The organism is Nocardioides koreensis (assembly GCF_039531775.1).
Taxonomy (GTDB): Bacteria; Actinomycetota; Actinomycetes; order Propionibacteriales; family Nocardioidaceae; genus Nocardioides; species Nocardioides koreensis.
In genome coordinates, this window is the sequence record NZ_BAAAQR010000001.1 from 671,962 (window position 1) to 785,546 (window position 113,585).

Sequence of the window (113,585 nt, forward strand, 5' to 3'; positions counted from 1 at the left end):
CTCATCTTCGAGCCTCTCTCCCGTGTCCACAGAGACGAGGGCGGCACAGGTGCCCTCGCGTCGGCCCATGGTGGGACCGGCCGCTGGGGCCGGGCTGGGGTCCGACTGGAGTCCCGCTGGGGTGGTCGGGCGCGGAGGCTCGCTCAGCGAGCGCCGGCAGCGGTCTCGGCGGCGCGGGCCCGGGACCGGTAGGCACGCGCCTTCATCACGTCACCGCACGGGTCGGAGGAGCACCACCGGGCCGAGCGGTTCTTCGACCCGTCGTAGTAGACCCATCCACAGTCCGGTCGCTGGCAGACGCGGAGCCGGGACAACCGACCGTCCTGCACGGCCGCCTGGAGCGCGGTGAGGGCGGCGGCGGCGATCGGCAGCTCGGGCCTCGTCCCCGCGGGCACCAGCCTGGCCCGGAGCGCGCCCCCCAGCTCCTGGACGGCCACCCGCACCGCGTGCGCGGCGGCCACGTCCGTCAGGCGGTCGGCGGCGCCGGGCTCGCCGGCGACCAGGGCACGGATGGCGTCGCGGAGCTCGATGAGCCGCACCCAGCCCCGCTCGTCGATGTCACCGATGTCGAAGTCGGGCAGCGCCCGGGCGAAGAAGAGAAGCCGGTGCTCGTGGAGGCGCAGCATGTCGACGCCGTAGAAGCGGTTGTCGGAGTTGAGGAAGGCGCGCAGGTCCTCGAGGTCGTCCGGCGCGACCCGCGGGTCCTTGTTCGCCGCCGACTTCGTGTCTGAATCGTGACCCGAGGACATGGGCTGATCGTAGTACGTTACGAGCAAAACTTGTTAGATGGTGACGCAGAACAGGATGATCGGGGGCGGTCATGGGTGGTGTGGAGGTCGGGGTGCTGGGCACGGCGGTCGTGACGACCGACGCGACCCGGCGCGAGCTCGGTGCCGCGAAGCACCGCGCCCTGCTCAGCGTCCTCGCGCTGCGCCGGGGGGCTCGCGTGCCCGCCGAGGCGATCGTGGCGGCGCTGTGGGGCGACGACCCGCCTGCGGGCGCGGCCGGCACGCTCCAGGGGTACGTCGCCGACCTGCGGCGGGTCCTCGAGCCGCGCCGGGCTCCGCGGGAAGCCCCGACCGTGCTGGTCACCGTCCCCGGCGGCTACTCACTGCGCCTCGACGCCGACGCGGTGGACGCGGCCCGCTTCGAGACCGTCGTACGACGGGCCGCGACGGAGCTGCAGGCCATCGCACACCCCCTGCGGCCCGTGGTGCCGCCGGACCAGCGGCCCGCGGTCGCGGCGGCGGCCGAGCTCCTCGACGAGGCGCTCGCGCTCTGGCGGGGCGAGCCGCTGTCCGACCTCGGGGCCGACGTCGAGGTCCAGGTCGAGCGGGACCGGCTGCACGCCCTGCGCCTGGACGCCGAGGTGCTGCGGCTCACGGCGCTGCTGGCCCTCGGCCGCCACGCGCAGGCGGTCACGGACCTGGAGCGGCTGGCCCGCGCGAACCCCTGGAACGAGCGGCTGTGGGGGCTTCGGGCGCTCGCGCTCGCCGGGTCGGGCCGCCAGGCGGAGGCGCTGGCCTGCCTGCGGGAGCTGCGGGCCGCCCTCTCCGGCGAGCTCGGGATCGACCCCGGCATCGAGCTGCGGGAGCTCGAGACGGCCCTGATCCGGCAGGAGCTGCCCACCCCACCGGAGCCGGCGGCCCCACCCCGGCTCGTGCTCACCGGCGCGCCGCGTCCCGGCGATCGTCCGGCCGCACCGACCGAGGACTGGCCGATGGTCGGTCGCCGCGACGAGCTGCGCACGCTGACCGACGTCCTCGACCTGGCGTCGCGGCACGCGGCGCAGCTGGTGCACCTGACGGGCGAGCACGGACTCGGCAAGACGCGGCTCACCCGCCGGGTCGAGGAGCTCGCGGCCGACCGGGGCTTCGCGGTCGCCCACGCCGGCTGCGCCCGCGACGCGCGCCGGACCGAGGGTTGGGCCTGGCACCGGCTCGAGCGCGCCCTCGAGGGCGCGGCGGACGCGACCGACGCAGTGCCCCCACCTGAGGACACCACGCACCGGCGGGTCGAGGGCGGGCTCGGCTGCGCGGTGCGCGCCGCCGAGGAGGCGCTGTGCCTGATGCAGGTGGTCGGCGAGCGGGCACCCCTGCTCGTCGTGCTCGAGGACCTGCAGTGGGCGGACGAATCGACCCTGCGCGCCCTGAGCCACCTGGTGGCGAACCGGCCGCCGGGCCCGTTCGTCCTGCTGCTGACCCAGCGGCTGGCCCCGGTCGCCTCGTCCGCCGCGATGAGCGCGCTGCTCAGCGCGCTCGGCCGCGCGCACGGCGTACACCTGCCGCTAGCGGGCCTGGAGGACGACGAGGTGGGCGGCCTGCTGGAGGCTGTGACCGGCACCCGGGCGCACCTCCGCGTGGCCGGGGAGGTCGCGCGGCGTACGGACGGCAACCCGTTCGTGGTGGTGGAGCTCGCCCGCCACGGCAGGCCGACCGGCGAGCTGCCGTCGTCCGTGCGGGACGTCGTCGCCCACTGCCTGCGCGGCCTGCCACCCGGCACGCTGGCCCTGCTCGGGGGCGCCGCCCTGCTCGGCCGCACCTTCGACGCGACCCTGCTCGCCCACGCCGCTGATCTCCGGGTCGCGCCGGCCTTCGCGCTGCTGGCCCCGGCCACGGCGGCCGGGATCCTGCGCGAGGACGGCGACGACCGGTACACCTTCTGCCACGGGGTGGTCCGGGAAGCGCTCGCCGGCTCCCTCACCTCGCTCCCCCGGGCCCGGTGGCACGCCAGCTTCGCCCGGGTCCTCGAGGAGAAGCGCGGCGGTCTCGAACGGCCGGACCGACGGGCCGCGATGGCCGGCCACTGGCGGGCCGCGGGCTACGCGTTCACCGCCCAGGCGTGGCGGGCGACGGCCGAGGCCGCCCGGCGGGCCCTGGCCGACGGGCTCCCGGACGAGGCGGCCCGGCTGCTCGACCAGGCGGCTCGGGCGCAGCACTGGGACCGCACCGCCACCGCGGCCGACGTACGACGGCTCGGCGACATCGAGGCGCTCGTCTCCGCGACCACCGTCGCGGGGACCCGCGCCGCGGGCGACGGGCCGCTCCGGACCGCTTGACCGGCCGGATATGACCCCCCGTCCGGCGGCATGTATCCTCATCGTCGTCCGAAACCCGGTGCGCATGCCGTCCGGGGACTCGGAGTGGGGCAGGTAGCTCAGTTGGTACGAGCGTCCGCCTGAAAAGTGGAAGGTCGGCGGTTCGACCCCGCCCCTGCCCACCAACGAGAGCCGCAGGTCGGAGTTCGTCTCCGACCTGCGGCTCTCGTCATGCCTGGGATCGACCGACGCGCATCGACCGGGCCGGGCCGGCCCCTCAGCCCAGGACCGCTTCCAGATGCTGCTCGAGCCGGGTGCGGGCCGTCACGTCGGTGATCTCGATCCCGTGATCGCGCCACGGCTGAGCGACCTTCACCGGGTCGGGCAGGTGGCCGACGATGTCCAGCAGGTCCCAGTGGCGCTGGTTCCCCGGGTCGTGATCCGCTGCCCTCGCCGCGTACGCCTCCTCGAAGCCGGAGGCCGTCTCCGGGCCGTGCAGCATGGCCAAGTAGGTCCGACAGTGAGCGACGTCGAGCTCAGCGGGTCCCCACGAAGTCTCGACCCAGTCGACGACACCGGTGACCTCACCCTCGGACCACAGCACGTTGCCCAGGTGGAAGTCCCGGTGGATGAAGGTGCCGGCGAAGGCCGGCGACTCGGCCTCGAGAGCACCGAAGGCGGCCGTCCACGCCGTGCCCCGGGTCGCCCAGGCGGGCACCACCCGCTTGGCGGGGATCGCCCACGACTGGAAGTCGCGGGGACGCACCGGTGGCTCGAAGGCGTGGATCCGCGCCAGCGCACCAGCGAGCTGCTCCAGCAGGTCGCGATCGTTGCGTCGGAGGTCCAGGCCGCCCGGCAGCCTCGACATCAGGTGGGCCGGGTGACCGGCGTCCTCGCCCGTGAGGTCCGAGCCCCGGCTCCGGGGCGCGGGAATGCCGGTGCCGCGCAGCATCGTCTGGACGTCCCGCTCACGGCCGACGAGCGCTGCGCCGTGCGTGCGCCACGGTTCCTTGTCCATCAACCGGAGGACGTGCTCCTCGCCGCGCGCAGAGCGGACCAGGTACATCGCCGACGTCCACCCGCCGGTGAGGCGCTGCGCGTGCACGACGTCGCTGTGGAGGACCGATTCGACCCACTGCGTGGAGCGGGCTCCGAGACGCTCGTTCACGGGCGGACTGTATCGACCGGGTGCGACGTCGTGGCCGCTCAGGCGGTGCGTTCCCGCGGTACGTCGAGCCGCGGGACCCCGCCGAGCCCGAGCCGGTAGCGGACGTGGTCGGCGTACCGCTCCAGGGTCTGCCAGAGGACCCGGTGCGCCGACCACGGCAGCGGCTCGGCCCCGTCGTACCAGCTCTCGCCGAAGCTGATCCACACCGGCGTCCAGTCCGCGGCGTCGTCCCACGAGCCCCGCCGGGACTCGACCATCCGGCGGCGGATCTGGAAGGCACGCCGCGGGCCGTCCGCACAGATCGGCGCCGTCGCGACCGGCCACAGCCTGAGGTCGAGCGACATCAGGTGCATCTCCAGGTCGCGCAGCACCGCCGGGTCGACCAGGACGGTCGCCACGTTCTCGTGCGGTCGGCGCTCCACGCCGGAAACCGTCACCGGTCGACCGCGTCCGCGTCAAGGGCCGGGTCCGCGGCGACGTCGGCCAGCGGTCCGACGGCCCCTGAGCGAGAGGGCCATCGTCACTGGCCCCCGACCCGGGCGCGCGGCACGCTCACAGCATGAGCACGGGAGCAGCCGCCGGTGGTCCCCCGGCCGTGACCGGCGCCGAGCGGTGGCTGGCCCGGCTCTCGTTCGTCGCCGCCGCCGGTGCGATCGTCGCCCTGCTGGCCGGGGGCCGCGACAGCCTCGCCGGGCTCGCCGTCACCGTCTTCGGCCTGTCCCTGTCCCTGGCCGGGATGTGGTGGTTCCTCAGCAACCGGGGCCTGCTGCGCTGGCTCGGAGCCGCGGTCGCCGTCACCGCACTGGTGGCCGTCGTGACCTTCCCGATCTCCCAGGGGCGGGTGCTCGAGATCGTCATCGCCGCGTTGCTCGCGGTCGTCGCGGGCACGGCTGCCCGGGCCGCCACAGATCGCGCCAGGCCGGCCGACACCATGCCCGAGACGTCGACGCCGCCCCCGTCCCGCCCACACCTGATCATGAACCCGCGCTCGGGGGGCGGGAAGGTGGAGCGGTTCGAGCTGGACACCAGGGCGCGGGCCCTGGGCGCCGAGGTGGCGCTGCTCGCCGGCCCCGAGCACGTGGACGTCGCGGAGCTGGCCCGGGCCGCGGCCCGGAACGGTGCCGACCTGCTGGGGGTGGCCGGCGGCGACGGGACCCAGGCCCTGGTCGCCGGCATCGCGGCCGCGCGCGGCCTCCCGTTCCTCGTCATCAGTGCCGGCACGCGCAACCACTTCGCGATGGACCTCGGCCTGGACCGCGAGCACCCCGAGACCGGCCTCGACGCCCTCAACGACGGCGTGGAGCTGCGCATCGACCTGGGGAACATCGGTGGCCGGACCTTCGTCAACAACGTGTCGTTCGGCGCCTACGCCGACATCGTGCAGAGCCCGGCGTACCGCGACGACAAGCGCGGCACGACCTTGGAGATGCTGCCGGACATCCTGGCCGGGCACCGCGGTCCCCGGCTCGTCGTGCGCGTGGACGACGAGGTGACGATCGAGGCACCCCAGGCGCTGCTGGTCAGCAACAACCCCTACGGGACCGGCGACCCGGCAGGCCTGGGTCGTCGCACCCGCCTCGACACCGGACTGCTCGGCGTCGTGGCGGTCACGGTCGACTCGGCCACCCGCGCGGCAGGGCTGCTCAGCGGCCGGCACTCCCGTGGGATGTCCTCGATGGTCGCCCGCGAGGTGGTCGTCGACTCGGATGCGGCGGAGGTCCCCGTCGGCATCGACGGCGAGGCCGTGATGCTGCCGACGCCGGTGCGGTGCACCATCGAGCCGCAGGCGCTGCGGGTGCGGGTGCCGCGCAACCGCCCGGGCGTTCCCCGCCGGCGACCGCCGGTCGACCTGGCGCTGCTACGACGCCAGGCGCTGACGCTGGGACACCCGGCCACGCCGCGCGGTCAGGGCGTGCGCCCCCGGGAGCCGAGGTAGCGGTCCGTCGCCCGCGTGGTCAGCTGGGCGACGACCGTGCCGATCATCGAGCCGACCACGACGTCCCCGGGGAAGTGCACGCCGGTGTGCACGCGCGAGTAGGCAACGGCGCCGGCGAGGCCGTGGAGGGGTACGCCGACGGCCGGGAGCCGGTACCCGACCCCCGTGGCGAACGCGAACGCCGAGGCCGAGTGCCCCGAGGGGAACGACAGCGAGGTCGGCATCACCACGTGGCGCCCCACCGGGACGCTGGCACCCTCGCGGTCCGGGCGCTGGCGACGGCCGACCCGCTTGACCGCGAGGTTCACCACCGCGCTGCTCACCGCCACGCAGGCCAGGCCCTGGGCCGCGGCACGCGTCCCGGGCCGGCCACCCACCGCCGCCAGCAGCCCCGCCGTACCGACCCAGAGCACCGACTTGTCGGCGACCCGCGACAACCGGCTCATCCCCCGGTCGAGGCCGGGTGTCGGCGTCCGCGCGACCGCCTCGTAGACGGCCTGGTCGATGCGGCCGGCGTCGGCCAGCCAGCTGCGTGCCGGCCGGCTCCGCGCCGACCACCACGCCCGGGCAGAGGCCCTTCCGTCGGTCGTGCTCACTTCTGCGCTCCTTCGTCCGGGTCGGGGTCCGTGATCCGATCAGTGTGCCGCGCGTCCTCGGCGGCGATCGCTGCGAGGGCGGCGTCCACCGACGGGTAGAAGTGGTCCCGGTCCAGTGTCTCGAAGAGCCCGTAGCGCAGCAGCAGCGCCGCCAGCCGGTCGCGCAGCTCCACGAACGCGAGGTGCACGCCCTGCGCGTTGAGCTGCTTGTCGAGCTGCTCGAGCATCTCGGCGGCCGTGACGTCGACGTCGGTCACCGCCTCGCACTGCAGCACGACCCAGCGGACCTGCCGCTCGTGCACCAGGGAGCGCAGGTTCTGCCGGAGCATGCCGGCGTTGGCGAAGAACAACGGCGCCTCCCAGCGGTAGACCACGACGCCGGCCACCTCCTCGACGTCGTCGCGCCCGTCGGCCTTGTGCCAGTCCCCCCGGGCGTCGCGGCCGAGCACGACCCCGTGCGGCCACCAGCTGCGCCGGAAGAAGAGCAGGATCGCCAGCGCGACCGCGACCAGGATGCCCTCCAGCACCCCGAGCAGGACGACGCCGGCGGTCGCCACCAGCGAGAGCGAGAACGCGGTACGACGGACCTGCCACAGGCGCCGCAGCTCGGGCAGGTTCATCAGCGACAGCGCGGCGGCGATGACGACCGCGGCCAGGGCCGTCTGCGGCAGGTCGGCCAGCAGCGAGTTGAGGAACAGCAGCATGAGCGCCACCGCCCCGGCACCCACCAGACCGGCGACCTGGCTCTTGGCGCCCGACTGCTCGGCGACCGCGGTCCGGGAGCCGCTGGTCGACACGGCGAAGCCCTGGAACAGCCCCGCGGCGACGTTGGCGCTGCCCAGGCCGATCATCTCCTGGTTCGGGTTGACCTCGTCCCCGCGCCGGGCCGCGAAGCTGGTCGAGGTCGCGATCGTGTCGGTCAGCGAGACGAGCGTGATGCCGAGCGCGGCGACCAGCAGCGGCACCACGTCGCTGAGCTGGGTCCAGGGCACCCCGGGCGTCGGCAGCCCCTGCGGCAGCGCACCCACGGTCGCCACGCCCTCGGCCGAGAGGTCCAGCACGGCCGAGGCGACGGTGGCGGCCACGATGGCCACCAGGATCGCCGGGACCTTCCGGCTGACCCGGGGCAGCACCAGCAGCAGGGCCAGCACGCACAGCCCGACCACCAGCGTGGTCCCCTGCGTCTGGTCGAGGCTCGAGGCGAAGGCGCGCAGCTCCTCGATGAAGCTGTCGGCGTCGGTGGAGAACCCGAAGAGCTTGGGCAGCTGCCCCACGATGATCGTCAGCCCGAGACCGTTCATGTAGCCGATCTGGACCTCCACCGAGAGCAGGTCGGCGACGAACCCGAGCCTGGCCACGCCGAGGCCGATCTCGACCGCACCCACCAGCAGCGCGAGCATCCCGCCGAGGACGATCGCGGACCCCGGGTCGCCCGACACGGCGACGAGGGGCATCACCGCGGCGAAGATGAGCGGGGAGACCGAGGAGTCCGGGCCGAGCACCAGGACGCGCGACGGCCCCATCACGGCGTACCCCACCAGGCAGGCGACGGTGGTGTAGAGCCCGGTGACCGCCGGCAGGCCGGCCAGCTCGGCGTACGCCATGCCCTGCGGCACCAGGATCGCGGCGAGCACCAGCCCCGCCACGAGGTCCGCCCGGGCCCAGCCGCGTCGGTAGCCGTGCAGCAGCCCGAGGCCGGGGACGTGTTGCCGCAGGCCGGAGGGCCGGCCGGCGAGCTCGTCTGTGGTCATCCGGGCGGCACCTCCTTGCCAGATGATGCGCGCGGCCGGCGGCCGCGGGCATCACCCGTTGCGCATGAGGCCCGGCGTCAGCTGGTCGGGTCAGGCTCCGCGCGGGGGCAGGCGCAGCACGAGGTGGGTCACGAGCACGACGGCGAGGGCCCCGAGCAGAGCGGTCGCCACCCCGACCGAGAGTCGGGTCCAGCTGAGGGCGAGGACGACAGGTGTCACGGGCACCGGTCTCCGGACCTGCCCGGGGCCTGGTGCTGCCGGTCGCGACGGGGTGCGAACCGTGACCTGGTCATGACGCTCCTCCTCTCTGTCTCGCGCGACGAGGATGCCCGTGGACCCGGCTGCGCACACAACTGGCGCCCTTCCGGCCGGGCCTGACCGGGCCCGAAGCCACGACGCCTCCCGTGGTCGACGTGCTGGCTCCTGGCTGGGAATCCTCAGCCGGCCGTCGGAGTGGTCGAGGCGGGCGCCGCCGAGGGACTCGTCGACGGGGAGGGGGACGCCGCCGGGCTCGCCGAGCCGGTGGGCGACGAGCTCGGCGAGGCGGTCTCGGTCGAGCTCGAGGAGGTGCTGGGCGAGCCGCTCGGGGCGACGCTGGGCGAGCTGCTCGGCGGGATGCTGGTGGAGCTGCTCGGCGACTCGACCAGCGGGCTCGTCGACGAGGCGGGGTCCGTGGGCGCGGTGGTGGAGGCGGGGTCCGACGGGCTCGGTGACCCGCTGGGGACTCCCAGGCTGCCCTGGTCGGCCTGGATGATCGCAAGGATCTGGTGCTCGAAGTCGGTCAGCTGCCCCTGGATCTCGTCGAGGGGGACCTGCCCGATGTTGTCGCCGTACGCGGCGATCTCCTGCCACAGCTTGTCGAGCGCGGCCATGGCGTCGTCGCCGAGCGGCCCGTCCAGGGTGACGAACAGCTGGACGGCCAGGGAGTAGGTCAGGCAGCTCGTGCAGTCGTAGTTGAGGGCGACCGAGACGTTCTGGGGCACCGCCACGTCGGCCTGGCCGGTGACCAGCACGACCTGGAACGCGACCGCGACTGCGGCACAGTTGTCGCAGCTGGCCAGCGCGTAGGCCTCGTTCGTGCTGTCGACCGGGGTGTCCCCGTCTGCCCAGATCAGGGCGAACGCCGTGTCGTAGGTGACCGAATCGTCGGTCGTGTTGACCGAGAGGGCCTGGTTGTCCCCGTCCTCGGGAGCCAGCGGCTGGTCGATGGGGAAGATCCAGGTCCCGGCCCCGGCATGGCTGACCGTCCCGTCGGCGACCGGCCCGGACCCGGTGGCGGGCGCACCGTCCGGCTGTGCGGTGCCTCCCGGGTCGTGGGGGACCAGGACGACGGCCAGCATCGGGTGCTCGCGGGTGGGCGCGGCCTGGCCCGGCGGCAGGTACACCGCGCCGCGGCCCTCGGTGCCGGTGGCGAAGCCGGGCGCGGGACGGGCCAGCGGCATGCCGAGGTTCGTGAGCGTTCCGCGTTCGTAGGCCTGCACGGGCCGGTAGCGACCTGGCGAGGGCCACCAGACCCACACCAGGGCGGCCCCGAGCGCCGCCGCGAGGACGAGGGCGAGGCCGCGACGTACGGGGCGTCCCCGGGTGCTGGTCCAGGTCGAGACCGCGACCCGTCGGACGACCCGGCTCAGGGCGATCGCCATCGCCAGGGGCGGGAGCAGGACCACGAGGGCCGCCACGCCGCGGGCGGCCACGGACAGCACGTCACCGTCCTGGAGCGCCTCGCCAAGGCCGGCCCACTGCAGCCGGCTGCTGGTGAGCGCGCTCCCCACGATGCGGGGGAAGGTGGTCACCAGGACCACCAGCGTGAAGGCCAGCAGCGGCACCACGGTGAGGACCCAGACGGAGACGACGGCCCGGGCCCACGGCTTGAGCAGCCGGGCATCGGCGTCGCGCCAGTGCCACGGCAGCAGCCCCCGCAGGGTGGGCCTGATGCGCTGGAAGAGGTCGGGAACACCGGTCAGGTCGGCCAGCACGTGGTAGCCGTCGAACCGCACGAGCGGGAGGAGCTGGTGAAGCATCTGCAGGATCTGGGTGGCGACCAGCAGCAGGATCGCGTCGTCCCGGGTCAGCCACCACACGGCCGCGGTCCCGACGGCGACCAAGGCGTTGAAGTAGAGCCCTCCGAGGTCGGTGCGCAGCCGCCCGCCGCGGCCGAGGCGGTAGGAGTCGGTGACGTCGGTGTAGAACGCCGGCCAGATCAGGTAGAGGCCGACGCCCATGGCACCGGGCGTGGCTCCACCCCGGCGAGCGGCAGCGGCGTGCCCGAACTCGTGGAACCCGGCGCTGAGGACGGTGACCGTCAGCACCACGAGCAGCAGGCCGGGCCGGGCGAAGGCGTCATGGGTGGCGCTGGCCAGGCCACGCTCGAACAGCACCCACCAGCTGATCCACACGAACACGGCGAGCACCGCGGCCACGAGGATCGGGTTGAAGAGGGCAGCGAACGGCGCGGTGAGCCGTCGGGTGCGCTCGGGGTCGGTGACGACTGCCTTGAACCGGAGCGCCAGCAGGGGGTTGCTGCGCTTCAGCGAGGGCTGGCTCCCGTCCTCGGAAGCGGCCAGGCCCAGGGAGCGCAGCTTGTCGGAGAGCTGGCGGACGTTGTCCGGGGACACCGTTCGGCCGCTCGCCCGGCTGACCTCGTCGGCCAGCTCGTCGTAGCCGCGTTCGCCGTCCAGGCCCGCGAGGACGAGGTAGAGCAGCGGCGTGAGCTGGACGACCTGACCGTCGCCGCGCCGGGCCAGGGACGGCGGCCGGCGATAGCCCGAGCCGGACATCTCCCCCATGAGCCGGACGCCCTCGGCACGGGCCGGGGGGCGACCCGCGGCCCGGTCTGCGAACCCGGCAGGACCGACCAGCTCGCCACGCCCCCCGGTCGTGGTCACGGCTGCGAGATGTCCGAGACCTGGTCGGAGCTGGCCGTCGCCGAGCCGTCGATGTTCTGGTTGATGATCGCGGTCTGCTGGGCCACCGAGACCGCGTCGCTGTCGACCGAGCCGACGTTCGCGGCAACCGAGGCGTCGATCGGGGCCGCCACGTTGGCGTTGGCCGCGACCGCGCCGTTGATCGGCGCCGCGATGTTGGCGTCGCCGTCGAGGTTGACGTCCACGTTCAGCAGGTCGCCGTCGGCGGCGTCGCCCACTGTCGTGCCCAGGTCGCCGGTGCTCCCGTCGGCCGGGAGCGAGGTGCCGTCCGTGGGCACCGAGCCGGTGTCCCCGGCCAGGCTGGGGTCGGCGGTCTCGTCCGGGGAGGCGCCCTGCTCCAGCGCGCTGTCCTGGACCGCGTTGGCGGTGGCGTCGGCGGAGACGTCCTGGTTGACCAGGACTCCCTGGTCCGAGAGCGCTTGGGCGGTCGAGCCCTCCGAGAGCACGTTGGCACCGACCGAGGCGTCGATCGGCGCGGCCACGTTGGCGTTCGCGGCGACGCCGAGGTCGATGGGGGCGGCCGCGTCGATGGCGAGGTCGAGGTCGGCGTTCAGGTCGAGGATCGACACGACCTCCTTGTCCGGCAGCGCCAGGCCGTCCTCAGCCGCCAGCTCGGCCTCCGAGAGCCCGGCGCGTTCGTTGCTGTTGTCCATGTCGATCCCCCGATGTCGGTGAGGTGTGTGGTGCAGGTGCGGCTCTTGTACCCAGCCTCGGCGGCCACAAACGACGGAGCCGGGACCTTGTCCCTGCTTGACGGACCTCCGGCGCGGCTGGGTGCCTAGACTCGCGAGGGACAGGGGCCGGGTACCAGAGGGCAGCACGAGCGCGAGAGGGAACTTCGTGCACGACACCTTCCGCCGCAGCGGCGACGTCGGGCAGGACATGCTCGCCGTCGACTGGGCAGCGACACCGCTCGGGTCGCCGGAAGGCTGGTCGAACAGCCTGCAGACCGCCGTGCGGATCGTGCTGTCCTCCCGCTTCTCGATGTGGATGGCCTGGGGCCCGCAGCTGACGTTCTTCTGCAACGACGCCTACCGACGCGACACCCTGGGCGCGAAGTACCCGTGGGCCCTCGGCAAGCCGGCCTCGACGGTCTGGTCGGAGGTCTGGCACGACGTCGAGGGCCGCATCCACTCGGTCATCAGCACCGGCGAGGCGACCTGGGACCAGGGGCTGCTGCTCTTCCTCGAGCGCCACGGCTACGCCGAGGAGACCTACCACACGTTCTCCTACAGCCCCCTGACCGACGACGACGGCACGGTCGCCGGGATGCTGTGCGTCGTCAGCGAGGTCACCGAGGAGGTGCTCGCGCACCGCCGGATGCAGACGCTGCGCGACCTCGGCCAGCGCTCGGCCGGCCACGACACCGTGGCCGGGGCCGTCACCGCCGCGTGCGCCGAGCTCGCGCGCAGCTCGCTGGACCTGCCCTTCACGCTGGTCTACCTGTACGACGAGGACGGGGTGACCGCCCGACTGTCCGGCTCCACGGGCTTCTCCGGGGACCACCCGGCCGCGCCGCCGGTCCTCGAGCCCACCGACGCGGTGTGGCCGACGTCCCGCCTGAGCGGGGTCACCCCGGTCGAGCTCGACGGCCGGTTCCCGGGGCTGCCGACCGGCGGGTGGGACGACCCGCCCTCGCGAGCGGTCGTCGTCCCGATCGTCCAGGGCGCCCAGCCGGCGTACGGCTTCCTGGTCACGGGGCTCAACCCGTTCCGGCCCCTCGACGACGGCTACACCGACTTCCTGGGGCTCGTCGCGGGACAGCTCGCGTCCAGCCTCACCAGCGCGCAGGCCTACGAGTTCGAGAAGCGCCGGGCAGAGACCCTGGCCGAGCTGGACCAGGCCAAGACCGACTTCTTCACCAACGTCAGCCACGAGTTCCGCACCCCGCTCACGCTGCTGCTCGGCCCGGCCGAGGACGCGCTTACCGACTCCCGGCACCCGCTCGTCGACGAGCAGCGGCACCGGGTCGAGGTGATCCACCGCAACGGCCAGCGGCTGCTGAAGATGGTCAACACCCTGCTGGACTTCTCCCGGCTCGACTCCGGCCGGGTCGAGGCGTCGTTCGAGCCGGTGCCGCTCGCCCGCTACACCCGCGAGCTGGCCAGCATGTTCGAGACCGCCGCGAAGCGCCTCGGCCTGAAGCTGACCGTCGACTGCCCGGACCTGCCGGAGCCCGTGTACGTGGACCGGGACCTGTGGGGCAAGGCGGTGCTGAACCTGCTCTCGAACGCGCTGAAGTTCACCTTCGCCGGCGACGTCACGGTCGCGCTGCGCGGCGAGGACGGCGAGGTGTCGCTCTCGGTTGGCGACACCGGTATCGGGATCCCCGAGGACGACCAGGCACACCTGTTCGAGCGCTTCCGCCGGGTGCGCCACGCCCGGTCCCGCACCCATGAGGGCTCCGGCATCGGGCTCGCCCTGGTGGCGGAGATCGCGCACCTGCACGGCGGGGACATCGACGTCGACAGCCGCCTCGGCGAGGGCAGCACGTTCCGGGTGCGGGTCCCCCTCGGCAGCGCGCACCTCGACCCGGAGCGGATCGTGGCGCCCTCGTCGAGCGAGGTCGCCCAGCAGGTCGTCGAGGGCTTCCTCGTCGAGGCGTCGCAGCTGCTCGGGTCGCCCGCCGACGCCGTCACCCCGGGGGCGGCGTCCACCGGGCCCCGCCCGCGGGTGCTGGTCGTCGACGACAACGCCGACATCCGCACCTACGTGTCGAGCCTGCTCGCCTCCCAGTACGACGTCAGCACGGCCGTCGACGGGCGCGACGGGCTGGAGCAGGCACTCGCGGACCCGCCCGACCTGGTGCTCACCGACGTGATGATGCCCCGGCTCGGCGGCTTCGAGCTGCTCACGGCGCTGCGCGGCGACCCGGCGACGGTCGGGGTGCCGGTGGTCATGCTCTCGGCCCGTGCCGGCGAGGAGGGCACGCTCGAGGGGCTCGAGGCGGGCGCCGACGACTACCTGGTCAAGCCGTTCGCCGCGCGGGAGCTGATGGCCCGCGTCCACGCCAACCTGGAGCTCGACCGCGTCCGCAGGAGCCGGGAGCAGCTGGAGCGCAGCCAGGTCCTGCTCGACAAGACTCAGCGCCTCGCGCGGGTCGGCAGCTGGGAGCTCGACCTGGCGAAGGGCACCATCCGCAGCTCGGAGGAGTTCCGCCGGCTGGTCGGGCTCAGCGCCGGCGAGATCGCCGAGCTGGGCTTCCCCGGTGCCGTCGAGGCCGTGGTGCACCCGGACGACCTCGAACGGGTGGTCGACGCCCTGGTCCGCGCCACGCCCGACGAGAGCATCCAGTACGAGGCCCGGATCCTGCGCCCCGGCGGCGAGGAGTCGATCGTCTCCGTCCACGCCGAGGTGGTCGAGACCGGCGAGGACGGGCGGCCCACGCTCCTGCGCGGCTCGCTGCAGGACATCACGGAGCGGCGCGCCGCCGAGGCCGCGCTGGCCCGCGCGGCCGCCGACGCCGAGGCCGCGAGTCGCGAGCACGCCATCGCCGACGCGCTCCAGCGCAGCCTGCTCCCCCAGCAGTCCTTCGACCTCGAGCACCTCGAGGTGGCGACGTACTACCGCGCCGGCGTGGAGGGCACCCAGGTCGGCGGTGACTGGTACGACGTGATCGAGCTCGGCGGCGGGCGCACCGCGCTGGTGGTCGGCGACGTCATGGGCCGCGGCGTCAAGGCGGCCGCGGTCATGGGCCAGCTGCGGGCCGCCGTCCGCGCCTACGCGCGCCTCGACCTGCCCCCGGCCGACCTGCTGGAGTTCCTCGACGGCCTCGTGCGGGACCTCGGCCCCGACCAGATCGTCACCTGCCTGTACGCCGTCTTCGACCCCGCCGACCGCACCCTGCGGTTCGCCAACGCCGGGCACCTGCCGCCCATCGTGGTCGGGGGCGGCGGCGGGGCGACCGTGCTCGCGGCCGCGGAGGACCCGCCGCTGGGCGTGGGCCTCTACAACCTGCGGCAGGACGAGGTCACGCTGGGTCCCGGCACCACCGTCGTGCTCTACACCGACGGCCTGGTGGAGCGACGTGGCGAGGACCTCGAGTGGGGCATCGAGTCACTGCGCGGCCTGTCCGAACGGCTGGAGGGCGAGCTGGCGCACGCACCCGAGACGCTGGTCGCCGGCCGGCTGCCCGAGGGCCCCGACGACGACGTGGCCATCCTGGTGGCCCGGGTCGACCTGGCGGGGACCCCGTCGGGCACCACCACCGGGCTCAGGCTGGGCTTCGAGTCCCGGCAGATCGACATCTCCCAGGCGCGGCACGCGGTGGCCGAGCACCTGCGCGGCATCGGGGCCGCCGAGGGCGTCATCGAGGACGCGATCCTCGTGACCAGCGAGCTGCTCACCAACGCCACCCTGCACGCCGTACCCCCGATCGAGCTGCGGGTGATCGGCGACGAGACCGAGATCCGGATCGAGGTCCACGACCACGCCAGCTACGAGCCGCGCAAGCAACGGCCCGACGCCGAGGACGAGCACGGTCGCGGGCTCCAGATCGTGGCGGCCCTGGCCGACCGCTGGGGCACCCGGCCCACCAACGCGGGCAAGACGGTGTGGTGCGTGCTGTCGCCTGTCTGACCGGCCGGGGCCTCAGCCGGCGGAGCGGACCTTCCGGGCGGCGAGCCAGGTCTCGAACCTGCCCAGGGTGGTGCCGAGGTAGTGCTGGACGCCCGCCTCGAGCTGGGCGATCTCGTCGCGCAGCGCAAACATCTGGTACTCGGCCCGACGCTCGGTCGAGCACTCGTGGTTCGGCTCGATCTGCCGGTCGAGGGATGCCCCGCACTCCGGGCAGGGCATGAACCGCGATTCGAACATGTCGCTCCCATCTCACTCCCCGCAACGGGAGGGTTCCCCAGAAGTGGAGGGTCCAAACGGCCCATTGCTACGGGTCGGCGCCGGGTCTAGCGTCGAGAGCGGGCGGGCAGGTGTCAGAGCGGAGGCTCAGATGACAGACAACGAAACCCTCGCACGCAGTCTCTACGAGGCATGGAACGAGCGGAACTTCGACGAGATGGCCGAAGCCACCGCACCCGACGGAAGCATCACCATCGTCGGCTCGGGCGACACCTTCGAAGGCCCCGAGGGAGCACGCAGGTTCGGCACGATGTGGGCCGACGGCTTCCCCGACGGCATGGTGACCGTGGACCGGCTGATCGCCTCGGGCGACCAGGTGGTCGTCGAGTACACGGGTCGCGGCACGCACACCGGGACGCTCGTCACGGGCATGGGGGACATCCCCGCCACCGGACGCAGCATGACCCTTCAGCTCTGTGACGTGATGGAGTTCCAGAACGGCAAGGTCCGGAGCCAGAGAACCTATTTCGACACCGGATCCATGATGGCCCAGCTCGGTCTCACCGCCGGGCAGGCGGCATCGGCGCAGCAGTAGGTCGAGACAACCCAACCGACACTTGTCCCCGCCCGACTCCGCGCCCGGGTGTCCCACGCCGGGGCACGCGCGGCCGGCTCCGGGACGCACCCGCACACCAGAACCCGGCGGCGGGGTAGGGACCAACGGCCCTACGCGGGAACGCCTCCGACGGCCTAGTCTCCGCGGGCGGCCTCTCGAGGCCGCTCGGAGCCAGCCGAGTCCCACGGATGTCGGGGCAACCACCCCCGAGGGCCCGGCACTGGCTGACCGCACAGGTGACGTCCGCGACGGGGAGGATCTGCACCTCTCCGGTCGCGGGCGCCACCGTGGGAACCGGCCGCCCCGACCGACGGGAAGGCCGGTGCCCTTCGGCCCTCAACCACGGGCCTGCCGCGGACCACGATGGAGCCGTGAGCAACGCGATCATCCCCGCCGCCGAGCAGCTCGCCGCTCTGGGCCAGGCCGTCGTCACCACCGACACCGAGGGCCTCGTCATCGGGTGGAACCCCGCCGCCGAGGAGCTGTTCGGCTGGACCGCCGAGGAGGCCCTCGGCCGCGACATCCAGACCCTCTGCGTGCCCGAGATCGCGCAGGACGTGTCGGTCGAGATCATGGAGGCGTTGCGCGCCGGCGTGCCGTGGTCGGGCGAGTTCCCGGTCCGGCGCAAGGACGGGACCCTCGTCCCGGCACTGGTGACCGACGCGGGGATCTACCACGACGGCGAGCTGATCGGCATCGTCGGCGTCACGACCGACCTCGGCGCGGCGCTCCGGCCGCTGCTCGAGCGTTCGGCCGACGCCACGCTGGTGCTCCGGTCCGACGGCCTGGTCACGTACGCCAGCCCCGCGGTGGAGCTGCTGTTCGGGTGGCGCGAGACGGACGTCGTCGGCAGCTCGCTCGTCTCGCTGCTGCACCCCGACGACCGCTCCCTGGTCGCCGGCTTCTTCGAGGACGCCACCCGGCAGCCGGGCGCCCGGCCGGCCCACGAGCTGCGGGTCCGGCGCGGCGAGGGCTGGGCATGGGCGGAGGTGGCCCTCACGAACTTCCTCGACGACCCGCTCGTCCGGGGCGTCGTCTGCAACCTGCGACGCAGCCTGGCGCACTCCACCGACGAGTCCGCGGAGGAGCGGGTCGCCGCCCTGGAGACCGCGCTGCGGTCCCGGCTGGTGGTCGAGCAGGCCAAGGGCTACCTCGCCGGACGGGACGGCATCAGTCTCGAGGCCGCCTTCGAGCGGCTGCGCGACCACGCCCGCGCCCAGCACCTGTCCCTGCACGCCGTGGCCGGCCGGGTCGTCGCCGGCGACCTGGCCCTGGCCGGCGCCGGCGCCGAGTGAGGCACCCCGCTCACGCGTCCGGGGACGTCCGTCCGTCCAGGCGCGCGAACATCCGTCGCTGCGCGCGGTAGAGCCCGGTGAACTCGGTGAACAGGCGGTCGTAGGTCTCCCGCCGCTCCGGCACCGGCTCGAGCCCGGCGTCCACCGGCACCAGGGCGCGGACCTCCTCCCACCCGACCGCACCCAGCGCGAGGCCGCTGAGCAGGGCCACGCCGCGCAGGCCGGTCAGCAGCGGGTCGGCCACCCGCTCGACCGGACGTCCGGTGACGTCGGCGAGGATCTGGCACCACAGCAGCGACTGGGTGCCGCCGCCGACGAGCCGCAGCGGGGCCAGCCGCTGCCCGGCGACATGGTCAGCCGCCTCCAGCAGCCAGCGGGCGTTGAGGGCCACCCCCTCGAGGACCGACCGGACCAGGTCGGCCCGGGTCGTGGCGAGCGACACGTGGTGGAACCCGCCGCGCGCGGCCCGGTCGTCGACCGGGGACCGCTCCCCCGCCAGCCAGGGCGTGAAGATGACGTCTCCCGCGCCCGGCGGCGAGGTCGCCGCCAGCGCGGTCAGCTCGTCGTACGCCGGGGGGCGGTCGCCGTCGAGGACGCGGCCGAACCACTCCAGGCAGCGCCCGGCGGTCTCCTGGTTGTTGCCCAGCAGGTAGGACTCCGCGGTCAGCCCCGGCACGGTGGCCATCTGGCGGAACAGGTCGGTCCGCTTGGCCGGCAGCGGACAGCTCACCCACGCGGTGGTGCCGATCGACAGGTGCGCCTCGTGGTCCCGGACACAGCCCGACCCGAGCGCCGCCGCGTGCAGGTCCGGCACGCCGGTCACGACCACGGCGTCGGGCGAGATGCCGAGGGTGGCGGCCACCTCGGGCAGCACCGGCCCGATGACGCTCCCGGTCGCGACCAGCGGGGGCAGCCGGCCGGGGTCGATGCCGGCGCGGCGCACCAGCGTGGCGTCGTAGGCCAGCCGCGCGGGGTGCCGGTTGTCGGTGAGCCAGGCGGCGGTCATCGAGGCCGGGGTGGCCGCGGCCACCCCGGAGAACCTCATCGCGAGGGCGTCGACCGGCTCGAGGTACCAGCGCGCCGCCTGCGCGACGGCGGGCTCGTCGAGCTGCAGGTGGAGCATGTGCCCGACCGGGTCGGCGCCGGAGGTCGAGGGGACGCCCGCGGAACGGCGTACCCAGGTGGTGAGGGCCCGGGCGCGGTAGCCCTGCACGTGACCGCCGACCAGCGCCCGGGAGCGGCCCTCGCCCTCGGTGTCGCTCCACATCAGGCAGGGACCGACCGGCTTGCCGGCCACGTCGACCGGCACCGTGCTGGCCCACTGCCCGGTCACGCACACCGCCGCCACCCGGCCGCCGTCCACGCCGCCGGTGGCCAGGGCCCGGCGCGCCGACCCCGTGACCAGCTTCCACCAGACCTCCGCGTCCTGGGTGACCCGGCCGCCGGGGCCGTAGTCGGTGTGCAGCGGCGCGGAGTTCCAGGCGACGACCGCGCCCTCGGGCGTGGCCAGGCCGACCTTGACGGCACTGGAGCCGAGGTCGACCGCGAGCACCAGGGCGTCGCCGGCGGGCGGCATCAGGGCCCCGGCGGCACCGACAGCTCGACGTCGAGCATGTCGTCCATGACCGAGACGATGAACTCCTCGGCCTCCAGGCTCATGCCGCCCGGCACGCCGCCGTAGATCGCGCCGGAGAAGGCCTGCTTCCCGGCCGCCTCCATCGTCCGGGCGTACGCCACGCCCTCGGCGAGGTCGGCCGCGAACGCGTCCACCACCCCCGGTTGCGTCTGCGGGCGGGTGACCGCCATGTGGATCGCGTTGGGGTACTGCTGGCCGTTGAAGCGCCAGCCCCGGCCGCGCATGAGGTCGGCCACGTGGTAGATGTCGAAGGCGTCCGAGGTGAAGCTGAAGCAGAACGTCGGGCTCCCCATCACCCGCAGCTCGGGGTGCGCGCCCACCACGGCCTTCATCGCGTCCGCCGTGCTGAAGATGTCGCGGGCGTAGGCCTGGTAGCCCTCCCGGCCGAGCTGGACCATCGCCGCCCAGGTCTCGGCGAGCAGCCCGCCGGACCGCGACCCCTCGATGCCCGGCGACATGTACTTGCCCCCGCTCCAGCCGGGCAGGTGGAAGTACTGCGCGTCCCGCAGCGCCCGGTCCCGGAACAGCACCGTCGAGGTGCCCTTGAAGGCGTAGCCGTACTTGTGGGTGTCGGCCGAGATGCTGGTGACGCCGGGAAGCCGGAAGTCGAACACCGGGATGTCGTAGCCCAGCTCCTGGCCGAAGGGCAGGATGAAGCCGCCGAGGCAGCCGTCGACGTGCAGGCCGACGCCGCGGTCGAGAGCGAGCCCGGCCAGGTCCCCGATCGGGTCGATGGTGCCGTAGCCGTAGTTGCAGGCGGACCCCACGAGGGCGACCGTCCGGTCGTCGATCCCGGCGGCCATCCGGTCGGGGTCGACGACCGTCGTGACCGGGTCCACCGGCACGCTGCGCAGCTCCATCCCGAGCAGGCGGCAGGCCTTGTCGAAGGCCGGGTGGCCGGTCTCCGGCTTGACGACGTTGACGCCGGTCAGCCCCCGGGCCGCCGCGTGCTCGCGGTAGGCCAGCATCGCGTGCAGGATGCTGCCGCTGCCCCCCGTGGTGACCAGGCCGCCCGGCGTGGTGTCGGTGACCGCCTCGGCGTGCAGCAGGTCGAGCGCCATCGCGAGGATCTCGCCCTCGAGCTTCGTGGCGCTCGGACACATGTCGCGCTGGAGGACGTTCACGTGGGCGAACAGGCCGAACGCCTCGGTGAGGAATCGGTAGTGCTCGTGGTCGCCGGAGTACATCGTCCCGGAGCACTTGCCGGTCTCCCAGAAGGCATCCTCCTCGGCGGCCATCGCCCGCAGCTCGGCGAGCACGTCCTCCCGGGGCGTGCCCCGCTCGGGCAGGGTGCGGTGCACCGGGAACCGGCCCGCGTAGGGGTAGTCGGCGTTCGTCATCTGCCACCTCCACCACCACGGTGGACAGGGGTGGCGGGGCCGGACAGGGCCGCAGGTCCCGCGGCCCCGGACACCCGGACCCCGGTCCGACCGGCGGGCCCCCGGGTCCGGCGCGGCATTTTCGGCGGTTGCGACGAACTGAGGCCGGTCCGATGGCCGACACGCTCGTCCGAAGCCGCCGGGTCCGTGGATGATGGGCCCACGGGCAGCTCGGGGAGGAGGTCGCAGCCGTGGACGACGGGGACGCGTGGTACCGGGCCGTGGTCGGGGGCAGCACCGACGGCCTGTGGGTCTTCGACGAGACCGGCACGACCACCTGGGCCAACGACCGGATGGCCGAGCTGCTCGGGGTCGACCCCGGCCGGATGGCCGGCTTCCGGGTCGAGGACGCCCTGGACCCCGCGGGGCGCGAGCAGTTCCGGGACCACCTCGCCGCGATGGCGACCGCCGAGGTGGGGCAGGACAACGTCGAGTCGATGTTCGTCCGACCCGACGGCAGCGAGATCTGGACGCTGGTCAGCTGGAGCCCGCTGCGCGACGGCGACGGGCGGCGTACCGGCTGGCTGCACCGGGTCACCGAGTACACCGACCGCAAGGCCCTCGTGGAGACCCTGCGCGACCGCGAGCAGCAGCTCGCCACCGCGCAGAGCATCGCCCACATCGGCAGCTGGTCGTGGGACGTGCGGACCAACACCGTCACCTGGTCCGACCAGCTCTACCGCATCTACAACCTCGACCCCGCCGAGCACGACGCGACGTACGAGGGCTTCCTCAGCCGGATCCACCCCGACGACCGCGAGCGGGTGCGCGCGACCGTGGAGTCGACGTTCGCCGGCGCCGACGAGTTCGCCTTCGACAGCCGGATCATCCGGCGCGGCGGCGAGGTGCGCTGGATCCGTGGCCTCGGCCGCGTCGAGCGCGCCGAGGACGGCACCCCGCTGGTGATGGGCGGCACCAGCCAGGACATCACCGACCTGAAGCGGGCCGACCGGCTGGCCGCCGAGGCGACCCGGCGCCTCGAGCTGCTCCAGGACATGGCGATGGCGGCGAACCAGGCCCGCAGCCTGACCGAGGCGATCGCGACGATGGCGCTGGCCCTCCCCCACTACACGACGTGGACCGCGGTGGGCGTCTACACGGTCGCGGACGACGGCACCCTGACCCGCGAGCCGTTGCAGCCCTCGGGGACGGACTGGCACCCGGAGCCCGACCCGTCGCTGGCCGAGCGGGCCCGGCTGTCCCGCCGGGTGGAGACCGGGCCGCCGGACTCCCACCCGGACACGCACAGCCTGGTCGCCGTCCCGGTGCTGCTGGCCGGCCGCGCGGTCGCGGTGATCGAGGTGCTCGCCGACGAGGTGCCGCCCGACGAGAACTCCATGTTCCTGATCGGCCAGATCTCGGGCCAGCTGAGCCTGGTCGCCGAGCGCGAGCGCAGCGCCCACGAGCTCGCCGAGGCCCGCGACGAGGCGATGGAGGCCTCGCGGCTGAAGTCGGAGTTCCTCGCCACCATGAGCCACGAGATCCGCACCCCCATGAACGGCGTGATCGGCCTCAACGAGCTGCTGCTGCGCACCGAGCTCGACGACCACCAGCGCCGGCTGGCCGAGGGGCTGCAGCGGGCCGGGCTCACCCTCCTCGGGATCATCAACGACATCCTCGACCTGTCCAAGATCGAGTCCGGCAAGCTCGAGCTCGAGGCGGTCGACTTCGACGTGCGCAGCGTGTTCGAGCAGAGCGCGGCGGTGCTCAGCGGGCCGGCCCACGCCAAGGGGCTGGAGCTGATCATGGCCTGCCACCCCGACGTGCCCGCGTTCCTGCGCGGCGACTCGGTCCGGTTCGGCCAGGTGCTCACCAACCTCGGCTCCAACGCGGTGAAGTTCACCGACACCGGCGAGGTCGTCCTCTCGGCCCGGGTGGAGCGGGAGACCCCGGAGGGCGTGGTGCTGCGCGTCGACGTCGTGGACACCGGCGTCGGCATCTCCCCGGCGGCCCGCGCCACCCTGTTCGACGCGTTCACCCAGGCCGACCCGTCGACCACCCGGCGGCACGGCGGCACCGGCCTCGGCCTGGCGATCTCGCGACAGCTGGTGGAGGCCCTCGGCGGCGAGATCGAGGTCAGCAGCGAGGTCGGCCGGGGCAGCACCTTCTCGTTCACCGCCGCGTTCGCGCGGGCCGACGGCACTGCCACCCGCAAGCCGGCCCTGCCCCGCGGGCTGCCCGGCCGCCGGGTGCTGGTCGTCGACGACAACGAGACCAACCGCTTCATCCTCACCGAGCAGCTCACCTCCTGGCAGATGCAGGTGGCGGCGGCCCCCTCGGCGGAGCAGGCGCTGGCCGCCCTCCGCGACGCCGCCGGCGAGGGCCGGCCCTTCGAGGTCGTGCTGCTCGACCTGGTCATGCCGGACACCGACGGGCTCACGCTAGCCCGGCAGATCGGCGCCGACCCGGACCTGGGCAGCCCGACGATGCTGCTGCTCTCCTCCGACCAGGGCGTGCGTCCGCAGGCGGCCCGGGAGGCCGGGGTCCACGCCTCGCTCGACAAGCCGGTGCGCCACTCCGAGCTCTACGACGCGCTCGTGGGCGTCGCCGCGTCCGGCCCGGCGGGCGAGCCGTCGCCCGCCCGGCGCCCCGACGGACCGGCGCTGGGGGTGCGGGTGCTGGTCGTGGAGGACAACCAGGTCAACCAGCTGGTGGCGACCGGCCTGCTGGAGGACCTCGGCTGCGAGGTGGAGGTCGCCTCCGACGGCGCCGAGGCGGTCGACCGGCTCGCGGGCGAACACGACTTCGCCGCGGTGCTCATGGACTGCCGGATGCCCCGGCTCGACGGCTTCGACGCCACCCGCGCGGTGCGCGCCTGCGAGGACGGCGGCCACCGCGTGCCGATCGTCGCGATGACCGCCTCCGCGCTCGAGGGCGAGCGCGAGCGCTGCCTGGCCGCCGGGATGGACGACTTCCTGACCAAGCCCGTGAACGCGTCCGACCTCGAGCGGGTGATCCGGCGGTGGAGCGACCACCGGGCCACCGGGCGGGCCGCCGCCTCGTCCCCCGACGCGTCCGCCGACGGGTCCTCGGCGGTGCCGTCCGGGGGAACGGTCCTCGACGCGGCCCGGATGCGGATGCTGCACGAGCTGAAGAAGGACGGCGTCAGCTTCTTCGAGCGGACGGCCGCGTCGTTCATGGCGCGGTCCGGCGACCAGGTGGTCGCGATCCGCGAGGCGATCGACGCCGGCGACGCCGCCCGCCTGCAGGGCGCGGCGCACCAGCTGAAGGGCAGCGCCCTCAACCTCGGGCTGCCCCTGGTCGGCGCCACGGCGGCCCGGCTCGAGGCGTGCGGCGACGCCGGCAGCACCACCGGGGCCGACGCCCTGCTGGACGAGCTGGTGCACGAGGTCGGGCGCGCGGTCGCGGTCCTGCAGGAGGCCACCACCGGGTCCCGCTGAGGGGACCCGGCACCGGTCGCTGCGAGACTGACCGGGTGCTGCCCCGCTTCGAGGTCGTCGCCCGACGACGGCCCGTGGACCTGGTCGCGCCGGGCTCCGTCCTCCTCGACCGACCCCTGGGCAGCGGCTGGTCCGAGCCGACGCCGCACCCCGCGCCGTACGCCGCGGTGACCGCGTCGCTGGCCGAGCCGCGGCCGGGCCGGCTGGTGCTGGAGCTCGCGGGCGGGCCGGTCCGGCTCACCGGCTGGGCCGACGTCGCGGACGGCACCGTCGGCCTCGAGGTGCACACCCCGGAGCGCAGCACCACGCACCGGAGCCGGCGGCACGGGCGCGCGGTCGAGCCCCTGACAGAGCTGGCACTCACGCTGACCGGGACCCACCTCACCGTCCTGACCCGGCACGTGTCCGGCTGGGTCGCGCGGGTCCGGGTCAACCTGCGGGACCGGCTCGACGTCCGCGACGAGGGGTGGCTGGCCTCGCTGCGCACCGGGCAGCGCTGGGAGGGTACGACGGCCCCGCCGGCCGGTCGTGTCGTCGGCGGCGGCTTCGGGCAGCTCGGCCTGCGCGACCTGCGCCTGGTCAGCGAGCGCGACGGCACGCCGTACCGTCTCGACGGGCGGCTGGTGCTGACCGCGACCAGCGCCGGAGCGGGCTTCTTCGACACCGCGCACACGTCGGTGTGGACCCTGGACCCGGCGAGCTACGAGCTGGCCCATCGCGCCGACCTGTTCTTCCGCCGGCCCGACCGACCCGGGGTCTTCGGCGATCACGCGACCCACCTGGTCCACGACAACGGGCGCTGGCTGGTGGCGACCAGCACCTGGGGTGACTTCGACCGCACCCTGCCCGGGGCGACCGTCGCGGTCACGCTCGCCCGCACCGACGCGGACCTGCTCGCCGGCCGGCACGTCCTCGACACCCGCCGGCTCGCGCTCCCCACCGAGGGGCTCCGCTCGGTGGGCGTCTGGGACCCGCACCTCGTGCACGGCGAGGGAGGCTGGCTGGTCGGGTACGTGAGCGCGCGGAAGTTCTTCCGGTTCCACCCCGTGCTCGCCGAGGGTCCCGACCTCGACACGCTGTCGCTGCGGGGCGCGGCGATCGACCGCACCGCCACCGAGGGCACCACGCTGGTCCGCGTCGACGGGTCCTGGCGGGTGCTCGCCAGCGACGGGCGCGACGGCCGGCGCGGGCAGCGGCGGCGGTTCCCCGTCCTCGACCTCGACCTGGCCGAGGTCGGCGCCCTCGACGCGCCGTACCCCACCAACATCCCGTGGCCGACGCTGGTGGAGCTCGGCGACGACGACTGGCTGATGGTGGCGTTCAACGGGGCGTCGTACGCCGGCCCGCTGCCCGGCTACGGCACCCACGGCGACGTGGTGCTGCTCCGCAGCGTGCCCTCCACGCGGTGACCCCGCGGGGTCCGCGGCCCTGGCTTCGACGGGCGGCCCGCCCGGCCTACGATGTGATCACGGACACGCGCCACCCCCTGCGTTCCGCGACAACAGCGCCACCACACCCCGTGGCCGACACACACAGAAAGTGGGCACCACCCATGTCTGCACCCCTCGATGCCGACGTCTTCGAGCTCGGCTCCGAGCACGAGCAGGTCGTCTTCGCCAACGACCCCGCCACCGGCCTGAAGGCGATCGTCGCCATCCACTCCACGGCGCTCGGCCCCGCCCTCGGCGGCACCCGCTTCTACCCCTACGCCTCGACCGCGGACGCGGTCCGGGACGTCCTGAACCTCTCGCGCGGCATGTCCTACAAGGCCGCGCTCGCCGGGCTCGACCTCGGCGGCGGCAAGGCGGTCATCATCGGCGACCCGGCCACGCTGAAGTCCGAGCCGCTGCTGCGCGCCTACGGCCGCTTCGTGCAGTCCCTGAACGGTCGCTACTACACGGCCTGCGACGTCGGCACGAACTCGTTGGACATGGACCACATCGCCCGCGAGTGCTCCTACGTCACCGGCCGGACCGTCGCGCACGGCGGCGCGGGCGACAGCTCGGTGCTCACGGCGTACGGCGTGTTCCAGGGCATGCGCGCGGCGGCGGAGGTCGCCTGGGGCACCGACTCGCTCGCCGGGCGGACCGTCGGCGTCGCCGGCGTCGGCAAGGTCGGTCGGCACCTGGTGCGGCACCTGATCGAGGACGGCGCGACCGTGATCGTGACCGACGTGCACCAGCCGTCGGTGGACCGGGTGCGCGAGGAGTTCCCGCAGGTCAGCGCCGTGGAGTCCACCGAGGCGCTGGTCGCCTCGCAGCTCGACGTCTACGCCCCGTGCGCCCTCGGCGGCGCGCTCACCGACGAGGTCGTCGACGTGCTGTCGGCGCGGGTCGTCTGCGGCGCGGCCAACAACCAGCTCGCGCACCCGGGCATCGAGAAGGCGCTCGAGGACCGCGGGATCCTCTACGCCCCCGACTACTGCGTGAACTCCGGCGGCCTGATCCAGGTCGCCGACGAGCTCGAGGGCTTCTCCTTCGAGCGCGCCCAGCAGCGCGCCACCGGGATCTTCGACACCACGCGTCGGGTGTTCGAGCTCGCCGCCTCCGACGGGGTCGCCCCCGCCATCGCCGCCGACCGGCTCGCCGAGCGCCGGATGCGCGACGTGGGTCGCCTGCGCGGTATCTGGCTGGGCTGACGCCCGGCCCGCTTCCCCGGCACTTTCCCCGGCTGACCGGGGGAACTGGCACTTGTCAGGGGGTGGACCACCTGACAAGTGCTGGTTTCCCCGGCTGCCCGGTGAAAGTGCCCACGCACTAAACCCCCTCCACCGGCTCAGCCGGTGGCGGAGGTCAGGTGTCCAACCCGGTCAGTCGCGCCGAGGTTCGGCGTAGTCCGACCAGTCGTCGTACTCGTCGTTGGACGAGTCCGGCTGGTCGTTGTTGCTGCTCTCGCCGCCATGCAGCTCCTGCGCCAGCTTCCCGAAGTCCGTCTCGTGAGTGCGGTACTTCAGGTCGCGGGCGACCTTCGTCTGCTTGGCTTTCGCTCGGCCGCGCCCCATAGGGTCAGCCCCCTCGCACGCTCGGCCGGGGCACTGTGGCTCCCGGACTGTTCTCAGAGTTCTCTCGTGGCCCCAACGCTACCGGTTGCCCGGCTGTTCCCGCACACCCAGGGCGGCATTTCGGAACGCGCCCCCGTGAAAACGCAGGTCACCACCCAGGATGCTGCCCGGTCAGCAGCACCTTCCCACCGTGAGCGTCGTCACGGCGGACCTCGCCGGCCACCCAGGCCCGGACCCCGTGCCCGGCCAGGACCTCGAGCGCGGTGTCGATGTCCTCGGGCGCCGTGAGCGCGACCATCCCGACCCCGCAGTTCAGGGTGGCCTCGAGGTCGGCCTGCGGGACGTCACCCACCCGGCGCACGACGTCGAACACCGGCTGCGGCGTCCAGGTCCCGCGCTCGATGGTGGCGCTCAGCTCGGCCGGCATCACGCGCTCCAGGTTGGCCGCGAGCCCCCCGCCGGTGACGTGCGACATCGCGTGGGTCGCGGTACGACGGGCCAGGTCGAGGCAGGCCTTGGCGTAGATGCGGGTGGGCTCGAGCAGCTCCTCGCCCAGGGTGCGGCCGAGCTCGGGGAGCTCGCGGTCCAGCTCCCAGCCGGCACCGCCCTTGTCGGACGGCGCGAGCAGCACGTGGCGGACCAGGGAGTACCCGTTGGAGTGCAGCCCGCTGGCCTCCATCGCGATCACCGCGTCGCCCGGACGGACCCGGGCCGGCCCCAACAGGTCGTCGGCCTCGACCACGCCGGTCGTCGCGCCGGCGACGTCGTACTCGTCCGGGGCGAGCAGCCCCGGGTGCTCGGCGGTCTCGCCGCCGATCAGGGCGCAGCCGGCCAGCACGCACGCCTCGGCGATGCCCTTGACGATCGCGGCGATCCGCTCGGGCACGACGCGGCCGGTGGCGATGTAGTCGGTCATGAACAACGGCTCGGCGCCGCAGACCACGAGGTCGTCGACGACCATGCCGACCAGGTCGAAGCCGATCGTGTCGTGCACGTCCATCGCCTGGGCGATCGCGACCTTGGTGCCGACGCCGTCCGTGGAGGTGGCCAGCAGCGGCCGCCGGTAACGGGTCAGCGCGGAGGCGTCGAAGAGCCCGGCGAAGCCGCCCAGGCCGCCGATCATCTCGGGGCGGCGGGCCTTGTCGACCCACCCCTTCATCAGCTCGATGGCCTTGTCGGCGGCCTCGATCGAGACCCCGGCCTCGGCGTAGGCCCCCTCGCGGCGGGCGGGTCCGGCGGTCGGATCGGGCTGCGTCACAGGGTCTCCTGGGCTGTGGTCGTGTCTCAGGGGTTGTTGAGGACGGGCAGCGCCTTGCCCGCGGTCGGCGAGGTCAGCGACGACTCGAGCAGGTGCTTGCCGAGCAGGCTCTCGTCGGGCAGCGCGATGGGGTACTCCCCGGTGAAGCAGGCCTGGCAGAGCCGCTCGGAGGGCACCTTGGTGGACTCGATCATCCCCTCCAGGGAGATGTAGCCGAGGCTGTCGGCACCCACGCTGGCGGCGATCTCGTCGACGTCGAGGCCGTTGGCGATCAGCTCGGCCCGGGTGGCGAAGTCGATGCCGTAGAAGCACGGCCACTTCACCGGCGGGCTGGAGATCCGCACGTGCACCTCGAGGGCGCCCGCCTCGCGCAGCATCCGGACCTGGGCCCGCTGGGTGTTGCCGCGCACGATCGAGTCGTCGACGACCACGATCCGCTTGCCGCGGATCATGTGCTCCAGCGCGTTGAGCTTCAGCCGGATGCCGAGCTGGCGCAGGGTCTGGCTGGGCTGGATGAAGGTGCGGCCGACGTACGCGTTCTTGACGAAGCCCTGGCCGAACGGGATGCCGCTCTCCTCGGCGTACCCGGCGGCGGCCGGGGTGCCGGACTCGGGCACGGGCATCACCAGGTCGGCCTCGACCGGGAACTCGCGCGCCAGGCGACGGCCCATCTCGACCCGGGCCTCGTGGACGCTGCGGCCGTTGATGGTCGCGTCCGGTCGGGCGAGGTAGACGTACTCGAAGACGCAGCCCTTCGGGGCGGGCTCGGCGAACCGGTGCGAGCGCAGGCCGTTCTCGTCGATCACCAGCATCTCGCCGGGCTCCACCTCGCGGACCACGCTGGCGCCGATCGTGGCGAGCGCGGCGTCCTCGCTGGCCACGACCCAGCCGCGGTCGAGGCGACCCAGCACCAGGGGGCGGATGCCCTGCGGGTCGCGGGCGGCGTACAGCGTGTCCTCGTTCATCCAGACGAAGCAGAACGCTCCGTTGAGCTGCGGCAGCACCTCCAGCGCCCGCTGCTCCAGCGTGGTGTCGGGGTGGTGCGCGAGCAGCGCGGTGACCAGGCCGGTGTCGTTGGTCGACGACTCCACGCCCCGCCCCTGGAGCTCGAGCTCGTCGCTGGGGCCGGGCAGGTCACTGACCATCTGCGCCAGCTCGTGGGTGTTGATCAGGTTGCCGTTGTGGCCGAGCGCGATCGAGCCGTCGGCGGTGGGCCGGAATGTCGGTTGCGCGTTCTGCCAGGTGCTCGCCCCGGTCGTCGAGTAGCGGGAGTGGCCGATCGCGAGGTGGCCCTTGAGGGACTCCAGCGTGGACTCGTCGAAGACCTGGCTGACCAGGCCCATGTCCTTGTAGACCAGGATCTGGCGACCGTTGCTGACCGCGATGCCCGCCGACTCCTGGCCCCGGTGCTGGAGCGCGTAGAGGCCGAAGTACGTCAGCTTGGCGACGTCCTCACCCGGGGCCCAGACACCGAAGACCCCACAGGCGTCCTGGGGTCCCTGCTCGTTCGGGTCGAGGGCCGCCGTCAGCCGGCCGTCGCCTCCCTTGCGCGTGCTGCTGAGGTAAGGCACGTCCCCGAGTCTAGGGCCGCGGTCGGCCCCGTCCCATTTGCCGGGTTGCCCGGAAGGCGATTTGGGCACCCGAACGGGTGAAGGACCGTAAGGTGGGTCACACCTACGGACAGCGAGAGTAGATGACCGGGCATCCCATCGAAGTGCAGCAGCGCCCCGCGCAGAGCGAGTGGTACGACACCTCGCGCGAGGCCCTCCAGACGATCGCCGAGGGCGTGACGCAGCTGGCGGGTTTCGGCGTTGCCGCGATCAGCGTGGTCCGCGACGACGGCAAGCTCGAGGTGATGGCCGTCGCGGGCAGCGACGAGGCCCGCGAGCAGCTCGAGGGCACCCGCACCCCGGTCGACCGCCTCGAGCAGGAGATCGAGAAGGCCGACGAGTGGGGCCTGCTCCGCTTCGTCCCGCACGAGCGGCTCGACCCGAGCATCGGGGACACCTGGGGCTGGGTCCCCGACATCACCCCGCTCGCGGAGCCCGACGCCTGGCACCCGCTGGACCTGCTGATCGCCCCGCTGTACGACGAGAAGGGCGAGCTGCGCGGCACACTGGCCATCGATCTGCCCGTGGACGGCAAGCGCCCGGGCACGGCGCGACGCCAGCTGCTGCAGCGGTACGCCGAGCAGGCCGGCCGGGCGGTCATCACCGCGCTGGAGCGCGAGGCCCTCTCCCACCAGGTCCGACTGGCCGAGGCGGCCCGCCAGGTGGTGCGCCGGGCCAGCGCCCAGCTGCGCATCGACCGCATCCTCAGCGACATCCGTGACGCACTGATGCGGGGCTTCCAGGCCCGGGGCCTGTGGATCCAGACGATCGACGAGGACGGCCACGGCACCGGCGCGGTCTACTCGGCCGACGGCGTGCAGGTGGTGCTCACCGGCGAGCTGATGCGGATCGCGGAGACGGCCGCGCGACGCGCCTGGGAGGGCCAGCGGGTCGAGATCGTCCAGCGAGGCCGGCCGTTCGGCCCCTCGATCTCCGGGGAGGACGGGGAGCGGATCCTGGGCTTCCTCGACACCATCGGCATCGGCTCGCTGCTGTTCACCCCGCTGGGGGCCGGTCCCGAGTGCCTGGGCAACCTGGTGCTGACCCGCACCGAGGAGGACGCCGACTGGAGCAGCGTCGAGATGGCCGCGGCGCTCGACATCGGCCACGACCTCGGCCGGGCGATCCTCAACGCGCGCACCTTCGAGCGCGAGCACCAGCTGGTCGAGGAGCTGCAGGCGCTCGACACCTACAAGAGCCAGCTGATCGCCACGGTCTCCCACGAGCTGAAGAACCCGCTCACCGCGATCATGGGACACCTCGAGATGCTGGAGGCGTCCCCGGACCTCACCGGCACGACGCGCACCTCGCTCGCGGCCATGGAGCGCGGCACGAACCGGATGGTGCGGGTCGTCGAGGACCTGCTGCTGCTGTCGAAGGTCGGCGACCCGGACAACCCGGTGATCCCCGCCCCGGTCGACCTGCGCCGGATCGTCGACGACGTGGTGGACCTGACCTCGGTCGCGGCGGAGCGCAAGGCCATCGAGCTCGCGGTCGACGCCCCGCGGGAGCCGGTGCTCGCGATCGGCGACCACGACGAGCTGGACCGGGTGTGCGCCAACCTGGTGAGCAACGCGGTCAAGTACACCCCCGACGGCGGCCAGGTCACCGTGGCGCTGGCCGCCTGCGGCGACGAGATCATGCTCTCCTGCAGCGACACCGGCCTCGGCATCTCCGCCGAGGACCAGGGCCACCTGTTCCGGGAGTTCTTCCGCAGCACCAACCCCGACGCCCGCTCCCAGCCCGGCACCGGGCTCGGGCTGGCGATCGTGAGCCGGATCGTGCAGCGGCACCGGGGCCGGATCGAGGTGGAGTCCGAGCTCGGCAAGGGCAGCACCTTCCGGGTCCTGCTCCCCGCCGCGCCGGGCTGACGCCCACCGCTGGGCCTCACATCTGGCGCTCCCCCTGCCGGATCGCCTCGCGGATCCGCGTGTAGGTCCCGCAGCGGCAGATGTTGCGGATGCCGTCGAGGTCGCTCTCGGTGATCGCGCGGCCCTCGCGGCGCACCTTCCGCACCAGCGCCACCGCGGCCATGATCTGACCGGGCTGGCAGTAGCCGCACTGCGCGACGTCGCGGTCCACCCAGGCCCGCTGCATCGGGTGCAGGTCCTCGCCGACGGTGTCGGGCAGCCCCTCGATGGTGGTCACCTCGTCGTCCGGGCGCAGGTCGCCCACCCGCACCGAGCACGGGCTGAACGCGCGGCCGTTGATGTGCGACGTGCACGCCTTGCAGACGTTGATGCCGCAGCCGTACTTCGGGCCGGTGACCCCGAGCAGGTCGCGCAGGACCCACAGCACCCGTACGTCGTCGTGGACGTCCACCGTGATGCTCTTGCCGTTGAGGACGAAGGTCTGCTTGGGCATGATCTGCTCCTCAGTAGGTGTGGTCGAGCCCGTTGACGGGCGACTGCGGGACGGACGGGACGAACGACTTGGGCTTGAACGAGAGCGTCCCGTGGTTGATCGGGAAGCGGGTCGGCATCGTCCCGGTCGCCCGCGCGTAGGCGCACGCCACGGCGGCCGCCGAGGCCGCGACGCCGGCCTCACCGGCACCGCCCGGCTGCTCGGAGTCCGAGGGCATCACGTGGACCTCGAACTCCGGCGGCACGTTCCACTGGCGCGTGTAGAAGTAGTTGTCCCAGCTGGCCTCGAGGAAGTGGCCGTCACGCAGGTGGCAGCTGCTGGTGAGGGTCAGCGCCATCCCGTCGGAGAATCCACCGATCATCTGCGCCTCGAGCCCGCGGGGGTTGATGACCAGGCCGGCGTCCACGGCGAGCACGGCCTTGGTGACCCGCGGGCCGGTGACCGCGTGGTAGATGTCGCGACCGACCGTCGCAGGTCGGCAGTCGATCTCGACCAGGACGGCGGTCGCACCCTTGTACTCCTTGTGGATGGCGATGCCCTGGGCCACGCCGTCGGGCAGCTTCCGACCCCAGCCGCCCGCGTCGGCGGCCTTCTGCAGCGCCGCCCTGGTCCGGTCGTCCTTGAGGAACTCGAGGCGGAACGCGAGCGGGTCCTTGCCCATCTGCTTGGCGATCCTGTCGATGACCAGCTCGTTCGCGACCGCGGTGTCGGGCGAGTAGATGTTGCGCATGCTGCCGGTGTTGAAGCGGTCGTCGGTCTCGTCGAGCAGCTGGGTGACCAGGCCGAAGTCGTAGGGCAGCTCCTGGGTGAGCGTGAAGATCGTCTCGGAGAAGCCCAGGCCGCCGAGCGTCCGGCCCACCTCGGTGGGAGCCTCGTCGATGGTCGAGGTGATGATCTCGCCCAGCCCGTGGCTGAAGTCGGTGACCACGCTGGTGTTGCGCTGCTCGAAGCTCAGCACCTGGCCGGCGAGGTGGGTGGCACGGATCCGCGAGGTGACCATGGGGTGCAGCCGGCCCTGGCGCGGCTCGTCGGCGCGGTGCCACATCAGGCGCACGGGCTCGCCCATCGCCTGGGAGATCTTGGCCGCCTCGATGGCGGCGTCGCTGAAGAGCTTGTGCCCGAAGGACCCGCCCCCGGTGATCACGTTGACCCGCACCTGGTCCTGCGTCATGCCGAGCGCCCTGGCGATGTTCTGCTGGGCCAGGATCGGGACCTTGAGACCGGCCCAGATCGTGGCCCCGTCCTCGCGGACGTCGGCGACGGCGCAGTTCGGCTCGAGGGCGGCGCTGCTGCGGAACATGAACGTGAAGCTCTCCTCGACGGTCTTCGCCAGGGGGTTCACGTCGGGGACCGCGAGCGGGACCTCGGCCTTGCGCAGCCGCGCCAGGATCGTCTGGTCCGACTCGCCCTCGACCGGCCCGGGGTTCCAGACGACGTCCATCTTGCGGATCGCGTCGATGCACTGCCCGAAGGTCTTGGCGCGCACGGCGATGCCGGTGTCGACCTTGGCGACGTTCTTGACGCCGGGCATCGCGAGGATCTCGCGCTTGTTGAGCAGCCGCTTGGGCGTGCCGTTGAGCGTCGGTGGCCGGCAGACCATCGTCGGCAGCGCTCCGGGCACGTGGAGGTCCATCGCGAACTTCTTCTGCCCGGTGACGGCCGCGAGGGCGTCGTCGCGGTTGCGCGGGGTCCCGATGACCGAGAAGTCCGAGGCGTCCTTGAGCTCGACCTGGACCGTGCGGTCGGTCGTGCTGGCCGCCCTGGTGGCCAGCTCGCCGTAGGTCACCGAGCTGCCGTCAGGGGCGGTGATGATGCCCTCGTGGCTCTGCAGCCGGGCCACCTCGGCGCCGAGCTGGATCGCGGCGGCGTCCAGCAGCGCCCCCTTGGCGATCGCGGCGGCGACCCGGACGGGGGTGTACGTCGAGACCGTGGTGTTCGAGCCACCGGTGAGCTGGTTCCAGACGAGCTCGGGGCGCGCGGGGGCGAGCGTGACGATGACCTTGTCGAGCGGCAGGTCGAGCTCCTCGGCGATGAGCATCGCCGTGGAGGTGGTGATCCCCTGGCCGACCTCCATCCGCGGGATCGCGAAGGAGGCGGTGCCGTCCTCGTTGATCGTGACCGTGATGAGGTTCGCGGTGGGCTGGGCGGCGTCGGTCTGCAGGTCCTCGAGGTCGTAGAGCTCGGGGACCTGGACGCCCGAGGGCACCGCACCGCGCGCGGCCTGGGCCAGACCGAGGTCGGCGGCGGCCACGAGGGTCGCCCCCGCCATCACGTAGCCGAGGAAGCTGCGGCGCCGGACCGACAGGGCCCGGCCCGACAGGGAAAGGGGGTCGTGGGCGTGCGCGGTCATGCGTCCTACCTCCAGAAGCATCGGCCCGGCATGCCGGGCATCGTGCTCCCTCCCCGACCCAAGAGTGACAGCCGTCACGCGCCGGCACCATGCCCGGGGTGCCCACGATTCGGGGCTGCCGGTTGTGCAGAGTGCACACCGGGGTCAGCGGTGCGCGCCCGCGCCGAGGGCCCGGAGCGCGAGGCCGAGCTCGAGCGGGGGCACGCCGTCGAACCGGTCCTGGCCGGTGAGCGTGGCGACCCGCCGCAGCCGGTTGATCACCGTGTTGCGGTGGCAGTGCACCCGGGCGGCGGTGTGGGCCGTCGAGCCGCCGGTCGCGACCCACGCCTCGAGCGTGTCGAGCAACGGGTGCTGCTCGGCGGCCGGCAGCGCCAGCAGCGGACCCAGCCAGACCGCGACCAGGCGGCCGGCCACCTCCGGCGCCGTCAGCAGCAGGGCGTCGGGCAGGCAGTCGTCGAACGCGGCGACCCGCTCGACCCCCGGCGTGCGCAGCGCCAGCGAGGCCTGGCGCATCCCGGTGTCCACGCCCGCAAGGCCCGAGACGACCGCCGAGACCCCGGCCGGCCCGTCCGCCCGGTCACGGAGCACCGCGAGCACCCGCTCGGGCGATGTGCCGCCGAGCGGGACCAGCCCGACCACGCCGCCCGTACGGCGTACCCACACCGAGGGCCGGGGTGCGAGGGCCTCCTCGAGGCGGTAGCTGTCGAGGCGCTCGCCGACCACCACGAGGTAGTCGCCGGAGACCGGGACATCGAGGATCCGGGCGGCCTCGTGGGCGAAACCGGGCTCCTTGGCCCGGCCGCCGAGGAGGCCCTCCCACAGCTCGGCGCGCAGCTGCTCGTCGGCGCGCACGGCGGCGCGCTCGGCGACGTGGTAGGCCGCGGCCACCTGGGCCGAGGTCTCGTCGACGACCTCCCACAGCCGGGTGCCGACCTCGCGCAGCTCCTCCGCGTCGAGCGCGGACCGGGCCTGCTCGACCAGGTCGTCCCAGATCAGCCGGCCGCCCATCCGGAAGGAGCGCAGCACGTCGTCCAGCGGCAGCCCCTGCTCGGCGCGGCGCCGGCCGGTCGCGCGGGCCGCGTCGTACGCCGCCTCGTGCGCTGCGTCCGGCGGCTCGCCGTCCTCACCGGGCCTGCGGGCCCCGTCGACGGCGGCCGCCAGCAGCTCCAGGACCCGGCGGATGTTGTCGTGGCAGGAGTCCCACAGGTCCGCGCGCGGCACCAGCCGGGTGGCCCGGTAGCCGGGGTTGCTCGCCTCGATGGTGGCGACCAGCCGGTCGGTGAGCGGTTCGAGCCGGGCGCGCCGGTGCCCGGCGAGGAAGGCCAGGGTCGCGGCGCGCACGGCCGGGGTTCGGAGCCGGGTCGATCAGAGATTGCCGAGGTTGTGCAGCAGCAACGCCTCGGCGAGCACGACCCGCTCGAACTCCGCGAGGTGCAGGCCCTCGTTGGCGCCGTGGGCCCGCGTGTCGGGGTCCTCGACGCCGGTCACCAGCACGCTGGCCCGCGGGAACGCGTCGAGGAACTCGGCGATGAACGGGATCGACCCGCCGACGCCCATGTCGACCGGCTCGGTGCCGTCCCAGGCCTCGGCGAAGGCGCCGCGCGCCGCGTCGTACGCCGGACCGGTCGCGTCGATCTGGGTGGCCTCGCCGGTGTCGACGACGGTGACCTTGAGCTCCGCGCCCCACGGCACGTGGGACTCGAGGTGGGCCTTGAGGCAGGCCAGGGCGTTCTCGGTGGTGTCACCGGGCGCGATGCGCATCGAGATCTTGGCGCGGGCGGCCGCCACCAGGGTGTTGCTGGCGCCGTCGACCTTGGGGGCGTCGAGGCCGGTGATGCTCAGCGACGGCTTGGTCCACAGCCGCTCGACGGTCGAGCCCTCACCGATCCACTCGATGCCGGCGACCGCGCCGGACTCGGCGCGCAGCCGCTCCTCGGGGTACTCGACGTCGGCGGCCGGGCCGCTGTGCAGGCCCTTGACCGCGACGTTGCCGGCGTCGTCGTGCAGGCTGGCGATGACCCGGCTCAGCGTGATGAGGGAGTCGGGCACCAGGCCACCCCACATGCCGGAGTGGACGGCGTGGGTGAGCGTGCGGACCTCGACGTCGACGCGGACCAGGCCGCGCAGGCTGGTGGTGAGCGCCGGCACGCCGATGTCCCAGTTGCCGGAGTCGGCGATGACGATGACGTCGGCGCTGAGCTTGTCCTGGTGCTCCTTCAGCAGCGCGGGCAGGGTGTCGGAGCCGACCTCCTCCTCGCCCTCGATGAACATCGTGACGCTGACCGGCAGGTCGTCGCCGTACACGCGCAGCGCGCCGAGGTGGGCCGCGATGCCGGCCTTGTCGTCCGCGGCGCCGCGGGCGTACAGGCGTCCGTCGCGCTCGGTCGGCTCGAACGGCGGGGAGTCCCACTCTGCGTGGTCGTTCTCGGGCTGGACGTCGTGGTGGGCGTAGAGCAGCACCGTGGGCGCCCCCGCGGGCCCGCGCTTGTGCGCGATCACCGCGGGTGCGCCGTCGTCGGCGCTGACGATCTCGACGCTGTCGAAGCTCTCGGCCCGGAACAGCTCGGCCACCGCCTCGGCGCTGCGCTGCACCTCGCTCGCCCGTGCCGGGTCGGCGCTCACCGACTCGATCCGGACCAGGTCCTCGAGGTCCTTGCGGATGCCCGGAAGCACCTCGGCCACCTTGTTCCTGATGTCGTCCACGCTCGTCATGGCGGCCAACCTATCCGGAGGCGGGTGGCTTCGACTCCGGCGGGATAGTCCGGCACGTTCTGGTTGTTCCATGGCCACGATCGGCAACCAGAGCGTGCCGGACTATCTCAATCCAGGGGCAGGTACGGCGTCAGGTCGGCGCGCTCGCCGGAGGCGCGGACCCGGGCGGAGTCGGCGGCGGAGGGCCAGTCGAGGGCGCCGGTGGCCAGGGCGATCCAGGTCTCCGCGTCCATCTCGACCACGGCCGGTGGGGTGCCGCGGGTGTGGCGGACGCCCTCGACGACCTGGACCGCGGCGTACGGCGGGACCCGGACCTCGACCGACCTCCCGGGCGCGCGGGTCTCCAGCAGCGCGAGGTAGTGCTTGGTCAGCAGCCGCAGGTCGGCCTTCTCGGCGTGCCCGGCCTCGAGCCGGGCGCGCGCGTCGGCCACGGCGGCGGGGTCGGCGGGGCGGAGGCGTGCGGGCACGGGCGAATCCTAGGAAACCGGGCCCTCGTCCGCGTCGTCGCGGTGCGTGTCGGCGAGCTCCGGGTAGGGCTGCAGCATCGAGAAGAGCAGATAGGTACGACGCTGCTCGTCGCTGCCGCGGGTCCGGCCGGCCCAGCGCACCAGCACCTCGTCCAGCTCGAGGGCCAGCTCCCTGGCCTCGTCCTTGGTCAGCCGGATCGGCTGGTCGGTGATCGAGCGGAACGTGTCGTCCTCGCGGTGGGTGGCGTACGCCGCCTCGACGACGCCGTGCGCCCAAGCGGTCGAGCTGCGCCTCCAGACGGAGACCGCCGACTTGCCGCCGGGCGCCTCCTCCATCTCCTTCAGGTCCAGGCGGATGCCACGCTCCGAGGTCGGCCGCCACACCCGGTCGCGCTGGTCGCGGCCCTCGCCGGGGGCCTCCTCGATCAGGCCGTACTTCGCGAGCTGGCGCAGGTGGAAGCTGGCCTGGTTGGCCGGGATGTCCAGCACGCGCGCCACGTCGGCGGCGCGCATCGACCCCGCGGCGTACATCTCGTCGAGGATCCGGCCGCGGGTCGGGTGGGCGATCGCCCGCAGCACCCGCGGGTCGTGGATCGGCTGACCGAGAGGGAACTGCTCGCTGGTCATGGCCCGACCCTAGCAAATTCCGCAAATACAGTTGCGCAACATTCATTGCGCAATCTATGGTGCACGTCATGACAGGTTTCCGACAGCTGGCCCGCAACCACGACTTCACGGTCCTCTGGGTCGGCCAGACCATCTCCGAGCTCGGCAGCCGGGTGAGCATGTTCGTCTTCCCGCTGCTGGCGTACCACCTGACGCACTCGGCGATGGTCGCTGCTGCCGCCGAGGCCTGCTTCCTCTTCGGCATGGCCGCCGCCCTGCTCCCCGCCGGCGTCCTGGCCGACCGGCTGGACCGGCGCCGGATCATGCGCGTCACCAGCGGGGTGGGCGCGCTGCTGTACGCGAGCCTCGTGGTGGCCGGCATCGAGAACCAGCTGACGATCCCGCACCTGCTCGTGGTCGCCACGCTCACCGGCATCGGCTCGGGCGCGTTCTCGCCGGCCGAGGCGTCCGCGGTGCGGGCCGTCGTACCCACCGAGGACCTGCCCACCGCGCTCAGCCAGAACCAGGCCCGCCAGCACGTCGCGTCCCTGGTCGGCGGGCCGCTCGGAGGTCTCCTGTACGGCGTGACCCGGTGGCTGCCGTTCCTGGCCGACGCGGTGACGTTCGCGATCTCGTTCGTGCTGATCGGGCGGATCCGCACCGACCTCTCCGCGCCGCGGCGCGAGGGACCGCGGCCCAGCCCGATGACGGACATCCGCGAGGGCTTCCAGTTCCTGGCGAGCCGCCCGTTCTTCCGCGCGCTGATGACCTGGGCCGCCCTGGTCAACCTGACCGTGAACGCGCTTTTCTTCGTGGCCATCCTGCGGCTGATCCAGGCCCGCTTCCACCCCGCCGAGATCGGCCTGGTCGAGACCGCGGCCGGGGTCTGCGGGATCCTCGGCGCGCTGGCGGCGCCGACGCTGATCGAGCGGTTCGCCACCGGGCGGCTGACGGTCGTGATCGCCTGGAGCTTCGTGCCGCTGGTGGTGCCGATGATCTTCTGGAACAACCCCCTGGTCGTCGCGCTCAGCCTGGGCCTGGGGCTGCTGCTCAACCCGGCCGGCAACGCGGGCATCAGCGCCTACAGCATCGCGCTGACCCCCGACCACTTGCAGGGACGGGTGTCGTCCTCGATGCGGTTCCTGTCGATGGCGGTGATGCCGCTGGCCCCGGTTATCGGTGGTGCGCTGCTCACGGGGCTCGGTGGGCCGACGGCGATCGCGATCCTGGGTGTCCTGACCGCCGTCGTCGCGCTCGTCCCGACGCTGAGCCGCAGCGTGCGCGGCGTACCCCACCCGCACGTCTGGAAGGCCGAGATCGCGCCGGCTCCCGTCGCCGGCTGACCCGTCGGCCTACGGTGGGGTCGGCGAGCGGCGACTACTGCGGCGAGGAGAGGGTCCGGATGGGGCGGCACGTGCTGGTGCTCAACGCGGGGTCCTCGTCGCTGAAGTACCAGGTGGTCGACCCGTCCTCGGGCGAGGCGCCGGTGCGCGGCATCGTCGAGCGGATCGGCAGCGGCTCGGCCCGGCTGACCCACACCGACGACACCGGGGAGTCCGAGCTCGACCTGGACGCCGACGACCACCGGGCCGCGCTGGCCGCGGTGCACGACGCCCTGGAGAAGTCCGGGGTCGGCGCGTCCGAGCTCCTGGCCGTCGGGCACCGGGTCGTCCACGGCGGGCCCCGCCTCACCCGGGCGGTGCTCGTGGACGACGCGGTGCTCGCCGAGATCGAGCACGTCGCCCGGCTGGCCCCGCTGCACAACCCGCCCGCGGTCGACGGCATCCGCAGCGCCCGCGCGGCGTACCCCGACCTGCCGCAGGTCGCCGCCTTCGACACCGCGTTCTTCGCCGACCTGCCGGCGGCCGCGGCGACCTACGCACTCGACCGGTCGCTGGCCGAGCACGAGCAGGTCCGCAGGTACGGCGCGCACGGGATCAGCCACGAGTACGTCGCCGCCGAGGCCGCGCGGCTCCTCGACCGTCCCGGGGCGCGGGTGATCGTGCTGCACCTCGGCAACGGCGCCTCCGCGGCGGCGGTCCGGGCCGGTCGCCCGGTCGACACGTCGATGGGGCTGACCCCGCTCGAGGGCCTGGTGATGGGCACCCGCGCCGGCGACCTCGACCCGGGCATCCTGCTGCACCTGATGCGGCACGCCGACCTCGATCTCGACGACCTCGAGGACCTGCTGCACCACCGGTCGGGGCTGGAGGGGATGGCTGGTCGGCACGACTTCCGCGACCTGCTGGCCGCGGTGGACGCCGGCGACGACGCCGCGCGGACGGCGTACGACGTCTACTGCCACCGGCTGCGCAAGTACGTCGGGGCCTACCTCGCCGTGCTCGGCGGCGCCGACGCCGTGGTGTTCACCGCCGGGATCGGGGAGCACGTCGCCCGCCTGCGCGCCGACGCCCTCGCGGGACTCTCGGCGCTGGGCCTCGAAGTGGACCCGGCCCGCAACGAGGCGGACTCGACCGTGCCGCGCCTCATCTCCCCCGACGACTCCCCCGTGGCCGTGCTGGTGGTCCCCACCAACGAGGAGCTGGCCATCGCCCGGCAGGCGGTCGCGCTGCTGGGGTGAGGCCGCCCCGCCGCATGGGACGGGCGCGGCGCGGCCCCTCAGACGAAGTCCGCGCTGGTCGCCGGCGCGGCGGTCGTCGACGGGGACCGGCCGTGCCGCGGGGCAGACAGCTCGCTCCAGCTCCACTCGCGCACCTCGGGGAGGTCGTCGCCGTGCTCCCGGGTCCACTGGCGGGCCCGGCGGCGGGTGTCGCCCATCTGCTGGCGCAGCAGCGCGGCCCGGGAGCCCAGCCCGGGCACGCGGTCGATCACGTCCATCACGAGGTGGTAGCGGTCGATCTCGTTCATCATCACCATGTCGAAGGGCGTGGTGGTCGTGCCCTCCTCCTTGTAGCCGCGCACGTGCAGGTTGTGGTGGTTGGTACGGCGGTAGGTCAGCCGGTGGATCAGCCACGGGTAGCCGTGGTAGGCGAAGATCACCGGCTTGTCGATCGTGAAGAGCGTGTCGAAGTCACGGTCGGACAGCCCGTGCGGGTGCTCCTTCTCGTCCTGCAGCCGCATCAGGTCCACCACGTTGACGAACCGGATCCGCAGGTCGGGCAGGTGCTCGCGCAGGATCGAGACGGCCGCCAGCGCCTCCAGGGTCGGGACGTCGCCCGCGCAGCCGATCACCACGTCCGGGTCGCCGTCGTCGTTGGAGGCCCAGTCCCAGATGCCCACGCCGCGGGCGCAGTGCAGGTCCGCGGACTCGGCGTCCAGCCAGTCGAACGACGGCTGCTTGCCGGCCACCACGACGTTGACGTACTGCTGGCTGCTCAGGCAGTGCTGCATCGTCGAGAGCAGCGTGTTGGTGTCCGGCGGCAGGTAGACACGCACCACCTCGGCCTTCTTGTTCACCACGTGGTCGATGAAGCCGGGGTCCTGGTGGGAGAAGCCGTTGTGGTCCTGACGCCACACGTGCGAGCTGAGCAGGTAGTTCAGGCTCGAGATCCGCGGCCGCCAGGCCAGGTCGCGCGTGGTCTTGAGCCACTTGGCGTGCTGGTTGAACATCGAGTCGACGAGGTGGATGAACGCCTCGTAGCAGCTGAACAGCCCGTGCCGCCCGGTGAGCAGGTAGCCCTCCAGCCAGCCCTGGCAGGTGTGCTCGGAGAGGATCTCCATCACGCGCCCCGAGTGCGCGAGGTGCTCGTCGGTCGGGCGGATCTCGCCGGCGAACACCTTGTCGGTCACCTCGTAGACCGCGTCCAGCCGGTTGGAGGCGGTCTCGTCCGGCCCGAAGATCCGGAACGTCGAGTCGTTGTCGCGCACCACGTCGACCAGGTAGCGCCCGAGCACGCGGGTGGGCTCGTGGATCGAGCCGCCGGGCTCGGTGACCTCGACGGCGTGGGTGCGGAAGTCCGGCAGCCGCAGCGGCGTACGCAGCAGCCCGCCGTTGGCGTGCGGGTTCGCGCTCATCCGGCGTACGCCGTGCGGCGCGAGGTCGCGCAAGCCGGCCGCCGGCACCCCGGTCGGCTCGAAGAGCTCCTCGGGCCGGTAGGAGCGCAGCCACTGCTCGAGGATCGCCCGGTGCTCGTCGTTCTCGCGGGTCTCGGCAAGCGGTACCTGGTGCGCCCGCCAGGTGCCCTCGACCTGGACGCCGTCGACGGTCGCGGGGCCGGTCCAGCCCTTGGGCGTGACCAGCAGGACCATCGGCCAGGGCCGCCGCTCGGTCTGCCCGTCCTCGCGGGCGCCCCGCTGGATCTCCCGGATCCGGTCGTGGGCGCGGTCCAGGGCGGTCGCGAGCTGCCGGTGCACGTCGTACGGGTCGTCGCCCTCGACGGTGATCACCTCGTGGCCGTAGCCGCGCAGCAGGCTCTCGAGCTCCTCGCGCGGGATCCGGGCCGGCACCGTCGGGTTCGCGATCTTGTAGCCGTTGAGGTGCAGGATCGGCAGCACCGCGCCGTCGCGCACTGGGTCGACGAACTTGTTCGCGTGCCAGGAGGCCGCGAGCGGCCCGGTCTCGAACTCCCCGTCGCCGACCACGGCCGCCACGACCAGGTCGGGGTTGTCCATCGCCGCGCCGTACGCGTGCGAGAGCACGTAGCCGAGCTCGCCGCCCTCGTGGATCGAGCCGGGTGTCTCGGGGGCGACGTGGCTGGGGATGCCGCCCGGGAAGGAGAACTGCCGGAACAGCGCGCGCATCCCGTCGCGGTCGGAGCCGACGTGCGGGTAGACCTCGCTGTAGGTGCCCTCGAGCCAGGCGTTCGCGACCGCGGCCGGGCCGCCGTGCCCGGGACCGGCGAGGAAGATCGCGTTGACGTCGCGCTGCCGGATCAGCCGGTTCAGGTGGGTCCAGAGCAGGTTCAGGCCGGGCGTGGTCCCCCAGTGCCCGAGCAGCCGGGGCTTGATGTCCGCGGCGACCAGCGGCCGCTCGAGGAGCGGGTTGTCCAGCAGGTAGATCTGGCCCACCGCCAGGTAGTTCGCGGCCCGGAACCAGCGGTCGAGGGCCTCGACCTCCCGGTCGTCGATGGTGGCGGTCTCGGCGGGCTTCCGGCTGAAGACGGGCATGCGGGCTCTCCTCCGGTGGGACGGCGGGCCCGGCCACCCTCGCACGGCCGGGCGGGCGGCGTCACGGGAACAAGGACCGTCCCCACCACCCCGGGGCCGCCCGCGGCAGTCCCGACCGACGGAGCCGCCGATCCCCCACATTGGGGGTGCCTCACCAGCCCGTCGAGGCCCGCACCCGGCCCGTCGTACCCTCGACCGCGTGAGTGCGGGAGAGGTGCGTGTGGGGGTCGTGGGGGCCGGCATCATCGGCCTCGCCGTGGCCCGGCGGCTGCTGGAGACCCGGCCCGACGTCGCGGTGACGATCTTCGACAAGGAGCAGTCGGTCGGCGCCCACCAGACCGGCCACAACAGCGGCGTGGTGCACGCCGGCCTCTACTACCCGCGCGACTCGCTGAAGGCACGGCTGTGCCGCCGGGGCGTCGGCCTGCTCAAGGACTACTGCCAGGACCGGGGCATCGCCTACGACGAGTGCGGCAAGACCGTGGTCGCCGTGACCGCCGACGAGGTGCCACGGCTGCGCGACATCGAGGAGCGCGCGACCCACAACGGCGTCCCCGGGCTGCGCCGGCTGGGCGCCGAGGAGATCCGGGAGCACGAGCCGCACATCACCGGGGTGGCGGGGCTGCACTCCCCCTCGACCGCGATCGTGGACTTCGTCGCCGTCGCCCGGTCGTACGCCGACGACGTGCGGGCCGGCGGGGGCACCCTCCTGCTCGGCACCCGGGTGGAGGGCATCGAGCGCGTCGGCGACACCGTCCGGGTCGACGCCGCCGGCGAGCGCCACGAGTTCGACCACGTGGTGCTGTGCGCCGGCCTGCAGTCGGACCGGGTGGCCCAGCTGGCCGGCGACGACCAGGGGCCGGCGATCGTGCCGTTCCGCGGCGAGTACCTCACCATGCGCCCCCGGGCCGCGCACCTGGTGCGCGGCCTGGTCTACCCGGTCCCGGACCCGCGCTACCCGTTCCTCGGGGTCCACTTCACCCGCCGCATCGACGGCACCGTCGACATCGGGCCGAACGCCGTGCTGTCGACGGCCCGCGAGGGCTACCGCCGCTCCGACCTGGTGCTGCGCGACCTCGCCGAGACCCTGGCCTGGCCGGGCTTCCGCCGGATGGCCCGCCAGCACTGGCGGATGGGCCTGACCGAGATGCGCGGCTCCCTGTCCCGGCGCACGTTCATCGCCGGCGCCCGGCGCTACCTTCCGGAGCTGACCGTCGCCGACGTCGACGGCCGGCACGCGGGGGTGCGGGCCCAGGCGCTGGACCGCGACGGCAGCCTCGTCGACGACTTCCGGATCAGCCGGCTGGGGCGCATCACCGCGGTGCGGAACGCGCCCTCGCCGGCCGCCACCTCGTCGCTCGCCATCGCCGAGCACCTCTGCGACGGGCTGCTGACCTGAGGCCGAGTCGGCGCAGCTTCACCCCCGGAGCGGGCCGAGTCGGCGCAGTTTGACGTCAAACTGCGCCGACTCGGCGGGCCAGCGCCGTCAAACTGCGCCGACTCGGCTTCAGGCGAGGGTGTCGAGGATCGCCAGGGTCTGCTTCCACGCGTCCGAGCCGGTGTCGATCACCGCGAAGTGGTCGCCGTCGACCGCGACCAGCTCGGCCCGGGCCCCGGCATCCGTCGCGGCGGCGACGTAGCCCTCGGACTGGCTGATCGGCACGATGTCGTCGGCGCGGCCGTGCACGCACCACAGGGGTACGTCGAGGGGCAGCTGCTGCTGCGGGTCGACCGGCACGTCGCCCGGCCCGGGCGCGTGGCCGAGGAACCGCTCGACGGCGCCGCCGCCCAGCCCCTCGTCGTACGCCGTCCGCAGGTCGAGCACGCCGGCCTGCGAGATCACGTGGGTGACCGGCACGCCCGACGCCCAGCGCTCGAAGCGGCCGCGCGAGGCCGCCCACGCCGCGAGGTGGCCGCCGGCCGAGTGCCCGAGCGTGACCAGGGTCGAGGTGTCGAGGTCCAGGTGCGCGAGCCGGTCGATGCCGCCGGCCACGTCGTCGAGGGTGGCGGGGGTCCCGCCGCCACCGCCGACGCGGCGGTACTCCAGGTTCCAGGCGGCCCAGCCCTGCTCGACCAGGCTCGCGGCCAGCGGGCGGCCCAGGGAGAGGTCGTACTCCGCCTTCCAGAAGCCGCCGTGAATGACCACGACCACGCCACGGGGCGTGCCGTCCGGGAGCGACAGCTCGCCGTACTGGCTGGGGTCGTCGCCGTAGCTGATCGTGCGCGCGTCGGTCACGGCGTCATCCTCGCAACCGGACAACGCTCCCACCGCCCCCAACGCGCCGAGCGCCAGCAACGTGCGCCGATCGAGACCGACTCGTGAGACCGAGGGTGCGCCCGGGCGCACCCTGGACCGCACGACCCGGTCAGGCCAGCGCGGCGGGCAGGGTGGCGGTCCAGGCGGCGCGGAGCTCGGCCAGCGGGACCTGGAACTGCCCCTGGACGACCACCGCGTCCCCGCCGGTCTCACCCAGCGCGGAGAGGGGTACGCCGTGGCGCGCGGCCAGGTCGGCCAGCGCACCCTCGTCACCGGGCGCGACCGTGACCAGGACCCGGCCGGCGGACTCGGCGAACAGGTCCACGAAGGCGTCGCCGGGCAGGGTGACGGAGGCGCCGACGTCGTGGCGCAGCGACGCCTCGACCAGCGCCTGGCCGAGACCGCCGTCGGAGAGGTCGTGGGCACTGGTGAGCAGCCCGACCCCCGCGCGGAGCAGCTCGGCCAGCGCCTTCTCGGCGGCCAGGTCGACCCGCGGCGGCTGCCCGCCGAGGTGGCGGTGCACGACGTGCGCCCACTCGGAGCCGGAGAGCTCCTCGCGGCTCTCGCCCAGCAGGAACACCCGCTGGCCCGCGGCGCTCCACGCCGACGGCGTGCGCCTCGTGACGTCCTCGATCACGCCGAGCACGGCGACGACGGGGGTGGGCAGGATCGCGGTCTCGCCGGTCTGGTTGTAGAGGCTGACGTTGCCGCCGGTGACCGGGATGCCGAGCTCGAGGCAGGCGTCCTTGAGGCCGCGGCAGGCCTCGGCGAACTGCCACATCACCGCCGGGTCCTCGGGCGAGCCGAAGTTCAGGCAGTCGGAGATCGCCAGCGGGGTGGCGCCGCCGGTCGCGACGTTGCGGTAGGACTCGGCCAGCGCGAGCTGCGCCCCGGCGTACGGGTCGAGCTTGGCGAACCGGCCGTTGCAGTCGGTCGACACCGCGACGCCGAGGTTGGTCTCCTCGTCGACGCGGACCATGCCGCTGTCGGACGGCTGGGCGAGCACCGTGTTGCCGCGCACGTAGCGGTCGTACTGGTCGGTGATCCAGGACTTGTCGCACAGGTTCGGGGAGGCGACCAGGCGCAGCAGCGTGTCGCGCAGCTCCTCGCCGATGGTCGGCCGGGCCAGCGCCTCGGCGCCGTCGGCCTGCAGGGCGTCCTGCCAGTCCGGGCGGGCGAAGGGACGCTGGTACGTCGGGCCCTCGTGCGCGACGGTGCGCGGCGGCACGTCGACGACCCGCTCGCCGTGCCAGTCGATGTGCAGCCGGCCGGTGTCGGTCACCTCGCCGACGACGACCGCCTCGACCTCCCACTTCGCGCAGATCGCGAGGAACGCCTCGACGTCGCCGGGCTCGACGACGGCCATCATCCGCTCCTGCGACTCGCTCATCAGGATCTCCTCCGGGGCGAGCGTGGAGTCGCGCAGCGGGACCCGGTCGAGCTCGACGTGCATGCCGCCGTCACCGGCGCTGGCCAGCTCGGAGGTGGCGCAGGACAGCCCGGCGCCGCCGAGGTCCTGGATGCCGGCGACCAGCCCGGCCGCGAAGATCTCGAGCGTGCACTCGATGAGCAGCTTCTCCATGAACGGGTCGCCGACCTGGACGCTCGGCCGCTTCGCCGGGCCGCTCTGCCCACCAGAAGCGGCCTCGAAGGTCTCGCTGGCGAGGATGGAGACGCCGCCGATGCCGTCGCCGCCGGTGCGGGCGCCGTACAGGATCACCTGGTTGCCGACGCCGGACGCCTTGGCGAGGTGCAGGTCCTCGTGCTTGAGGACCCCGACGCAGAGCGCGTTGACCAGCGGGTTGCCGAGGTAGGTCTCGTCGAAGACGGCCTCGCCGCCGATGTTGGGCAGCCCCAGGCAGTTGCCGTAGTGGCCCACGCCCTCCACGATGCCGGGCAGCACCCGGTGCGTGTCGGGGGCGTCGAGCGGGCCGAAGCGGAGCGGGTCCATGACCGCGACCGGGCGGGCGCCCATCGCGAGGATGTCGCGGACGATGCCGCCGATGCCGGTCGCGGCGCCCTGGTGCGGCTCGACGTACGACGGGTGGTTGTGGCTCTCGACCTTGAACGTGACGGCGTAGCCCTGGCCGATGTCGATGACGCCGGCGTTCTCGCCGATGCCGGCCAGCATCTTGCCCGCCGGCGTCTCCTGGGGGATCTCGGAGAACTGCTTGAGGTGCACCTTGGAGCTCTTGTAGGAGCAGTGCTCGCTCCACATCACCGAGTACATCGCGAGCTCGGAGCTGGTGGGGCGGCGACCGAGGATCTCGCGGATCCGCTGGTACTCGTCGGCCTTCAGGCCGAGGTCGGCCCACGGCTGCTCGTGGTGGGGGTCGTCCTTGGCGACGGCGACGGTGTCGAGATGGACCTGGGGGGCGGTGCTGACGGTCTCGGGCACGGCCCTCAATCTACCGGCGTACGCCGCGCCGCCCCGACCCGGCGTACGCCGCTGGACGACGCTCGAGCCCGCCCGGACGTCATCCGTGCTGGCTGCTCCCACGACGCGACCGCATGACGTCCCGTCCGCTGCGGACCATGGTCTCTGCCGGGCGGCACCCGGTCGACGGATGCTGGAGCTCCCGACAACCCCACCAGCCAGGGAGCGGACATGGCTTTCCCGGGACCTCCTCGCCACCTCCTGCGCATCGTGCTCGCCGCGGCGTGCGCGGCCTCGGGCGCCCTGCTGACCTGGCTGCCGGCCGAGGCCGCACCGGCCGGCATCGATCCCGCCGCTCTCCCGCGCGGCGACGACCCGGCGGTGGCCCACCTGGTGCGCGACACCATCCGCGACGGCGACGCGCGGATCCCGGCGACGACGCGGGGCCGGCACGAGGCGCTCTGGGTCGTCGACGGCGGGTACGTCGTCCGCGACTACAACGTCGGGCCGAAGCGGCTGATCCGCATCACCTTCATAAACTCGACGGGTGAGCGGCGAGAGGTCGCCCGGTCCCACGACTGGATCGAGGTGGCGGTCTCGGAGGACGGCGCCCGGCTGGCCTTCCGCCGGTCCCTGGGCCCGACGGGCCAGCGCTCCGTCATCACGGTGGAGGACGCCGCGGACGGCACGGTGGTCGCGACGCGCGAGCTGCGGCTGGCCAACTTGGTCGCCGTCACCGGGACGCGGGTCCTCGTCGGCAGGCGATTCCACTGGCACCACCCCGCGACCCAGTGGTGGAGCTACGGACGCGACCGGCTGCGCAAGATCGCCGACCAGGCGGCGGTCGGGGCCGACATCAGGCACGACAAGGTGGTGCTGGGCACGCCGTCGGCCGGAGAGTTCTGCAACCGCGTCGCCGTCCTGTCCCACCCGCGGCGCACGCTCTGGCGGAGCTGCCGGATCTACCCGCACCAGTGGTCGCCGGACGGCACGCGGGCGCTCGCCACGCACACCTACTTCGACGCCGCCGGGACCGATCGGTGGTGGGTGGTCGACGGTCGAACGGCGGCGCGGCAGGCCCGGATCACCGGCCGGCTCGACTGGAACGCCGTCTGGGAGGACGACGGGCACTTCCTGACCCTGGCGCAGAGCGACGCCGGCCGGGCCGCGGTCATCCGCTGCGACGTCACCGGCGAGTGCGAGCGCGCCAGCAGGCTCTGGCGCGTGCCGCTGCCCTCGGAACCGTCCCTCTACTACGCAGCGCCCCCCGTGGTCCTGGCCGACCGGTGACGCAGCCGGGCCAGCAGCTCAGCGCAGCATGCCGTCGGCGACGACCTCGAGCAGCGGACGCACGGCGCTGACCGGCTGGTCGGCGTTGTCGGCGACGGTCGCGACCCCGCCCACGAGCTGGCACACCTGGACGGCGTCCACGTCGGCGCGCAGGGCGCCGTCGGCCTCGAGCCGGTCGATCACCCGCTGGCTGGCGGCGGTGAGCACCTGGCACTTGCTCACGATCGGGGAGTCGGGGTTGCCCATCGCCGAGGTGATCTTGGCGGGACCACCCTTGTGCAGGGAGATCAGCGAGGCGTAGGTCTCGAACCAGCCGATCAGCAGCTCGCGGTCCTCGCCCTCGAAGGCCAGCGCCTTCTCGGTCGCCTCGTTCACCCGGTCCACCCAGCTCTGCATGATCGCGTCGAGGAGCGCGTCCCGGGTAGGGAAGTGCCGGTAGAGCGTGCCCGCGCCGACGCCCGCGCGCTTGGCGATCTCGTCGAGGGACGCGTCGTACCCGTGCTCGCGGAAGACCTCGCGCGCGACCTCCACGATCCGGTCGCGGTTGCGCTTGGCGTCGGCTCGCACGGAAATCTCACCTCGAAGGGTTGCTAAACGGAGACACTCTCCGTATTGTTCTTCAGGAAGCGGAGTCATCCTCCGGATCCACTGTACCTCGGCCCGTCGGGCCAGAACAGGACCTCACCCCATGTCCATGAACGCAACCTCCCCGGCCCGGGAGCTGCCCGCCGAGCTGCCGCCGAACGCCGGCCGCGCAGCCGCCGGCATCGCGATCGTCCTGGTCGCCCAGCTCATGCTCGTCCTCGACGCGACCGTCGTGAACGTCGCCCTTCCCCGCATCGACGCCGACCTGTCCTTCGGCCCGGCCTCGCTCTCGTGGGTCCTCAACGCCTACACGCTCGCCTTCGGCGGCCTGCTGCTGCTCGGCGGCCGGCTCGGCGACGTCCTCGGCCGGCTCCGGACCTTCGAGGCCGGCCTCGCGGTCTTCACGCTCGCCTCCGCCCTCGGCGGCCTGGCCCAGACCCCGGGCCAGCTCGTCGCCGCGCGCACGCTCCAGGGCGTCGGCGCGGCGCTGGCCGCGCCGAGCGTGCTGGCCCTGCTGACCACCAGCGCTCCCGACGAGTCGGCGCGCAACCGGGCGTTCGCGCTCTTCGGGGCGGTGTCCTCCGGCGGCGCCTCGATCGGGCTGCTGCTCGGCGGCCTGCTCACCGACGTCGGCTCGTGGCGCTGGACGCTGTTCATCAACGTCCCTCTCGGCGTCGCGGTGCTGTTGCTCGCCCGCCGCTTCGTCGACGAGACCCCGCGGCGCCCCGGCCGGTTCGACGTGGTCGGCGCGTTCACCGCGACCTTCGGCGCCGTGTCCCTGGTCTGGGCCCTGATCGGCACCCCCGAGCACGGCTGGCTCTCAGCGCGCACCCTCGGCGGGTTCGTCGTCGGCCTGGCCCTGCTCGCCGTCCTGGCCCGCACCGAGGCCCGGCACCCGCACCCGCTGGTCCGGCCGGCCCTGGTGCGCGACCGCAACCGGGTGGCCGCCCTCGCCGTGATGGCCCTGGTGATCGGCGCCAACCTGTCGATGTTCTTCCTCGTCGTGCAGTACGTGCAGGGGGTGCTCGGCTTCGGGCCGCTGGCGTCCGGCGTCGCGTTCCTGCCGTTCAGCCTGGGCATCTTCGCGATGTCGCGGGTGACGCCCCGGCTGATGGCGCTGGCCGGCCCGCGCACGATGATCATGGTCGGCACGGCCGCCATGGCCGCCGGCTACGCCTGGCTGAGCAGCATCGGCACCACCGACACCTACCTCGGCGCGGTCTTCGGGCCGATGACGATCGCGGGGCTCGCGACCGGGCTGGTCTTCATGCCGGTCACCGCGAGCGTCCTCGGCGGCGTCGAGCCCGAGCACGCCGGCTCGGCGTCGGGGCTCCTCCAGACCACCCAGCAGCTCGGCAGCGCGGTCGGGGTAGCGGTCATCGTCTCGGTGTACGCCGCGGGCGCGGTGCCCGGCGAGCTGGTGCCCGGCCTGCGGGCGGCGTTCCTCACCTCGGCCTCGTTCGCGGCGCTCGCCCTCGTGGTGGCCACCGTGGCGCTCCGCCCCCGGCGCAGCACGGTCACCGAGGCCGTCCCCGAGGAGGAGGTCGCGCTGGCCGACGCGGCCTGACCGACATGCCGAGTCGGCGCAGTTTGACCCCCCCAGCCGGGCAAACTGCGCCGACTCGGCCGTCCCGGAGCGTCAAACTGCGCCGACTCGGCTACTCGTAGCGGACCAGCTCGGCCACCTCGGCGGTGGCGGCGCGGCGGGCGGCGAGCACGGCCAGGCCCGCGGTGACCAGCACGGCGAGCGGTACGACGAGCAGGACGACCGCCCACGAGGGCGACCGGGCGATGCCGGGACCCATCCCGATCTCCGCGCCGACGGCGTCGTTGGCGGCTCCGCTGAGCCACCAGCCGAGCGGCAGCCCGACCGCGACCGCGAGCAGGGCGAGCACGACGCCGCCGGTGGCGACCACGCCCACCGCCTGCCGCGGCGTGAACCCCACGGCGCGCAGGACCGCGAGGTCCCGGGCCCGCTGCCGGACGACGAGGGCCAGGGTGGAGGCGAGGTTGGCCAGCGCGACCACGATCACCAGCCCGCTGATCAGGTCCACGGCCAGCAGGAACGGGTCCACCACGTCGGCGCTGTCGCGGGGCACGGCCTCGACCCGCGCCCGCGGGCCCAGCGTCTCGGCGAGGGAGGCGGCCACCGCGACGCGGTCGGCCCCGGGTGCCAGCGCGACCCGGTAGGAGTCCGGCCGGGCCCGCGGGTCGACCGCCGCGACGTCGGCGAACGGGTACATCAGCATCTCGCCCGCCTCCTCGGCCTCGGAGTACCAGCCCACGATCGTGAGCGTCAGCGGCTGCTCCTCGATGCGCACCGTGATCCGGTCGCCGACGTCGACGCCGAAGCGCTGGAGGAAGCCGTAGCCGGTGACCGTCTCGCCCCGGTGCTCGATCATCCGGCCCTCGCGGACCACGAACCCGGCGTCCGCGACGTCGCCGCCGACCGCGTTGGCGAGGAACTGCTCCTTGCCCAGCGTCGCCTCGCTCCCGGTCTCGGTGAACCACGACGCGACCCCGGGCTCGGCGTCGAGCGCCCGCGGCACCGCCGAGCGGGACGCCGACTCGTCGGGGAAGACCCGCACCTCCTCGGGCTCCCCGGTGACGGCAGGGTCGCCGATCACGCCGTCGATGGTCCGGCTGAAGCCCGCGGTCACCACGACGCCCACCACCGCGACCCCCAGCGCGAGCGCGGTCATCGTGGCCCGTGCCGGCTGGGCGAAGGCGTCGCGCAGGCCGGCCACCGGGACCGGGCCCAGGCCGAGCCGCTCGCCCGCGGCCGCCAGCCGCGACCGGTGCCCCCGGGTCGGCGGCACGGGCGCCAGCGCGACCGTCGTCGGGGTGTGCCCGGCCCGGCGGGCGGGGATCACCGTCGCCGCCACGACGAGCACCTCCACCACCAGCAGGGTGGTCAGCAGCGCCCCGGGGTCGAAGACCGGTCCGGCGCTGCCGAGCACCTCGGCCACCTGCAGCTGCAGCTCGCCCGCGAGCAGCCCGCCCAGCAACCACCCGACGAGTACGCCGGCCGCCGCGACGACCGCGTGCGCGAGGACCACGGCGCCGGTGACCTGGGCCGGGGTGACGCCGACCGCCTTGAGCAGGCCGATGTCGCGCCGGCGGGCGAGCACCCGCGTGGCCACCGACCCGGCCACGACGACGGCGGCCGCGACCATCACGAAGACGCCGAGGACCCGCAGGAACGTCCCGAAGATGCTGCCGGCGCGCAGCACGTCGGTCCGGGTGTCGAGCCAGTCGCTGGTGCCCACCACCCCGGAGACGTCGGCGACGAACGCCTCCGCCGCGTCCGGGTCGTGCAGTCGCAGGAAGACCGTCCGGGCCGCCCCGCGCGGGGCCAGCGCGGCGTACCCGGCCGGGTCCAGCCACACCGTCGCGTCGCCGTCGGGGTAGAAGGTGTCGCGCAGGTTCACCGCCTGCCCGACCACGGTGACCGTCAGCGTCCGGCCGGCCTGCCGCAGGGTGAGCCGGTCGCCGAGGCCGATCCCCTCGTCGAGCGCGAAGGCCCGGTCCACGACCGCCTCGTCCGCCGCCCCCGGCCGCACCCAGCGGCCCTCGCGGAGCAGCGGGCGGGCGATGTCCGGCCGGGCCCGGTCCGCCATCGCCAGGACGCCGGTCTCCCCGACCAGCCGCGTGCCCCGGGTGACCTCGACCCCGAAGCTGACGTCGTACGCCGCGCTCCGGGCCGCCACCCGCGGGTCGGCCGCGACCGCTCGCAGCGCCGCGGGGTCGTCGGAGGTGATCGTGACGTGCGCGCCGTTCGACTCCGCGAAGGCGGCGTCCCAGCGGCTGCCGGCCTGCTGCTGCGTCGACAGCCCGGCCACGATGGCCACCGAGGCGAGCGCGACCACCACCAGCAGCACCAGCATCGCCCGCAGGCGGCGGCCCCGGACCTCGGGCCGGACCAGCGCGGCCAGGGCGGTCGGCCGCATCAGGGCGTGTCTCCTAATTCTGGGCCGTCGCGAGCGTCGTCCCACGGAGTGCCTGGCAAGGCGGAGGAGGGAGACGTGGCGGAGCCACGGCGACCGACGACGACGCAGTCCAGGCGCCCGTGGGGCGGCGCGCAGCAGGCCATGGAATTGGGAGACACGGCCTAGGCCTCCCGGGCCGCGGGCCCGGCCAGCAGCGACTCCGCGGAGAGCACCTCGCCCTCGGCGAAGCGTCCGTCCTGCATCACCAGCAGCCGGTCCGCGGCCGCCGCCACCCGGGGGTCGTGGGTGACCATGATGATCGTCTGCCCCGCTGCGTGCTGCGCGGCCAGCAGCCCCAGCACCTGACGGGCCGCCTCGGTGTCGAGGTTGCCCGTCGGCTCGTCCGCGAGCAGCACGCCCGGCCGGTTGGCCAGGGCGCGGGCCAGCGCCACCCGCTGCTGCTCGCCGCCCGAGAGCTGGGACGGCAACGCCCGCTCGAGCTCGCCGAGCCCGACGTCGGCGAGCAGCTCCCGGCACCGTCGACGGGCGGCCGGGCGCCCGCTCCCGACCAGCAGCATCGGCAGCTCGACGTTCTCGGCGACGGTCATGTCCTGGACCAGGTTGAAGAACTGGAACACGTAGCCGACCCGGGCGCGGCGCAGCACCGCCCGCCGCGCCTCGGAGAGCCGGGCGAGGTCGTCGCCGTCGATCTCCACGCTCCCGCCGTCGGCGGTGTCGAGGCCACCCAGCAGGTGCAGCAGCGTGGACTTGCCGCAGCCGCTCGGTCCCATCACGGCGAGCCACTCGCCGGGCGCGACGTCCAGGTCGAGGCCGCGCAGCGCGCGGGTCTCCCGGGCGCCGCTGCGGAAGGTCTTGGTCAGGCCGCGGCACCGGACGACGTGCTGGCCTGCACTTGCTGTCGGGTCCGTCGCCATGCCCATGTCGCCCCCGTGCCTCGCTCGTGCGGGAGTCCTGCGCCCACTGTCGGCGGCATCTCCGGGCCCGGACAGAGCCGAACGGCCCGACCGGGAATTACAGATCTGTAGTTACCGCGTTCTGCTGTTACTGCTGTGATTCGTGAGGTTAGGGTGAACCGCCGTTCTCACCCGTCACCTGGAGTCACCATGTCCCGTTGGGCAGCCTCGACCGTGCGCGCCGCGGTCCTCAGTCTCGTGGTCGGGGTGCTGGCCACCTTCTCGCTGGGCGCCCCGGCGCGCGCCGACAACCCGGTCACCCCCGGCGACTTCACGGGCTACGGCTTCGACCAGTGCCTGGCCCCGACGGGCAAGGTCATGAACCAGTGGCTCAAGCACTCGCCGTTCTTCGCGGTCGGGATCTACATCTCGGGCGACTCGCGCGCCTGCCGCAACCAGCCGAACCTGACCCCGCGGTGGATCACCAGCCAGCTCGAGCGCGGCTGGCGGCTGCTGCCGATCACGCTCGGCCCGCAGGCCTCGTGCCAGCCCCGCTTCCCGCGGTACGGCGACGACGAGACGATCCGGCCCAAGCGCGGCAAGTACGGGCGGTACGGCGCGGCCCGCAGGCAGGGCACCGCGGAGGCCACCAAGAGCGTCGGGGCGGCCACGGACCTGGGCATCGTCCCGGGCAGCACGCTCTGGTACGACCTCGAGGGCTTCGACAGCTCCAACACCGACTGCCGCGAGTCCGCGCTGGCGTTCCTCAGCGCCTGGACCACCCAGATCCACGCCCTCGGCTACGTCTCCGGCGTCTACTCCAGCGCCGGGTCCGGCCTCGCGGCGCTCGACAACGCCCGGGTCAACCGTCCCGACGCGTTCGACCAGCCCGACCAGATCTGGATCGCCCGCTGGGACGGCGTCGCGAACACGTCCACGTCGTACCTCCGCGAGGACGGCTGGCGGCCGCACGCCCGGATCAAGCAGTACCAGGGCGGCCACGACGAGACCTGGGGCAACGCCAAGATCAACATCGACCGCAACTACCTCGACGTCGGCAAGGGGTCCTGGGCCGCGCGGGAGGTGCACTGCAAGGGCGTCATCATCAGCCACCCGAACTACCTCCCGCTCAAGCCGGCCACCGCGGACCGCACCCCCGACCCGGGGCTGGTCCAGTCGCTGCAGTGCCTGCTCAAGGAGCACGGCATGTACGCCGGGAAGGTCAACGGCGTCTACAACAAGGCCACCGTCGCCGCCGCCAACAGCTGGCAGACCGCCCACGACATGAAGGCCAGCACCACCTGGGGGCGGCGCAACTGGATGACGCTGCTCATCGACGGCCGGCACCCGGTGCTGAAGCTCGGCTCGGCCGGGCCGGAGGTCCGCCGGGTGCAGCGCACCCTCAACGCCGCCAGCGGCAAGGCCGGGCTCGCCGTCAGCGGCGTCTTCAACTCCGCGACCCAGTCGGCGCTCCGGTCCTGGCAGGACCGGGTCGGCGACGACGTGGACGGCATCGTCGGCCCGGAGACCTGGCAGGCGCTCAGCGCCGCCCGGCGCTGGGGCTGACCCGTCAGCCGACGGGTGGACCGGCGAGCAGCGCGACCCCGGTGAGCGCGGCAACGGCGACGACGCCGGCCAGCGCCCCCTGGAGCGGGTTGCGCAGCAGCCAGGCGACGGGACGCTCGACCAGCCGCTGCGGGGCCTCGGCCACGAGCCGCCAGGAGGTGCCCAGGGCACCCCGCTTCTCGGCGTACCGGTCGAACCAGACGGTCATGAACGGCGGCACCGCGCAGACCAGGCCGAGCAGCACCCGGCCGCGCGACCAGCGCTGGTCCACGCCCACGAGCAGCGTGACCAGGCAGTAGGCGATGAAGACGACCCCGTGCACCATGCCGAAGACGCGCACGCCCAGCTCGGTGGTCTCGGTGACGTACTTGAGGAACATGCCGGTGAGCAGCAGCGCCCAGGTGATCGCCTCGGCGACCGCCAGCCGGCGGAACAGGCGCAGGGGGCTCACGACAGCACCGTCGCGGCCAGCGAGGTGAAGAAGCCGAGCCCGTCGGCCCCGGACCCGGTCAGCTCCTCGACGGAGTGCTCGGGGTGCGGCATCAGGCCGACCACGTTGCCGCGCTCGTTGGTGATCCCGGCGATGTCGCGCATCGAGCCGTTGGGGTTCACCTCGAGGTAGCGCGCGACCACGCGGCCCTCACCCTCGAGCCGGTCGAGGGTGTCGGCCTCGGCGACGAACCCGCCCTCGCCGTTCTTGAGCACGATGGTGATCTCGTCGCCCTGCTCGTACGCCGAGGTCCACGGCGTCGCGGTGTTCTCGATCCGCAGGCGCTGGTCGCGGCACACGAACTTGCGGTGGTCGTTGCGGATCAGCGCGCCGGGCAGCAGGTGGGACTCGCAGAGGATCTGGAAGCCGTTGCAGATGCCGAGCACGGGCATCCCGCGGTGCGCGGCCTCGATGACCTCGCTCATCACCGGCGAGAACCGGGAGATCGCCCCGCAGCGCAGGTAGTCGCCGTACGAGAAGCCGCCCGGCAGCACCACCGCGTCGACGCCCCGCAGGTCGTGGTCGCCGTGCCAGAGGGCGACCGCCTCGTGGCCGCCGAGCCGGACCGCGCGCTGGGCGTCGACGTCGTCGAGCGACCCGGGGAAGGTGACGACGCCGATCTTCACTCGACGGCCTCGACGGCCGCGACCGGCGTCTCGACCGAGACGGTGAAGTCCTCGATCACCGGGTTGGACAGCAGCGTCTCGGCCATCTTGCGGACCTCGGCGAGGGTCTCCTCGGTGAGCTCGCCCTCGAACTCGAGCTCGAACCGCTTTCCCTGGCGGACATCGGTGATGCCGGAGAACCCCAGCCGCGGCAGGGCGCCGAGGACGGCCTTCCCCTGCGGGTCGAGGATCTCGGGCTTGGGCATGACGTCGACGACGACTCGGGGCACGGACTGCTCCTACTGCACCTGTGGCGGGAGGGGGGCGGCTGCGCGGCGATTCTACGGGACCTTCGACCCGCCGCCCCCGTTGGGCGGCTCCGGCAGACTGGGGCCATGAGCATGCCCACCGGCTTCCCGCGCCAGTCGCCGCTGAAGCTGGCGTTCCCGCAGTCGCTGGCGGTGTACGACGACTACGAGGCCGCCCAGCGCGCGGTCGACTACCTCTCCGACAACAAGTTCCCCGTCGAGCAGTGCATGATCGTCGGCACCGACCTCAAGCGGATCGAGCGGATCACCGGTCGGCTGACCACCGGACGGGTGGCGGCGGGCGGGCTGCTCTCCGGTCTGTGGCTGGGCCTGTTCGTGGGCCTGATCTTCGCGCTCTTCGACAGCGGCAGCACGGCGGCGATGGTGGTCTCGACGATGGCCTTCGGCGCGCTGTTCGGCGTGATCTGGGCGCTGGCGGGGTACGCCGCCACCCGCGGCCACCGCGACTTCTCCTCGGTCACCTCGGTGGTGGCGACCAAGTACGAGGTGCTCGTCGAGCACAAGGTGGCCCAGCAGGCGCGGGACCTGCTCGCCCACCTCCCGGGCGCGATGCCCGACCCGTTCGCCTGAGGCCCCTCACTCGTTGGTCGAGACCGCTCCCGCCGATGGGTCTCGACACGCTCGCTGGCGCTCGCTACTCGACCAACGAGCCGCGTCCGATCAGCTCAGCTCCCGCTTCAGGATCTTCCCGGTGGCGGTCATCGGCAGCGAGTCGACGACCTCGACGAGGCGCGGGTACTTGTAGCTCGCCATCTGCTCCTTGCCCCAGGCGACCAGCTCGTCGGGGGTGACGGTGGCGCCGTCGTTGAGGATGACGACCGCCTTGATCTCCTCGCCGTGGCTCTCGTGGGGTACGCCGATGACCGCGGCCAGCGAGACGTCAGGGTGGGTGAGGAGGACCTCCTCGATCTCGCGCGGGTACACGTTGAAGCCGCCGCGGATGATCATGTCCTTGGACCGGTCCACGATGTAGTACCAGCCGTCCTCGTCGCGGCGGCCCAGGTCGCCGGAGCGGAACCAGCCGTCGTGGATGACCTCGGCGGTGGCCTCGGGCCGGTCGTAGTAGCCCTTCATGATGTTGTGGCCCCTGATGGCGATCTCGCCGACCGCGTCCGGGTCGCTGCCGTCGGCGTTGACCTCGGTCCAGTCGGGCTCGATCAGCTTCATCTCGACGCCGGGGATCGGCTTGCCGATGGACCCGACCCGGACCTCCTCGCCGCGTGGGGAGAAGCTCGCGACCGGAGAGGTCTCCGAGAGGCCGTAGCCCTCGAGGATGGTGACCCCGAACCGCTTCTGGAACTCCTTGTGCACCTCCACCGGCAGCGCCGCGCCACCGGCGGCGGCGACGCGGAGGTTGCGGGCCAGCTCCTCGACGTCGACACCGCCCGCGGCCCGGACGTCCTCGAGCGCGCCGAGCAGGCCCCAGTACATCGTCGGGACGCCGGCGAAGAAGGTCACCTTCTCCTTGCCCATCAGCTGCAGCGCCGCGTGCGCCTCGAAACGGGGCAGCATCACGACCGTGCCGCCGTAGGCGAAGGCGCCGTTCTGGATCACGGTCTGGCCGAAGGAGTGGAACAGCGGCAGCACGCACAGGTAGGTGTCGGGGTGGTCGGCGTCGGCCCCGAAGAGCACCTCGCCGGTCAGCGCGTTGTCGCGCATGTTGCGGTGCCGCAGCTCCGCGCCCTTGGGCTGGCCGGTGGTGCCGGAGGTGTAGAGGATGACCGCGGTGTCGTCCTCGTCGGTCGCCACGGTGTCGAACGTCGGCGCCTGGCCGGACATGGCCGCGCCGAGCGTGTCCGTGCCGTCGATCGGCGAGGGCGCGGCCGGGTCGGCTGTGATCACGACGAAGTGCTCGCACCCGGACGCCTCGCCGAACCCGGCGTACCCCTCCTTGGCCATCGGCAGGTCCGCGGTGCCCTCGAAGCAGAAGTAGGCCTTCGCGTCGGAGTCGCCGAGGTGGTAGGCCACCTCGCGGCCCTTGAGCAGCACGTTGAGCGGTACGACGGTCGCACCGGCCTTGAGGATCCCGTAGTAGACGATCGTGAAGTACGGCAGGTTCGGGCAGCTCAGGGCGACCTTGTCGCCGTGCTGGATGCCGCGGGACACCAGCAGGTTCGCCACCTGGTTGGCCGCGCCGTTGACCTGTGCGTAGGTCAGCCGGGTGTCCCCCAGGACCACCGCCTCACGGTCGGGGAATCGCCGGGCACTGTCCTCGAGCAGGGTCGACAGGTTGTACACGTGGCCTCCATCACGAAAACGCTGTGGTGGGGCCAACCTACTCACGGGTCGGTCGTCGTGTCGCCGGGCCCGCCCCTGCGGGCTGGGCCTCGCCGACCTCGACCGCGCGCGGTGCCGGTCGACGGTCGGTGCGGGAGAGCTCGCCGGGCCACCAGAACCGGCGCCCGAGCAGCGCGACCAGCGCCGGCACCAGCACGCTGCGCACCAGCAGGGTGTCGAGGAGCACGCCGAAGCCGACGATGAGGCCGATCTGGGTCAGGGTGATGAGCGGGAGCACCCCGAGGACCGTGAACACGGCCGCCAGCAGGATCCCCGCACTGGTGATGACCCCACCGGTGACGGCCAGGGCCCTGCTGATCGCCGGGACCGTGTCGCGCTGGAAGGCCTCCTCCCGGGCCCGGGTGGTCAGGAAGATGTTGTAGTCGACGCCCAGCGCGACGAGGAACAGGAAGCTCAGCAACGGGACCCCGAGGTCGAGCGCCGGGAAGTCCCACCAGTGGCGGAAGGCCCACCAGCTCGCCCCCAGGCTGGCCGCGAACGTGGCGACCACGGTCAGCACCAGCACCACGGCGGCCACCACGGACCGGAGCAGGAGCAGGAGCACCACCAGGACGACCCCCAGGATCAGCGGGATCACCAGGCGCTGGTCGTGCTGGGCGGCGGCCTCGGCGTCGAGCGCCTCCGCGTCCGAGCCGCCCACCAGGGTCCCGGCGGCCGCGCCCTGCGCGGCGGCACGCACCGACTCCACGGTGTCGAAGGCGGCCCGGGATCCCGGCTCGGTGTCCAGCACCGCGGTCAGCTCCACCGTCTCGTCGTCGCCGCCGGCCCGGTCGACCCGCTGCACGCCGTCCACGGCGGCGACCGCCCGACGCACCGACGCGGCCGACTCGGCCGGGGTGAGGACGGAGGTCGGCTGGGACGCCCCGGCCGGGAAGTGCTCGGCGAGCACCTGCTGACCGGTCACCGACTCGGGCTTCGCCCGGAACTGCTCGGTGTCGGAGAGCCCGGTGCGCACCCCGGCCAGGGGCAGCGCCAGCACGGCCAGCACCAGCACCCCGGCCGCGCTGACCAGCCAGGGCCGGCCCGTGGCCACCCGGGCGACGCGCGACCAGACACCCGTCTCGGTGGGCTCGGCCTGCCCCAGCCGCGGCACGAAGGGCCAGAAGAGCCGGCGCCCGAAGACGGTGAGGGCGGCCGGCAGCACCAGCAGCGCGTAGACGACCGCGGTGACGATGCCGATGGCCCCCGCGAGGCCGATGCTGCGGCTGGACGGGTTGTCGGCGAGACCGAGGCAGAGCAGGGCCAGCACGACGGTGCCGGAGCTCGCGAGGATGGCCGGGGCGGCCCGACCCATGGCGATCCGCATGGCGGCGTACCGGCTCTCCTCGCGGCGCAGCTCCTCGCGGTAGCGGGCGATCAGCAGCAGCGCGTAGTTGGTGCCGGCGCCGAAGACCAGGACCGACGTGATCCCGGTGGTGGCGCCGTCGGTGGCGAAGCCGAGCACGTGGGTGCCGGCCGCGAGGAGCCTGGCGGCCACCTGGTCGGCGACGCCGACCACCGTCAGCGGCACGAGCCACAGCCACGGGCTGCGATAGGTGATCAGCAGCAGGAGCGCGACCACGCTCGCCGTGGTGATCAGCAGGGTGACGTCGGCGCCGTCGAACACCTGCGACAGGTCCACCACGAACGCGGGGCCGCCGGTGACCTGGGCCTGCAGCCCGTCGGGCAGCCCGTCGGCCGCCTCGGCGCGGATCTTCCCGATCGGGCCGGCGAGGTCCTCCTCCGGGGTGTCGGCGTCGAGAGGTACGGCGACGAAGGCGGCGGCGCCGTCGTCGGCGAAGACCGGGAAAGCTCGCTGGCCGTCGGCGGCGAGCCCGGTCAGCTCGCGCGCCTTCGCCGTCACGGCCGCCCGGTCCCCACCGGTCAGCGGGTCGCCACCGCGGTCGAACACCACGATCGCCGGGGTGAAGCGCGAGGTCCCCAGCTGGTCCTGGAGCCGCGCCGCCTGGGCCGACTCGGCGTCGTCGGGCAGGTTGGAGGTCGCGTTCGCGGCGGTCCGGGCCGAGATGTCGGCGGCCAGCAGCGCACCGGAGAACAGCACCGCGACCAGCACGACGACCCAGCTGAGGCGGCGACCCACCACGGCTTTGTTTCGGCCCTGGAATATTTCCATGCTTGAAAGAGTAGGGTGGCCTCATGACCGGGACAAGGCGCGAGGCTCCCTCGGCGGAGGCGATGCGCGTCGTCCGCGCGCTGCGCTCCTTCACCAACGAGACCGAGCTCTACCTCGGCGCGGCGGGACGCGAGGCGGAGATGCACCGCACCGACCTGACGGGGCTGGCGATGGTCATGGACCGCGGCGACACGGGCCGCCCGATGACGCCCGGACAGCTCAGCGCGGCCATGCACCTCAGCGCGCCCGCCACCTCGGCCATGCTCGACCGCCTCGAGCGGCTCGGCCACGTGCACCGTTCGCAGCACCCGACCGACCGCCGCTCGGTCGTGGTGGAGATGACCGACCACGCCCGGGCCGTCGGGGAGCAGATGTTCGGGCGGCTGGCCGCCCACATGGCCCCCGTGCTCGCCGCCCGGAGCGAGGAGGAGCTGGCCCACGTCGCCGAGTTCCTCGAGGCGGTCGGCGAGGCCACCCGGGCGGCCCGCGCCGACATCGAGCAGTCGTAGGGCCCGCGCTCAGGACGCGAGGATGCCCGCGGCCCGGCGGAGGTCGGCACGCACCGCGGGTACGGCGACCCGGGTCAGCACGGCCCCCAGCGGACGGAACGTGCCGTCGCCCTCGACGGTGAACTCGAACACCACCTCGCAGCCGGGCTCGGCCGCCACGAACGTGAGCGCCAGGGCGGCCCGGACGCCGCGCCAGCGACCGATCTCCGCCCACCGGTGCGGCCGGTCGAGCTCGGTGGTCTCCATGGACGGGCGCAGCCCGGGCCGGGTCACGTCGACCCAGCGCTGCCCGATGCGCGGCTCCCCGGTGACCGCCTCGACGCGGGACAGGCTGGACTGCCAGGCCGGCCGGTTCCGCGGGTCGGCGAGGTAGTCGAAGGCCACCTCCGGCGGGACGCCGAAGGCCACCACGCCGGAGCCGGTGGTCACCAGGCCTGCCCCGTGAGCAGCTCGTACGCCTCGACGTACCGGGCGCGGGTGCGCTCGACGACCTCGGGAGGCAGCGCGGGCGGCGGGCCACCTGCAGTGCGGTCCCAGCCGGACTCCGGGGAGGTCAGCCAGCCCCGCACGATGTCCTTGTCGAACGACGGCTGGGCGCGGCCCGGCTGCCACCGGTCCGCGGGCCAGAAGCGCGAGGAGTCGGGCGTCAGCACCTCGTCGCCGAGCACGGTCGTGCCGTCTGGCCGGGAGCCGAACTCCAGCTTGGTGTCGGCCAGGATGATCCCCCGCTCCCGGGCGATCCCCTCCGCGCGCCGGTAGACCGCGAGGGTCAGCTCCCGCAGCCGGGCCGCGGCCTGCGCACCGACCTCGGTGACGACCGCGTCGAAGGAGACGTTCTCGTCGTGGTCGCCGAGCGCGGCCTTGGTGGCGGGGGTGAAGATCGGCTCGGCGAGCCGGCTGCCGTCCTCGAGCCCCGCCGGCAGCGCGATGCCGCAGACCTCGCCGGTCGCGGCGTACTCGCGCAGGCCGGACCCGGTCAGGTAGCCGCGGGCGACGCACTCGACGGGGAACATCTCGAGCCGCTCGCAGACCACGGCCCGACCGCGCACGGCGTCCGGCACGTCGGTGGAGAGCACGTGGTTGGGCACCAGGTCGGCCAGCTGGTCGAACCACCACAGCGACATCCGGGTCAGGATCTCGCCCTTGTCGGGGATGGCGGTGTCGAGCACGAAGTCGTACGCCGAGATCCGGTCGCTGGCGACCATCAGCAGGGTGCCGTCGGGCAGCTCGTAGAGGTCGCGCACCTTGCCGGAGTGCAGGTGCCGCGCCCCCGCGATGGTCGGGGCGTCGGGGATGTTCAGGTCGGCCACGGGCCCCAGCCTAGGACCGCGCCGGCCCGGCGATCCTCAGCGGACCATGCTCACCAGGTCGTGGGCACCGTCGGGGCGCGCCGCCTCGACGTAGTAGCGGGTGCCTCCGTCGGGCAGCGGGACGGCGGCGGCGTACCGCAGCGCCCCGTCGGAGCACGGCGAGCGCAGCGGCCCGACGTCCCCGACCGGCACCAGCCGGTCGCCGCGCCAGCGGGCCAGCCCGGTGGTCTCGTGCCAGTTCGAGGCGGCGTCGGGACGGCCGTCGTACAGCACGGTGAGCGGGTCGGTCGCCAGCACCGTGGTGGCGCGGGCACCCCGGGCGTCCCACTCGCCCGGCCGGCCCGCGAGCACCTCGCCGCGGTCGACCCAGGCCAGCCCGTCGTCGCTGGTCAGCCGGCGGGTGGTCATCCGGTCCTCGGCGTCCGGCTCGTCGAGGGGGTGGCAGCACAGCAACATCTCCCAGCGGCCGTCGCGCCGCTGGACCACCGGGTCCTTGACTCCGGTGTGCGCGTCCCCGGCGTGCACGGTCGCGCGTTCCCCGGCGGGCAGTCCCGCCGGGGTGGCGGCGGTCAGGCTGTCGACCCACCAGTGCTTGGAGCCCGGCGTCGCGCAGGACAGGTAGAGCCGCCACGCCCCGTCCGGCAACGGCACCAGCGCCGGGCGTTCGAACGACTCGGCGCCGAACGCGTCGCGAGGCACCTCGCACACGGTGTCGAAGCCGACTCCGTCGGCGGACCTCGCCACGACCACCGTGACGCCGCGGCCGGCGGCGAGCGGCCGGCGTACGCGGTAGGTGAGCCAGAACGTCCCGTCGACCAGGACCGCGCTGGCGGCGCCGGACCAGTGGCCGGGACCGGGGCCGGGAGCGGCCACGACGACCGCGACGTCGTCGGCCCACGTGGGCAGCGGCAGCCCGGTCACCCCGCCCACGGTAGTCAGGCGGTCACGGCCCGGCGCCACGGCGGCGGCTCGCCGTGGAGCCACCAGCTGAGCCTGCGGGTCATCCAGGGCAGCACGGCGTAGGTCATCACCGGGGTCATCAGCAGGGTCGAGCTCAGCCCCCGGGCCAGCAGCGAGAGGTCCGGCGCCACCTGCGCGTAGATCCACGAGACCAGCAGGTTCAGCGGGAAGAAGGCCAGCCAGATCACGGTGGCCTGCTTGTAGCGGGGCGGGGCCGCCGGCGGCAGCCGCAGGTCCCGCACGTCCCGGGTGGCGGGGTCGCCGAACCAGCCCTCGATGCCGGTGCGCCGCTCGACCCGGGACTCCACGATGCCCAGCCCGGTGGAGGCGTCGCGCCACCACTGCCGCTCGTGGGAGGACTCCCAGCCGGCCAGCGACCCGGGGTCGGCGAACCGGTAGAGCACGTGCCACGTCTCCGAGTCAGTCTCGGGCCGCACCCAACCGGCGCCGAGGAAGCCGGGGAACCGCTCGGCCAGGCCGATCCCGGCGTTCATCCAGCTCATCATCTCGGCCTCCCGGCCGGGGTCGAGATGACGGGTGATGGAGACGGTGACGGGCGCGTTCATCGGAAAATCGTCGGCCCGGGGGTGGTGGCCCGGCAAATTCGCCAAGGCTGGCACAGTGTGCCCATGCCGGAGTCCGCAGAAGAGGTCCACGCCCGCGTCGCCGCCGCCGTCGGCGAAAACGGCCGTCTCCCGGCCCCGCCACTGGCGGAGTGGGACATCTTCCCGTGGGAGGCGGTCGACGGCGCCATCGTGCCCAAGGTGCTGCCGGTCCCCGCCGACGAGGCGCCCCGCAACGGCGAGCCCGACGAGGCCACGTGCGGCGCCTGCCGCGCCGGCGACGACCTGGTCATCTGGGAGAGCGAGCGCTGGGTGGTCACGCGGACGACCGGGCCGGGCGGCCTGCCGCTGACGGTGTTCCTCCAGACCAAGGAGCACCTCGACTTCACCGACCTCGACGACGAGCTCGCCGCGGAGTACGGCCGGATCACGGTCTGGCTGACCCGGATCATGTCGCACCTGCCGAACATCGGCCGCGTGCACGTCAACAAGTGGGGCGACGGCGGCGCGCACCTGCACGTCTGGTTCGTGGCCCGGACCGCGCGCCAGGCCGGCGTGCTCGGCTCGTACGCCGTGGAGTGGGACGCGATCCTGCCCCCGGTCCCCGAGGACGTGTGGCGCGCGGACCTCGCCACCGTGGCGCACAAGCTCGCGAACCACGACGGGCACGCGCGGGTCTGACCCCGCTCAGAAGCGGACGTCGAAGGAGCGGGCCCCGCTCACGGACGCCGCCTGCACCCGGACGTGCTCGACCCGGGCCAGCCGCGGGCCGCTGCGGCACCACTCGACCAGCGCGTCCACGGCGGCGGGCTCCCCCTCGAAGTGCCCGCCGACCGAGCCGTCGGGCTCGTTGCGGACCCAGCCGGCCACGCCCAGCCGGCGGGCCTGGTCCTCGGCGTACATCCGGAACGACACGCCCTGCACCCGTCCGGTCACGGTGACGTCCACTGCCTTGGTGTCCGCTGCCCTGCGCATCCCCCCATTCTGCGTCGTACGCCGTGCCGGCGCGCGGGCCGCCGCTTGACCGGCCGCGACAGAGTGAGGGGGTGAGCGAGGAGACCACGACCGCTGGGACGGGCGAGCAGGAGGCCTACGAGCCCGACCCCCGACGGTGGCGCATCCTCGGGGTCACCCTGGTCATCGGCTTCATGGCGCTGCTCGACGTGACCATCGTCAACGTCGCCATCCCCTCGATGCGCGCCGGGCTGGGAACCTCCGCCTCGACGATCCAGTGGGTGGTGTCCGGCTACTCCCTGGCCTTCGGCCTGGTGCTGGTGACCGGCGGCCGGCTGGGTGACGCCTACGGTCGACGCCGGATGATGCTGCTCGGCCTGACCGGCTTCGTGGCCGCGAGCGCCGCGGTCGGCCTGGCCCCGACCGCGGGGTGGGTGATCGTCGCCCGGTTGGCGCAGGGGGCCGCCGCCGGCTTCCTGACGCCCCAGGGCTCCGGGCTGATCCAGCAGCTCTTCCGGGGCGCGGAGCGGGGCCGGGCGTTCGGCTTCTTCGGACTGACCGTGTCCGTGTCCTCGGGGCTGGGGCCGGTGCTCGGCGGCCTGATCATCAGCCTGCTCGGCGAGCAGGACGGCTGGCGCTACCTGTTCCTGGTCAACGTGCCGATCGGCCTGGTGGCCCTGTACTTCGTGGCCCGGATGGTGCCGCAGCGACCGCGCGAGGACGCCGACCGCACCCGGCTCGACCACCTCGGTGCGGCGCTGCTCGGCGGGGCGGTGCTCTGCCTGCTCTTCCCGCTCGTCAGCGTGGAGAGCGGGGCCCGGCTGCCGCTCCTGCTGCTCGCCGGCGCCCCGGTGTTCCTGTGGGGCTTCGTGCGCTGGGAGCGGCGGGTCGCCCGCCGGGGCGGTGCGCCGCTGCTGGACGTGGCACTGCTGCGTCGTACCCCGGGCTACGCCAACGGGCTCGCGGTCGGGGCGCTCTACTTCACCGGGTTCACCGGCATCTTCCTGGTGCTCTCGGTCTACCTCCAGGAGGGCAGGTCGTTCACCCCGCTCGCCGCCGGCCTGCTGCTGACGCCGTTCGCGGTCGGGTCGGCCCTCACCGCCCCACTGGCGGGGCGGCTGGTGTCGAGGATCCACCGCCTGATCACGATCATCGCGCTCAGCGTGATGATGACCGGGGTGCTGGCGGTGGCGCTGCTGGTGCCCGACCGCGGCGCCTCCGGGCTGTGGCTGGTGCTGGCGCCGCCGCTGCTCCTCGCCGGGCTGGGTGGCGGCGGCGTGGTGTCGCCGAACTTCACCCTCAGCCTCGCGGAGGTGCCACCCCGGATGGGCGGGGCCGCGGGCGGCGCGCTGCAGACCGGCCAGCGGATCGGTTCCTCGATCGGGGCGGCGCTGCTGATGACCGTCTACGGCCTCACGTCGGGCTCCCCCGGCCGGGCGCTGCAGGCCGCGCTGCTCACGTCGCTGGCCGTGCTCGCGGTCGCGATGGCGATGGCGGTGCGGTCGCTGCGCCAGGAGCGGTAGGGCGCGCGGCCGGACGTCATGCGATCCGGTTGCCCCGGCGACCACCTCGTACGACGTCGCGCACGACGTCATCCGGCCCGGTCGCCCGGGCGACCAGCTCGTACGACGTCGCGCGGGGTGAGGGCTAGAGGATCGCGCCGGGTGCGTACGACGCGGCCTCGGGGTGCTGCCCGGTCACCTCGGCCACCCGGCGTACGACGGCCTGGACCTGGTCCACCGCGGCGCCGGTGAAGGTGATCGGCTCGGCCACCAGCGAGGCCAGCTGCTCGGCGCTGAGCCCGAGCCGCGGGTCGGCGGCGAGCCGGTCGAAGACGTCGTTCTCGGCCTGGCCGCGGCGCATGTCGAGGGCGACGCCGACGGCGGCCTCCTTGATCGCCTCGTGGGCGGCCTCGCGCCCGACGCCGTTGCGCACCGCGGCCATCAGCACCTTGGTGGTGGCGAGGAACGGCAGGTAGCGGTCGAGCTCGCGCTGCACGACGGCCGGGAACGCGCCGAACTCGTCGAGCACCGTCAGGAAGGTCTGGAACAGCCCGTCAGCGGCGAAGAACGCGTCCGGCAGCGCGACCCGGCGCACCACCGAGTCGGAGACGTCACCCTCGTTCCACTGGTCGCCGGCAAGCTCGCCGATCATCGACAGGTGGCCGCGGAGCACGACCGCGAGGCCGTTGACCCGCTCGCAGGAGCGGCTGTTCATCTTGTGCGGCATCGCCGAGGAGCCGACCTGGCCCTCCTTGAACCCCTCGGTGACCAGCTCGTTGCCGGCCATCAGCCGGATCGTGGTCGCGAGGTTGGACGGGCCGGCGACCAGCTGCACCAGCGAGGAGACGACGTCGAAGTCGAGGGAGCGCGGGTAGACCTGGCCGACGCTGGTCAGCACCCGCACGAAGCCGAGGTGCGCCGCCACCCGCTGCTCGAGGTCGGCGAGCCTGGTGGCGTCGCCGTCGAGCAGGTCCAGCATGTCCTGGGCGGTGCCCATCGGGCCCTTGATGCCGCGCAGCGGGTAGCGGGCGAGCAGGTCCTCGACCCGTTCCAGCGCGATCAGCATCTCGTCGGCGACGGTGGCGAACCGCTTGCCGAGGGTGGTCGCCTGGGCCGCCACGTTGTGCGAGCGGCCGGCCATCACCGTGGTCTCGTGCTCGGCGGCCAGCCGCCCGAGCCGGGCCAGGGCGGCCACGGCCCGGTCGCGCAGCAGCGCCAGCGACTGGCGGACCTGGAGCTGCTCGACGTTCTCGGTGAGGTCCCGCGAGGTCATGCCCTTGTGGATGTGCTCGTGCCCGGCGAGCGCGCAGAACTCCTCGATCCGCGCCTTCACGTCGTGGCGCGTGACCCGCTCCCGGGCCGCGATCGACTCGAGGTCGACCTTGTCGACGACGTCGCGGTAGGCCTCGACGACCCCGTCGGGCACCTCGATCCCGAGCTCGCGCTGCGCCTCGAGGACCGCGATCCACAGCTGCCGCTCCAGCACGATCTTGTGCTCGGGCGACCAGATGTGGGCGAGGTCCGCGCCGGCGTAGCGGGTGGCCAGGACGTTGGGGACGGCCATCAGATGCCCTTCGCGATGTCGGTGCGGTGCTGGACGCCCTCGAATTCTACGGCGGCCACTCCTTCGTACGCCGCGGCGCGGGCGGCCGCGACGTCGGCCCCGGTCCCGACCACGGCGAGCACCCGGCCGCCGGCGGTGACCAGGTCCCCGCCGGACAGGGCGGTGCCGGCCTGGATCACGTGGACCCCGTCGACCTCCTCGGCGCGGTCGATCCCGGTGATGACCTCACCCCCGGAGGAGGTGCTCTCGGGGTAGCCGCGGCTGGCCAGCACGACCGCCACCGCCGCCCCGGGCTTCCACGCGGGCGGCGGCACCTCGGCCAGCGTGCCGGTCGCCGCGGCGAGCAGCAGCGTCGCGAGCGACGAGTCGAGCAGCGCGAGCAGCGGCTGGGTCTCGGGGTCGCCGAAGCGGGCGTTGAACTCCACGACCCGCACGCCCTGCGACGTCAGCGCCAACCCGGCGTACAGCAGCCCGGCGAACGGCGTGCCGCGCCGGGCCATCTCCTCGACGGTCGGCCGGAGCACGGTGCGCTCCACCTCGTCGACCAGGCCCGCAGGCGCCCACGGCAGCGGCGTGTAGGCACCCATGCCGCCGGTGTTGGGGCCCTGGTCGTCGTCCCGGATCCGCTTGAAGTCCTGGGCCGGCTGCAGCGGGTGGACCGTCCGCCCGTCCGTGATCGCGAAGAGCGAGACCTCGGGCCCCTCGAGGTACTCCTCGACGACGACCTGCTCGCAGCCGGCGGCGTGGTCCACGGCCGCCCGCCGGTCCTCGGTGACCACGACGCCCTTGCCGGCGGCGAGGCCGTCGTCCTTCACGACGTACGGCGGTCCGAGCTCGTCGAGCGCGGCGGCGACCTGCTCGACGGTCGTGCAGACGAACGCCCGCGCGGTCGGCACCCCGGCGGCCTCCATGACCTCCTTGGCGAACGCCTTGGACCCCTCCAGCCGGGCGGCCGCGCCGGTCGGGCCGAAGCACGCGATGCCGCAGGCGCGCACGGCGTCGGCGACACCGGCGACCAGCGGCGCCTCGGGACCGACCACGACCAGGTCGGCACCCAGCTCCTCGGCCAGCGACGCCACGGCGTCACCGGACATCGGGTCCACGGCGTGCAGGGTCGCCTCGGCGGCCATGCCCGGGTTGCCCGGCGCCGCGTGCACCGCGGCCACGGCCGGGTCCTGGGCCAGCGCGTGGACGAGGGCGTGCTCGCGGCCGCCGGTGCCGATCACCAGCACGGTGAGGGAGGACGGGGAGGGGGAGGTCACGGGCGTCAAGGGTAGTGCCGCCGCGGGGTCACCCCTCCCGGGACCGCGTACGGCGGGACACCGACTCGGCGTACGCCGCCGGCCGGTACCGCAGGATCGGGTCGTCGGAGAGCTCGATCCCGTCGACGACCCGGGTCGGGTCGAAGACCACCGCACACCCGCGGGTCTCCGGGTCGGGCGCCGGACCGGTGACCTCGACGCGCCCGGCCACGACCTCGCGGGCGTTCCTCCAGACCGACATCACGTCGTGCGGGTCGTCGCCGGGGCCGGCCACGTGCACCCGCAGCTCGTGGCGCACCGGCCCCACGGCCAGCCGGGCCGCGATCTCGGCCTGCAGCCGGTCCGGCCCGCTGAAGGTGTCGGTCGGCCGCTCGCCCGCCCCGGCCAGCGGCACGAGGGCGTAGCGCACCCACACCCCCTCGCCCGCGGCATCGAGCCAGCGGTAGGCGTGCAGCGGGTAGTAGCGCACCTCGGCGTAGCTGGACGGCCGGCCGACCGCCCTGGCCCGCAGCCCGGCCACCACCGCCGGCACCGCCGAGGGGTGCCGGGCCAGCCAGAGCAGCATCGTGTGCGGGCGCCGCGAGGCCTCGGTCATCGCCACGAAGTCCTCGGGGGTGCGCACCGGGAACCGCGGCGAGGTCTGCGCGAGCAGGTCGGTGACGGTGCCGTCGGGGAGGTGGAAGGAGACCGCCATCCCCCGGATGTCCGGCTCCTGGTCGCCCACCCGGGGGTTGCCACCGGCGTTGGACCAGCGGACCGTCACCGGCACCGGCGCGCCGGAGAGGTGCGCCGCGCGGCACAGGCCACTCGCCTCCGGGGACGCGGTGAAGGTGCCGGTGAAGAAGCCGCCCTTGGCGTGCAGGGTGCGGAAGCCCTCCGGGGGCGAGAACGCCTCCTGGAGGCGGTCGACGGCCCGCTCGGGTTCCAGCACGTGGGCACGCTAGCCCGTCTTGTGACCGGCGTCACCCGAACGAGCCGACTGCTCACGATGGGGTGGGGTGGCGCGCGGGCAGCGGGGCATCAGCCACCGTTCCCCCAGGAACGGTGGCCCGCTCACCGCCGGGGTCAGGCCGGGTGCACCTCGATGGTCTGTTCGCGACCCGGCCCGACGCCGACGCCCCAGATCCGGGTGCCGGACATCTCCTCGAGCGCCTGGACGTAGGCCTGCGCGTTCTTGGGCAGGTCGTCGAAGGTCCGGCAGCCGGAGATGTCGGTCTTCCAGCCGTCGAAGAACTCATAGACCGGCTTCGCGTGGTGGAACTCGGTCTGGGTCATCGGCATCTCGTCGTGGCGGACGCCGTCGATCTCGTAGGCCACGCAGACCGGGATCCGCTCCCAGGAGTCGAGCACGTCGAGCTTGGTGAGGAAGTAGTCGGTCAGCCCGTTGACCCGGCTGGAGTAGCGGGCGACCACGGCGTCGTACCAGCCGCAGCGGCGGGTGCGGCCGGTGGAGACGCCGATCTCGCCGCCGATCTTCTGCAGGTTGATCCCGTCCTCGTCGAAGAGCTCGGTCGGGAACGGGCCCGAGCCGACGCGGGTCGTGTAGGCCTTGATCACGCCGATGACCCGGTCGATGCGGGTCGGGCCGACCCCGGCGCCGGTGCACACGCCGCCCGCGACCGGGCTGCTGCTGGTGACGAACGGGTAGGTGCCGTGGTCGACGTCGAGCATCGTGGCCTGGGCCCCCTCGAACAGCACCGTCTTGCCCTCGTCGAGGGCGGTGTTGAGCAGCAGCGAGGTGTCCCGGACCATCGGCCGCAACCGGTCGACGTACGACAGCAGCTCCTCGACGATCGCGTCGACCTCGATGGCGCGGCGGTTGTAGACCTTCGCGAGCACGTGGTTCTTGAGGTCGAGGGACGCCTCGACCTTCTGCCGCAGGATCCCCTCGTCGAACAGGTCGGCGACCCGGATCCCGATCCGGTTGACCTTGTCGGAGTACGCCGGCCCGATGCCGCGGCCGGTGGTGCCGAGCTGGTTCTTGCCGAGGAACCGCTCGGTGACCTTGTCGATCGTCGAGTGGTACGACGCGATCACGTGCGCGTTGGCGCTCACGACCAGGTCGGCCACCTCGACCCCGCGCGCCAGCAGCTCGTCGAGCTCCCGGAACAGCGCCTCGGGCGAGACCACGACGCCGTTCGCGATCACCGACGTGGCCCCGGGCGTGAGGATGCCGCTGGGGAGCAGGTGGGTGGCGAACTTCTCGCCGTTGACCACGATGGTGTGGCCGGCGTTGTGCCCGCCACTGGTGCGGACGACGTAGTCGATGGTCTCGGTCGTGGCGAGCTGGTCGGTCGCCTTGCCCTTGCCCTCGTCGCCCCACTGGGCGCCGAGGATCACGATCGCGGGCATTGCTGCCTCCTTCGGTGGTCCTGCATCAGCCTCCGGTGCACGACGCCCGGACGGAAATGCAAAAGGCCCCGGCAACAGCGCACCGGGGCTCTTGCGACCTCACGATACCGCAGCCCGGTCCGCCGGTGGTGATGACCACAAGGCCCTGCTGCGCGACCGTCACCTCGGCTAGTGTCCGGCCAATGGACCCGCTACTCGTCATCACCAACAGCGACGCCGGCACCGCCGACGAGGAGTCGCTGGACCTGGCCCTCGCGGTGCTGCGCGAGCACGTCTCGGTCGAGGTGCAGGCGACCGGCGACCCCGGCGAGCTCGACGGGGTGCTGCACCGTGCGGGGTCCCGGCGGATCGTGGTGGCCGGCGGCGACGGCAGCCTGCACGCGGTCATCTCCGCGCTGCACCGCCGCAACGACCTGAAGAACTCGGTGCTCGGCCTGCTGCCGCTCGGCACCGGCAACGACTTCGCCCGCGGCACCGACATCCCCCTCGACATCGAGGAGGCGGCGCGGGTGATCCTGCACGGCGAGGTCCGCCCGATGGACGTCGTGGTGGACGAGGTCGGCGAGGTCGTCGTCAACAGCGTGCACGTCGGCGCCGGGGCCAACGCGAGCCGCCGCGGGGCCCGCTGGAAGGAGCGGCTCGGCTCGATCGGGGTCGGCAAGGTCAACCTCGGCAAGCTGGGCTACCCGATCGGCGCGGCCCTGACCGCCTGGAAGCCCCCCATCCTGCGGCTGCGGGTCGAGGTCGACGGGCGGGTGGTCAACGACTTCGACCAGCCGGTGCTGATGGTGGCCGTCGGCAACGGCTCCTCGGTCGGCGGCGGCGCCGAGCTCACCCCGGACGCCAACCCCGAGGACGGCCGCGTCGACGTGATGATCTCGCGGGCGGTCGGCCCCATGGAGCGGGTCCGGTACGCCGTGCACCTCGGCCTCGCGCGGCACCCCGAGCGGGAGGACGTCACCTACCTGCGCGGCTCGTCGGTGTCGGTGACGGGCGAGGAGTTCTGGGTCAGCGCCGACGGCGAGATCTACGGCCCGGAGCGCCAGCGCACCTGGCACGTGGAGCCCGAGGCGTACTCGATGGTGCTGCCCCGGCCCGGCTCCTCGTCGTAGGGCCGTCCAGGGGCCGCCTCACAGCCAGCCGCGCCGGGCGGCCTCCACCCCTGCCTGGAACCGGGTGTCGGCGCCGAGCTCGGTGAGCACGTCGGCGACCCGGCGGCGTACCGTCCGCAGGCTGATGCCGAGGGTGCGGGCGACCTGCTCGTCCTGGGCGCCCGAGGCCAGCTGCTGCAGCAGGAACCTGCGCAGGTCCGGCCGGGCCTCGCCGCGGTCGAGCTCGGGCACCGGCGCGGCCCGCTCCCACATCAGCTCGAACAGCAGGGTCAGCGCCTCGACCAGGCCCTGCTGGCGCACCAGCGACCGCGGCTCGTCGGTGAACCCCATCGGCTCGGGCAGCACCGCGTGGGTGGTGCCGATGATGAACATCCGGGTCGGCAGGTCGGGCAGCACCCGGATCTGCTCGCCCACCTCGGCCCGCGCCCGGAGCGTCTCGGGCGCCTCGTGGAGGGCGCGGACCGGGTAGATCGCCCGGGACCGGCGGCCGGAGGCGACGAGCTCCCGGATCACCCCCAGCATCTGGTCCTCGCGCGGGATGCGCCACTGGTCGGGGCGCAGCCACAGGATGTCGCCCTTGCTCTGGGCGATCAGCGCCGCGATCAGCGCGACCGGCTGGCCGCCGGAGCTGATCTCGCCGTCGATGGGCTCCACGTCGTGCACCTCGCCCGGTCCCGGCCGGGCCGCCCCCGCGGTGAGGAACGGGATCGCCGCGGACAGCGCGTCCAGCCGCCGACGGACCCGGGCCGTCTCGCCGGCCTGCTCGGCGACCAGGCGGGCCACCGTCGCCGACGGGTCCTCGACGAAGACCCGGGAGTCCTCCAGCCGCACCACGTCGTGCTCGATCAGCGGGGCGAGGTCGGCCAGCAGCTCCTCCGGGCTCCGCAGCAGCGCCTGCGCGACCGAGACCAGCTCGCGGCCCGACTGCTTGAGCAGGCGCTCGTAGAGCCGGTCCACCCCCGGCGGGAACCCGAGGGCAGTCATGACGCTGGACGGCGCGCGGCGTGGCATCTTGGCAGGTTAATGCCACAGTCAGCCTGTAGCCAGCTGGCAGGGACCTGTCAGTGTGAAAATGCCGGTGTGCGTCCAGTGGCCGCTCACTCCGCTCGGGGCGAGCGCGGCGGCTGAGCACGACCCACATCGGGGGATGCGGTCGAGCAACGGACGACGCGAGGGGCGTCGGAATCGCCACAGGGGACGATTCCGGCGCCCTTACTGCTTCGCGGGCGCCGCCGACCGGGCGGTAGCGTTGCGGCTCGGCACCCCCCGAGCAACAGGAGCGACGAACAGCATGGGACGAGGCGGACAGTCCTCCCAGGGGCAGACGCCCACCGACTGGGTCACCCGCGCGGCGGACGACGCGATCCGCCACGCCCGGCAGGCCGACGAGCACGCCGGCACCGAGAGCGGCCGGATCATCACCTGCGCCTCCGGGGCCAGCCCGTCGGGACCGATCCACCTCGGCAACCTGCGCGAGTTCCTCACCGTCCACTTCGTCGCCGAGGAGATCCGGCGCCGCGGGATCGCCGTACGCCACCTGCACAGCTGGGACGACTACGACCGGTTCCGCAAGGTGCCGGCCGGCGTCGACCCGTCGTGGGCCGAGCACATCGGGCGCCCGCTGTCCGCGGTGCCCGACCCGTGGGGCTGCCACGCCTCGTGGGCCGAGCACTTCAAGGCCCCGCTCCAGGCCGCGCTGCGCGAGATGGGCGTGGAGATGGAGGAGGTCTCCCAGACCGAGCAGTACCGCGCCGGGGCCTACCGCGACCAGATCCTCACGGCCGTACGCCGTCGCGACGACATCGAGCGGGTGCTGGCGGCCTACCGCACCAAGAAGACCGCCCCGGTCGCGGAGAGCGAGCAGGAGGCCGAGGCCCTCGCCGACTCCGTCGCCGATGAGGACGACTCCACCGGGGACGCCCCGGACGCGGGCGACCTGTCCCGGTTCCCGTTCAAGCCCTACTGCCGCGACTGCGGCCGCGACACCACCACGGTCACGTCGTACGACGACGAGTCGACCGACCTTGCCTACACCTGCCAGGCCTGCGGCTTCGAGGGAGTCACCAACCTCGCCACCCAGCACGAGGGCAAGCTCGTGTGGAAGGTCGACTGGCCGATGCGCTGGTCGGTCGAGGGGGTGGACTTCGAGCCCGGCGGCGTCGACCACGCGACGCCCGGGTCGTCGTACACCGTCGGCAAGGAGCTGGTGAAGCAGGTCTACGGCGGGCGCGCGCCGTCGTTCGTCGGCTACTCCTTCGTGGGCGCCGGCGGCCAGGTCAAGATGTCGTCCTCGCGCGGCGGGGTGCCGACCGCGGCCGACGCGCTGAAGATCCTCGAGGCGCCGATCCTGCGGTGGCTCTACGTGCGCCGCCAGCCCAAGCAGGCCTTCAACGTCGACTTCGGCGCCGAGGTCGTGCGCCTGTACGACGAGTGGGACGCGCTCTCCCGCAAGGCGGCGAACCCCGAGAAGCGCGACGCGCAGGTGCTGGCCTTCGAGCGCGCCTCGGCCACGGCGGCCGCGGGCGTGCTGCCGACCGCCGCGGTGGTCGTGCCGTTCCGGGTGCTGTCCTCGGTCGCCGACGTGACCGCCGGCAGCGCCGAGCTGATCAGCCGCACGATCGGGCACGTGGGCTACGAGCACACCGGCGTCGAGGAGCTCGAGCCGCGGCTGACCAGGGCGATGACCTGGATGGCCGACTTCGTGCCGGCCGAGGACCGGACCACGGTGCGCGAGGTGCCGGACAAGGCACGACTGGCGACCCTGTCGGAGCGCGAGCAGCAGTGGATCGGCCTGCTGCTGGACGGGCTGCCCGAGGCGCTGGACATCGAGCCGGTCACCACGCTGGTCTACGGCGTGCCCAAGCTGGCCCACGGCCTGCCGATGGACGCCGACCCGACCGACGAGGTGAAGGCCGACCAGAAGGCCTTCTTCACGCTGCTCTACAACCTGCTCGTCGACGCCGACCGCGGCCCGCGGCTGCCCACGCTGATCGTGGCGCTGGGCGCCGAGAAGGTCCGCGCGCTGCTGACCCCCTGACCCCGCGTCACAGCTGCAGGATCAGCCGAGCAGCGCGTCGTACGCCGCGGGGCTGGAGTCGCGGAGGAACTCCGAGCAGCGCTCCCACTCGGCGGTCTCGCCGATGGCGCGGGCGGCCGCGGCGAGCATCGCGAGGCAGCGCAGGAAGCCGCGGTTGGGCTCGTGCTCCCACGGCACCGGCCCGTGGCCCTTCCAGCCGTTGCGGCGCAGCATGTCCAGGCTGCGGTGGTAGCCGACCCGCGCGTAGGCGTAGACGGTCACGTCGTCGGCCTCCGCGTCGCGGGCCTGCTCGGCCAGCGCGGCCCACGCGAACGGCGACGCCGGGTGACGGCGTACGACGTCGACCGGGGCCTCGCCCGCGGCCAGCGCGGGCGCGGCCGGGTCCTCCGGCAGGTGGGTGGGCGGGGGGCCGGCCATCAGGTCACCGAAGGAGCTCATGGGAAGCATTGTCCACGCCCGGGTGTTGACTGTTCCCGTGACCCACGCACCCGCGGCTTCGGCACCGGCGCTCGAGGAGAAGGCCGCGTGGCGCGCGCTGATCGCGCTCTGCATCGGCTTCTTCATGATCCTGGTCGACACCACCATCGTCTCGGTGGCGACCCCGGCGATCATCGAGGACCTGCATGCCGGGGTGAACGACGTGGTCTGGGTGACCAGCGCCTACCTCCTGGCGTACGCCGTCCCGGTGCTGATCACGGGTCGGCTGGGTGACCGGTTCGGCCCCAAGCGGCTCTACCTCACCGGGCTCACCGTCTTCACGCTCGCGTCGCTGTGGTGCGGCCTCACCAGCACGATCACGGCCCTGGTCGTCGCGCGCGTGGTCCAGGGGCTCGGCGCGTCGATGATCACGCCGCAGACGATGGCGATCATCACCCGGATCTTCCCGGCGGCCCGGCGCGGCGCGGCCATGGCCCTGTGGGGCGCGACCGCCGGCATCGCCACGCTGGTCGGCCCGATCCTCGGCGGCGTCCTGGTCGACGCCCTGGGCTGGGAGTGGATCTTCTTCATCAACGTCCCCGTCGGCGTGGTCGGCTTCGTGCTGGCCTGGCGGCTGGTGCCCACCCTGCCCACGCACTCCCACAGCTTCGACTGGCTCGGCGTGGGGCTGAGCGGCCTGGGCATGTTCCTGCTCGTCTTCGGCATCCAGGAGGGCCACCAGTACACCTGGAGCGCGGGCATCTGGACGATGATCGCCTCCGGCCTGGTCGTGCTCGCGGCGTTCCTGTGGTGGCAGGCCCGCAACACCCGGGAGCCACTGGTCCCGCTCAGCCTCTTCCGGGACCGCAACTTCTCCCTCGCGAACGTCGCGATCTCGGTGATGGGCTTCTCGATCACCGCGGTGACGATCCCGATCATGATCTGGGCCCAGGTGGTCCGCGGGCTGAGCCCGACCCGGTCGGCGCTGCTCCTGGTGCCGATGGCACTCATGACGCTCGTGCTGGCCCGGACGGTCGGCGGGCTGACCGACCGCGTCCACCCGCGGATCCTCACGGGGTTCGGGTTCGTCTGCCTGTTCGCCGGCCTGCTGTGGCTGACGTTCGTGATGACACCGGACACCTCGATCTGGTGGACGGTCCCGCCGATGGTCGTCTTCGGCGTCGGCAACGCCTTCGTCTGGGCGCCGAACAGCGCGACGGCCACCCGCAACCTGCCGGTCCAGCGGGCCGGCGCGGGGTCCGGCGTCTACAACGCCACCCGCCAGGTCGGTGCGGTGCTGGGCTCCGCGGCGATCGCGGTGCTGATCGACTCCCGGCTCGCCGCCGAGGGACTGCCGTCGTTCAGCGGCCAGGGTGGGGGCAGTGCCGGCCTCCCGCCCCAGCTCGCGCAGTCCTTCAGCGACGCGATGGCGACCTCGGTGCTGCTGCCGGTGGCGGCGTTCGTCCTCGGCTTCGTCGCGGTGCTCTTCTTCGAGAAGCCGCGCCACCAGGGCTGGACGAGGGTGCCCGACACCGAGACCGCGCAGGCAGCCCCCGCCACCGGGACCCCTTGAGCCCGGGGACGTCATACGGTCTCGTCGCTCCGGCGACCGCAGCCGATGACGTCCCCGCGGACGTCATACGGCCCGGCTGCTGACGCAGCCGGGCCGTATGACGTTGCGGGCGATCAACCTCAGGCGGAGACGGACTTGCCCGCCGAGCGGAGGTTCTCGCAGGCCTCGACCACGCGGGCGGCCATGCCGGCCTCCGCGGCCTTGCCCCACGAGCGGGGGTCGTAGACCTTCTTGTTGCCGACCTCGCCGTCGACCTTCAGCACGCCGTCGTAGTTGCTGAACATGTGCCCGGCGACCGGGCGGGTGAAGGCGTACTGGGTGTCGGTGTCGACGTTCATCTTCACCACGCCGTAGTCCACGGCGGCACCGATCTCCTCGGCCGTCGACCCCGACCCGCCGTGGAAGACCAGGTCGAAGGGGCGCGCGCCGGCGTCGAGACCGAGCTCCTTCACCACCGCCTCCTGGGCGTGCTTGAGGATCTCGGGGCGCAGCTTGACGTTGCCGGGCTTGTAGACGCCGTGCACGTTGCCGAAGGTCAGCGCGGTCATGTAGCGACCGTCCTCGCCGGTGCCGAGCGCCCTCACGGTCGCGATCGCGTCCTCGGGGGTGGAGTAGAGCTTCTCGTCCATGGCGCCGACGACGCCGTCCTCCTCGCCACCCACGACGCCGACCTCGATCTCGAGGATGATCCGCGCCTTCGCGCACTTCTCGAGCAGCTCGCGCGCGATCTGCAGGTTCTCGTCGAGGGGCACGGCCGAGCCGTCCCACATGTGCGACTGGAACAGCGGCGCCTCGCCGCGGGCCACGCGCTCGGCCGAGATGTCGACCAGCGGCCGGACGAAGCCGTCGAGCTTGTCCTTCGGGCAGTGGTCGGTGTGCAGCGCGACGTTGATCGGGTAGCTCTTGGCCACCTCGGCGGCGAACGCGGCGAACGCCACCGACCCGGTGACCATGTTCTTCACCGACGGGCCGGAGAAGTAGTCGGCGCCGCCCGTGGACACCTGGATGATGCCGTCGGACCCGGCGTCGGCGAAGCCCTTGAGGGCCGCGTTGAGCGTCTGCGAGGACGACACGTTGATGGCCGGGAACGCGAAGGCGTCCTTCTTGGCCGTGTCGAGCATCTGGGCGTAGATCTCGGGGGTGGCGATGGGCATCTCGGTACTCCTCGGCCTGCGTTCTGGGTCGCGGACCACCCTAGTGGCTCGGCACCGCGGGCCCGAGGGGTCGTTCGGTCCGCGTCGTACCGTGCAGGCGTGAGCCCTTTCGCAGGCGTGGGCCCCCGCGGGCTGCGCACCAGCCGCCGCACGAGCGACCTGCCGCTGCCCGCGGAGCGGGCCTGGGCGGTCGTCGCGTCCGGCCGGCGCCGTCCGCAGTGGTACGCCGACGCCGCCCCCTTCGTCGTCCGGGGTGCGCTGGACCGGCTCGTCGGCGGGCGCGGGCGCGCGTGGGAGCCGCCCGGCACTCCCCTGCTGGCCGCCGGCAACACCGCCGGCTTCTGGCGGGTCCTGGAGGCCGGGCACGACGGCAGCCGGCACCGGCTGCTGCTCGAGGCCGCGGTCCGGGCACCCGGCCGGGTGCTGCTGCACACCGAGGTGGACGCGCTGGACGCCTCGCGCAGCCGCCTCCGCCAGCAGGTGGCCTTCGAACCCAACGGCATCCTCGGCCACGCCTACCTGCTGGCCGACCTGCCGGCGCGCGAGGCGGTCCTGGCGCTCACGCACCGGCGGCTGCTCGCCGACCTGCGCCGGGAGGCGTGGTGAGCCTGACCGGGCGGTACGTCGCCGTCATCGGCCCGGCCGACACGGCCCGGCCCTCCGACCTCGCCCGGGCGACCGAGCTCGGGCGGCTCCTCGCCGAGGCGGGTGCGGTGGTGCTGACCGGGGGCCACCACGGGGTGATGCGGGCCGCGGCCGCGGGTGTCGACTCGGCCGACGGGGTCTCGATCGGGCTGCTCCCCGGCCTCGCCCGGGACGAGGGCGCCCCGGAGCACACCTACCTGCTGCCCACCGGGCTGGGCGAGCTCCGCAACGGGCTGCTGGTCCGGGCCGCGGACGCGGTGGTCGCCGTCGGTTGCAGCTGGGGGACGCTCAGCGAGATCGCCCTGGCCCGCCGCACCGGCGTACCGCTGGTCCTCATCGACCCCTGGGACCTCCCCGAGGACGTCGGCGTCGTCGTCGCGAGTGCCGGCGAGGCGGTCGACGCCGTGGTTTCGCAGCTGGGATGACAACCTTTTCCCTGGTCGTGCCGTTTCCCGGGTGAGAGGCGCACGACGAGGGGGACGACATGGACATCCACGAGGAGATCGACCGCAGCTTCGGCGCCGGTCCCGAGCCGGGACCGGTGGACGCGCTGGTCGCCGACGGCCGGCGGGCGCTGCGCCGGCGGCGGGCGACCACCGGGGCCGCCGCCCTCGCGATCGTCCTGGTCGCCGGTGGCACCACCTGGGCCGCGACCGGGCCGGGCCCGCACGCGCGCGGGGACGATCCGTCGGTCGCCTCCGGCGCGTCCCCGAGCCCCACGGCCTCCCCCGAGCCGGGCGACCACGGGCCCGCGACGTACGGCAAGGACGGGACGCTGGTGCTCCGGGACGGCGTGACCATCGTCCGCCGGGTCGACAACCCGATGGACCTCGAGCCCCCGGCGAGGTCCGTGGCCCTCGTCCTCGACGACCGCGGCAAGACCGTGTGGATGCTGCTCGAGTCGGACCCGGGCGGCGGGTTCAGCATCATCGACGACGATCGGGGGCCTGAGCCGACGTTCGCCCGCTGGCTGGCCGTGGTGGTCCGCGAGAACCAGCAGGACACGTCCACGATGGCTGCCGAGCCGGAGCCCGCGGCGTACACCGGCGACGGGAAGCTGGTGCTCCGGGACGGCGTCACCATCATCCGACAGGTCGACAACCCGATGAACCTCGCGCCGCCGAAGAAGTCGCTGGGCCTGGTCCTCGACGACCACGGCAAGAAGATCTGGATGCTCCTCGAGTCGGACCCGGACGGAGGTTTCAGTGCCCGTGACGACGCCGGGAGGACCTACCCCACCTTCGACCTCTGGCTCGCCGACCAGGTCGCGATCCAGCAGGGCACGCCGATGCTGGCGCTCGTCGCCTTCGGGGACGGCGAGACCCTGGTCCCCGACGAGGACGGCGTCGAGCTGCTCGAGCAGCGCCCGTCGCCGCAGATGCCGCCCCACTTCGCGTCCCCCCGGGACCGGACGGCCGTCGCCGCGGTGCGGTGGCAGGGCAGCCTCTGGTTCGTGCTCGCCCGCCAGCTGCCGGGGTCGCCTCCCCAGTACTTCCCGACCGAGTCGTCGGTCGCCGACGGCGCGACCACGCTCGACGGCTTCCTCGAGTTCGCCCGGGGGCGCTACTCCAGCGGGGACGGCCTGCGGTGAGGAGCATCGAGCGAGATGCGGCGTACACCGAGTTCGTGCGGGCTCGGCAGACCCACCTGCGCCGGATCGCGTACGCCGTGTGCGGCGACTGGCACCGGGCCGACGACCTGCTGCAGACCGCGCTGGTCAAGCTGTACGTCGCGTGGCCGCGGCTGCACCGCGACGGCCGCGAGGAGGCCTACGTGCGCACGATCATCGTGCGGGCCAACATCGACGAGTCGCGGCGCCCCTGGCGCCGGGAGCGGCCGGGCCTCGACGGTCCCGACCGGGCGGCCCGCGAGCCGCTCCCGGTCGAGGAGCGCTCCGCGCTGTTCGACGCCCTGCAGGGGCTGCCCACCATGCAGCGCAAGGTGGTGCTGCTGCGGCACTGGCTCGGGCTGTCGGTCGCCGAGACCGCGCACGAGCTGGGCATCGGCGAGGGCACGGTCAAGAGCCACAGCTCACGCGGCCTGGCAGCCCTGCAGGCCGTCCTGGCCAGCCGCTGACAAGGTCGTGAGGCAGGGCGTGAGGCGGAGCGTGCGGCTGGGCGTGCGGCTGGGCGCACCCGGGCCAGCACGAGGCGGTGAACCGGTGGGCTAGCCTCCGGCGACATCCTCCGAAAGGACCTCGCGTGCTCCCACGTCCCTCCCGTGCCCAGCGCACCCTCGTCACGCTCGCCGCCGCCGTCGCGCTCGTCCCCGCCCTCAGCGGCCCCGCCGGGGCCGTCCCACCCACGCCGGACGGGCCGGACTACCAGGCCCCTGCCGTCGGCGAGTGCCGGAACATCGACATGGCCACCGCCGGCCACGCGTCCGACACCACCGCACCCGTCGACTGCTCCACGACCCACACGACCCGCGTCATCGCGGTCGGGCACCTGCCGGACGGCGTCGCGTGGTCGCAGGACGCGGCCGCCGAGAAGGCCGCGATCCGGGCCTGCCAGCCGGCCTGGAACCAGGCGCTCGGTCGCACCCTCCCGGTGCGGGACATGTCGGCGTACTCGTGGTTCTGGTTCCGGCCCACCAAGGACCAGCGGAGCCACGGGGCGCGTTGGATCCGGTGCGACCTGGCGCTGCGGGGTGGCACCAAGATCCTGCCCCTGCCCACGGACAAGACCCCCGCGCTCGACCAGCCGCCACTGAGCAACAAGGTCGCCCGGTGCCTGACCCCGCGCACCTTCTACACCACCGCGTGCTCCCACAAGCACGCCTTCCGCGCCACCGGGACGTTCACCGTGAGGAGCGGCACCTTCCCGGGTGCGAAGAAGCTCAACGCCGCGGCGATGCGCAAGTGCCCCTCGCGGGTGAGCACCGACAGCTACCGCTGGAGCTACAAGCTCAAGGCGATGTGGAACGTCGGCAAGGACCACGTCGTGGTCTGCTACAGCAAGAAGACCAGCTGACCGACGCACTCCCCATCGGGTCGTGTGCCTGAGAACGCACTCCGGCGCGTGCTCAGGCACACGACCCGTTCCGCGTTCCTGACAACCGGTGACGAACCCGCGTCGTTCAAGGGGTGAGAACCTCGGGCAACGAAGGGACATGGGGTGAAGAGATCCGATCGGGACGCGGCGTACGTCGAGTTCGTCGAGTCGCGGCAGACCCGGCTGCGACGGGCGGCGTACGCCATCTGCGGCGACTGGCACCGCGCCGAGGACCTGCTGCAGACCGCGCTGACCAAGCTGTACGTCGCGTGGCCGCGGCTGGCACGGGAGGGCGGTGAGGACGCCTACGTCCGGCGGATCCTGGTGTCGACGCACCTCGACAACGTCAAGCGGGCGTCGTACCGGCGGGAGGTTGTCGGCGCGGACGCCGACCTGGTGCACGCCGCCCAGACCGGGCGCGTGGACGACCGCGACGCGCTCATCACCGCGCTGCAGCGGCTGCCCGAGATGCAGCGCCGGGTCGTGGTGCTGCGGCACGTGCTCGACCTGTCCGTCGAGCAGACCGCCGCCGATCTCGGCATCTCGGCCGGCACCGTCAAGAGCCACCACTCACGAGGGGTGGCCCGGCTCCAGGAGCTGCTCACCGACCAGACCGTGAAGGAGGACCGACGATGATCGACTTGCAGGAGCGTTTCGACCAGGCTTGGGCCGGGGAGCCGGCCCCGATGGATGCGCGGCAGCAGCTGGCGGTGGCCCACCGGGGGCTGCGCCGGCGACGGATGGTGGTCGCGACGGGCGTGCTCGGCGTCGTGGCCGTCCTCGGGGGCAGCCTCGCCGCAGCCGGGGGGGTGCCCGGGCTGGACCGGGAGCCGCCGGCGGGCTCGGCGTACGCCGCCCACAGCAAGCCGGGCGAGGTCGAGGTGAAGCTGGCGCAGACGCCCCAGGAGCTCGAGCAGATCAGCAGCGACGCCAACGCCGGCTACACCAGCGACGGCCGGGTGATCGTGCGGCCGGGGTGGAAGGTCACCCAGCAGATCGACGACACCTGGGTCTCCGAGGGGTCCGACCGCTCGATCGCGCTGGAGATCGCGAAGGACACCACCGGCGAGAAGGAGTGGTACTACCTCGAGTGGGGTCCCGACGGCAGGTCCGTCAACCAGTCCTGGCCGCGGGAGAACCCCGGGCTGACCCTGCGGGAGTGGGCCCCCGACAAGAACGGTCACCGCGAGCGGCCCTAGGTGCGCCGGCCCGCGAGCGGGTCGTGCGGCTCGCGCACGCTGAGCCGCACGACCCGCTCACCCCCGCCAGGCGGTGTCGCCGGACAGGTCGGCGTGCTCCCGGACCCACGTGTGCATCGCGATCGCGGCCGCGGCCGAGGCGTTGATCGAGCGGGTCGAGCCGAACTGGGCGATCGAGAACGTGCCGTCGACGACCTCGCGCGCCCCGGCCGAGAGCCCGGGGCCCTCCTGGCCGAAGAGGAAGCAGACCCTGCGCGGCACGGTCATGGTCTCGAGGTGCTGCGAGCCCGGCAGGTTGTCGATGCCGAGCAGCTGCACGCTCTGCCCGTCGGGCGGCTCGTGGAGGTACGCCGCGAGGTCGGCCGCGGTGGGGTGGTGCCGCACGTGCTGGTACCGGTCGGTCACCATCGCACCGCGCCGGTTCCACCGGCGGTTCCCCACGATGTGCACCTCGGCCGCCAGGAACGCGTTGGCGGACCGGACGATCGTGCCGATGTTGAAGTCGTGCTGCCAGTTCTCGATGGCCACGTGGAAGTCGTGGCGCCGGGTGTCGAGGTCGGCGACGATCGCCTCCACAGTCCAGTAGCGGTAGCGATCCACCACGTTGCGCCGGTCGCCCTCGGCGAGCAACCCCGCGTCGTACTGCTCGCCCTCCGGCCAGGGCCCCTCCCACGGACCCACGCCGACCTCGGCGGGGCCGTGCGGCATCGGGTCGTACGGCGCGCGCTGCTCCTCCATCAGAACGCCGACACCGACCCCGGTGCCCGCTGCGGCCGGCTGAGGGCACGCACGACCGCGGCCTGGCCGTGCCGGCGCACCGCGACCCCGGACAGCAGCGCCAGGACCGGGGCGAGGACGTCCTCCGGGAACTCCGGCGTGGGTACGCCGATGCTCGCGGCGAGGTCGTCGGAGTGCACCACCATCTCCATCAGCCGGGTCACGAGGAAGTCATGCGTGGCGAGCGACCACCCCTGCCACGGGATGTGCACGGTCGCCGGGTCGCGCGGCGCCGCGAGGGCCGCCGGCAGCTCGGCGAGGGTCGCCCCCACGAGCGCCCGCAGCTCCTCCGGGCCGCCGGCCGCGTCGGCGTTGGACCCCTCGCGGACGCCGACGTTCACCTCGGCATCCGGAGCGGCGGTGACCCACGCGGCACGCTCGTAGTGGCCGAGCAGCGAGACCAGCTCGGTGTCGGGGACCGGCGGTGCGGCGAGCAGCTGCACGGTGACCGTGGCCTGGCGGACCAGGTGGTGCGCCAGGCCGCCGACGGTCATGCCGGCGCAGGCGCTCTCGTCGGTCCACCGCCGGGCGACCTGCGGACCGGTGGCGAGGTCGGCGGCGATCCGGGCGGCGGCGAGGAAGGTCTGGGCGTCGTGGTTGTCCACGACCGGAACGGTAGCGCCCGCCCGGGGCTGACGCCGAGCCGCTCAGGACGCCCCGGGTACCGTTGCCGCGTGACCGCGTTGCTGGAGCTCCATCCGCTATTGCTGGGCATGAACTGGATGGATCCCAACTGGTTGCTCGACCAGTTCGGCAACGCCCTCTTCTGGATCAGCCTCGGCATCGTCTTCGTCGAGTGTGGGCTGCTGTTCCCGTTCCTGCCCGGCGACACCCTGCTGTTCGGGCTGGGCCTGTTCATCGCCGCCGAGAAGGTCGACCTGATCCCCGGCAACACCATCGCCGAGCTGGTCTTCGCCCTGGTGGCGCTGACGGCGGCCGGCTTCCTCGGGAACGTGTCCGGCTACGAGATCGGGCGCTGGATCGGCCCGCCGCTCTACGAGCGGGACGGCCGGGTGCTCAAGCAGAAGCACTTCGACAAGACGTCGGAGTTCTTCGACCGCCACGGCAGCAAGGCCCTGGTCATCGGCCGGTTCGTGCCGTTCGTGCGGACCTTCATCACCGTCGTCGCGGGCGTCACCGAGATGCACCGCGGCAAGTTCTTCACCTGGAGCCTGGTCGGCGCGATGGCGTGGGTGCTGAGCATCACGATGCTCGGCTACTTCCTCGGCTCGGCGTTCCCCTCGCTGGGGGAGAACCTCGACAAGGCGATCATCGCGATCCTGGCCTTCTCGCTGATCCCGGTGGCCTACGAGTGGTGGAAGCACAGCCGCCACGAGGCCGCGAGCGAGGCCGAGACCGACTAGCGGGCCTGACCCCGGACGGCGTCCAGCTGGGCCTTGGTGAGCACCGAGCGCACCTCCAGCCCGACGTCCTCCAACGGGTCCTCGCCCGCGGGGCTGCGGTCGATCGCGCAGACGACCACCTCCACCACCGCCCCGGCCGCGCGCAGCGCGCGGGTCGCGTCGCGGACCGCGCCACCGGTGGTGATGACGTCCTCGATGATCGTGATCCGGCGCCCGGCCACCTCGGGGCCCTCGGCGAGCTTGCAGGTGCCGTACTCCTTGGCCTTCTTGCGCACGAAGAGCGCCGGCAGCCCCGTCTGGCTGCTGACCATCGTCGCGATCGGTATGCCGCCGAGCTCGAGGCCGCCGAGCAGCTCGGTGTCCTCGGGGAGCAGGTCGACCATCTGCCGCGCCACCCGGGCGAGCAGCCGCGGGTCGGCCTCGAAGAGGTACTTGTCGAAGTACTCCGAGGCGACCTGGCCGGACCGGAGCGTGAACTCCCCGGTCAGGCGGCAGAGCGCGTCGATGTCACGGGCGAGGTCGGGATCTGCGGAAGTCACCGCGGCAGCGTACCGAGGGCGACGCGTTAGGTTCGGGGGCATGCTCGCCACGAGACTCCAGGGCATCCCGCCCACGATCTTCTCCGAGATGTCCGCGCTGGCCCTCCGCACCGGGGCGGTGAACCTCGGCCAGGGCTTCCCGGACGTGGACGGTCCCCCGTCCGTGATCGCCCGGGCGGTCGCCGCCCTCGAGGCCGGGGGGAACCAGTACGCCCCGGGCCTCGGCGTACCCGCGCTGCGGCAGGCGATCGCCCGCCACCAGCAGCGCCACTACGGCCTCGAGCTCGACCCGGACAGCCAGGTGGTGGTGACGACCGGCTGCACCGAGGGTATCGCCGCCGCGCTGCTCGGCCTGGTCGACCCGGGTGACGAGGTGGTGGTGCTCGAGCCCTACTACGACTCCTACGTGGCGATGATCCAGATGGCGGGCGGCGTACGCCGTCCGGTGACGCTGCGGGCGCCGGATTTCCGCCTGGACCCCGACGAGCTCCGCGCGGCGGTGACCCCGCGGACCCGGCTGCTGCTCGTCAACACCCCGCACAACCCGACCGGCACCGTGCTGACGCCGGAGGAGCTCGGCGCGATCGCGGAGGTGGCCGTCGAGCACGACCTCGTGGTGGTGACCGACGAGGTCTACGAGCACCTCACCTTCACCGGCCACCGGCACGTGCCGCTGGCCACGCTGCCCGGCATGTTCGAACGCACCCTGACCCTGTCCAGCGCCGGCAAGTCCTGGTCGTTCACGGGCTGGAAGGTCGGCTGGGCCACCGGACCCGCCGAGCTGGTGGCCGCGGTGCTCGCCGCGAAGCAGTGGCTCACCTTCACCTCCGGCTCCCCGCTGCAGCCCGCGATCGCGCTCGCCCTCGACGAGGAGGCCGACTACCCGATCCGGCTGGCCGGGCACCTCGAGCAGCGCCGCGACCTGTTGTGCGCCGGCCTCACCGAGGCCGGGCTCGACGTCCGGGTGCCGGAGGGCACCTACTTCGCGACCGCGGACGTCTCCGGGCTGGGCTGGAAGGACGGGCTGTCGTTCTGCCTGGCCCTGCCCGAGCGCGCCGGCGTGGTCGCGATCCCCAGCCAGGTGTTCTACGACGACCCCGACGGCCCCGGCGCCGGGCGCCACCTCGTGCGGTGGGCCTTCTGCAAGGAGCCGGAGATGATCGAGGAGGGCCTGCGCCGGCTCAAGGGCGCCGACCTGAGCGCCTGACCCGGCAGGGTCAGCGGTCGAACCAGGCGCGGACCTCGGGGCGCACCATCAGCGCCAGGGTCACCACGCTCGCCGCCAGCGGGATGATCAGCAGCGGCTGGGAGACGGTGGCGAGCAGCAGGCACACGACCGCGCCCGAGGCGGACACCACGAGGGCCACCCTGGCCCAGCCCACCCGGCGGAAGGCCAGGCCGGCCAGGACGAGGGCGGCGAGCGACCAGGCCGCGACCACCCCGCCGACCACGAACGTGATCGTCCGCAGCGTGGCGTCGGAGACGCCCTGGGAGGCCAGGTCCGGGTTCTGCTTGTGCAGCTCGTCGAAGACCAGGTCGGGGCTCGCGGCCAGGACCGCGATGCTCGCGGCCATCACGACCAGCGCGAGGCCCGCGAACAACCACGTCAGCACGCACGCCCACACGACCGCCTGCGGCCGCACCGTCGGGTCGGCCTCCGCGGGCAGCGGCAGCGCCGGTCCGGGGGCCTGGTCACCGAACTGGTCACCGAGCTGGCCACCGGGGCCGGGACCGGGCCACGGACCCGGGCCGGGGCCGGGGCCGGGGCGCGTCGCGTCGTACGGCGGGGCGGCGGGCGGGGCGATCCGGTTCGACACCTCCGGCCGCGGCTCGCGCACCACCCCGTTGAACCAGTCGCGCGCCGGCTGGAACCACAGCATCACCGCGGACGCGGCGACGACGGAGGACGTGAACCCGCCCGTGGCGAGTCCGGTCACGAAGAGCGGGACCGCCAGCACCGTCAGCGCCAGCCGGGCGCTGCGACTGCGCCGGAGCACCTGGTAGCCGAGGATCGCCGCCGCGGTGGCGCAGCCGGCGGCGACCATGCAGAGCACCCGGAGCAGGTCGAGCACCCCGGACACGCCGAGCCCCAGGTCGGCGCCGGGCGGCTCGGCCAGGAACTTCTGGACCGACTCGCGGGTCTCGAGGCTGTGCAGCCCGGCGACCCGCTCGAAGACCATCAGCACCACCAGGACCGAGCCGCCCATGATCAGCCAGGCGGCCATGGTGACCTGGCGGGGGCGGGTGGGAGCGGGAGGCGTGGTCATGGGCTCCATTCCACCAAACCCACCCACACGCCCACGCGCCAGGCGGTGCCGGTCAGACCGACAGGGTCAGCCCGTCCTCGCTCCGGTCGACGGTGACCCGGTCGCCGTCGGTGACCTCGCCGCCGATCAGCATCCGCGCCAGCGGGTCGCCGATCGCGGTCTGGATCAGCCGCCGCAGCGGGCGGGCGCCGTACGCCGGGTCGTAGCCGGTGTCGGCGAGCCAGCTGCGGGCGGCGTCGCTGACCTCGATCGAGATCCGGCGCACCGCCAGCCGCTGCTCCAGCAGCGACAGCTGCAGGTCGACGATGTGGGTCAGCTCGTCGAGGCTGAGGGCGTCGAACATGACGACCTCGTCGAGGCGGTTGAGGAACTCCGGCTTGAACGACGAGCGCACCACGGACATCACCGACTCGCGCTTCTTGTCCGGGTCGAGGGTCGGGTCGACCAGGAAGTGCGAGCCCAGGTTGCTGGTCAGGATCAGCACGGTGTTGCGGAAGTCGACGGTGCGGCCCTGGCCGTCGGTCAGCCGGCCGTCGTCGAGCACCTGCAGCAGGATGTCGAAGACCTCGGGGTGGGCCTTCTCGACCTCGTCGAGCAGCACGATGCTGTACGGCCGCCGGCGCACGGCCTCGGTCAGCTGGCCGCCCTCCTCGTAGCCGACGTAGCCGGGAGGGGCACCGACGAGGCGGGCCACCGAGTGCTTCTCGGAGTACTCGCTCATGTCGATGCGCACGATCGCCCGCTCGTCGTCGAACAGGAAGTCCGCCAGCGACTTGGCCAGCTCGGTCTTGCCGACACCCGTGGGGCCGAGGAAGAGGAACGAGCCGGTCGGCCGGTTCGGGTCGGAGATGCCGGCCCGCGAGCGGCGTACGGCGTCGCTCACCGCCGCGACCGCGGACTGCTGGCCGATCAGCCGCTCGCCGAGGACCTGCTCCATGTGCAGTAGCTTGGCGGTCTCGCCCTCGAGCATCCGGCCGGTGGGGATCCCGGTCCAGGCCTCGACCACCTCGGCGACCTGCTCGGCGCCGACCTCCTCGCCAACCAGAGGCTCGAGGTCGGCCTTCTCCTGGGCGGCGACGGCCTCGAGCTTCTTCTCCAGCTCGGGGATCGACTCGTAGCGGATCTTGCTCGCGCCCTCGAGGTTGCCCTCGCGGAGCATCTTGTCGGCCTCGACCCGCAGGTGGTCCAGCGCGCGCCGCAGCTCGCCCTCGAGGCTCGACTTCTCCTGCTCCCAGCGGGCCTCGAGCGCGCGCAGCTCCTCCTCGCTGTCGGCGAGCTCGGCGCGCAGCTTCTGCAGCCGCTCCTTCGACGCCTCGTCGGACTCCTTCTCGAGCGCGAACTCCTCCATCTTCATCCGGTCGACCTGTCGGCGGAGCTGGTCGATCTCCTCGGGCGAGGACTCGATCTCCATGCGCAGCCGGGAGGCGGCCTCGTCGACCAGGTCGATGGCCTTGTCGGGCAGCTGGCGGCCGGGGATGTAGCGGTCGGAGAGGGTCGCGGCGGCCACCAGCGCGGCGTCGGTGATGCGGACGCCGTGGTGCGCCTCGTACTTCTCCTGGATGCCGCGCAGGATCTGGATGGTGTCCTCGACGCTGGGCTCGCCCACGAAGACCTGCTGGAACCGGCGCTCGAGCGCGGGGTCCTTCTCGATCCGCTCGCGGTACTCGTCGAGCGTGGTCGCGCCGATCATGTGCAGCTCGCCGCGGGCCAGCATCGGCTTGAGCATGTTGCCGGCGTCCATCGCCGAGTCGCCGCCGGCGCCCGCACCGACGACGGTGTGCAGCTCGTCGATGAAGGTGATGATCTGGCCGCCGGCGTCCTTGATCTCCTCGAGGACGGCCTTGAGCCGCTCCTCGAACTCGCCGCGGTACTTCGCACCCGCGACCATGGCCGCGAGGTCGAGGCTGAGCACCCGGCGCCCCCTGAGGGAGTCGGGCACGTCGCCGGCGACCACGCGCTGGGCGAGGCCCTCGACGACGGCGGTCTTGCCGACGCCGGGCTCGCCGATGAGGACGGGGTTGTTCTTGGTGCGCCGCGAGAGCACCTGCACGACGCGGCGGATCTCGGCGTCGCGGCCGATCACCGGGTCCAGGCGGCCCTCCTCGGCGGCCCTCGTGAGGTCGACGGAGTACTTCTCCAGCGCCTCGTACGTCGACTCGGCGTCCTCACTGGTGACGCGACGGTTGCCGCGGACGGCGGTGAGCCCCTCGCGCAGGCCCTTCTCGGTGAGGCCGGCGTCGCGGAGCACCTTCTGGGCCGAGCTGTCGGTGCCGGCGATCGCGATGAGCAGGTGCTCGGTGGCGACGTAGTCGTCCTTCATGCTGCCGGCGAGGTCGATCGCCGCGGCCAGCACGCGGGTCAGCGCCGCGGACGCGCTCGGCTGCTGCACGGTCGACCCGCTGGCCCGGGGCAGCGCGTTCAGCACGGCCTCGGCCTGGCTGGTCAGCTGCGCGGCGTCCACGCCGGCCTTGGCGACCAGGTTGCGGGCGGTGCCCTCCTCCTGGCGGAGCAGGGCGACGAGGAGGTGGATCGGCTCGGTGTTGGTGTTGCCGGCCGTGGTCGCGGACAGCTGGGCAGCCTCGATCGCCTCACGGCTGCGGGTGGTGAACTTGTCGGCGCCGAACTGGCTCATAAGCAGACTTCTCCTGGGAGCGGCTTCCTCGAGGACGGCACCCAGTGTGCTCGTCATCAGGTGCAACGCGCGAGAAGTTGAGTCTGTTCCACTCAACTTTGGTGATTTGTCTGAACCAGATCTCCGGGCTGCGAGCCGTCGGTCTCGCCGGTGGCGTCGCGCGGGACGTCATACGCTCCGGTCGCGCGGGCAGCCGGTCCGGATGACCTCCCGCGGGACGTCATACGTCCGCGTCGCGGGCGCAGCCGGTCCGTATGACGTCCCGGCGAGCTGCGGTCAGCGGCCGCCCGGCGGTAGCACCGGCAGCCCGGCCGGCGGGCCGCCGGTCGCGAGGTCCAGCAGCCCGTCGACGTCGAGGTGCTCCTCGACCAGGTCGGCGAGCAGCTCGAAGCGGGCCTCGCGGCGCTCGGCGAAGCAGACCCCCGAGGGGGTGTACGCCGTGCCCGCGGCCGCCGCCGCCAGCCCCAGCCAGGCCCGGCGGAACCCGTCGGACTCGAGGCTGCCGTGCCACATCGTCCCGGACACGGCCCCGGCGGCCGCCCCGCCCGGGAACGGCTCGACCCCCGCACCCCGGGTGACACGGCCGTGGTGGATCTCGTAGCCGCGCACCTCCTCCCCGAGCCCCGAGCCGTGCGGCAGCGCCAGCACCTTCTCGGACCCGAAGACGGTCGCGACGTCGAGCAGCCCCAGCCCGGCCGCCTCCGTCCCGGGCGGCCCCTCGACCCCCTCCGGGTCGCTGATCGTGCGGCCGAGCATCTGGAACCCCCCGCAGATCCCGAGCACCGGACGGCCCGCCGCCGCGTGCTCGCCGATCGCGCGGTCGAGCCCGCGCTCCCGCAGCCAGGCCAGGTCCGCGAGCGTGGCCCGGGTCCCGGGCAGCACCACCACGTCGGCGCCCGCGAGGGCCCGGGGCTCGGCGGCGAAGACCACGTCGACGGCCGGCTCCAGACCGAGCGCGTCGACGTCGGTGAAGTTGCTGATCCGGGGCAGCCGGACCACCGCCACCCGCAGCGTCGGCCCGGCCCGCTCGTCGGCGCGCCGGCCGCCGAGGTCGAGGGCGTCTTCGGAGTCCAGCCACAGGTCCGGGTGCCAGGGCAGCACGCCGTACACCGGCCGGCCGGTGAGCCGGTGCAGCCTGTCGAGCCCGGGCGTCAGCAGCCCCGGGTCGCCGCGGAACTTGTTGACGATCCACCCCGCCAGCAGCCGCTGGTCGTCCGCGTCGAGCAGCGCCACGGTGCCGAACATCGAGGCGAACACGCCGCCCCGGTCGATGTCGCCGACGACGACCGCCGGCATCCGCGCGTGCCGGGCCAGGCCGAGGTTCACGAAGTCACCGGCGCGCAGGTTGATCTCGGTGGGGCTGCCGGCCCCCTCGGCGACGACGAGGTCGTAGCGCCCGGCCAGGTCGTCGTACGCCGCGAACGCCGCGTCGCGCAGCTGGGTCCGGCCGCCCAGGAAGTCGGCGGCGGTCAGGTCGCCGGCGGGCTGCCCCATCACCACGACGTGGCTGCGCCGGTCGCTGCCGGGCTTGAGCAGCACCGGGTTCATCGCGGGCTCCGGGACCGCCCGGGCCGCCAGCGCCTGGCTCCACTGGGCCCGGCCGATCTCCGCGCCGGTCCCGTCCGGGGTCCGGCAGACCATCGAGTTGTTGGACATGTTCTGCGCCTTGAACGGCGCCACCCGCAGGCCGCGGCGCGCGAAGGCGCGGCACAGCGCCGTGGTGACCACGGTCTTCCCGGCGTCGGAGGTGGTGCCGGCGACCAGCAGCGAGCCCCTCACGTGTGGCTCGGCGGCTCGCCCGCGTCGGTCTCCGGCGGCAGGCCGTGCTCGGGGAACGCCGCCGCGTCGGCGCCCTCGTCGACCAGGCAGGTGCGGCAGAAGTCCTCACCGAACGGCGTGAGGTGGATGCTGCGGCGCACGATCCTGGCGAACTTCACCGAGTGCACGGCGGCGAGCACGTCGGGCTGCGCCTCCACGACCTGGTACTCCATCGGGTCGCGCAGCGCCTCCCGCGAGAACCACACCAGGCCGAGCCGGAACAGGTTGTTGAGGTACGACGGCACCTGGTCGAGGTAGCGGCACCCGGACCGGGCGCCGATCATCGTCAGCCCCGGCGCGACCAGCTGGCTGTTGACCATCCCGATCGGGCCGCCGGTCCGGACGTCCACGCTCGGCTGCGGCCCGCCCTGGAGCAGGAGCAGCAGGATCCGGGCCTCGTCGGGGGCCAGCTCGTCGAGGATCCGCTCGTACGCCGGGTGGCCGACGTCGGTGCTCCACACGTCGCGGGAGCGCTCGAGCAGCTCGGCCCCCCGCTGCCGCAGCGACGCCATCGTGTCCGCCGCCGGGTGGTCCCGGCCGTTGGTCGGCTGTGGGGGCTCGGCGAGCTCGTCGAGCCACTCGGCGGCCGAGACCAGCGCCCGGGAGAGCGGCACCCCCGCCGACACCGACCGGGCGAGGCCGCCGATCACCGTCGCCGCTTCGGTGGCGTCCCTGGCCAGCGCGGCCGCCTCGGTCGGGTCGGCCACCGCGCGAGCCATCCGCCGGCCGGCGCGGGCGGAGGTGCGCACCCCCCACTCGGTGGTGTGCCACCAGGCCGAGGCCGCCACCCGGGCGAGGCCGGGCAGCGCCTCCACGGCCGGCGCGAGGCCCTCGGGGAGCGCGGCCCCGCGCGCCACCGGCGGGGTGGGCGCGGCCTCGGGGACCTCGTCGTACTGCTCGTCCATCAGCTCACTCCGAACAACCACAGGTGCAGGAAACCGCCGGCCAGGCCCATGATCGCGCCGTGGGCGTAGAGCATCCACTCGTCCTCGCGGATCGCGGCCCGCATCATCTCGACGAAGTCGCGCGGCGGCAGCTCCTTGGTGCGGGTGGCGATGAGCAGCCGGATCTGCTCGGCCTGGCGCCGGCTGAAGGCGGGGTCCTTGAACGGGGTCAGGGTGCGGCCCACCGCCTCCCGGGCCACCGACTCCCGGATCGTGTCGAAGCGGCTCGGGCCGACGGCCACCCGGACCGCGGCCCGGGCCGGGCCGGCCGCCTTGTCGATCGCGGGCCGCAGCGCGGTCGCGAGCATCTGGCGGGTGCGGTCCCCGCGGGGACCGTCGAGCAGGAAGTCGCCGATCCGCTCCAGGGTGATCACGTCGTCGGCGATGATCCGGGCGTAGACCTCGGCGGCCTCGGCCTGGCGGCGGGGGAACAACCCGTGCACCCGGATCCCGAGGATCCGGCGCGGCTCCGGCGGCTCGAAGATCAGCCACATCCCGAGCGCGTTGGTGACCCAGCCGACCACGACCCCGAGGATCGGCAGCAGCCACCACTGGCCGACCCAGCTGTCCACCACCGCCACCGGGATCCCGAGCAGGAAGCCGAAGACGAAGCCGAACGCGACCATCAGGTTCAGCTCGCGCTGGCCGAAGTCGCGGAAGATCCGCACCACCAGCGCGGGGTTGTTCCGGAAGTGGTCGATGACCATGATCTTGGGGTCCAGCAGCTGGTCGATGTGGATCCCGATCTCGTCGGTGACCCGGCCCACGACGCCGGGCAGCTGCCCCTGCACCCGCTCGACGACGGCCTCGCGGACCGGGCGCGGCAGGTCCCGCCACAGCCGCGGGTGCTCCCGGCACATCACCTCCTCGACGAGCTGGGGGATCTCGGGACGGAAGACGGTGACGATGTGCTCGGCGATCCGGTCGGGCTCGAGCTGCTGGTAGAACTCCCCGGGCGTCCCGAGCTTCGCGATCGCCTTGTCCACGGCGATGCTGCCCATCTTCGCGGCCCGGGCGGGGATGATCCCCTGCCAGCCGACGCCGCCCTGGAGCAGGCCGGGCACCTCCTGCGCCTTGCGGGGCAGCACGGTCGCGAGCTCGCGCATCCCGGGGATCCGGACCCCGTGGAACCGGACGGGCTTGAACAGCATCACCAGGCCCGACCAGTTGATCAGCCAGCCCACCACGCCGGTGAACAGCGGGATGGTGGCGACGTGGACCCAGTCGACCCCGGCCGACCACTCGCCCAGCCACTCCAGCATCGCCGTCACCCTCCGGGTCTACCCCGCCGCGGGGCGGTCCAACCGGTTCGCGGGCAGCGGGTGCCGCCCCTCCCCGTGGAGAACTCGGCAACGGCCCCCGAGGTCACGCCGAACCGCACACCTGGTTCCCAGGCGGGCCCTGCGACGATGGCCCGAGGTCGAAGCCCGTCGCCGAACCCGAGCTCGTGGCCGACTGCTCGCGCTGCTTCGCCCTGTGCTGCGTGCTGCTGCCCTACCGGCGGGACGCGGGGTTCGGCGCGGACAAGCCCGGTGGCGTCCCCTGCCACCACCTGGCCGCGGACGACCGGTGCGGCATCCACGCCGACCTGCGCGAGCGCGGCTGGGCGGGGTGCGCGGTCTTCGACTGCTTCGGCGCCGGCCAGCACGTCTCCCAGGTGACGTACGGCGGTACGTCGTGGCGCGAGCACGACGACCTCGGGGAGATGGCCGCGGTGCTCTCGGTGGTGCGCCGGGTGCACGAGATGCTCGCCCACCTCGGTGAGGTGGGGCGCCGCTCCCCCGACCCGGCGTCCGCGGGCCTGCGCGACCGGCTCCTGGCGCTGCGCGACGCGACGCCGGTGGAGCTGCTGACCGCGGACATCGACGAGCTGAACGAGCAGGCGGGCGACCTCTTCGCCGCGGCCAGCGCGCGCATCCGGGGCGTCGCCGCCCCGGACCTGGCGCGGGCCGACCTGGCCGGGCAGGACCTGCGCCGGCGCGACCTGCGGGACGCCGCCCTGCGGGGCGCGCTGCTGATCGGGGCCGACCTGCGCGGGCTCGACCTGGGCGCCGCCGACCTGCTCGGCGCGGACCTGCGGGGCGCCGACCTGCGCGGCGCCTCGATGGCCGAGGCGCTCTTCCTCACCGGCCCCCAGCTCGAAGCGGCCCGGGGCGACGCCACCACCACGATCCCGGCCGGTCTGCGTCGCCCTCGGGTGTGGGTGCAGGCGGGCTGAACGGTCGCGCGGGCGCCCCTGTGACGAAGGACTCCCGACCCGCGTTTTGACCGCGGGCGCGTCGGCTTGCCACCGTGGAAGACGTCCCCGCCGGTCTGCGACGACGCGCCGGCCGTGGGACTTTGACCGCCAGGCAGCACGTGCACGGCACCCCGGTGAACGTCCCCGGATCGCCACAGCCGCTGCCTGAGCCCGCCGCTGGGGGAGCGAGCCGTTCGAGGCCGTAGGCGGGCGCCGTCCCCCACCGGAGGAAGAACACGCATGCCCCCTGCCCGTCCCTCGACGATGCGCGCCCGCGCGACGGTCGCGCTCCTCTACGCCGTGCTCACGTTCGTGCAGCTGGTCGGCTTCGTGAAGCTGGTCGTGCCCGTCCTCGGCTTCGACGACCCCGCCGCGGCCAGTCCGCCGCGGGAGACCTCGGCCTCCGCTCCGCGTGCCGACGCAGCACGCGGTGGGGCGCCGGAGCAGGTCGACGAGGCGAAGAAGGCCGGCTGCACGATGGCCGGCACCGCCCGCCGCGCCACGCGGGAGGCGGACATCCCGTACTACGTCGGGTGCGCCTTCCTGCAGCAGGAGACCGACGGCGGCCGCAACGTCTTCGGCCACGACCCGACCGTGTTCGCGGGCGCGGGCGAGGTGACCCGGTCGAAGTACCTGGCCTACAAGTCGGTCCGGCAGCGCACCGGCGAGATGCAGGGCGTCGGTCCGATGCAGCTGACCTGGTCGACCTACCAGGACCAGGCCGACCGGCTCGGCGGCGCCTGGAAGCCGTACCCGAACATGCTCGTCGGCTTCCGCCACCTGGCCGACCTGCACCGCTCGTCCGGCAGCTGGACCGCCGCGGCGCACGACTACAACGGGAGCGGCCCGATGGCCGACGCGTACGCCGCGCAGATGGCCGACCGCTTCGACCACATGCGCAGCGCCCTGAGCTGACGGTGCGGCCGGGGACCGCCCGGCTTACCGGCCGTTGCGGCGCCACACCACCATGGAGGCGCCGGGGGCCGGCTGGCGCAGCACCGGCAGCTTGTTGGTGACGGCGCCCGCCGTCACGTCCCTACGTAGCGTGGCCAGCGCCTGGCGCAGCGCCTCCCGCGTGGCCTCGAGCTCGGCGACGAGCTCCTCGTTGCGCTGCGCCAGCGCGGTGGCCCGGTTCTGCAGGTCGAGGATCCGGCGCACGCCCTCGAGCCCGATGCCGGCCGAGCTGAGCTCGGCGATCTCGCGCAGCCGCTCGATGTCGCGGTGCGAGTAGCGGCGACCCCCGCCGCCGGTGCGGCCCGGCGTGACCAGGCCGAGCCGCTCGTAGGTGCGCAGGGTCTGCGGGTGGAGGCCGGTCAGCTCGGCGGCGACGCTGATGACGTAGACCGCCGTGTCGGGCCCGGGGGCCCGGAAGTCCCGCGCGCCGGCCGGCATCACGACGCCTCGAAGAGGTTCGCGCGCAGCGGCTTCCCAGCGGTCGCGGCCCGGTAGGCCTCGACCGCCTCACGGGCCGCGGTGTCGAGCACCGCGGGCACCTGGACCTCCACCGTGGCCAGCAGGTCCCCCATCGTGCCGTCGCTCTTGCGCGCACCCTTGCCGCGCACCCGGAAGGTGCGCCCGTTGGGGGTGCCGGCCGGGATCTTCAGGGTGACCGGCGAGCCCGCCAGGGTGGGGATCTTGATCTCCGCGCCGAGCGCGGCCTCGTCGAAGGAGACCGGCACGTCGAGGGTCAGGTTGTCGCCCTTCCGGCTGAAGATCCGGTGTGGGGAGACCTTGACGGTGACGAACAGGTCACCGGCCGGGCCGCCGTTCTCCCCCGCCGCGCCCTTGCCGCGCAGCCGGATCTTCTGGCCGTCCTTCACCCCGGCGGGGATGCGTGCCTGGATGGACCGTGCGGACATGCCCCGGCCGCTGCCCTGGCAGGTGGGGCACGGCTCGTCGTACACGAGCTGGCGCCCACCGCAGGCCGGGCAGGTCTCGTTCATCGAGAAGGCGCCGCCGACGGAGGCGACCACGAAGCCGGCGCCGTCGCACTCGGGGCAGACGTGCGGCTTGGTGCCGGGCTTGCCGCCGGTGCCCGAGCAGTCCGGGCACGGCGCGTCCGAGGTCAGTCGCAGCGAGATCGTGACGCCCTCGAGGGCATCGGTGAAGCTGATCGTCGCGGTGGTCTCGACGTCGGCGCCCTTCTGCGGCCGGCGCTGCTGGGTCCGGCCCCGGCCACCGCCGAAGAGGTCCCCGAACATGTCGCCGAAGCCACCCCCGCCGCCGGCGCGGTCGCGCAGCAGGTCGTTGAGGTCGAACCCGCCGGTGCCACCACCACCGCCGCCACCGGGGAAACCGCCCCGGAAGCCGCCGGAGTAGAGCTCGCGCATCTCGTCGTACTTCTTGCGCTTGCCGGCGTCGCCGACGACGTCGTAGGCCTCGGCGACCTTCTTGAACTTCTCGTGCTTGGCGGTGTCCCCGGGGTGGGAGTCGGGGTGGTTGGCGCGTGCCAGCTTCCGGTAGGCCTTCTTGATCTCCTCGGCCGTCGCGTCCTTCTTCACGCCGAGCTCGGCGTAGAAGTCCTTGTTGGCCCAGTCGGCCCGCATTCCTTCGGTGGCACTCATCCGCGCACCCCCTCTCCCTCGTCCCTGTCTGCTCCGGTGATCGAGCCGGCTTCGGTGATCGAGCCGGCCCCGGTGATCGAGCCGGCCCCGGTGATCGAGCCGGCCCCGGTGATCGAGCCGGCTTCGGTGATCGAGCCTGTCGAGATCACGCGCCCGCGGGGTCGACCACGAGCACCTGGGCGGCACGGACCACCCGGTCGCCGATGCGGTAGCCCGCCTTGGCGATCACCTTGCACGTGGTCACGGTCACCTCGGCATCCTCGCCGATGTGCGAGAGCGCCTCGTGCAGGCTCGGGTCGAACGGGTCGCCGACGGACCCGAACTTGGTCAGCCCGAGCCCGGTGACGATCCGCTCGAGCTGGTCGGCCACCGCCTTGAAGCCGCCGTCGACGTCCCCGTGCTCACGGGCCCGGTCGATCGTGTCGAGCACCTCGACGATCGGCGCCAGCGCGGCGTACGTCGCGTTCTCGCGGATCAGCTCGCGGTCGCGCTCCACGCGGCGCTTGTAGTTGAGGTACTCGGCCTGCAGCCGCTGCAGGTCGGTGGTCAGGTCGACCAGGTCACGCTTCGCCCGGGACAGGTCGTCCTCGAGCTCGACGTCGCCCGACTCGGCCCCCTCGGCGGGGGACTCGACCTCGGTCTCGTTCGCCATCTCGGCCGCGGCGTCACCGAAGCCGGACTGTGCGGCGCCGCGCTGGGCGGCCTGGCCGTCGGTCGGTTCGGGAGCCGGAGCCCCCTCCGCGGGGGGAGCCGTGGTGTGCGGCTCCCCCTCGGAGGTGACGCCCGACTCGGGTCGGGAGTCCGTCACTTGCTGTCGCCCTCCGTGGTGTCCTCGTCGATGATCTCGGCGTCCACGACGTCCTCGTCGGCCTCGCCGGAGGCACCGGTGGTGCCACCCGCGGCGGCCGAGTCGGCCTCGGCGGCGGCGTACATGGCCGCGCCCATCTTCTGGCTGGACTCACCGAGCTTGGTGACGCCGGCCTGGATCTCCTCGGCCGAGGCCTCGGCGTTCTCCAGCGTCGCCTTCAGCGCGTCGACGTCGGCCTGGACCTCGGTCTTGACGTCCTCGGGGATCTTGTCGCCGTTCTCGCCGAGGAACTTCTCGGTCGAGTAGACCAGCGAGTCGGCCTGGTTGCGGCTCTCGACGGCCTCGCGACGCTTGGCGTCCTCCTCGGCGTACTGCTCGGCCTCGCGGACCATGCGGTCGATCTCGTCCTTGCCGAGCGCCGAGCCGCCGGAGATCGTCATGGACTGCTCCTTGCCGGAGCCCTGGTCCTTGGCGGAGACGTGCACGATGCCGTTGGCGTCGATGTCGAAGGTGACCTCGATCTTCGGGACGCCGCGGGGAGCCGGGGGCAGGCCGGTCAGCTCGAAGTTGCCGAGCGGCTGGTTCTGCGCCCACATCTGGCGCTCGCCCTGGGCGACCTTGATCTCCACCGACGGCTGGTTGTCGTCGGCTGTGGTGAAGATCTCCGAGCGCTTGGTCGGGATCGTGGTGTTGCGCTCGATCAGGTTGGTCATCACGCCGCCCTTGGTCTCGATGCCGAGGGAGAGCGGGGTGACGTCGAGCAGCAGCACGTCCTTGACCTCGCCCTTGAGGACGCCGGCCTGGAGGGCCGCACCGACGGCGACGACCTCGTCGGGGTTGACGCCCTTGTTGGGCTCCTTCCCGCCGAGCAGCTCCTTGACCACCTCGGTCACCGCGGGCATGCGGGTCGAGCCACCGACGAGCACCACGTGGTCGATGTCCTTGACCGCGACGCCGCCGTCCTTGAGCACCGACTTGAACGGCTCGCGGGTGCGGTCGAGCAGGTCGGAGGTGAGCTTCTGGAACTCGCTGCGGGTGAGCTTCTCCTCGAAGTGCAGCGGGCCGGACTCGCCGTGCGTGATGTAGGGCAGGTGGATCGTGGTCTCGCTCGAGGAGGACAGCTCGATCTTCGCCTTCTCCGCGGCCTCCTGGAGGCGCTGCTTGGCGATCTTGTCCGCGCCGAGGTCGACGTTGTTGGAGGACTTGAACTTGGTGACCATCCACTCGACGACCCGGTTGTCCCAGTCGTCACCACCGAGGTGGTTGTCACCCGAGGTGGCCTTCACCTCGACGACGCCCTCGCCGATCTCGAGCAGGGACACGTCGAAGGTGCCGCCACCGAGGTCGAAGACGAGGATGGTCTGGTCGTCGCCCTTGTCGAGGCCGTAGGCCAGCGCGGCCGCGGTGGGCTCGTTGACGATGCGCGAGACGTTGAGGCCCGCGATCTCACCGGCCTCTTTGGTGGCCTGGCGCTGCGCGTCGGAGAAGTACGCCGGCACCGTGATCACGGCATCCGTGACGGGCTCACCGAGGTAGGCCTCGGCGTCGCGCTTGAGCTTCTGCAGCACGAACGCGCTGATCTGCTGGGGGGTGAAGGACTTCTCGTCGATCTTCACGTCCCAGTCGGTGCCCATGTGGCGCTTGACCGAGCGAATGGTCCGGTCGACGTTGGTGACCGCCTGGCGCTTGGCGACCTCGCCGACGAGCACCTCGCCGGACTTGGCGAACGCGACCACGGACGGGGTGGTGCGGGCGCCTTCTGCGTTTGCGATGACGGTGGGTTCGCCACCCTCGAGGACGGCGACGACGCTGTTCGTCGTGCCGAGGTCGATGCCGACCGCACGTGCCATGGGTTGTTACCTCCGCTTGTTGGACTGCTAAGTCTGGTGGACGCCATCCTGCGCCGCGGACGGTGAGTCTGGCAAACAAGTTGAGTCGGATCAACTCAACTCTGTTCATGGGGCTCAACGCACGGACTCCACCCAGATGTTCCCGGTCCGCCCCACCAATTCCTGCGGTTCGCGCGGTCCGGCGTGCGCCCCGGCGCACCTCACCCGCGCGACTCGTCAGGCGCCGGGGTAGATCCGGTAGCCGGACATCCGCTTGTGGGCGAAGCTCTCGTAGAACCCGTCCGCGGAGTCGGTGATCAGGTCCATCCGCAGGGTGCGCGTCGCCTGGAAGGTCGCGACGACGAGCAGCCGGGCGATGCCCCGGCGGCGCGCGCCGGGGTGCACGGCCACGAACCCGAGGTGCGACTGGAGCACGCCGTCGCCGAGCGCCTGGGCCCAGCCCACGACCCGGCCGTCCTCCTCGGCGACGTAGGCGACCGCGCCGGGCGCGGTGCAGACCCGCTCGACCACGGCCGGGTCGGTGAGCGAGGGCCACTGCACGGTCGTCGAGAGCCGGGCGATCTCCGCGGCGTCGCGGCGCTCGAAGGGCCGGATGTCGACGGTGGCCATGCCCCGGACGCTAACCACCTACGGGTCGTGCGGTCCACCGGGCGCCGGAGCGCACCCCTGGCCGCACGACTCGGTCAGGCGAGCACCTCGCGGCCCGCGCCGGGCCGTCCCCGGCGGAAGAAGGCTTGCGGGTCGCGGAGCACCCCTCGCGTGTCCGGCACCCGCCGGTCGGCCGCGGCCCGCATCGCGGCGAAGCCGGCCCCGTCGACCAGGGCCGGCCACCGGGAGGCCGCGACCGCGATGCCCAGCAGGTCCGCGAGCCGGCGCATCTGCGTCTCGAGGTCCGCGGCCAGGTCCTCGTAGCGCACGACGTGCACGTTGCCGGCGCCCCGCCGGGCACACGCGTCGGCGGTGTGCCGGACCACGCCCGGCAGCGAGTCCGTCGACGCGACCGGGTCGGCCTCCGCCCGGGTCCACGCCGCCAGCCACACCGGCAGCTCGGGGCGCGGGGGCGGCGTCCGCACCGGACGGCCGGACAGCTCGGCGACGCGCTGCCGGTCGAGGTTGGCGCCCTGGTGGTACATCGAGACCGCCATGTCGAGGGGGTCCCGGACCACCACGACGTACGACGCGCCCGGGTCGAGCACCACGCCGTCGAGCGGCGTGTGGGTCTTGAGCACGCGCCGGCCGGGTTGCCGCGCGAGACGGGCGAACAGCGACTCCTCGGACTCGACCAGCCAGTCCACCCAGGGCGACAGCTCGGACAGCGGCGCGGGCAGGTCCGGGGTCCCGTGCACCAGGGAGAGGCAGATCTGCTGCATCCAGGTGGTGCCGCTCTTGGAGCGGGTGCTGACGACGATGTCGCCGTCGCGGAACGGGAACCGCGTCCAGCGACCACTGTCCTCCTCGACCGAGGTGTAGCGCCGCGGGGTCACCGCGGGGTCACCGCTGCGCCTCGCGGCCGGCCAGCAGGCCGAGCGCCACGTCGACCAGGGCCACCCGCGTCAGCGAGGACACCTCGGCGAGCGGGATCCAGCGGGCCTCGTCGGTGGTGCCGTCGATCTCGAAGGTGAGCTCGCCGCCCACGACCTGCGCCTCGAAGAGCACCCGCACGCCCCGGAGCGGCCGGCCGGTGGGCAGGCGGCGCTCCTCGGCCGGGACGACATGGGTGTCGACGCCGAGCAGCCGGCCGAGCGACACGTCGTACCCGGTCTCCTCGCGCAGCTCGCGCACGACCGCCTCCTCGACGCTCTCGTGCAGCTCCACACCCCCACCGGGCATCGTCCACTGCCTCTCGTCCGCCTCGTTCCAGAGGGCGAGCAGGATGCGGTCGCGGTCGTCGACGATCACCGCGTAGGCCGCCAGCCGGGTGTCGTACTCGGAGTAGTCCACGTGCCAAGGCTCACAGGCCCCGCGTGGGCACCGCAATCGGGTTCGACGGACCGGAATAGTTGGTCCACGGTGGTTGTCATGCCCTCCATGAGCGTTCCCACGATCACCCTGAACAACCAGACGACCATCCCGCAGCTCGGCTTCGGCGTCTTCCAGGTCCCGCCGGAGGAGACCGCGGCGACCGTGAGCAAGGCGTTCGAGGTCGGCTACCGCCACATCGACACCGCGGAGATGTACCAGAACGAGAAGGGTGTCGGCGAGGCGATCGCGGCCTCCGGCATCGCCCGCGACGAGCTCTACGTCACCAGCAAGCTCAACAACGGCTTCCACAGCCCCGACGACGCCCGCCGCGCCTTCGACGAGACGCTGGGCGCGCTCGGCCTGGACCGGATCGACCTCTTCCTCATCCACTGGCCGCTGCCGACGCTCTACGACGGCGACTTCGTGTCGACCTGGAAGACGCTGGCGGAGTTCGTCGAGGACGGCCGCGCCACCTCGATCGGCGTCTCCAACTTCCAGCCCGCGCACCTCGACCGGATCATCTCCGAGACCGGCGTGGTGCCGGCGGTCAACCAGATCGAGGTCCACCCCTACTTCACCAACGAGGAGGCGCGCGCCGCCTCCATCCGGCACGGTGTCGAGGTCGAGGCCTGGTCCCCGATCGCGCAGGGCAAGGTGCTCGACGACGAGGTCATCAACAAGATCGGCGCGGACTACGGCAAGACCGCGTCGCAGGTGACCCTGCGCTGGCACGTCGAGCGGGGCGACATCGTCTTCCCGAAGTCGGTGAAGGAGGAGCGGATGCGCGAGAACTTCGACATCTTCGACTTCACGCTCACCCAGGACGAGGTCGCGGGGATCGCCGCGCTCGACCGCGGCGAGGACGGTCGCAACGGCCCGAACCCGGACACGTTCGACTACATCCCCGACTGACCCCGGGTCGTGCGGCCACGCGTGCGCGTGCGCGCACCGTGAGTCACACGACGCTCAGGCGTCGAGGGCCCGGCCCCACACCTCCAGCAGGTGTGCGAGCTGGGCCCTCTGCCGTTCGCCGAGGGTCGCCAGCAGCCGGTGCTCGTTGGCCATGTGCGCCTCGAAGGCGCGGTCGATGAGCTCACGCCCGGCGTCGGTGAGCGCGACGACCCGGCCCCGGGCGTCCCGGTCCGAGTGCCGCCGGGTGACCCAGCCCTGCTCGACGCAGCGGTCCACCCGCTTGGTCACCGCACCCGAGGACACCATCGTCCAGGCGGCGAGCTCGCCGGGCGCCAGCTCGTACGGCGCGCCCGCGCGCCGCAGCGTGGCCAGGACGTCGAACTCGCCCTCGCCCAGCCCGAACTGTCCGTAGACGGCGACCAGCTCCTCGGTGAGCCGGGCCGCGAGGCGGTGCAGCCGGCCGATGACGCCCTGCGGGGAGACGTCGAGGTCGGGCCGCGCCTCGTGCCACTGCGCCATCACCCGTCCGACGTGATCGAGATCGCTCACCATGGGCGGAATATACCTTCCGAAGAAACTATTATGCTTTCCATGGAAACTAATCAGGCGCGCCTCGCGCTCCTCACCGCGGTCGCCCCCGTGGCCTGGGGCTCGACGTACCTCGTCACCGAGACGTTCCTGCCGCCGGACCGGCCGCTCTTCGCCGCCGTGGTCCGGGCGCTGCCGGTCGGCCTCGTGCTGCTCGCCCTGCGCCGCCGGTTGCCGACGGGCGGCTGGTGGTGGCGCGCGGTCGTCCTCGGCATCCTCAACATCGGGATGTTCTTCCCGCTGATCTTCCTCGCCGCCTACCACTTGCCCGGCGGCCTGGCGGCCACGCTCCAGGCGTCGGCGCCGATGGTGACCATGGCGCTGGCCTGGCCCGGCCTCGGCGAGCGGCCCGGCTGGGCCCGCGTGGGCGCCGCCGTGGTGGGCGCGCTGGGCGTGGCGCTGCTCGTGCTGCGCTCCCCCGGTCACGTCGACACGGTCGGCCTGGCCGCCGCCTTCGGCTCGGTGCTGGTCTCGGCCCTGGGCTACGTGCTGGTCAAGCGCTGGCGGGCGCCGGTGGACAACCTGACCCTGGTGTCCTGGCAGCTGGTCGCCGGCGGGCTGGCGCTGCTCCCGGCGGCCCTGCTGGTCGAGGGGGCGCCGCCCGCGCTCGACCTGCCCGCCCTGGGCGGCTTCCTGTGGCTCGCGGTGGTCGGGACCGGGCTCGCCTACTACTGCTGGTTCCGCGGCCTGGCCGGCATGCCCGCCGGCGTGGTGTCGCTCATCGGGCTGGTGAACCCGGTCGTCGGGACCCTGCTGGGGGTCGCGTTCGCCGGCGAGCTCTTCGGCTGGGCGCAGGCAGTGGGCATGGTCCTGGTGCTCGGGGGTGTCCTCGCCGGCCAGCCCGCGGTGCAGGCCGCGCTGCGCCTGCGTCCCGCACGCACCGCGCGCCCGGTGGCGGGGCTGCGGCAGGAGGGCGCGCCGGTCACCGAGGACCGGCGGCGCACCGTTCCGGCCGCCTGAGGCCGGCGCGGCGACGGACGGCGGTCGTCAGCTGGCCCGGCGCTCCACGAGCACCAGCGCCATGTCGTCGTCGACCTCCTCGCCGACGTGGCTGCGCAGCCGGCCCAGCAGGCGGTCGAGCGCCTCGTCGAGGCTGCCGTCACGCAGCGCCCGGGCGTTGTCGCAGAGCGGGAAGAAGTCGCCCCGAGGGCCCCGCGCCTCGATCAGGCCGTCGGTGTAGATCAACATCCGGGAGCCGCCCGGCCACCGCGAGGTGACCGGGTGCGGCTCCGGCCCGAGCCCCAGCGGCGGCTCGGGAGCACCCGTGGGGACCACGTCGACGACGTTGCCGCCGGTGACCAGCAGGGGCGGGTGGTGCCCGCAGTTCACCATCGTCACCGTGCCGTCGTCGTGGAACTCGGCGAGCACGGCGGTGACGAAGTCCTCGTCACCGGCGACCGCCCGGACCACGGCATCGAGGTCGGTCGCGATCGCGGACAGCGACTCCTGGGTGAAGGCCGAGCGGCGGAAGGCCCCCAGGACCGTCCCGGCCATCTGCACCGCGTCGAGGCCCTTGCCCCGCACGTCGCCGACGATGACTCGCACGCCGTACGGGCTCGCGGCCACCTCGTAGAGGTCGCCGCCGACGAGCGCCTCCTCGGTCGCGGACACGTAGCGCGCCGCGAACCCCACCGAGCCGACGGCGTTGGGCATCGCCCGCAGCAGGGCGCGCTGGGCGGTCTCCGCGATCACGGTCATGTGCCGCAGCGCGGCCTCGCGGCGGACCCGGATCCACGCGGTCAGGACGGCGAAGCCACCGAAGGCGGCCGTGAGGGCGACCCGCAGCTCCCAGTCCAGCGACCCGAAGTTGTGGTTCCACGACCCGGCGAGCGCCGCCAGCCCCAGCGCCAGCAGCGCGACCGCCGCCGTACGACGGACGCTCGCCGCAGCACTGGCGGCCACCGCGGCGACCGCGTAGGACGCGCTGAGCACGACGTCCGAGAGGACGGCGTCGAGCAGCACGAAGGCCGCGAGAAGGACGAGTGCAGCGGTCAGGACACGACGCTCCGACCAACGGTCGTTCGTCATGTCGCTCTCCTCGCCGCGTCGTGCGCCGGACAGGGCCCGGCACGCTCGACAGTAGCGCCGGGCTCACCGGAGCCCCGGGTCCTCGGGAGTCAGCCGATGGTGACCTTGACCTCGTTGGACTCCAGCCCGGTGTCGGTGTCGACCACCCGGAACCGGTTCACCCCGGTCTGGCTGGTCTGCACGTAGGTCGAGAAGGTCTCGTTGCTGACCGAGGCGGTGACCGGGAAGTCCGTCCAGGCCCCGCTGGTGAACCGCTGGACCTGGAGGATCGCGCCCTCCCCGCCGGGGTAGACACCGGTCAGGTCGATCTGCTGCATCGGGGAGACCGCCGTCTGGCCGGCGGACAGCGAGATCTGCGTCTTCGGCGTCTTCTTCTTGGTCGGCTTCTTGTCGGAGCCCGACGTGGCCGACCCACTGCTCGAGGGCGCCTGCGTCTCGCCGGGGGCGAGGGTGATCAGCGGCCCGGACGGCTGCTGCGTCTTCGACGGCTTGGGCAGGTACATCGAGCGCTCGGCCGTCGTCTGCGACGAGTCCGAGACGCTGTCCAGCCCGAGGAACTTGCTGCCGGCCAGGGCCACGAAGCCGAGGATCAGCCCGACCGCGACCGCGACGCCGACGAGAGCGAGCAGCCCGGTGAGGACCGGACGTCCTTCTCCATCATCCATCTGGCGGTGAACCCCTTGGTCGTGTGGACCGGTCGCGCCCCATTGTCGGGGACGCGGTCAAGCAGGGCCAATCGGGTGCCCACCGGCCGCGCCCGGGGACCGGGTCCGCGACCCTCTGGCCCAGAACTGGAACACGTTCTAGTGTGGTCTCGACAGGCTCGACCACCGAGGGCCTGGGGCTCGACCACCGAAGGCTCGACCACCGAAGGACTGGGCATGCGGTTCACCTACGCCGAGGCGATGACGCAGGCGACCTACTACGCACCGCTCGCCCGAGCGGCCGAGGCGGCCGGCTACACGAGCATGACCGTGGCCGACAGCCTGGTCTACCCGCGCGAGTCGGACTCCACGTACCCCTACACCGACACCGGCGACCGGGAGTTCCTCGAGGACAAGGAGTTCCTCGAGACGATGGTGCTCTGCACGCACCTCGCGGCCGTGACCTCGACCCTGCGCTTCACGCCGTTCGTGCTGAAGCTGCCCGTGCGGCCGCCGGTGCTGGTCGCCAAGCAGGCCGCCTCGATCGCGTACCTCTCGGGCAACCGGCTCGGTCTCGGCGTCGGGCTGTCCCCGTGGCCCGAGGACTTCCGGGCGATGGGGGTCCCGTGGGAGCGGCGCGGGAAGCGGACGGACGAGTGCATCGACATCCTGCGTGGGCTCACGTCGGCCAGGGACCAGCAGGGCTTCTTCGGCTACGACGGGGAGTTCTACTCCTTCCCGCCGCTCAAGCAGTGCCCCGCACCGACCGAGCCGATCCCGATCCTCGTCGGCGGGCACGCCGACGCCGCGCTGCGCCGCGCCGTACGCAAGGGCGACGGCTGGATGCACGCCGGCGGCGACGCTGAAGAGCTCGAGCGGCTGCTCGCCCGGCTGGCCGAGATCCGCCGCGAGGAGGGCGACACCCGCGACGACTTCGAGGTGCACGTCATCTCCTACGACGCCTACGACCCCGACGGCGTCAAGCGCCTCGAGGAGAAGGGCGTCACCGACTGCATCGTGGGGTTCCGGGTGCCCTACATCAAGGGGCCGGACACCGAGCCGCTGGAGAAGAAGGTCGAGCACCTCGAGCGGTATGCCGAGCAGATCATCAGCAAGGTCGGCTGACGTGGTCTCGACAGGCTCGACCACCGAGGGAAGCGCTCCGACCACCGACGGAGGCGATCCGACGAGCGAGGGTGGCGACCTGACCCGGCCGTTCCGCGACGCGGTCGAGGAGGCCGAGCGCCTGGTCGCGGACGCCGACTTCATCCGGACCGAGCAGGACCTGCTGGAGGGCTACGACTACCTCGCCGGCCGGATCCGGGCCTCGCTGCAGCTGGCGTTCGACCACGACCTGGACCGGCCGGTCCTCATCAACTCCACCCACCAGTTCGCCAGGCAGGGCCTCGACAACCCCGACGCGATCTACTTCCACGCCTACCTGCGCGACGGCGTCGAGTACGTGCTGCGCGGCCGACGCGGCAGCACCGCCGACCTGTCCTTCCAGGTGATGGGCGGTGGGTACGACGCCTCCGGCGCACCGCCGTCGCTGGCGGCCTTCGACGACCGCGAGCTCGACCTCGCCGAGGACGGCACCTTCGAGCTGCGGCTCGGGCCCTACGACGGCGGGGCGAAGACCCTGATCGTGCGCGAGGTCTTCAACGACTGGGACACCGAGGAGCGCGGCACCCTCTGGATCGAGCGCACCGACAGCGTCGGGCGACCTGCCCGGCCGCTCACCCACGAGCGGCTCGCGCAGCGGTACGACATCGCCGGCCGCCTGCTCACCGGGTCGATCCGGACCTGGTTCGCCTTCCCGCACTTCTTCCAGTACCGGGAGCCGGTCAACACCCTCACCGCGCCGGCCGCCACCCCCGGCGGCCTGGCGTCGCAGCGCTCCTCCATCGGCCACTACGCGCTGGCCGACGACGAGGCGATGGTCGTCACCGTCCCGGAGTGCACCGACTGCGCCTACCAGGCCATCCAGATCGGGTCGGACTGGTACGCCTCGACCGACTACGAGACCCACCAGACCTCGCTGACCAAGGCCCAGGCGGTCACCGACCCCGACGGGCTGATGCGGTTCGTGGTCTCCGAGCGGGCTCCCCGCGTCGAGGGGGGCGTGGTCGCCAACTGGCTGGAGACCACCGGCCACCGCACCGGTCCGGTGATGCTGCGCTGGCAGCGGCTCGAGCGCGACCTCGGCGCCGCGGACGGCCCCACCGTCGAGGTGATGAAGCTGGCCGCCGTCCCGGCGGCGCTGCCGTTCCACACCGCGGTCGGCCCCGAGGAGCACGCGGCCCGGATCGCGGCCCGGCAGCGCGCCGTGGCCCGGAGGATGCTCAGTTGACCGAGAGCGTGGTCTCGACAAGCTCGACCGACGAGGGCCTTCCCCTGCTGCGGGACAAGGTCGTCGTGCTCTCCGGCGTCGGGCCCGGGCTGGGCCGCGCCCTGGGTGAGGAGGCCGCCCGCATGGGCGCCGACCTCGTCCTCGTCAGCCGCACCGAGCGCCGCCTGGAGAAGATGGCCGAGGCGGTCCGTGCGCACGGGCGCCGAGCCCTCGTCGTCCCGACCGACATCACCGACGAGCGGCAGCGGGTCCGGCTCGTCGAGCGGGCGCTCGAGGAGCTCGGTCGCGTGGACTGCCTGGTCAACAACGCCTTCGGCATCCCACCGATGGACCCGGTCACGACGCTGGACCTGCAGGCCCTGCGCGACGCCCAGGAGACCAACGTGTTCGCACCGCTGCGGCTCTCGGCGCTCTTCGCCGACGCGCTGGCCGCGACCCGGGGCTCGATCGTGATGGTCAACTCGTGCGTGCTGCACAGCTCCCAGCCCGAGTACAGCGGCTACAAGCTCTCGAAGGGCACGCTCGCGCACCTGGCGTCGTCGCTCGCGACCGAGCTCGGCCCGCGGGGCATCCGCGTCAACAGCGTGGCCCCCTCCTACATCTACGAGGACGTCAACAAGGCCTACTTCGACTGGCTGGCGAGCGAGTCCGGCCGCACGCACGAGCAGGTGTACGCCGAGAAGGCCGCGGCCACCGACCTCAAGCGGCTGGCCCTGCCCGAGGAGGTCGCCCGGGCCGTGCTCCTCCTCGCCAGCGACCTCGCCAGCGCGGTCACCGGCACGATGCTCAACGTGGACTGCGGCGAGTTCCACGACCACTGATCTCGACAGGCTCGATCAACGGAGGACGCCCATGGCACGGGTTCGGGACGACGTCGGGTCCTACGACGACATCGCGGCCGCCGCGGTGCGCACCACGGGGCTCGACGACTTCGGGGGCGCCGCGCACGAGGAGGGGCTGCGGATCCTCGTCGACGACCTCGCCTCCCCCGAGGCGGGGTTGACCGGCGAGGGCCGCTACTTCCAGCGCGCGCAGGTCAAGAGCGCGCTGGTCGGGCGGCTGCTCACCCAGGCCCGCCTCACCGAGCACCCGTCGTACGCCGGGGTCCCGATCGAGCGACCGGTCTTCGTGGTCGGCCTCCCCCGCACCGGCACCACGGCGCTGCACCGGCTGCTCGTCGCCGACCCGGCCCACCAGGGGCTGGAGCTGTGGCTCACGGAGCTCCCGCAGCCGCGGCCGCCGCGCGAGACCTGGTCCGACGACCCGGTCTTCGCCGCGATGCAGGCCGCGTTCGCCGAGCACCACGTCAGCCACCCCGAGTTCATGGGGATCCACTACATGGACGCCGTCTCGGTCGAGGAGTGCTGGCGGCTGCTGCGGCAGACCGGGAAGTCGATCTCGTTCGAGTCGCTGGCGCACGTGCCGCGCTACTCGGCCTGGCTGGCGGCCCAGGACTGGACCGACGCCTACGA

At 73.3% G+C, this 113,585-nt stretch carries 101 protein-coding genes, 1 tRNA gene and 1 pseudogene (2 of these 103 only partly in view); 40 read left to right on the plus strand and 63 right to left on the minus strand.

Features of this window, described 5'->3' with window-relative positions; genetic code table 11:
* Positions 1–5, minus strand: the start of a protein-coding gene (locus tag ABD268_RS03305) for an ABC transporter substrate-binding protein (RefSeq protein ID WP_344147507.1). The gene continues 1,756 nt to the left of window position 1, outside the view; only the first 5 of its 1,761 coding nucleotides appear in the window; the start codon lies at positions 3–5; its stop codon lies beyond the left edge, outside the window.
* Between the two features lie 138 nt (positions 6–143).
* Complete coding sequence (locus ABD268_RS03310) at positions 144–749, minus strand: CGNR zinc finger domain-containing protein (protein WP_344147510.1); 606 nt, start codon at positions 747–749, stop codon at positions 144–146.
* Between the two features lie 71 nt (positions 750–820).
* Here ABD268_RS03310 and ABD268_RS03315 point away from each other — a divergent pair, with 71 nt between their 5' ends.
* Positions 821–3,058, plus strand: a complete 2,238-nt coding sequence (locus ABD268_RS03315) for an ATP-binding protein (RefSeq protein WP_344147513.1) — start codon at positions 821–823, stop codon at positions 3,056–3,058.
* A gap of 87 nt (positions 3,059–3,145) precedes the next feature.
* A tRNA-Phe gene (locus ABD268_RS03320) sits at positions 3,146–3,222 on the plus strand.
* Between the two features lie 92 nt (positions 3,223–3,314).
* Here the strand turns inward: ABD268_RS03320 and ABD268_RS03325 are convergent.
* A complete protein-coding gene (locus tag ABD268_RS03325; RefSeq protein WP_344147515.1) occupies positions 3,315–4,205 on the minus strand; it encodes a phosphotransferase family protein in 891 nt (296 codons plus the stop codon).
* Positions 4,206–4,243: 38 nt separating this feature from the next.
* Positions 4,244–4,627: a hypothetical protein gene (locus ABD268_RS03330; protein WP_344147517.1), complete on the minus strand. Its 384-nt coding sequence runs from the start codon at positions 4,625–4,627 to the stop codon at positions 4,244–4,246.
* A 137-nt stretch (positions 4,628–4,764) separates the two neighbouring features.
* Here ABD268_RS03330 and ABD268_RS03335 point away from each other — a divergent pair, with 137 nt between their 5' ends.
* Positions 4,765–6,141, plus strand: a complete 1,377-nt coding sequence (locus ABD268_RS03335; RefSeq protein ID WP_344147520.1) for a diacylglycerol/lipid kinase family protein — start codon at positions 4,765–4,767, stop codon at positions 6,139–6,141.
* On the opposite strand, the gene ABD268_RS03340 is transcribed toward ABD268_RS03335, so the two are convergent.
* The 5 genes from ABD268_RS03340 to ABD268_RS03360 form a co-directional block, all read right to left on the minus strand.
* The gene (locus tag ABD268_RS03340) at positions 6,111–6,737 is read right to left on the minus strand and encodes a phosphatase PAP2 family protein (protein ID WP_344147523.1); all 627 of its coding nucleotides are present in this window, start codon (positions 6,735–6,737) and stop codon (positions 6,111–6,113) included. The two genes, ABD268_RS03335 and ABD268_RS03340, sit on opposite strands and share 31 nt — an antisense overlap.
* The gene (locus ABD268_RS03345) at positions 6,734–8,488 is read right to left on the minus strand and encodes a SulP family inorganic anion transporter (protein WP_344147526.1); all 1,755 of its coding nucleotides are present in this window, start codon (positions 8,486–8,488) and stop codon (positions 6,734–6,736) included. Before ABD268_RS03345 ends, ABD268_RS03340 begins: the two co-directional genes overlap by 4 nt.
* A 90-nt stretch (positions 8,489–8,578) precedes the next feature.
* Positions 8,579–8,707 carry a hypothetical protein gene (locus ABD268_RS03350; protein WP_344147529.1) on the minus strand — a complete coding sequence of 43 codons (129 nt, stop codon included), beginning with the start codon at positions 8,705–8,707 and terminating at the stop codon, positions 8,579–8,581.
* A 218-nt stretch (positions 8,708–8,925) separates the two neighbouring features.
* Complete coding sequence (locus ABD268_RS03355; protein WP_344147532.1) at positions 8,926–11,373, minus strand: hypothetical protein; 2,448 nt, start codon at positions 11,371–11,373, stop codon at positions 8,926–8,928.
* Entirely contained in the window at positions 11,370–12,065 is a 696-nt protein-coding gene (locus tag ABD268_RS03360) for a hypothetical protein (RefSeq protein WP_344147535.1), read from the minus strand. The genes ABD268_RS03355 and ABD268_RS03360 overlap by 4 nt, the downstream gene beginning before the upstream one ends.
* A 187-nt stretch (positions 12,066–12,252) precedes the next feature.
* Between ABD268_RS03360 and ABD268_RS03365 the strand changes: the two genes are divergently transcribed.
* Positions 12,253–15,990, plus strand: a complete 3,738-nt coding sequence (locus tag ABD268_RS03365; protein ID WP_344147538.1) for a SpoIIE family protein phosphatase — start codon at positions 12,253–12,255, stop codon at positions 15,988–15,990.
* 12 nt (positions 15,991–16,002) lie between these two features.
* Here the strand turns inward: ABD268_RS03365 and ABD268_RS03370 are convergent, their stop codons facing one another.
* Positions 16,003–16,227, minus strand: coding sequence for a hypothetical protein (locus tag ABD268_RS03370; protein WP_344147541.1), 225 nt, complete (start codon positions 16,225–16,227; stop codon positions 16,003–16,005).
* 130 nt (positions 16,228–16,357) lie between these two features.
* Between ABD268_RS03370 and ABD268_RS03375 the strand changes: the two genes are divergently transcribed.
* Together ABD268_RS03375 and ABD268_RS03380 are read left to right on the plus strand one after the other, a co-directional pair.
* On the plus strand, positions 16,358–16,801 hold the full coding sequence (locus tag ABD268_RS03375; RefSeq protein ID WP_344147544.1) for an ester cyclase: 444 nt from the start codon (positions 16,358–16,360) through the stop codon (positions 16,799–16,801).
* Between the two features lie 392 nt (positions 16,802–17,193).
* Complete coding sequence (locus ABD268_RS03380) at positions 17,194–18,117, plus strand: PAS domain S-box protein (protein ID WP_344147547.1); 924 nt, start codon at positions 17,194–17,196, stop codon at positions 18,115–18,117.
* Positions 18,118–18,127: 10 nt separating this feature from the next.
* Here the strand turns inward: ABD268_RS03380 and ABD268_RS03385 are convergent, their stop codons facing one another.
* Together ABD268_RS03385 and ABD268_RS03390 are read right to left on the minus strand one after the other, a co-directional pair.
* The gene (locus tag ABD268_RS03385; protein WP_344147550.1) at positions 18,128–19,693 is read right to left on the minus strand and encodes a xylulokinase; all 1,566 of its coding nucleotides are present in this window, start codon (positions 19,691–19,693) and stop codon (positions 18,128–18,130) included.
* Complete coding sequence (locus ABD268_RS03390) at positions 19,693–21,093, minus strand: pyridoxal phosphate-dependent decarboxylase family protein (RefSeq protein WP_344147553.1); 1,401 nt, start codon at positions 21,091–21,093, stop codon at positions 19,693–19,695. The genes ABD268_RS03385 and ABD268_RS03390 overlap by 1 nt, the downstream gene beginning before the upstream one ends.
* Before the next feature lie 230 nt (positions 21,094–21,323).
* Here ABD268_RS03390 and ABD268_RS03395 point away from each other — a divergent pair, with 230 nt between their 5' ends.
* From ABD268_RS03395 to ABD268_RS03405, 3 genes are all read left to right on the plus strand, one after another.
* Positions 21,324–24,533, plus strand: a complete 3,210-nt coding sequence (locus ABD268_RS03395) for a response regulator (protein ID WP_344147556.1) — start codon at positions 21,324–21,326, stop codon at positions 24,531–24,533.
* 35 nt (positions 24,534–24,568) lie between these two features.
* Positions 24,569–25,942 carry a hypothetical protein gene (locus ABD268_RS03400; RefSeq protein ID WP_344147559.1) on the plus strand — a complete coding sequence of 458 codons (1,374 nt, stop codon included), beginning with the start codon at positions 24,569–24,571 and terminating at the stop codon, positions 25,940–25,942.
* A gap of 143 nt (positions 25,943–26,085) precedes the next feature.
* A complete protein-coding gene (locus ABD268_RS03405; protein ID WP_344147562.1) occupies positions 26,086–27,171 on the plus strand; it encodes a Glu/Leu/Phe/Val family dehydrogenase in 1,086 nt (361 codons plus the stop codon).
* A 171-nt stretch (positions 27,172–27,342) separates the two neighbouring features.
* On the opposite strand, the gene ABD268_RS03410 is transcribed toward ABD268_RS03405, so the two are convergent.
* From ABD268_RS03410 to purF, 3 genes are all read right to left on the minus strand, one after another.
* On the minus strand, positions 27,343–27,534 hold the full coding sequence (locus ABD268_RS03410; protein ID WP_180934629.1) for a DUF3073 domain-containing protein: 192 nt from the start codon (positions 27,532–27,534) through the stop codon (positions 27,343–27,345).
* Positions 27,535–27,682: 148 nt separating this feature from the next.
* A complete protein-coding gene (gene purM, locus ABD268_RS03415) occupies positions 27,683–28,792 on the minus strand; it encodes a phosphoribosylformylglycinamidine cyclo-ligase (RefSeq protein ID WP_344147568.1) in 1,110 nt (369 codons plus the stop codon).
* A 26-nt stretch (positions 28,793–28,818) separates the two neighbouring features.
* Positions 28,819–30,363 (minus strand): amidophosphoribosyltransferase, encoded by a 1,545-nt coding sequence (gene purF / locus ABD268_RS03420; RefSeq protein WP_344147571.1) that lies wholly within the window; start codon positions 30,361–30,363, stop codon positions 28,819–28,821.
* A 122-nt stretch (positions 30,364–30,485) separates the two neighbouring features.
* Between purF and ABD268_RS03425 the strand changes: the two genes are divergently transcribed.
* A complete protein-coding gene (locus ABD268_RS03425) occupies positions 30,486–32,273 on the plus strand; it encodes a sensor histidine kinase (protein WP_344147574.1) in 1,788 nt (595 codons plus the stop codon).
* A gap of 16 nt (positions 32,274–32,289) precedes the next feature.
* Here the strand turns inward: ABD268_RS03425 and ABD268_RS03430 are convergent, their stop codons facing one another.
* The 6 genes from ABD268_RS03430 to ABD268_RS03455 all read right to left on the minus strand — a co-directional run bounded on the left by ABD268_RS03430 (position 32,290) and on the right by ABD268_RS03455 (position 38,922).
* Positions 32,290–32,766, minus strand: coding sequence for a (2Fe-2S)-binding protein (locus tag ABD268_RS03430; protein WP_344147577.1), 477 nt, complete (start codon positions 32,764–32,766; stop codon positions 32,290–32,292).
* A gap of 10 nt (positions 32,767–32,776) precedes the next feature.
* Positions 32,777–35,116: a molybdopterin cofactor-binding domain-containing protein gene (locus tag ABD268_RS03435; protein ID WP_344147580.1), complete on the minus strand. Its 2,340-nt coding sequence runs from the start codon at positions 35,114–35,116 to the stop codon at positions 32,777–32,779.
* Between the two features lie 144 nt (positions 35,117–35,260).
* Positions 35,261–36,457 carry a PucR family transcriptional regulator gene (locus tag ABD268_RS03440; RefSeq protein WP_344147583.1) on the minus strand — a complete coding sequence of 399 codons (1,197 nt, stop codon included), beginning with the start codon at positions 36,455–36,457 and terminating at the stop codon, positions 35,261–35,263.
* 24 nt (positions 36,458–36,481) lie between these two features.
* Positions 36,482–37,828, minus strand: a complete 1,347-nt coding sequence (locus tag ABD268_RS03445; RefSeq protein ID WP_344147586.1) for a dipeptidase — start codon at positions 37,826–37,828, stop codon at positions 36,482–36,484.
* 107 nt (positions 37,829–37,935) lie between these two features.
* On the minus strand, positions 37,936–38,295 hold the full coding sequence (locus tag ABD268_RS03450) for a sterol carrier family protein (protein ID WP_344147589.1): 360 nt from the start codon (positions 38,293–38,295) through the stop codon (positions 37,936–37,938).
* Between the two features lie 9 nt (positions 38,296–38,304).
* The gene (locus tag ABD268_RS03455; RefSeq protein WP_344147592.1) at positions 38,305–38,922 is read right to left on the minus strand and encodes a winged helix-turn-helix domain-containing protein; all 618 of its coding nucleotides are present in this window, start codon (positions 38,920–38,922) and stop codon (positions 38,305–38,307) included.
* A 68-nt stretch (positions 38,923–38,990) separates the two neighbouring features.
* Between ABD268_RS03455 and ABD268_RS03460 the strand changes: the two genes are divergently transcribed.
* Both ABD268_RS03460 and ABD268_RS03465 read left to right on the plus strand, forming a co-directional pair.
* A complete protein-coding gene (locus ABD268_RS03460) occupies positions 38,991–40,244 on the plus strand; it encodes an MFS transporter (RefSeq protein ID WP_344147595.1) in 1,254 nt (417 codons plus the stop codon).
* A 59-nt stretch (positions 40,245–40,303) separates the two neighbouring features.
* The gene (locus ABD268_RS03465) at positions 40,304–41,482 is read left to right on the plus strand and encodes an acetate/propionate family kinase (RefSeq protein WP_344147598.1); all 1,179 of its coding nucleotides are present in this window, start codon (positions 40,304–40,306) and stop codon (positions 41,480–41,482) included.
* Between the two features lie 38 nt (positions 41,483–41,520).
* Here ABD268_RS03465 and ABD268_RS03470 read toward each other — a convergent pair whose 3' ends face one another.
* Entirely contained in the window at positions 41,521–43,968 is a 2,448-nt protein-coding gene (locus tag ABD268_RS03470; RefSeq protein WP_344147601.1) for a phosphoketolase family protein, read from the minus strand.
* A 199-nt stretch (positions 43,969–44,167) separates the two neighbouring features.
* Between ABD268_RS03470 and lhgO the strand changes: the two genes are divergently transcribed.
* Positions 44,168–45,367, plus strand: coding sequence for an L-2-hydroxyglutarate oxidase (gene lhgO, locus ABD268_RS03475; protein WP_344147604.1), 1,200 nt, complete (start codon positions 44,168–44,170; stop codon positions 45,365–45,367).
* Positions 45,368–45,475: 108 nt separating this feature from the next.
* Here lhgO and ABD268_RS03480 read toward each other — a convergent pair whose 3' ends face one another.
* Both ABD268_RS03480 and purL read right to left on the minus strand, forming a co-directional pair.
* Positions 45,476–46,204 carry an alpha/beta hydrolase family protein gene (locus ABD268_RS03480; protein ID WP_344147607.1) on the minus strand — a complete coding sequence of 243 codons (729 nt, stop codon included), beginning with the start codon at positions 46,202–46,204 and terminating at the stop codon, positions 45,476–45,478.
* Between the two features lie 130 nt (positions 46,205–46,334).
* Positions 46,335–48,623 carry a phosphoribosylformylglycinamidine synthase subunit PurL gene (purL, locus tag ABD268_RS03485; protein WP_344147610.1) on the minus strand — a complete coding sequence of 763 codons (2,289 nt, stop codon included), beginning with the start codon at positions 48,621–48,623 and terminating at the stop codon, positions 46,335–46,337.
* A gap of 210 nt (positions 48,624–48,833) precedes the next feature.
* Here purL and ABD268_RS03490 point away from each other — a divergent pair, with 210 nt between their 5' ends.
* Positions 48,834–49,892 carry a hypothetical protein gene (locus tag ABD268_RS03490; RefSeq protein ID WP_344147613.1) on the plus strand — a complete coding sequence of 353 codons (1,059 nt, stop codon included), beginning with the start codon at positions 48,834–48,836 and terminating at the stop codon, positions 49,890–49,892.
* 18 nt (positions 49,893–49,910) lie between these two features.
* Here ABD268_RS03490 and ABD268_RS03495 read toward each other — a convergent pair whose 3' ends face one another.
* On the minus strand, positions 49,911–50,459 hold the full coding sequence (locus ABD268_RS03495; protein WP_344147616.1) for a TetR/AcrR family transcriptional regulator: 549 nt from the start codon (positions 50,457–50,459) through the stop codon (positions 49,911–49,913).
* Between the two features lie 121 nt (positions 50,460–50,580).
* Here ABD268_RS03495 and ABD268_RS03500 point away from each other — a divergent pair, with 121 nt between their 5' ends.
* The gene (locus ABD268_RS03500; protein WP_344147619.1) at positions 50,581–52,044 is read left to right on the plus strand and encodes an MFS transporter; all 1,464 of its coding nucleotides are present in this window, start codon (positions 50,581–50,583) and stop codon (positions 52,042–52,044) included.
* Between the two features lie 91 nt (positions 52,045–52,135).
* On the opposite strand, the gene ABD268_RS03505 is transcribed toward ABD268_RS03500, so the two are convergent.
* Together ABD268_RS03505 and ABD268_RS03510 are read right to left on the minus strand one after the other, a co-directional pair.
* Complete coding sequence (locus tag ABD268_RS03505) at positions 52,136–54,427, minus strand: ABC transporter permease (RefSeq protein ID WP_344147622.1); 2,292 nt, start codon at positions 54,425–54,427, stop codon at positions 52,136–52,138.
* Positions 54,428–54,588: 161 nt separating this feature from the next.
* Positions 54,589–55,347 (minus strand): ABC transporter ATP-binding protein, encoded by a 759-nt coding sequence (locus ABD268_RS03510; protein ID WP_344147625.1) that lies wholly within the window; start codon positions 55,345–55,347, stop codon positions 54,589–54,591.
* A gap of 183 nt (positions 55,348–55,530) precedes the next feature.
* On the opposite strand from ABD268_RS03510, the gene ABD268_RS03515 reads away from it, so the two are divergent.
* Entirely contained in the window at positions 55,531–56,886 is a 1,356-nt protein-coding gene (locus ABD268_RS03515) for a glycoside hydrolase domain-containing protein (RefSeq protein ID WP_344147628.1), read from the plus strand.
* 4 nt (positions 56,887–56,890) lie between these two features.
* On the opposite strand, the gene ABD268_RS03520 is transcribed toward ABD268_RS03515, so the two are convergent.
* Genes ABD268_RS03520 through purS form a run of 3 tightly spaced genes read right to left on the minus strand, consistent with a single transcriptional unit; the run spans position 56,891 to position 58,271 of the window.
* Entirely contained in the window at positions 56,891–57,337 is a 447-nt protein-coding gene (locus ABD268_RS03520) for a DUF3817 domain-containing protein (protein ID WP_344147631.1), read from the minus strand.
* The gene (gene purQ / locus ABD268_RS03525; protein ID WP_344147634.1) at positions 57,334–58,002 is read right to left on the minus strand and encodes a phosphoribosylformylglycinamidine synthase subunit PurQ; all 669 of its coding nucleotides are present in this window, start codon (positions 58,000–58,002) and stop codon (positions 57,334–57,336) included. Before purQ ends, ABD268_RS03520 begins: the two co-directional genes overlap by 4 nt.
* Positions 57,999–58,271, minus strand: coding sequence for a phosphoribosylformylglycinamidine synthase subunit PurS (gene purS, locus ABD268_RS03530; protein ID WP_344147637.1), 273 nt, complete (start codon positions 58,269–58,271; stop codon positions 57,999–58,001). The genes purQ and purS overlap by 4 nt, the downstream gene beginning before the upstream one ends.
* Positions 58,272–58,382: 111 nt before the next feature.
* Between purS and ABD268_RS03535 the strand changes: the two are divergent.
* A pseudogene (locus ABD268_RS03535) lies at positions 58,383–58,748 on the plus strand (YflT domain-containing protein); the annotation flags it as partial.
* A gap of 222 nt (positions 58,749–58,970) precedes the next feature.
* On the opposite strand, the gene ABD268_RS03540 reads toward ABD268_RS03535, so the two are convergent.
* Together ABD268_RS03540 and ABD268_RS03545 are read right to left on the minus strand one after the other, a co-directional pair.
* A complete protein-coding gene (locus ABD268_RS03540; RefSeq protein WP_344147643.1) occupies positions 58,971–60,548 on the minus strand; it encodes a long-chain-fatty-acid--CoA ligase in 1,578 nt (525 codons plus the stop codon).
* Positions 60,549–60,585: 37 nt separating this feature from the next.
* On the minus strand, positions 60,586–62,721 hold the full coding sequence (locus ABD268_RS03545; protein WP_344147646.1) for an MMPL family transporter: 2,136 nt from the start codon (positions 62,719–62,721) through the stop codon (positions 60,586–60,588).
* 23 nt (positions 62,722–62,744) lie between these two features.
* Here ABD268_RS03545 and ABD268_RS03550 point away from each other — a divergent pair, with 23 nt between their 5' ends.
* Positions 62,745–63,230 (plus strand): MarR family winged helix-turn-helix transcriptional regulator, encoded by a 486-nt coding sequence (locus tag ABD268_RS03550; protein WP_344147649.1) that lies wholly within the window; start codon positions 62,745–62,747, stop codon positions 63,228–63,230.
* 9 nt (positions 63,231–63,239) lie between these two features.
* Here the strand turns inward: ABD268_RS03550 and ABD268_RS03555 are convergent, their stop codons facing one another.
* The 4 genes from ABD268_RS03555 to ABD268_RS03570 are packed head-to-tail and all read right to left on the minus strand — an operon-like array spanning position 63,240 to position 66,066.
* Positions 63,240–63,659: an SRPBCC family protein gene (locus ABD268_RS03555; protein ID WP_344147652.1), complete on the minus strand. Its 420-nt coding sequence runs from the start codon at positions 63,657–63,659 to the stop codon at positions 63,240–63,242.
* Positions 63,656–64,540, minus strand: a complete 885-nt coding sequence (locus ABD268_RS03560) for a phosphoribosylaminoimidazolesuccinocarboxamide synthase (RefSeq protein WP_344147655.1) — start codon at positions 64,538–64,540, stop codon at positions 63,656–63,658. The genes ABD268_RS03555 and ABD268_RS03560 overlap by 4 nt, the downstream gene beginning before the upstream one ends.
* A gap of 36 nt (positions 64,541–64,576) precedes the next feature.
* Positions 64,577–65,461, minus strand: a complete 885-nt coding sequence (locus ABD268_RS03565) for a hypothetical protein (protein WP_344147658.1) — start codon at positions 65,459–65,461, stop codon at positions 64,577–64,579.
* Between the two features lie 14 nt (positions 65,462–65,475).
* Entirely contained in the window at positions 65,476–66,066 is a 591-nt protein-coding gene (locus ABD268_RS03570; protein ID WP_344147661.1) for an antibiotic biosynthesis monooxygenase, read from the minus strand.
* 63 nt (positions 66,067–66,129) lie between these two features.
* On the opposite strand from ABD268_RS03570, the gene ABD268_RS03575 reads away from it, so the two are divergent.
* Positions 66,130–66,744, plus strand: coding sequence for a hypothetical protein (locus ABD268_RS03575; RefSeq protein ID WP_344147664.1), 615 nt, complete (start codon positions 66,130–66,132; stop codon positions 66,742–66,744).
* Positions 66,745–66,750: 6 nt separating this feature from the next.
* On the opposite strand, the gene ABD268_RS03580 is transcribed toward ABD268_RS03575, so the two are convergent.
* Positions 66,751–67,038 (minus strand): acylphosphatase, encoded by a 288-nt coding sequence (locus tag ABD268_RS03580; protein ID WP_344147667.1) that lies wholly within the window; start codon positions 67,036–67,038, stop codon positions 66,751–66,753.
* Positions 67,039–67,109: 71 nt separating this feature from the next.
* On the opposite strand from ABD268_RS03580, the gene ABD268_RS03585 reads away from it, so the two are divergent.
* Positions 67,110–68,540, plus strand: coding sequence for an MFS transporter (locus ABD268_RS03585; protein WP_344147670.1), 1,431 nt, complete (start codon positions 67,110–67,112; stop codon positions 68,538–68,540).
* 124 nt (positions 68,541–68,664) lie between these two features.
* Here the strand turns inward: ABD268_RS03585 and purB are convergent, their stop codons facing one another.
* From purB to ABD268_RS03605, 4 genes are all read right to left on the minus strand, one after another.
* Entirely contained in the window at positions 68,665–70,083 is a 1,419-nt protein-coding gene (gene purB / locus ABD268_RS03590) for an adenylosuccinate lyase (protein WP_344147672.1), read from the minus strand.
* Positions 70,083–71,345, minus strand: coding sequence for a phosphoribosylamine--glycine ligase (gene purD / locus ABD268_RS03595; protein WP_344147675.1), 1,263 nt, complete (start codon positions 71,343–71,345; stop codon positions 70,083–70,085). Before purD ends, purB begins: the two co-directional genes overlap by 1 nt.
* Positions 71,346–71,373: 28 nt before the next feature.
* Positions 71,374–72,276, minus strand: coding sequence for a catalase family peroxidase (locus ABD268_RS03600; RefSeq protein WP_344147678.1), 903 nt, complete (start codon positions 72,274–72,276; stop codon positions 71,374–71,376).
* A gap of 134 nt (positions 72,277–72,410) precedes the next feature.
* Positions 72,411–73,697, minus strand: coding sequence for an adenylosuccinate synthase (locus tag ABD268_RS03605; protein WP_344147681.1), 1,287 nt, complete (start codon positions 73,695–73,697; stop codon positions 72,411–72,413).
* Between the two features lie 182 nt (positions 73,698–73,879).
* On the opposite strand from ABD268_RS03605, the gene ABD268_RS03610 reads away from it, so the two are divergent.
* The gene (locus tag ABD268_RS03610) at positions 73,880–74,809 is read left to right on the plus strand and encodes a diacylglycerol/lipid kinase family protein (RefSeq protein WP_344147684.1); all 930 of its coding nucleotides are present in this window, start codon (positions 73,880–73,882) and stop codon (positions 74,807–74,809) included.
* Between the two features lie 18 nt (positions 74,810–74,827).
* Here ABD268_RS03610 and ABD268_RS03615 read toward each other — a convergent pair whose 3' ends face one another.
* A complete protein-coding gene (locus tag ABD268_RS03615; RefSeq protein ID WP_344147687.1) occupies positions 74,828–75,820 on the minus strand; it encodes a DNA-binding response regulator in 993 nt (330 codons plus the stop codon).
* A 280-nt stretch (positions 75,821–76,100) separates the two neighbouring features.
* Between ABD268_RS03615 and lysS the strand changes: the two genes are divergently transcribed.
* Positions 76,101–77,846, plus strand: a complete 1,746-nt coding sequence (lysS, locus tag ABD268_RS03620; RefSeq protein ID WP_344147690.1) for a lysine--tRNA ligase — start codon at positions 76,101–76,103, stop codon at positions 77,844–77,846.
* Between the two features lie 21 nt (positions 77,847–77,867).
* On the opposite strand, the gene ABD268_RS03625 is transcribed toward lysS, so the two are convergent.
* A complete protein-coding gene (locus tag ABD268_RS03625) occupies positions 77,868–78,284 on the minus strand; it encodes a DUF3151 domain-containing protein (protein WP_344147693.1) in 417 nt (138 codons plus the stop codon).
* A 37-nt stretch (positions 78,285–78,321) separates the two neighbouring features.
* Between ABD268_RS03625 and ABD268_RS03630 the strand changes: the two genes are divergently transcribed.
* Entirely contained in the window at positions 78,322–79,836 is a 1,515-nt protein-coding gene (locus tag ABD268_RS03630; RefSeq protein ID WP_344147696.1) for a DHA2 family efflux MFS transporter permease subunit, read from the plus strand.
* A 119-nt stretch (positions 79,837–79,955) separates the two neighbouring features.
* On the opposite strand, the gene fbaA is transcribed toward ABD268_RS03630, so the two are convergent.
* The gene (gene fbaA / locus ABD268_RS03635) at positions 79,956–80,990 is read right to left on the minus strand and encodes a class II fructose-bisphosphate aldolase (protein WP_344147699.1); all 1,035 of its coding nucleotides are present in this window, start codon (positions 80,988–80,990) and stop codon (positions 79,956–79,958) included.
* Positions 80,991–81,089: 99 nt separating this feature from the next.
* On the opposite strand from fbaA, the gene ABD268_RS03640 reads away from it, so the two are divergent.
* From ABD268_RS03640 to ABD268_RS03670, 7 genes are all read left to right on the plus strand, one after another.
* Positions 81,090–81,596: a DUF2867 domain-containing protein gene (locus ABD268_RS03640; protein ID WP_344147702.1), complete on the plus strand. Its 507-nt coding sequence runs from the start codon at positions 81,090–81,092 to the stop codon at positions 81,594–81,596.
* Positions 81,593–82,060 (plus strand): SLOG cluster 4 domain-containing protein, encoded by a 468-nt coding sequence (locus tag ABD268_RS03645; protein ID WP_344147705.1) that lies wholly within the window; start codon positions 81,593–81,595, stop codon positions 82,058–82,060. Before ABD268_RS03640 ends, ABD268_RS03645 begins: the two co-directional genes overlap by 4 nt.
* A 59-nt stretch (positions 82,061–82,119) precedes the next feature.
* A complete protein-coding gene (locus ABD268_RS03650) occupies positions 82,120–83,226 on the plus strand; it encodes a hypothetical protein (RefSeq protein WP_344147708.1) in 1,107 nt (368 codons plus the stop codon).
* Entirely contained in the window at positions 83,223–83,711 is a 489-nt protein-coding gene (locus ABD268_RS03655) for a SigE family RNA polymerase sigma factor (protein ID WP_344147711.1), read from the plus strand. Before ABD268_RS03650 ends, ABD268_RS03655 begins: the two co-directional genes overlap by 4 nt.
* A 125-nt stretch (positions 83,712–83,836) precedes the next feature.
* Positions 83,837–84,607: a septum formation family protein gene (locus ABD268_RS03660; RefSeq protein ID WP_344147714.1), complete on the plus strand. Its 771-nt coding sequence runs from the start codon at positions 83,837–83,839 to the stop codon at positions 84,605–84,607.
* A 144-nt stretch (positions 84,608–84,751) separates the two neighbouring features.
* Positions 84,752–85,264, plus strand: coding sequence for a SigE family RNA polymerase sigma factor (locus ABD268_RS03665; RefSeq protein ID WP_344147717.1), 513 nt, complete (start codon positions 84,752–84,754; stop codon positions 85,262–85,264).
* Positions 85,261–85,827: a hypothetical protein gene (locus ABD268_RS03670; RefSeq protein WP_344147720.1), complete on the plus strand. Its 567-nt coding sequence runs from the start codon at positions 85,261–85,263 to the stop codon at positions 85,825–85,827. The genes ABD268_RS03665 and ABD268_RS03670 overlap by 4 nt, the downstream gene beginning before the upstream one ends.
* 57 nt (positions 85,828–85,884) lie before the next feature.
* Here ABD268_RS03670 and ABD268_RS03675 read toward each other — a convergent pair whose 3' ends face one another.
* Positions 85,885–86,565: a TrmH family RNA methyltransferase gene (locus ABD268_RS03675; RefSeq protein ID WP_344147723.1), complete on the minus strand. Its 681-nt coding sequence runs from the start codon at positions 86,563–86,565 to the stop codon at positions 85,885–85,887.
* Positions 86,565–87,209 (minus strand): maleylpyruvate isomerase N-terminal domain-containing protein, encoded by a 645-nt coding sequence (locus ABD268_RS03680; protein WP_344147726.1) that lies wholly within the window; start codon positions 87,207–87,209, stop codon positions 86,565–86,567. The genes ABD268_RS03675 and ABD268_RS03680 overlap by 1 nt, the downstream gene beginning before the upstream one ends.
* Positions 87,210–87,278: 69 nt before the next feature.
* Between ABD268_RS03680 and ABD268_RS03685 the strand changes: the two genes are divergently transcribed.
* A complete protein-coding gene (locus ABD268_RS03685) occupies positions 87,279–87,968 on the plus strand; it encodes a DedA family protein (protein WP_344147728.1) in 690 nt (229 codons plus the stop codon).
* On the opposite strand, the gene pyrE is transcribed toward ABD268_RS03685, so the two are convergent.
* Entirely contained in the window at positions 87,965–88,507 is a 543-nt protein-coding gene (gene pyrE, locus ABD268_RS03690; protein ID WP_344147731.1) for an orotate phosphoribosyltransferase, read from the minus strand. The two genes, ABD268_RS03685 and pyrE, sit on opposite strands and share 4 nt — an antisense overlap.
* Before the next feature lie 40 nt (positions 88,508–88,547).
* Between pyrE and ABD268_RS03695 the strand changes: the two genes are divergently transcribed.
* Positions 88,548–89,714 (plus strand): pyridoxal phosphate-dependent aminotransferase, encoded by a 1,167-nt coding sequence (locus tag ABD268_RS03695; protein ID WP_344147734.1) that lies wholly within the window; start codon positions 88,548–88,550, stop codon positions 89,712–89,714.
* Positions 89,715–89,724: 10 nt separating this feature from the next.
* Here the strand turns inward: ABD268_RS03695 and ABD268_RS03700 are convergent, their stop codons facing one another.
* The 5 genes from ABD268_RS03700 to ABD268_RS03720 all read right to left on the minus strand — a co-directional run bounded on the left by ABD268_RS03700 (position 89,725) and on the right by ABD268_RS03720 (position 97,430).
* A complete protein-coding gene (locus ABD268_RS03700; RefSeq protein ID WP_344147737.1) occupies positions 89,725–90,774 on the minus strand; it encodes a hypothetical protein in 1,050 nt (349 codons plus the stop codon).
* A 52-nt stretch (positions 90,775–90,826) separates the two neighbouring features.
* Positions 90,827–93,406, minus strand: a complete 2,580-nt coding sequence (clpB, locus tag ABD268_RS03705; protein ID WP_344147740.1) for an ATP-dependent chaperone ClpB — start codon at positions 93,404–93,406, stop codon at positions 90,827–90,829.
* 276 nt (positions 93,407–93,682) lie between these two features.
* Complete coding sequence (locus ABD268_RS03710; RefSeq protein WP_344147743.1) at positions 93,683–95,185, minus strand: cobyric acid synthase; 1,503 nt, start codon at positions 95,183–95,185, stop codon at positions 93,683–93,685.
* Entirely contained in the window at positions 95,182–96,129 is a 948-nt protein-coding gene (locus ABD268_RS03715) for an Abi-alpha family protein (protein WP_344147746.1), read from the minus strand. Before ABD268_RS03715 ends, ABD268_RS03710 begins: the two co-directional genes overlap by 4 nt.
* Positions 96,129–97,430, minus strand: coding sequence for a DUF445 domain-containing protein (locus ABD268_RS03720; protein WP_344147749.1), 1,302 nt, complete (start codon positions 97,428–97,430; stop codon positions 96,129–96,131). Before ABD268_RS03720 ends, ABD268_RS03715 begins: the two co-directional genes overlap by 1 nt.
* A gap of 185 nt (positions 97,431–97,615) precedes the next feature.
* Between ABD268_RS03720 and ABD268_RS03725 the strand changes: the two genes are divergently transcribed.
* Positions 97,616–98,386: a pentapeptide repeat-containing protein gene (locus ABD268_RS03725; RefSeq protein WP_344147752.1), complete on the plus strand. Its 771-nt coding sequence runs from the start codon at positions 97,616–97,618 to the stop codon at positions 98,384–98,386.
* 261 nt (positions 98,387–98,647) lie between these two features.
* The gene (locus tag ABD268_RS03730) at positions 98,648–99,322 is read left to right on the plus strand and encodes a hypothetical protein (RefSeq protein WP_344147755.1); all 675 of its coding nucleotides are present in this window, start codon (positions 98,648–98,650) and stop codon (positions 99,320–99,322) included.
* A gap of 24 nt (positions 99,323–99,346) precedes the next feature.
* Here the strand turns inward: ABD268_RS03730 and ABD268_RS03735 are convergent, their stop codons facing one another.
* From ABD268_RS03735 to ABD268_RS03770, 8 genes are all read right to left on the minus strand, one after another.
* Positions 99,347–99,799, minus strand: coding sequence for a heat shock protein transcriptional repressor HspR (locus ABD268_RS03735; protein ID WP_344147758.1), 453 nt, complete (start codon positions 99,797–99,799; stop codon positions 99,347–99,349).
* Positions 99,799–100,971: a molecular chaperone DnaJ gene (gene dnaJ, locus ABD268_RS03740; RefSeq protein ID WP_344147761.1), complete on the minus strand. Its 1,173-nt coding sequence runs from the start codon at positions 100,969–100,971 to the stop codon at positions 99,799–99,801. Before dnaJ ends, ABD268_RS03735 begins: the two co-directional genes overlap by 1 nt.
* Positions 100,968–101,120, minus strand: a complete 153-nt coding sequence (locus tag ABD268_RS03745; RefSeq protein WP_344147764.1) for a hypothetical protein — start codon at positions 101,118–101,120, stop codon at positions 100,968–100,970. Before ABD268_RS03745 ends, dnaJ begins: the two co-directional genes overlap by 4 nt.
* Positions 101,117–101,779 (minus strand): nucleotide exchange factor GrpE, encoded by a 663-nt coding sequence (gene grpE / locus ABD268_RS03750; protein ID WP_344147766.1) that lies wholly within the window; start codon positions 101,777–101,779, stop codon positions 101,117–101,119. The genes ABD268_RS03745 and grpE overlap by 4 nt, the downstream gene beginning before the upstream one ends.
* Positions 101,776–103,629, minus strand: coding sequence for a molecular chaperone DnaK (gene dnaK / locus ABD268_RS03755; protein WP_344147768.1), 1,854 nt, complete (start codon positions 103,627–103,629; stop codon positions 101,776–101,778). Before dnaK ends, grpE begins: the two co-directional genes overlap by 4 nt.
* A 216-nt stretch (positions 103,630–103,845) precedes the next feature.
* Complete coding sequence (locus ABD268_RS03760; RefSeq protein ID WP_344147770.1) at positions 103,846–104,238, minus strand: GNAT family N-acetyltransferase; 393 nt, start codon at positions 104,236–104,238, stop codon at positions 103,846–103,848.
* A 74-nt stretch (positions 104,239–104,312) separates the two neighbouring features.
* Positions 104,313–105,113: a sulfotransferase domain-containing protein gene (locus ABD268_RS03765; protein ID WP_344147774.1), complete on the minus strand. Its 801-nt coding sequence runs from the start codon at positions 105,111–105,113 to the stop codon at positions 104,313–104,315.
* Between the two features lie 7 nt (positions 105,114–105,120).
* Entirely contained in the window at positions 105,121–105,570 is a 450-nt protein-coding gene (locus ABD268_RS03770) for an NUDIX hydrolase (RefSeq protein ID WP_344147777.1), read from the minus strand.
* Positions 105,571–105,657: 87 nt separating this feature from the next.
* Between ABD268_RS03770 and ABD268_RS03775 the strand changes: the two genes are divergently transcribed.
* Positions 105,658–106,503 carry an aldo/keto reductase gene (locus ABD268_RS03775; RefSeq protein WP_344147780.1) on the plus strand — a complete coding sequence of 282 codons (846 nt, stop codon included), beginning with the start codon at positions 105,658–105,660 and terminating at the stop codon, positions 106,501–106,503.
* 54 nt (positions 106,504–106,557) lie between these two features.
* On the opposite strand, the gene ABD268_RS03780 is transcribed toward ABD268_RS03775, so the two are convergent.
* Complete coding sequence (locus tag ABD268_RS03780) at positions 106,558–107,055, minus strand: MarR family winged helix-turn-helix transcriptional regulator (protein ID WP_344147783.1); 498 nt, start codon at positions 107,053–107,055, stop codon at positions 106,558–106,560.
* Between the two features lie 39 nt (positions 107,056–107,094).
* Here ABD268_RS03780 and ABD268_RS03785 point away from each other — a divergent pair, with 39 nt between their 5' ends.
* Positions 107,095–108,051, plus strand: coding sequence for a DMT family transporter (locus ABD268_RS03785; RefSeq protein WP_344147786.1), 957 nt, complete (start codon positions 107,095–107,097; stop codon positions 108,049–108,051).
* Between the two features lie 27 nt (positions 108,052–108,078).
* Here ABD268_RS03785 and ABD268_RS03790 read toward each other — a convergent pair whose 3' ends face one another.
* Together ABD268_RS03790 and ABD268_RS03795 are read right to left on the minus strand one after the other, a co-directional pair.
* Entirely contained in the window at positions 108,079–109,119 is a 1,041-nt protein-coding gene (locus ABD268_RS03790) for a PP2C family protein-serine/threonine phosphatase (RefSeq protein ID WP_344147789.1), read from the minus strand.
* Between the two features lie 89 nt (positions 109,120–109,208).
* Positions 109,209–109,784 carry a hypothetical protein gene (locus ABD268_RS03795; protein ID WP_344147792.1) on the minus strand — a complete coding sequence of 192 codons (576 nt, stop codon included), beginning with the start codon at positions 109,782–109,784 and terminating at the stop codon, positions 109,209–109,211.
* 216 nt (positions 109,785–110,000) lie between these two features.
* Here ABD268_RS03795 and ABD268_RS03800 point away from each other — a divergent pair, with 216 nt between their 5' ends.
* The 4 genes in view from ABD268_RS03800 to ABD268_RS03815 are tightly spaced (at most 31 nt apart) and all read left to right on the plus strand, a layout consistent with a single transcriptional unit that may run on beyond the window.
* On the plus strand, positions 110,001–110,888 hold the full coding sequence (locus tag ABD268_RS03800) for a TIGR03619 family F420-dependent LLM class oxidoreductase (protein ID WP_344147795.1): 888 nt from the start codon (positions 110,001–110,003) through the stop codon (positions 110,886–110,888).
* 1 nt (position 110,889) lies between these two features.
* Positions 110,890–112,113, plus strand: a complete 1,224-nt coding sequence (locus ABD268_RS03805; RefSeq protein WP_344147798.1) for a hypothetical protein — start codon at positions 110,890–110,892, stop codon at positions 112,111–112,113.
* Positions 112,110–112,934 carry an SDR family oxidoreductase gene (locus ABD268_RS03810; protein ID WP_344147800.1) on the plus strand — a complete coding sequence of 275 codons (825 nt, stop codon included), beginning with the start codon at positions 112,110–112,112 and terminating at the stop codon, positions 112,932–112,934. The genes ABD268_RS03805 and ABD268_RS03810 overlap by 4 nt, the downstream gene beginning before the upstream one ends.
* Positions 112,935–112,965: 31 nt before the next feature.
* A protein-coding gene (locus tag ABD268_RS03815; protein WP_344147803.1) for a sulfotransferase family protein crosses the window boundary here: on the plus strand, positions 112,966–113,585 show its 5' portion. 517 nt of this gene lie beyond the right edge of the window; only the first 620 of its 1,137 coding nucleotides appear in the window; the start codon lies at positions 112,966–112,968; its stop codon lies off the right edge, out of view.

What these genes read in the sequence shown, in the direction of transcription:
- ABD268_RS03780 (WP_344147783.1), bottom strand. Translation starts at nt 107,055, where the DNA reads ATGGTGAGCGATCTCGATCACGTCGGACGGGTGATGGCGCAGTGGCAC.
- ABD268_RS03405 (WP_344147562.1), top strand. Translation starts at nt 26,086, where the DNA reads ATGTCTGCACCCCTCGATGCCGACGTCTTCGAGCTCGGCTCCGAGCAC.
- ABD268_RS03515 (WP_344147628.1), top strand. Translation starts at nt 55,531, where the DNA reads ATGTCCCGTTGGGCAGCCTCGACCGTGCGCGCCGCGGTCCTCAGTCTC.
- ABD268_RS03505 (WP_344147622.1), bottom strand. Translation starts at nt 54,427, where the DNA reads ATGCGGCCGACCGCCCTGGCCGCGCTGGTCCGGCCCGAGGTCCGGGGC.
- ABD268_RS03760 (WP_344147770.1), bottom strand. Translation starts at nt 104,238, where the DNA reads ATGGCCACCGTCGACATCCGGCCCTTCGAGCGCCGCGACGCCGCGGAG.
- ABD268_RS03310 (WP_344147510.1), bottom strand. Translation starts at nt 749, where the DNA reads ATGTCCTCGGGTCACGATTCAGACACGAAGTCGGCGGCGAACAAGGAC.
- fbaA (WP_344147699.1), bottom strand. Translation starts at nt 80,990, where the DNA reads ATGCCCATCGCCACCCCCGAGATCTACGCCCAGATGCTCGACACGGCC.
- ABD268_RS03470 (WP_344147601.1), bottom strand. Translation starts at nt 43,968, where the DNA reads ATGCCCGTCTTCAGCCGGAAGCCCGCCGAGACCGCCACCATCGACGAC.
- ABD268_RS03730 (WP_344147755.1), top strand. Translation starts at nt 98,648, where the DNA reads ATGCCCCCTGCCCGTCCCTCGACGATGCGCGCCCGCGCGACGGTCGCG.
- ABD268_RS03605 (WP_344147681.1), bottom strand. Translation starts at nt 73,697, where the DNA reads ATGCCCGCGATCGTGATCCTCGGCGCCCAGTGGGGCGACGAGGGCAAG.
- ABD268_RS03460 (WP_344147595.1), top strand. Translation starts at nt 38,991, where the DNA reads ATGACAGGTTTCCGACAGCTGGCCCGCAACCACGACTTCACGGTCCTC.
- dnaJ (WP_344147761.1), bottom strand. Translation starts at nt 100,971, where the DNA reads ATGAGTGCCACCGAAGGAATGCGGGCCGACTGGGCCAACAAGGACTTC.
- ABD268_RS03410 (WP_180934629.1), bottom strand. Translation starts at nt 27,534, where the DNA reads ATGGGGCGCGGCCGAGCGAAAGCCAAGCAGACGAAGGTCGCCCGCGAC.
- ABD268_RS03510 (WP_344147625.1), bottom strand. Translation starts at nt 55,347, where the DNA reads ATGGGCATGGCGACGGACCCGACAGCAAGTGCAGGCCAGCACGTCGTC.
- ABD268_RS03695 (WP_344147734.1), top strand. Translation starts at nt 88,548, where the DNA reads ATGCTCGCCACGAGACTCCAGGGCATCCCGCCCACGATCTTCTCCGAG.
- ABD268_RS03575 (WP_344147664.1), top strand. Translation starts at nt 66,130, where the DNA reads ATGCCGGAGTCCGCAGAAGAGGTCCACGCCCGCGTCGCCGCCGCCGTC.
- ABD268_RS03425 (WP_344147574.1), top strand. Translation starts at nt 30,486, where the DNA reads ATGACCGGGCATCCCATCGAAGTGCAGCAGCGCCCCGCGCAGAGCGAG.
- ABD268_RS03670 (WP_344147720.1), top strand. Translation starts at nt 85,261, where the DNA reads ATGATCGACTTGCAGGAGCGTTTCGACCAGGCTTGGGCCGGGGAGCCG.
- ABD268_RS03625 (WP_344147693.1), bottom strand. Translation starts at nt 78,284, where the DNA reads ATGAGCTCCTTCGGTGACCTGATGGCCGGCCCCCCGCCCACCCACCTG.
- ABD268_RS03445 (WP_344147586.1), bottom strand. Translation starts at nt 37,828, where the DNA reads ATGACGAGCGTGGACGACATCAGGAACAAGGTGGCCGAGGTGCTTCCG.
- ABD268_RS03580 (WP_344147667.1), bottom strand. Translation starts at nt 67,038, where the DNA reads ATGCGCAGGGCAGCGGACACCAAGGCAGTGGACGTCACCGTGACCGGA.
- ABD268_RS03390 (WP_344147553.1), bottom strand. Translation starts at nt 21,093, where the DNA reads ATGACGAACGCCGACTACCCCTACGCGGGCCGGTTCCCGGTGCACCGC.
- ABD268_RS03430 (WP_344147577.1), bottom strand. Translation starts at nt 32,766, where the DNA reads ATGCCCAAGCAGACCTTCGTCCTCAACGGCAAGAGCATCACGGTGGAC.
- ABD268_RS03455 (WP_344147592.1), bottom strand. Translation starts at nt 38,922, where the DNA reads ATGACCAGCGAGCAGTTCCCTCTCGGTCAGCCGATCCACGACCCGCGG.
- lysS (WP_344147690.1), top strand. Translation starts at nt 76,101, where the DNA reads ATGGGACGAGGCGGACAGTCCTCCCAGGGGCAGACGCCCACCGACTGG.
- ABD268_RS03800 (WP_344147795.1), top strand. Translation starts at nt 110,001, where the DNA reads ATGCGGTTCACCTACGCCGAGGCGATGACGCAGGCGACCTACTACGCA.
- ABD268_RS03775 (WP_344147780.1), top strand. Translation starts at nt 105,658, where the DNA reads ATGAGCGTTCCCACGATCACCCTGAACAACCAGACGACCATCCCGCAG.
- ABD268_RS03610 (WP_344147684.1), top strand. Translation starts at nt 73,880, where the DNA reads ATGGACCCGCTACTCGTCATCACCAACAGCGACGCCGGCACCGCCGAC.
- ABD268_RS03370 (WP_344147541.1), bottom strand. Translation starts at nt 16,227, where the DNA reads ATGTTCGAATCGCGGTTCATGCCCTGCCCGGAGTGCGGGGCATCCCTC.
- ABD268_RS03385 (WP_344147550.1), bottom strand. Translation starts at nt 19,693, where the DNA reads ATGCCGCCCGCCGGCGACGCCCTGGTGCTCGCGGTCGACCTCGGCTCC.
- ABD268_RS03795 (WP_344147792.1), bottom strand. Translation starts at nt 109,784, where the DNA reads ATGGATGATGGAGAAGGACGTCCGGTCCTCACCGGGCTGCTCGCTCTC.
- ABD268_RS03335 (WP_344147520.1), top strand. Translation starts at nt 4,765, where the DNA reads ATGAGCACGGGAGCAGCCGCCGGTGGTCCCCCGGCCGTGACCGGCGCC.
- ABD268_RS03650 (WP_344147708.1), top strand. Translation starts at nt 82,120, where the DNA reads ATGGACATCCACGAGGAGATCGACCGCAGCTTCGGCGCCGGTCCCGAG.
- ABD268_RS03345 (WP_344147526.1), bottom strand. Translation starts at nt 8,488, where the DNA reads ATGACCACAGACGAGCTCGCCGGCCGGCCCTCCGGCCTGCGGCAACAC.
- ABD268_RS03790 (WP_344147789.1), bottom strand. Translation starts at nt 109,119, where the DNA reads ATGACGAACGACCGTTGGTCGGAGCGTCGTGTCCTGACCGCTGCACTC.
- ABD268_RS03735 (WP_344147758.1), bottom strand. Translation starts at nt 99,799, where the DNA reads ATGCCGGCCGGCGCGCGGGACTTCCGGGCCCCCGGGCCCGACACGGCG.
- purB (WP_344147672.1), bottom strand. Translation starts at nt 70,083, where the DNA reads ATGGCCGTCCCCAACGTCCTGGCCACCCGCTACGCCGGCGCGGACCTC.
- ABD268_RS03785 (WP_344147786.1), top strand. Translation starts at nt 107,095, where the DNA reads ATGGAAACTAATCAGGCGCGCCTCGCGCTCCTCACCGCGGTCGCCCCC.
- ABD268_RS03465 (WP_344147598.1), top strand. Translation starts at nt 40,304, where the DNA reads ATGGGGCGGCACGTGCTGGTGCTCAACGCGGGGTCCTCGTCGCTGAAG.
- ABD268_RS03490 (WP_344147613.1), top strand. Translation starts at nt 48,834, where the DNA reads ATGGCTTTCCCGGGACCTCCTCGCCACCTCCTGCGCATCGTGCTCGCC.
- ABD268_RS03675 (WP_344147723.1), bottom strand. Translation starts at nt 86,565, where the DNA reads ATGGAGGAGCAGCGCGCGCCGTACGACCCGATGCCGCACGGCCCCGCC.
- ABD268_RS03500 (WP_344147619.1), top strand. Translation starts at nt 50,581, where the DNA reads ATGTCCATGAACGCAACCTCCCCGGCCCGGGAGCTGCCCGCCGAGCTG.
- ABD268_RS03700 (WP_344147737.1), bottom strand. Translation starts at nt 90,774, where the DNA reads ATGACCACGCCTCCCGCTCCCACCCGCCCCCGCCAGGTCACCATGGCC.
- ABD268_RS03545 (WP_344147646.1), bottom strand. Translation starts at nt 62,721, where the DNA reads ATGGAAATATTCCAGGGCCGAAACAAAGCCGTGGTGGGTCGCCGCCTC.
- dnaK (WP_344147768.1), bottom strand. Translation starts at nt 103,629, where the DNA reads ATGGCACGTGCGGTCGGCATCGACCTCGGCACGACGAACAGCGTCGTC.
- clpB (WP_344147740.1), bottom strand. Translation starts at nt 93,406, where the DNA reads ATGAGCCAGTTCGGCGCCGACAAGTTCACCACCCGCAGCCGTGAGGCG.
- ABD268_RS03715 (WP_344147746.1), bottom strand. Translation starts at nt 96,129, where the DNA reads ATGGACGAGCAGTACGACGAGGTCCCCGAGGCCGCGCCCACCCCGCCG.
- ABD268_RS03615 (WP_344147687.1), bottom strand. Translation starts at nt 75,820, where the DNA reads ATGCCACGCCGCGCGCCGTCCAGCGTCATGACTGCCCTCGGGTTCCCG.
- ABD268_RS03550 (WP_344147649.1), top strand. Translation starts at nt 62,745, where the DNA reads ATGACCGGGACAAGGCGCGAGGCTCCCTCGGCGGAGGCGATGCGCGTC.
- ABD268_RS03315 (WP_344147513.1), top strand. Translation starts at nt 821, where the DNA reads ATGGGTGGTGTGGAGGTCGGGGTGCTGGGCACGGCGGTCGTGACGACC.
- ABD268_RS03360 (WP_344147535.1), bottom strand. Translation starts at nt 12,065, where the DNA reads ATGGACAACAGCAACGAACGCGCCGGGCTCTCGGAGGCCGAGCTGGCG.
- ABD268_RS03720 (WP_344147749.1), bottom strand. Translation starts at nt 97,430, where the DNA reads ATGCTGGAGTGGCTGGGCGAGTGGTCGGCCGGGGTCGACTGGGTCCAC.
- ABD268_RS03570 (WP_344147661.1), bottom strand. Translation starts at nt 66,066, where the DNA reads ATGAACGCGCCCGTCACCGTCTCCATCACCCGTCATCTCGACCCCGGC.
- ABD268_RS03375 (WP_344147544.1), top strand. Translation starts at nt 16,358, where the DNA reads ATGACAGACAACGAAACCCTCGCACGCAGTCTCTACGAGGCATGGAAC.
- ABD268_RS03435 (WP_344147580.1), bottom strand. Translation starts at nt 35,116, where the DNA reads ATGACCGCGCACGCCCACGACCCCCTTTCCCTGTCGGGCCGGGCCCTG.